The organism is Acaryochloris thomasi RCC1774 (assembly GCF_003231495.1).
Lineage (GTDB): Bacteria > Cyanobacteriota > Cyanobacteriia > Thermosynechococcales > Thermosynechococcaceae > RCC1774.
In genome coordinates this window covers 166,398-281,740 of the sequence record NZ_PQWO01000001.1, presented here as the reverse complement: position 1 = coordinate 281,740, position 115,343 = coordinate 166,398, and the positions used below count along the sequence as shown (strand labels likewise).

The following is a 115,343-nucleotide window of genomic DNA, read 5'->3' as shown; positions in this document are numbered from 1 at the left end:
AGCTGTGCTTCCTCCAAAGTCCCCTGGGTCTGACGCCAGTCCTGCCAGATTTGGTCTAGATCGCGAGTTTTCTGATTTAACGCATCCTCAAGTTGCTGAGCCTGACTGCGATCCTCTTCTAATGACTGCCAGTATTGATTGAAGTGAGTTTGCTGCTGCTCGAGCATGCCTGCATCAGCGCCTCCCCCGTTTCCTAATTCAGTTTCTAGGCGCTGCAGTAAACCTTCAACTTGATGAACTTGCTCATCACTCAAAGAGGCAGATTGAGCGGTGTCGAGCTGTTGTTGAGCAGTCTGTAAACGCCCCCATGCCTCTTCTAGCTGCTGCCGATCTCCCTCTAGCTGCTCCTTGAGCTGCAGAATCTGATCGCGGCTATCTTCAAATTCGCTGCGCTGCTGTTCAATTTTTTGAGACTCCAACTCAAGCTGCTGCAGTTCCTCAGCGCGAGCTTCCATATCTACTTCGCGGCGAGTCAGCTCTTGACTCTGATAAATAAGAGACTGCTTCCAACCCTCAATTTCCTCTTCTTGGGTCTTAAATTTTTCACGCATGCGTGAAAAATTCTTAAGAATGCCCACCAGCTGTCGTGTTGCATCTTGAACGTTTTTGACATTCCGATTGGTGTCAACCTCTACCAAGACGAGAACGCCATGGTTATAGTCATTGCTGGCATCAAATGGCAGCAACTCTTCCCCAGGGACTGGACTCCAATTGTGTTCAGATTGCTTGCGGGCTAACAACCTAAGCTCAGTTTTTGCCCCCATGAAACCACTTTTCTTATTAATCTCTGCTAGATACAGCACCCCGCGATCCTCTTTCGTTTCTGACTTGACAGTTTGGCTTATTCTTTGGGACTGGATTTTGGCTTCGTCCCTACCTAGAACTTACATAGTTTTAGTCGATCAATAACGTTACCGTGCAATCATATCTTGCAGATTCCTTAGTCATAGAATATACCGTGAGACATAAGATTTATCGCAGCCATTACTGATCCTGCATTCCCTAATCTTAAGTTACCCATAAAAAACCATGACCTGAACTGCGCTAAAGCTGAAGAGCATCGGTATACTGTTCACCTTACAGAGGCGATAAACAAAGCTTTTGCCAGATCTGCGTCAAGAACCGCTGAAATTTGTTTCTCTAGGGCGGGTATCCTAAAGCTACAGGCCCATCGGCCTAGACCCATAGTCTAGTTTCCCAACCGACGAGTACACAATTGTACACAGTTGATGACCCACCTTTTTTGAGAATATTTCGGCTTCTCACCCGTGGTCCTGCGGAGTTTTAGACTCAGCGCAGACTCTAGGTTAACTCATCTCGGAATGATCTATAGATCTCAGGTAGCAACCCAATGAACAAGGTTTTAGTGGTAGACGATAGCATTACACAACGGCAACTCATGAGTAATGTACTCGAAGAAAGTGGCCTGACTGTATTGATTGCAACAGATGGAGTAGAAGCCTTGCAGCAAATTGAGGCTACTCACCCTGATATTGTAGTCTTAGACATTATTATGCCACGAATGAATGGCTATGAAGTTTGTCGCAAGATTAAATCTGATCCAGGTACGCAAAACCTACCTGTTGTTATCTGTTCATCTAAAACAGAAGATTTTGATCGGTATTGGGGAATGAAGCAGGGTGCAGACGCTTATCTTGCTAAGCCTTTTGCTGTTCAGGAACTATTGGTCACCGTTAAAGAACTACTCGCAGGTTAAGTGATCATGTCTACGAATCAAGAATTTCTCACGACGAATCCCTCAGAACCGCTTCCCGAACTCCAAGGGCTGCAAAACCCTGAAGGTGATTTATATCTACGCTTTTTTGTAGAGTCAGGTCAAGAGTTTGCCCTGCCTGCTATGGGTATTCGGGAAGTATTGTCCCTTGATCCAGAGCAAATCACTTTGGTCCCTAATGTTTCACCTCTACTAATGGGTATTCTTAATTTACGGGGGCAGGTCATTTGGGTCACAGATATTGGTCAGTTTCTAGGTGATGCTCAACCTTTAAATACTGATCGCTCTGAAATTTCAATTGTTGCCATCGAAACTCAAGAAGTGACGGTTGGACTTGCGGTTGAGCGGGTAATGGGAATGGACTGGCTAGATACGGAGCAGCTCACCTTGTCAACGAATGCACCAGACAGCATGGCTCCCTTTCTCAAAGGAGAGTGGATGATGGATGGCACCCATCAATCGCTTCGACTCCTAGACCCTACTGCGATTTTACGATCGGCAAGGTGGGCAACCTAGAGATAGAAGACAGAAGTAGATGAGACCGACTAGGATAACCTGAACCGTTTTACCGTTTCGACCTCTGTGTCGTCTTTTCTGAAATGAACGAATGAACTGCGAACCGATTACTCACCAACAGTATTGTCGTTAGGATTCAGAATCACCCATTGGCAGGAGCAGATAGATGTCAAGTACCCAGTACGCCCAGGACTACCAACAAGCCGTTAGCGCTTATATGAAGGAGCATTATCAGGAAGCCATTTTGGCAACGGACTCCCTGGTTGAGTACAAGCCTGATGATCCAAATTTGCGCTTGCTACGGGGGCATATTTATCGGGGTCTAGAAAGATATAAAGATGCTCAAGGCCAGTATCAGTCTGTTTTGGACCTCACGAGCGACCCAGAACTCGTTGATTGTGCTCGCTCTAGCCTAGCAGATACGAGTCACTATATCGACGACTCTGGCGGAGCAACTTCAATCCAGTCGATGGGATCATCTTCGAACTCTGATGCGTCGGGCGCGGCAGAGGCAACGTTTTTACAATCTTCGGGCAATACAGTCATGCAGTCAGAACGAGATTCGAATTCAACAATGACACACAGCGACGATTCAATGTATACAAATCCTTTTGATTCAAATGGAAGCGTTGATGAGAACGCTGATGATGCTTCCTTGGTCCTCCAGGACCTAAGTGATGGCGCGGATCAAGGGAATACAGAGGAAGATATGACCATCCTCATGCACCAAAATCAAGAAGCTCTCGCATCAGATAATTCGATCTCAGATGTTCCGGCGCTAGGTCATACCGCTAATAATGGCGGTGGACAAACTTTCTTAGACGATTCTTTCTCTGATGATGAAGATGACCTACCTAATACCGGCATCTTAGACTTTATTGATTCTGAGTCTTCGGGGGCGGCTTCTCCTGCAACTAGTGATGCATCTGCTTATGCCGATAACAGTCTGACCTCGGGCGACATGCCTAGCGACGATGATGATATAGAGGGCGATGGTCTGCCCACCCTGGCTGATTTTGAACTCGACGATCAAAGTAGTGCGCTAGACCCCTCCTACTCGATGGATATGATGACGTCGCCCAGTCTATTGGATGCCACGGGCGATCAGTCTGGTTTATTGCTAGATGATTTTGATGCGGTTGATTCTTCTTTGACCCTCAACCAAGACAACAGTGTTGGCGCCGTGGGGGCTGGAATGTCTTTCCCTGGGGGGATGGCTGCTCCGGTTGCGCCGCAGAAGCCTTCCGGCATCTTGGCTCCGTTTACAAATGCCTCTTTGCAGCAAAAACAGGTGATTACGGCGACGGCTGCAGGCGTTCTTTCTGCAGGCGCTGTGATTGGCGTGGGCTTGACTGCACCACAACCTGCTTGGGCAACCCTTGGCATGGGTGCAGCGGCGGCGGGTCTTGCCGGAGGGGCGACCACTCTGGTGCTCGGGCAAATGACCGCTAAGCAGATTAAGGCGTCCACCAGCGACCTACAGGCAAAGCTGTCTGCGGTTGCTCAGGGAGACTGGAGTGTCCGGGCTACAGAATTTTCAAAGGATGAGTTTGGTCAGTTAGCGACCAGCTTTAACGAGATGACGCGTTTCATTGAAGCGACAACTCAAGAAGTCCAGAATAAGGCAGAAGAGCAGGAAAAGGCGAAGGAAGATCTGCAGCGTCAGGTGATTCGCCTGCTGGATGATGTAGAAGGCGCGGCCCGAGGTGACTTGACAGTGCAGGCCGAGGTGACGGCTGACATTCTGGGCGCAGTTGCGGACTCTTTTAACTTAACGATCTATAACCTGCAGAAAATTGTAAAGCAGGTGAAGGTGGCAGCGCGTGAGGTGAACCGAGGTGCAGCAGACAATGAAGAGTTTGCTCGCGGCTTGTCTTCTGATGCATTGCGACAGGCGGAGGAGCTGGCGGTTTCTCTCAACTCTGTGCAAATGATGACCGCTTCGATTCAAGAGGTGGCTGAGAGCGCCCGAGCTGCGGACCAGGTGGCCCAAAAGGCGTCAGATGCGGCACTGAAGGGAGGCGAGTCTGTAGAACACACGATGGCGGGTATTCTTCAAATTCGAGAAACAGTGGCTGAGAGTACGCGTAAGGTGAAGCGTCTGGCGGAGTCTTCTCAAGAGATTTCTAAGATTGTGGGTGTGATTTCACAGATTGCGTCTCGGACCAACCTGCTGGCCCTCAATGCCAGTATTGAGGCGGCTCGAGCGGGTGAGTCAGGCCGAGGCTTTGCCATTGTTGCGGACGAAGTTCGACAGTTGGCTGATCGAGCAGCGAAGGCTTCCAAAGAGATTGAGCAAATCGTGCTCCAGATTCAGGGTGAGACTAGCTCTGTGATGACAGCAATGGAGGAAGGCACACAGCAGGTTATTGAGGGAACTCAGCGGGCGGAACAGGCGAAGCGATCGCTAGAAGACATCATTCAAGTTTCGTCACAGATTAATCAGCTTGTGAGTTCAATTACCCAAGCGACATCAGAGCAGACAGAGACGTCTCGCTATGTGTCTCAGGTGATGCAGTCAGTCGAATTGACGGCCCAAGAAACATCGCAGGAGGCTCAGCGAGTCTCTGATTCACTTCAGAACTTGGTGGGTGTTGCTAGCGACCTCCAGTCTTCTGTGGAGAGATTTAGGGTTGACGGTACTGAAGTCAGCTAGGCCACATTTAATTAACGTTGCGGGAATTAAAATCATCCTCAGGGAGATAGAGAAAAAGTGATGCAGCCAGAACAACAGCGGATTATGGTCTACTTTATTGAGGAGGCCAAGGAACACCTCAATACGATTGAGCATGGTTTGCTGAATCTGCAAGATGTGCTTGCAGAGCCAGAGATGCTTAATGATGTCTTTCGAGCGGCACACTCTGTGAAGGGTGGGGCGGCTATGCTCGGCATCCACAGTATGCAGCACATTGCCCATCGCCTAGAGGATTATTTTAAAGTCCTTAAAGAGCATCCTATTCAGATTGACCAAAAGCTAGAGTCCTTATTTTTTCAAGGATTTGATGCGCTGAGTGCCTTAACGGTAGAGCTGGAGAGTTCTTTTGCGCTCTCTCCAGATATTTCTGAGCAGACGCTCAATAGTGTTGAGCCTGCCTTTAATGACTTACATCACCATCTCGCGCAACTGGTGGGGCCCGGGGTTGATTTGAGTGATTTACTCCATAGTGCACCGGTGGCGGCTGCACCTGCGCCCGTGGCTGTGACGGTGGGGGCCGAACCCGATCCAGTGTGTCTAGAGGCATTCCAGACGGATGTGTTGGAGCAACTGCGCGTGATGCTGGATGTGTTCAAGCGGCCGGATGAGGTATCACACCGGCAAGAGCTGCAGAATGTGTGCCAAGGGCTTGAAGATCTGGGACAGGCTTTTCAGATTCCTGGATGGACGGATCTGGTGGAGAAGAATAGAGTTGCGATCGCAAACCCCGGTCAATCCTGGGAGACCCTCGCTCAGGTCGTCGTGCCTGAACTTAAAGCAGCACGGGACCTCGTTCTCAATAACCGAGCGACCGAGATTGCTCCTTCTGCAGCCCTGCTCGCCTTGTTACCTGTAGAGACCAGTAACGCCAATGGGGCTGACGACTGGCTGGGTGATTTGTTCGGCGATGAACCTGCTGATACCAGCACTAATAAAGATCTCAACTTCTTGCTGGATGATCTGCTGCAAGAGCCGCAGCCTGAAGCCATCAGCGTCAACGAGAGCGATTCCCTGAACCTAGATGAACTGCTGACGGCAGACGCTCCCCAGCCCAGCCCTGCGGAGGCTTCCCCTGAAGAACCGGTCCCTGCGACCACCAACTTTGACGATCTCGAACAGCTCTTAGACGAGCCTAAAGCGGCTCCTGTCGCTGCTCCACGGGTCGCTGCTGCAGCACCACGGGCCAGCCGCCGCGTGGGTGGAAACCTCAATCAAACCATGAAGGTTCCGGTTAAGCAGCTCGATAAGCTCAGCGATTTGGTGGGTGAACTACTGGTCAGTCGGAATACCCTAGAAGATGGTCAAGATCGACTCCGGCAGTTCTTAGATAACCTTTTATTTCAGGTGCAGCAGCTCAACGACCTGGGGCAAAAAATGGAGGACCTCTATGAGCGTTCGCTTTTAGAAGGTTCCTTGCTCAGTGCTGCCCAAGCTACAAGCGGCGGCGGTGGCAACAGCGATAACGGTAGCAGCACCCACGCAACCGGTGCCGACTTTGATGCCCTAGAGATGGATAGCTTTACGGGCTTCCATACCCTCTCTCAAGAAATGATTGAGCGTATTGTTCGTGTGCGAGAGGCAGCCTCCGATATTGAATTTGTGGTGGATTCCACAGAGCAGGTGACCCGCATCTTCCGGCAGGTGACGACGCAGGTTCAGGAAGGCTTAACAAAATCCCGCATGGTGCCCTTTGGGCAGGTGGCTGAGCGACTGCCTCGGGCGGTCCGCGATATTTCGCTCAAGTGTGGCAAACAGGCACGCCTGGAGCTGGAAGGACAGAATACCTTAGTCGATAAGAGCATTCTAGAGCGTCTCTACGATCCGCTGACGCACTTGGTCAACAACGCAATTTTCCACGGGATTGAATATCCTGATGTTCGTCAGTCCGTGGATAAAGAGACAGAAGGTCTGATCAAGATTCGGGCTTTCTATAGCGGTTCTCGACCTGATGAGGTACAAATAGAGAATCTAACCCCCTATTGAGTTTGATAGGAATGAGACCCTACTCTCTTGACTTACGCCAAAAGATTTTTGATACCTATCAAGCTGGTGGAATATCTCAGCGTCAATTAGCAAAACGATTTCGAGTGGCTCTGAGTTTCATTGAGAAATTACTCAAACAAGAGCGAGAGACAGGCAGTATTGCCCCTAAAGTTCGGACTCAGCAAACCCCGACCAAGCTCAATGATGCACAGCTACAGACGCTTGCAACACTCGTGAATGCGAATAATGATGCGACCTTAGCCGAGTTGCAGGAAAAATTGAAACAAGCCACTGGCGTTACGATTGGACGCTCAACAATGGCTCGGATGTTGAGGAAGCTGAACTTGACACGAAAAAAAAAGCCTACACCCGACCGAAAAGGAAAGTGAACGGGTGCAGCGTAAGCGTTCAGAATACTGGGAACTCATCCAAGGCATTCTCGCCCAGGATCTTATTTTCATTGACGAGTCGGGCATAAACCTGGCGATGACTCGGTTATACGCTAGGTCAACAAAGGGAGAAAGAGCACGGGGAGACCGCCCCAGTCGGCGCGGTAAGAATGTCTCTTTGATTGGTGCCATTAGCTTGCAGGGCGTCGTCACTCAGGTTGCCCTACTGGGGGCAACAGACGGACTCACCTTTGAGGCGTTTATCTCTCAAAAACTCATACCCAAGCTATGGAAAGGAGCCTGTGTCATTATGGATAACTGCTCTATTCATCTTGGAGAGGACATTGCAACCTGGATTAAGAAAGCGGGGGCTAAGCTGATTTATCTGCCGCCATACTCACCTGACTTCTCACCCATTGAAAACTGCTGGTCGAAGATCAAAAGTCTCCTACGCTCCGTCGGTGCCAGAACTTACACTGACCTCGCAAAAGCCATTGAAGATGCGTTCTCTAAAGTGTCGCTAGATGACCTTCAAGGATGGTTTACTCATTGCTGTTACTGCACCTCAGCAGCCTAGGAACCGCTATATCAAGGGAATCAGACCATCATTTCGATTACAGATGATGGCGCTGGGATTGATCCTGAGCGCGTTAAAGCAAAGGCAATCGACAATAAGCTGATTACGCCAGAGCAGGCCAAAACAATGTCGCGGCAAGATGCCTACGGCTTGCTGTTCATGTCAGGATTTACGACCCAAGATAAGGTTACAGACTTGGCGGGGCGGGGCGTCGGCATGGACGTGGTCCGCAGCAGCATCAATGATATTCGCGGCGTCATTAATACAGACTCTGGCCTGGGTAAGGGCACCACCTTTACGATTCGTCTGCCGTTGACCCTAAGCATCACCAAGGCGCTGTGTTGTGAGAACCAAAAATCGCAAATCGCCTTCCCGATGGATGGTGTTCAGGACGTGATCGACGTGCCTAAAGCTCAGCTCCAGCCCAACGAGAACGGCCAGGTCTTTGTCACCTGGCAGGATCGGCAGATCCTATGTAAGCCCCTGAGTGAGCTGCTTACCTATAATCGTCGCCTGAAGCGCAGCAGTGCCTATAGTCTGCCGCAGGAGAATCCTGACCAAGTTTCCATTGTGATTCTACGCAGTGGGGATGAGCGAGTTGCCATTCAGGTTGATCAGGTGATGGGCGAGCAGGAAATTGTGATTAAACAGCTCGGGGGCCCGGCTCCAAAGCCCCTCGGCATTGCTGGAGTCACAGTGAAGGGCGATGGCCGCATTATGCCGATTGCTGATGTGCTCGAACTTCTTGACCTCAGCTTTGACCGTATTGAAAGCACGAGCAATCTGTGGGCCAATGCGGGCGACATGCTACCGGCGGAAGAAGAGCTAGCGCCGATGGTGCTGATTGTGGATGACTCCATTACGGTGCGTGAGCTGCTGTCGATGACCTTCAATAAAGTGGGCTATCGAGTTGAGCAGGCTCGAGATGGCATGGAAGCTTGGGAGAAACTGCGCTCAGGTCTACCCTGTGATTTGGTTTTCTGTGACGTAGAAATGCCGAGAATGGATGGTTTAGAGCTGTTGTCTAAGCTACAGCAAGATGATGATCTCCACGATTTGCCGGTAGCAATGTTGACCTCTCGGGGAGCCACCAAGCACAAGCAGATGGCGATGAATTTGGGGGCTAAGGGCTACTTCACGAAACCCTACCTAGAAGAAATGCTGCTGGATGCGGCTAACCGAATGCTGCAGGGTGAGGTGCTGATTAAGGTATAGGGTTGATTTCTCTTCCTACTCCAGCAGATCTTGCTAGGATGACCGGGTAACAACTGGATCCTTGATTTGCGTGGCACATTCTCCACTGGACCTAACTACTCTTTTCCCGTTTGAGCTGGATGCGTTTCAGAAAGATGCGATCGCATCTCTAAACGAGAACCACTCGGTCGTTGTCTCAGCCCCCACGGGCGCAGGCAAAACGGTGATCGGTGAGTACGCCATCCATCGGGCCTTAAGTCTGGGGAAACGGGTCTTTTATACCACGCCCCTCAAGGCGCTCTCAAATCAGAAGCTGCACGAGTTTCGTCAGCAATTTGGCCCGCAGAAGGTGGGGTTATTGACAGGCGATCGCTCCGTTAATCGAGACGCCCCAATATTGGTGATGACCACTGAGATCTTCCGAAACATTCTCTACGGCACGCTGTTGGGGGATGTGGACGAGGTACTGGAGGATGTGTCAGCAGTGGTGCTGGATGAGTGCCACTACATGAACGACCGTCAACGAGGCACGGTTTGGGAAGAGTCAATTATCTACTGTCCGCCCCAGATTCAGATTATTGCCCTATCGGCGACGGTGGCGAATGCGGGACAGCTCACGGACTGGATTAGCTGGGTGCATGGCCCCACAGATCTGGTGGATTCCGATTGGCGACCCGTACCCCTTAACTTCCATTTCGCTGGAAATAAAGGCCTCTGCCGTCTGCTCAATGAGCAAAAGACGAAGATGCATCCGCAGCTTAAGTCACAAATGGCGAAGCCCAGTAATAAGAATCGCGGTCGCGGTCGTCATCGCGGTAAGCGTCCACCTCGGCCCAATGTGCCCAGCCTCCCCAGCATTGTGGAACAGATGCGCCAGCGGGACATGCTGCCTGCCATTTATTTCATCTTCAGTCGGCGGGGCTGCGATAAAGCGGTCCAAGAGGCCAGCGGTTTGAGTCTCGTCAATGATGCAGAAGCCTCAGAACTGAAGCGTCAGGTGGATGCCTTCCGGCAGCAGAACCCTGATGTCGGGCAACTGGAACAGTTTGACGCCCTCTATCGCGGTATTGCCGCCCACCATGCCGGTCTGCTCCCAGCTTGGAAAGGATTAGTGGAAGAGCTATTCCAGCAGGGATTAATCAAGGTGGTCTTTGCCACTGAAACGCTTGCTGCAGGGATCAACATGCCTGCGCGGACGACGGTGATTTCTACACTATCGAAACGCACAGACGACGGCCATCGCCTGCTGACGGCCTCTGAATTTTTGCAGATGTCAGGGCGAGCCGGACGGCGAGGGATGGATGATAGCGGTCACGTCGTCACGGTGCAAACTCGTTTTGAAGGGGCGAAGGAAGCATCCTACCTGGCGACTGTAGGAGCTGATCCGCTGGTAAGCCAGTTTACCCCTAGCTACGGGATGGTGCTGAATCTGCTGCAGACGCACAGCCTTGATGAAGCTAAGGCTCTGATTGAGAAAAGCTTCGGGCAGTATTTGGGGATGCTACAGCTCAATCCGCAGAAAGATGCGATCGCATCTGTAGAGCAAGAACTGACCAGCCTTCAAGCCAAGCTAGCCGATATCGACCTAGCAGAACTCAACAGCTATCAAAAGCTGCGGCAGCGCGTTAAAGAAGAGCGGCGCTTATTGAAAATTTTGCAGCAGCAGGCCCAAGAAAACCGCGCTCAAGAGCTAGCCCTGATTATGGCTCATGCGCCTATCGGAACTGTGGTGGGTGTCCAAACATCAGAACAAGACAGCCCCGTTTCAGCCATCTTGGTCCGCCAGTTGCCTAGTTCCGGTCAGCTTCCGTACTTTATTTCTTTAACTCAGAAGAACCGCTGGCAGGTGATTTCCCATAAAGAGGTTGCTAGCTTAGAAGGCCATCTTTCGCTAGAGGCTGAGCTGGAAGCATTGACACCTCCCGCAACGTTGCAGCCGAAAGTAGGACAGTCTGCCAATGGGGATGAATCGAGTGTTGCTATTGCCAAGCAAATCCCGGCGGGAGAATGGCAGGTGGCTCCTGAAGTCCATGACCAGAGCAAGCGATTGGAGGCAGTACAGCAGAAGATAGAGGGGCATCCGGCCCATGCTTCGCGTAAGAGTCACCATTCAATTTTGCGGTGGCAGCGACGGGTGAAGAGCTTGGAAGCACAGTTAGAAGATCGTCAAACTAAATTCCATCGACGATCGCACCACCACTGGGATGAGTTTATGGGCCTGGTCAAGGTGCTGCGCCACTTCAACGGTCTGCAGGATGTGACACCGACGCCTTTGGGAGAGATGGCCTCTGGGCTACGGGGCGAGAATGAGCTGTGGCTAGGGCTGGTTTTTAGCTCCGGCGTTTTTGACAGTTTGGCTCCGCATCAGTTGGCGGCGGCCTGTACGGCACTGGTTTACGACAACAATCGCACCGATACCTGGACTCACTTTTCTCCTTCAGCAGAAGTGCAGGAGGCGTTGGCTGAGCTGCGTCCGATTCAGCGGCAGTTGCTTAAGGAGCAGTATCGTCAGGATGTTATGAGTCCTATTGGGTTGGAGACGGAGCTGATTGGCATTGTGGAGCAGTGGGCGTTGGGAATGGACTGGCTGGAGCTGTGTACCCACACGAGTTTAGATGAGGGCGATATTGTGCGGATGCTGCGGCGAACGTTGGATATTTTGTCTCAGATTCCTCATGCGCCGCATACATCTGGGGAGTTGCGGCAGAATGCGAAGCGGGCACAGCAGCTGATGGATCGGTTCCCGATTAGTGAGGTGAATGAAATCTTACTTGAGCTGGAGCCTGAGCCTGACGGAGATTTAGCTACGGATCCTCCTACGAACACAACTCAGTAGATGGACGATGCTCAGCAAGGCTAGAACTGGAATTGAGTGTTTAGATGAGGAATAAGTTCATTGGGGAATTATGCAGAACATGTCCGTATAAGATCTCTAAAACAGGATAATGTGTGAAAGACTTTTCGCAGAAATAGGCTGATCGGTATGATATGCAGCATATAATCCGTATAGCAAGCTGATGGGTATGTTTGTCAGAATTAATTCCGCACAATAAGTGATTAAACCTGCTTAAGTTATAAACGACGCAACACTAAACAATGAATTATGGAAGCAGTTATTGTTGCACTAATTGGTGCATTCGCTACTATTGCTGCGGCTTTCATATCGAGAGAGTCTTCAAAAGGTGGACAAAAGCAGCAAGAAATAGATGAAAAGCAGAGGCAGGAACGCAGCGAGAACCTTCAAGGCTCTGGAGATAGAGCGCGCCTTACTAAAAAATATTTGTGGTGGACTCTTTGTTTAGGCGGAATTCCTTTATTTATTTTTGCTATGAGCGTTGTTAACGATCCATCAAGATCCGTCGTACCTACTTCAGAATTAGAAGAGATGATTCTTGAAAAATATGATAAGAAAACTTTATATCAACATCAAATAGGGGAGGTTGTAGCTTGTTTCTGTATTGAAGACAAATGCGAGGGTAACTTAGACAAAGGAGATTTCTTGATTGATCATGGGATCCGTACAATTCCGAATTGGTCGCCAAGTCCAGGGTATCGCTGTGAATAGCATAGTGAGTGTTTTGACTTGGTGTTTTTGTTTTGCCTAACTTACACTGCACTGGATGCTCAGTATTGAGCATACTAGATCTGCTTTGATTTCTAGGACTCTTTCGCGCCAGTGAGTTGGACCGTTAGAAGACAACCCAATTAGCATCACGCAACATGATTCATAGGTAGCAAAAATAATTCGGGTAAGCAATCTCCGCTATTTGATTACCAACATGTAAGCGTTAATCACTTACTTTACTTTTTACTCTAAGCGATCACCTTTAAAAATTCAGTTAGTAGAGTACAAAATTACTTACAGTTATAAATCTAAACCTCGACCTCAAAATGAGAATGTCAAGGCAGCCTGCAAATTGGTTGTTGACTCATAGAGCTACAGGAGCGCGCTCTACCCACTTGATCTTGAAACCATTGCCTTAAGGGATGACAAGGCACCTGTCCCCTATTGCTGCTGGTAGCTCTAGTGTTCAAGGCACAAAAGAAAATAGGGCGGTCAAGACGACTACCCCATCACAAAAATGTTGCCTAAATTTTACCAGCAAGTGTTGAGATCCTTTAGGGATGACAACGAGCCTATAAAGCTTGTTGTCATCCCTAAAGAACCATTGCATATATTCAGGTTATTTATCAGGCTTGAATTCTACGTGCCAACGAGGGATGTATTGTTCTGGGAGTATACTAACACCTTCAATTTGGTGAAGAAAAAAACTTTTGATAGTTGCGCCACTTGTTCTATCAAAGCCATAGAAATATTCAGCGCCATAACCCCTCTGCGTTATTTTGTACCTAAACGAGTAAGGTTCTATGTTTCTCTCGCGCCCCTTATATTGCATCCGAATTGATTTTCGAACTTTTCCAGCCTCAATAATCGCTTCTCGAACACCTGAGCGAACATTGTAATTATGTGGGGATACATTAGCCTGCGAGAAACCAGCAGCTTCAAGAATCTCCGGTTTGAATAAGGCATTGATGAAATCCTTAAAAAGCGAGATGGCGTTTCCTGCTGCAATTATTGATGACTGAGGACTGATAACAGTTTTCAACCAACTGTTCTCAATGCCTTCAAATTTTGGTCCATATAGCATTTCTTCTTGTCCGGCCAGCGGTATATCTTTGAATATAGTTTTCTGAAAGAATGCGGACAGAATATTAATGTTGCTGATAGGAACAGCTTCGCTCTGCACAATCTTTACTACATCAAATAAGTCACGAGATCGAGTCCTTTGTATCCAACTTCTTAACTTTTCTGCAAGGACTTCCTCAAGGGAGTACGTCCGAATAAGAACTTTACAAGCATCAATGTCAGAGTAATTGTGCAGGATAGAGTGATTCTGTAGGGGTAGTACAATTTTCTCGAATTGAGAAATGTCAAACTTGATCCGCATGCTGACGCTTGCATCGCCTGCAAAGCCTCGAAAGTAAACTCGACCATCTAATGCCGTACAATCCTTGTCAGGTGTCTGCTTAGTTTTGACGAGAGTATTATCGAAATCGAAGTCTATTCCACAAGCACGATGTATGTTTTCACAAATTGTATTGAGCCTTTGGTGAAACACCTGCTTAGTATCTAGTCGAAATGCAGTGAAATCCAAGTCATCAGAAAATCGAGTGTCAGGAAAATATACTTTGCGTAAGCAGTTACCGCCCTTAAGTACTAAATTTTTTGATAGTACGGGATCATTGTAAATTCCCCACAGTAGCCAGCCCATCACATAATCTTTTTCGACACGAGGCAATGTAACGCCCTGTTTAATTGCTAAATCTTTAACTTCAGTTTCCGTGATCACTTACTTCTCTTGATTATTCTGAACCTGATTAGAAGTGTAGCCTATGTGAAAGCCCTTGAAATCGAACAGAACTGCTTGGCTATTAAAACTCAGAAGAATTCTAGGCTGGACATTTTCTACCACTCCATCGCTCCACTTTTGGAGGTCAACTACTCGCTTTTACTTTGTGCGATCGCATTCAAAGACTCAATCAGTGGAATATACGATATTTCATCGGAGTAGACTGACTTGCGATCTCTCTTTACAACGGACAGGACACAAAGATGTTTACCGCTTCGGCATCAGCCGCTCGCTTTTGCCTCGGTCGTCGGAACCAAAGCTCTAGCACTCAAGATTTCATCAGGTCGCAATGGTTGGATCGCTGATTCTGGCACCGTAAGTACAGAGATTGACTCTCCCACAGCATTGAAAACTTCCAACACGCAACCCAACTCCCCGCCCTGAAGATGGGGAACGTAATCCAGCAAATAAGCAACATCACCCGTCTTAAGTCCTTCCTCTGGGATATCTCGGCTCAGTGTGATCCGCTGATAAAGGTCAAGAGACATTGGGACGCTCCTTTCGAGGCTTAAGGGTGACAAACTGGACCTGTCCATCTGCACGCTGTAACCAAATGGTAACAACTCCAATCACTTGGCGATTGGGACCTTTCAGAATCCCTTCCACTTGATAGTAACTGCCGTACTGATTACTTTTCTGTAAGGTTGCGACTGTCTGTTGCGTAAGTTGTCTGATTGCTGAGATCAAAGCCTCGGGATTTGCAAGCGTGAACCCAGCCTGTGCAAGAAATTGTGACTTGTCATCTTGCTCCTTCAGGACCAGCAGATAGTCCGTAAGCTTAGGCAACGGTATTAGAGCATCATCAGGAATGTTCACACAAATACAGACCCTTGCACTGGTGATAACTCCACTAAGATTATCGGTTCTGGAGACAACTGGTCATGCTCATGATCAAATCGGCAGAAGCTGTAGATTAAGAATTGCTCACGACTCAATCGCCCTCTGCGGATATTGATAATTTTCTGATTTACTGTGTGCGATCGCCTCAAAGACTCAATCAGTGGCACATACGATATTTCATCGGAATAGACTGACTTAAGATTGCTTTCAAACCGGAAGATAGCTAGGTGGAGTGATCAGTGCATAGCAAGCCTTCGAGAAGCTATCTGTGAGCAGGAAAGCCCAACGCATCGCTAGAGTGGGCTTGCTATGCGTTATGGCGGTTCTTAAATTTAGTGTGTCTCTGCTCAACTGAGCCATTGGGCAGCTTCTAAGCCTTCTAGCACAATATACTTAGAGAGCTATCGGTAAAGGCCAGCATCATGAAGTTACCGAATGGTAATCGTGCTGTAATTCCAATGGAGAAGCTGAAGGGCTACTGTCTGAATTCTGAACATCCTTCCGGGAAGCATAAGGCAAGGGTTTTCGCCTCCGTATTAGGTATCACATCCAAAAATGCGGAGGATTTGCGAGAATTAATTGTAAGGACGGCTCTCGAAGAAGAAGTGATCCAGCAAGCGAACACAGATTTTGGTCAATTGTATAAAGTTGATTGGTCAGTTCCCAATCACCATCAAGTTATCCTGCGTACACTTTGGGAAATCAGCTTAGAGAATCCCTACCCACGTCTAGTTTCCGCATTCATCAAGTAGAGAAAATGGTAGCACTAGGTATTCTAGATACGATCGCAAACCTCCATCCGATTCCAGTGGATCGGCTAACCCTTATAGAGCCAGATTATCAGTCTATTGAGAGCTTACCCAGTGGACAGGTAGGAACTATCGTAGAAGTTTATGAGGGGACCATGCCTCGTTACCTAGTGGAGTTCACAGATTTACAGGGTCGTGAGTATGCAATGGCTGTACTGCAAACCGAGGAAGTTATAGCACTCCATTACGAGTTAAGTGTAATGAGCTAATCACGGAGAAAGTTGTATGGGGGAGGCAGAGAGCCTTGCCCGCCACTCCATCGCTCTATCCTTGGAGGTTGGCTACTCGTTTGGGTGATTATATTCAAAGACTTAATCAGTGGCACATACGATGTTGCTGCAGAGTAGACTGACTTGCGATTTCTCTGAATAGTAGCCCTGTAAACCTCATACTGCTCAGACCGTATCACCCCATTGCTATATTGGAGCCACGCCTTATCTAATAGGTCTCTAAATTTATAGATATGAGTCAAGAAATCTACAAAATTGGCGCATTCTGGGACTCAGACGCTCAGGTCTGGACCGCCACTAGCGAGGACGTTCCTGGACTTGCGACTGAAGCTGACTCTCAAGAGGCTTTACTCCATAAGCTAAAGACTATTGTGCCTGAGCTACTGCAGTTGAATCATCTGCTGCCAAGCGATCACACAGGTGCCATCAAGATTGAGCTAATTAGCCATCGGCAAGAACTGATTCAACTTACTGTGTAAATGCCCAAATTGTTCACCCCTGCACTGAAAAAGAAGCTGAAAGCAGCAGAGTGCTCTTTCGAGCGCAGCGGAAAAGGCGATCATGAAATCTGCTATAGCCTAATCACCCAGCACCGCTTTGTCGTTGATCAGTCCATTAAGTCTCGCCACACAGCCAATGCGGTACTGAAACAAGCCGGATTGCCAAAAGCATTTTAGTCATCGCTTCAGGATAGACACTTCTCACCCTTCCGCTGTTCTCCTGTGAACACTGACAACTGGCTTCTCTCTTTTAGGCAATTACCTCTGAGGACTTAATCAGTGGCACGTACAATACTTCATTGGAGTAGACTGCCTTGCGATCTGGTGCTCCTGCTAAAATACAAAAGCTCCTCTACACTTAAAGCAACCCTCCCTCATAACACAGGTAGAACAGATCAAAGCTGAAACCGAGGCGCTTTCTCAGGAAGACTTTGTTCGAATCAGAGAGTGGTTTGCCCAGAAAGATTGGATATGCTGGGATCGGCAACTTGAAGCTGATATCGCTAGCGGTAAGCTAGATTTTTTATTGGAAGAGGCCATGGCAGCCAAGGCCTAGGGAACACACGACAGGATCTGTAAGTGCCTCGAACCACACCTCAGTTTTGGGAACGCTTTAATGCCTTGCCTGAGACTGTTCATCATCTTGCCTGCAAGAGTTACGACACTTCACTAAAGATATCGATAAAGACGATTGGCTATACTCGAAGTCAAGCCTACAAAGCCTTAATAAGTACTTGACCAATCGAAATCACAGCAACGTGGGTAAATTTCATTGCCAATATGTTCTCAATAAACGGCTAAGCCAGCATATGAAAATCAAAGCCATCATTCATCCCGCAGAAGAAGGAGGCTATTGGGCAGAGGTACCCGCTCTCTCTGGCTGCATAACGGAAGGGGACTCAATGGAAGAAGTAAAAGCTAACCTTGCGGACGCGATTGAAGGCTGGCTCAGCGTTGCCAACAGTCATGATGCAGTTGAACCCACAGACCAAATTGTTGAAATCGCTGTATAAAGTCTATCTCTGGCAAGCGGTTGTGCAAGATCGTAGAACAGAGAGGATGGTTGTTGCGCAAAGTGACGGGTAGCCATCACATCTATGAGAACCTTGACGTAGAGAAGATTCTGTCGATTCCTGTTCACCGTAACCAAGATCTCAAAACTGGCACTCTGAAGGCATTGATGAAAATTGCTCAGCTATCTGAGGATGATTTAGCCTGATTCAAAGAAATGCAGCAAAACCTCACTACTGCTACTGTACGCAAGAATAATGAAATACGCTGTATATCTGTTTTGCGATGGCGATTGCTTTAGCTCAATTGAGCGACGACTTGATTCTCCATTAGAGTGTCTTGGGTTAATAGATCTTCGACGCTGAGCCGCAGTGACCGTTGCTCATCAACCAGGAAGGAGACTTTGATGCGATCGCAACCCGGATACCCCGGCGGCTTAAGCTCCGCAATGCTTCTTGCCCCCTCCCGATCATTAAGCGTCTGCACCTGCTGCTGCTCAGAAAGCTGTCGGGTGACCAAACGGTCGCCATCGAAATAGACCTCCGTGCCGCCCATTGCATCGCCCAGCTCCCCAATAATCAGCTCAATGCTGGGCTGTACTTCCATTGAAGCCCCAAGCGAGATCTCAATCGGCTCATTCATGGGGTACGGTAAGCCCGCCGGAATGATCGGATGCCAGTTATGGCAGTTGTTTTGCCGGTCCCAGTAGCGGATGCCGTAGCTGTGGTAGAGGAAGTCTTTGACCTCTAGCCCTTGTGTGACCTGCAGTGCGCCGGTTGCGATCGCATCAAAGGGCCGACTGCTGCAAATCTTGCCCTCATCAAAATATTGCTTTACCCAGGTCTGCACCGCTGGGATCAAACTCGTGCCGCCCACGAGCAGCACCGCATCAATATCCTCGACCGTGAGACCCTGACGGCGGGCCTGCTGCAAAACCTGCTCCATACTGGTATCAAGTCGGTCAAAAAACTGATGTTCCCTGAGGATTTCTTCAAATTGCGAACGGTCTAAGGTCAGCTCGTAGCTATCAAAGGTCTCTTCATTGAAATAAACCTCCGTGGCTTTGGGCTGGAGTGAAAGCTGAATTTTGAGACGTTCCGCTAGCCTTTGGGTTAGAGGCGTGACGGGTAGCTGCTGACTCTTTGCAAAGTGATCCATCAGCCAATTGTCAAGATCGGTGCCGCCTAAATTCTGTCCCGCCTTCGCTAATACCCGCGCTGTCTTCGGACGCTGGTTTGAAGTTTCCGCTAAATTTTTCTCGCCCCACTTGAGAATAAAGCCTAGCGGCTGGGTCTTTGATTGACTCTCAGTGCCAAGCTGCACCAATGATAGATCCAGCGTTCCCCCGCCAAAATCCACCACCAAGAGCGTTTCTTGATCGGCCTTGCCATAGCCCAACGCCGCAGCAGTAGGTTCATCCAGCATTCGCACCTGCTCGACGCCCAAATCTTGGCAAACGCCCCCTAACCAGTGCCGGTAGGTCTCAAAGCTATCCACCGGGACTGTCAGCACCAAAGAGTCACCGGCATCAGGATTGTTTGTCTTGAGCTGCTGCATTAAGTTGACTAAAAACCAGCGGCCCACTTGCTCAAAGCTGACGGTTTGGCCGTCTAGCTCCGGCAAGAAACCCTGGATATCAGAGCCAATCCCCCGCTTAAAGGTGCGAAAGAAGCGCGGATCAGCCTGGATATCGAGACCGCGATCGCAAACCTGCTGCCCAATCAAAACCTGTTCCTGTGCGGCCTGTTCAACATAGACCAAACTGGGAATCAGGTCGGGATTCTGGGCCACTCGATGACTGATGCCCCTGAGGCTAACCACCTCCGGCTTTTCCGTGGCCGGATTCCAGCGGGTAATTACGGTGTTACTGGTGCCAAAATCAATCGCGTAGCTCATGAAAGTGAAGTAACGGAGTGGACAAAGCCCATAGTATCCTTCTGATTGAACTGTGGCTCTGAAATCATCTTAAAATGCGTATTGTCCTCCAGCGAGTGAAATCTTCCAGCGTGGCAGTGGCCGGAGCGGTGATCGGTCAGATCAGTCAAGGCTTAACTCTTTTAGTGGGCATTGCCCCCAGCGATACAGAAACAGAACTCGACTGGATGGCTCGCAAATGTCTTGAACTGAGAGTCTTTCCAGACGAAGGCGGCAAGCTCTCTCACTCTGTGCAGGATATTGAAGGTGAGCTGCTCGTGATTAGCCAATTTACGCTCTACGGCGACTGTCGCAAAGGTCGGCGTCCTTCCTTTGATCGCGCAGCACCAGGAGCGCTGGCGCAGCAGCGATACGATCAATTTATCGCCAAGCTGAACCAAAGTGGCTTGAAAATCGAAACGGGTCAGTTTGGAGCGATGATGAATGTCCAGATTGAAAACGATGGCCCAGTGACGCTGATCCTTGAGCGCGAGGCACCCGATTAAGTAAAATCTCAGCCTCTTCTGGCGTCATTCTTAAAGTTAGAGCGTTACGATTGACCGGGGTGAATATTGCCAAAGAGCAGGCAAAATCCCTTTAAGTCAGGATGAGGTGCGACAAAGAATAATGGCGATACGACTTTTAGCAGGTGATATTGGGGGTACTAAAACGATCCTGCGCCTCAATCAGGTCGAAGGCGACACGACCCAAACCCTTGCCGAATCGACCTACCCCAGCGCTGACTTTGACCATCTCAACCCGATGATTGAGACGTTTTTAGCCACCGTGGATGGAGAAAGACCTCAGGTCGCTTGTCTTGCGATCGCAGGTCCAGTTCTCAACGACACCTGCCAGCTGACCAACCTTTCTTGGCAGCTTAATGGTCGCCAGATGGAAAAAGCACTGGAGATTCCCCGCATCCATCTGATGAACGACTTTGCCGCGATCGGATACGGCATTTTAGCGCTCAAAGACGACGATCTAAAGACGCTTCAAGATCAGCCCATCCAAGCACAGTCCAATATCGCAGTCCTTGGTGCAGGCACGGGGCTGGGAGAGGCTCTACTCGTTTGGCAACAGGAAAACTATCAGGTGCTCGCCATTGAAGGTGGCCACACTGACTTTCCTGCTCGCAATGAGTTAGAGATCGGCTTGCTGCAGTATCTCCAAGGGAAACACGGACGTATTTCCGTCGAACGCGTGGTCTCCGGCCAAGGTATCTATGCCATTTATGAGTACTTAAGAGATACTCATTTCGCCCCAGAATCAGCCGCCGTCAAAATCGCAATGGAATCCCAAGACCCCACTGCGGTGGTGGGACAATATGGTTTGAAAAATTCCGATCCTCTCTGTACTAAGGCCGTAGAAATCTTCGTTTCAGCCTATGGCGCCGAAGCCGGTAACCTCGCCCTTAAGAGCTTGCCTTTCGGTGGACTTTACATTGCTGGGGGGGTCGCGCCTAAACTTTTGCCAAAGCTACAGGACGGGCTTTTCCTTGACAGCTTTTTAGACAAAGGCCGGATGGAAAAGCTGCTTAAAACAATCCGCGTTTCCGTCATTCTGAATCCGAAAGTAGGTCTCATGGGGGCCGCTCTGTTTGCAGAGCGATTAATGAAGACGGCGTGAGCTTCTCCCGCCCTATTGCCACAGTGACAGACAAGTTGTGTAGGCCGCCAAGCAAAATGAACCCGTCCACAATGTGTAAAGCTATGTAACATAGTCTGTGTACACAACTGCTCTACTGCTATGAAGCCACTTCGTTCTTTTTTTACTCTCTTGCTATCGTTGGGTTTACTGATGGGGTCAGGACTGACGGCACCTGTTTTAGCGATGGGTGGAGAGTTGCCGCCTGTGAATCAGCCTGCTCCTGAGTTTACGCTGCCGACCAATAGCGGTGACGGAGAGGTTTCATTGTCCGATTATTTAGGGCAATGGGTGGTCGTCTATTTCTATCCCAAAGACTTTACCTCTGGCTGCACAATTGAAGCCCAGCGCTTCCAGCAGGACTTACCGAAATACCAAGATAAAAACGCACAGATCATCGGCATTAGCGTTGACTCGGTTGATAGCCATGCAGAGTTTTGTGATTCTGAAGGGCTGAAGTTTCCTCTATTAGCTGACGAAGAGGGCTCTGCCAGTAAAGCTTACGGGTCATGGATGAACTTTTTCTCCATGCGCCACTCCTTTATCGTTGATCCAGAGGGTACCTTGCGTGAAACCTACGTGAAGGTCAGACCCTCGGTGCATAGCAAAGAGATATTAGCGCGCTTAGATGAGCTGCAGGCCACCAGTTAGAGGCTAGAGTTTCCCGTAGCTAATGTCTGGAAAACTTACCCTGGAGACTGCAGTATCGGACAAATAACATCGTCTGAGATTTCTTCCAGACTAGGGGATTCAGAGGTTAAAGATATCAGCTCTGTCCGCAAAGTTTGGAGTTGGGCAATGCGCTGATCGATCTCAGTAATCTTTATCTGCAGCTGCTGTCGAACTTCTGCACAGGGCAGCTCTCCTTGATCATGAATGTTTAGAATATGCCCGATCTCTTCGAGACTGAACCCGAGGCTTTGGGTTCGTTTGATGAAGGCGAGCCGGTCGGCGACCTCAGGGTAAAAGAGGCGAAACCCGCCCTCAGTTCGCTGATCTGCCTGAATGAGTCCCAGCGCTTCGTAGTAGCGAATAGTTTTGATGGGGACTTGACTGACCCTGTGCAGCTCGCCGATTCGAAGCAGAGTGATATTCTCAGAAGTCATAACTCAAGTTGCAGGAGTAGGTGTCTTACACCATAGCTGGTGAATTGGGAGAGCGATTGACCGCAGCCTAGAGAGCGACGACAAGCAAGAGGTTGTCAGTGAGCCAGAAAAGAAGCCCCGGTGAAGAAACAATTATTCGCCCAGAACGGATATCAGATGTTGATGCGATCTGGTCTGTGAACCAGCAGACCTTTGAAACAGAAGCTGAGGCCAATCTCGTCAATGCCCTCAGAAAGAGTGCTTCTCCCTACCTCTCCTTTGTGGCAGAGCGGGGCAGCACCGTTATCGGGCATCTTCTGTTGACCCCAGTAGATTTGGTCGGAGAGTGTTCTAAACGAAAGCTCATGGGATTGGCTCCGATGGCCGTTCTGCCTGCAGCACAACGCCAAGGTATCGGCTCTCAACTTATCAAAGCAGGCATTACCGCCTGCCGCAGGCTTGAATACGATGCGATTGTTGTATTGGGGTATCCCAGCTACTACCCGAGATTTGGCTTTGTGCCCGCGAGTCTCTTCGACATTCATTCCAGCTACGAAGTGCCTGATGATGCTTTTATGATCTTGGCGCTAAGCCCTAGCTGCCTCAGTGACGTTCATGGCATCATCCAATATCACGAAGCGTTCCGTGATCTATAAATTCGTGCTTGGCCTGCACAAAAGCACGAATCTAGTAATAGGCAAGCCAAGACGAGTAAGCGATGGGTAAAGCGTCAGCTCTCACCTGGCTCTGAGACCTTTGGCTCAGGAATGGTGCCTAGGCGATGGAGGGGCCAAAAGCGAAAGACAGCCCGTCCCACTAACTCATCATCAGCAACAACTCCCCAACAGCGGCCATCATAGCTATTGTGGCGGTTGTCTCCCAGAACCAAGTAGCTGTTCTCTGGAATGGTTTGGGGGTTTTGCAGAAAGGCAGGAGCGGAGCCACTCGGACCGCCACCGCAGGTATCGACGAGGGTGTCATCGCCGTTGGCAACGTAGAGTTCTTTCAAGGGCTGACCGTTGAGCAGCACGGTCCCGTCTTGGATCTCAATCTTATCGCCAGCAACCCCAACAATGCGCTTGATAAAGGCATCATCAAATCCTTGGTCTTTCAGGGCTTGGGTGGGGTTGAAAACCACAATATCGCCGCGTACTGGCTTACGGAAATCGTAGCTCACTTTATCAATAATCAGGCGATCGTTGATTTGCAATGTCGGCTCCATCGAACCGGAGGGAATATAACGAGCCTCTGCAACAAAGGTGCGAATGCCAAAGGCCAAAAATAGGCTTAAACCGATGGTTTTAATCGCTTCTAGCCACCAAGACTCCTCTGTGTCGTTTATTTCTTGCGTTTTGGAGGAATTCGGCTGCTGGTGACTATTTTTAGACATTAATACTGTTTAATACCATCTATTGAACTAGGTTTCCCAGTAAGTTGATTTATAGCACAATCCCCGAGGCTGAGGAGAAGGTGCTGACTCGCTTCAGTGGACGTTCGTGCTGGGATAAAAGACATGAAGTGCAGGCAATTTTAGAGAGAGGAAAATCGATTGAGCGGCCAGTATCGGAGCATGGCCCGTCCGACTAATTCCTGGCTCGAAACCAGGCCCCAGCAGCGACCATCGTGGCTGTTGTGCCGGTTGTCTCCTAAGACAAGGTAGCTGTTGGCCGGAATGGCGCGAGGCTGATCTAAGAAGGCGGTTGCCGGAATTGTCTTGCCACTGTGACAGAGATCCGTGAAAGTTTGGTCACCGTTCGCGACATAGCCTTCCTGTAGCTGGGTGCCGTTAATGAATACGGCCCCTTCTTTAATCTCGATTCGATCTCCGGGGAGGCCAACGATGCGTTTCACAAAGGTGTCGCTATAGCCTTGCTCACGCAGCGCCGCAGTGGGCTTGAAAACAATAATGTCTCCGCGGACGGGCTGACGCAGCCGAAAGGTGACTTTATCAACAATGAGGCGATCGTTGATGGCGATGGTCGGCTTCATAGACCCCGTGGGAACGTAGCGTGCTTCAGCGACAAAGGTGCGAATGCCGAAGGCAAGAAAAAGGCTCAAGGCAATGGTCTTGAAAAGATCTAGCCACCAGGATTCATCGATGGCTGTCTCTGGAGTGGCTGAACTTAAAGGGGGACGCTGAGGTTGCTGAGCCATAGGTGAAATACGACACGCCGATAGGAGATGTAAGTAACCCCGAAACGGAGTACGATCAGTGACGAGCCTAGCCAATGCTAGGTTCCATTGCTTTCATAGGAATCCCATTCAAATGTCTGACAACCGCCGCAGTCAAGCTGTCACTCAGGGCGTGCAGCGCGCACCTAACCGGGCCATGTTGAGAGCCACAGGGTTCGGCGACCAAGATTTTAAGAAGCCAATTGTGGGGCTAGCTAACGGCTACAGCACGATTACGCCCTGCAATATGGGGCTGAATCAGCTCGCTCAAAGGGCAGAGTCGGGCCTGAAAACAGCAGGCTCTATGCCGCAGATGTTCGGCACCATCACCATTAGCGATGGGATTTCGATGGGTACCGAGGGGATGAAGTATTCTTTGGTCTCTCGGGACGTGATTGCAGACTCGATTGAAACGGCCTGTATGGGCCAAAGTATGGATGGCGTGCTGGCAATTGGCGGATGCGATAAGAATATGCCAGGGGCAATGATTGCGATCGCACGTATGAACATTCCGGCCATCTTTGTATACGGCGGCACCATCAAGCCTGGACATCTCGATGGCAAAGACCTGACGGTGGTGAGTGCCTTTGAGGCGGTGGGTGAACACAGCGCCGGTCGCATTGACGATGCCGAACTGATGGCGGTGGAGAAAAATGCCTGTCCTGGAGCGGGTTCCTGCGGCGGCATGTTCACGGCCAATACGATGTCTTCAGCTTTTGAGGCGATGGGCATGAGCCTGATGTATTCCTCGACAATGGCAGCAGAGGATGCGGAAAAGGCCGATAGCGCTGAGAAATCTAGCGCTGTTTTGGTGGAGGCAATTAAAAAGCAAATTCTACCCCGCCAAATTTTGACTCGGGAAGCGTTTGAAAATGCGATCGCAACCATTATGGCCATCGGCGGCTCTACAAATGCTGTACTGCACTTACTTGCGATCGCAAGCACTGCTGGCGTTCCCTTAACGCTGGACGACTTTGAAACCATCCGCGCCAAAGTTCCCGTCATTTGCGACCTGAAGCCCTCAGGACGCTATGTAGCAACGGATTTACATAAAGCAGGCGGCATCCCACAGGTCATGAAAATGCTGCTGGCCCACGGGCTGCTGCACGGCGACGCCCTCACCATCACAGGGCAAACTGTTGCCGAGGTCTTAGCCGACATTCCTGAAACGCCCTCCCCCGACCAAGACGTGATCCGCACCTGGGATCAGCCTCTGTATGCTCAAGGGCATCTCGCCATTCTTAAAGGGAATTTGGCGACCGAAGGGGCAGTGGCTAAAATCACAGGCGTCAAGATGCCCAAGATCACCGGGCCAGCGCGGGTCTTTGAATCAGAAGAATCCTGTCTTGACGCCATTCTAGACGGCAAGATTCAAGCCGGTGACGTGATTGTGATTCGCTACGAAGGCCCCAAAGGCGGGCCGGGGATGCGTGAAATGCTGGCTCCCACCTCTGCCATCATTGGTGCGGGCCTCGGAGACTCCGTGGGCTTAATTACCGATGGCCGCTTCTCTGGCGGTTCCTATGGTCGTGTGGTGGGGCATGTGGCCCCTGAAGCGGCGGTGGGCGGCACCATTGCGCTGGTGCATGAAGGCGACTCCATCACCATTGATGCTCAAGAGCGGAAGCTAGATTTAAATCTATCTGAAGCCGAGCTAGCCGCGCGCCGCGCGGCCTGGACGCCGCCTCTGCCTCGCTACACCCGAGGGATGCTGGCGAAGTACGCCAAGCTGGTGTCGTCCAGTAGTCTTGGGGCCGTCACCGATCTCGGCCTGGGATAGCAGAATCGCCAATCAAAATTTTATGATGCCCTCTGAATTCGTTAGGCGAGCTGAAGGTCGATTTGTGGTCGCATCTGTGGCGACCACCTCGGGATGATCGCATCTCTCTGCCTTCTGTCTATACTGAGCAGCGTAGCTTACTCAAATTTATGCAGAGCGAGAACTTTTTGGTCATGATTGCGGTCCAAGAATGAACATGCCTGCGTAGAGCATTGATGGGTTATTCCATTGCGTGAATGCCTGGATTTTTATTTACGTAAAGGATATTCACCCCTATTGACAGTCCCCTCTGATAGCGCTATAAGGGAATCCAGGTTTTTGTCTGGTGCACCTCCTTTGCGAACGGGGTTCGGCTCGGGGTTTTAATTACTTTTCTTGTGTGTGTTGAGGAATGCTGTTGTGAAACGAAACCGCTGTTTGTCAATGATTGGGGCGAGTATACTGGCGCTGGGACTTGCTCCTAATGCTGGCATTGCTCAACGAGAACCTAATCAGATTGCTGCTAGCAGTCAAACCATCTGGCGCAATGGTTCCTTCCCCGTCGAAAATTTTCAGAGATATTCTTCCGCTTTTGGGTATCGTCGGTCTGCCACTGGAGGCTACTCGCGTGAATTCCACAGCGGCCTAGATTTTGCTGCACCTAAGGGAAGCTACATTCGGAGCTGGTGGTCTGGCCGCGTGAAGAAAGTGACTAGCGTTGGAGCCTGCGGTACCGCCGTTTGGATTCAGTCTGGAGACTGGACTCACGTTTACTGTCATTTACAGGGCTTTGCGACAGCCAGCGGTGGGCGGCGCATCATTGATCGCGGCAGTGGTGTAGAAATTCGAGAAGGACAAACGATTAAGGCTGGTCAGAGACTAGGACGCGTGGGTCTAACAGGCCGCACCACTGGTGCGCATCTCCATTGGACCTTGAAGTACAAAGGTAAATTTGTCGATCCGGCGGTTGTTCTAAGAGCTATGCATACAGCCCAAAGCGGCAATCGGATCTTCTCTCAATAGTAAGAAGACAGTCATAGCTCCTAAAAGACCTGCCCAGCAGTAGCTCTAAAATTGGATGCGTCTCCAACTAAGCTGCGATCCTCTGTAGCTCTATGTGTATGCTCATCGAGCTTGAATAGAAGGCCGGGTTAGTTGCATAGGCCAACCAGGGTTACGTGTCATCTTTATTGTGGATTCTGCTGGGTTTGTGACTCCGGTTCAATGTCTTTTTATTTATCTACCTGTTGAGTAAGCCGCAAGATTTGCTTGTTTAGGAGCCTGCGATTTTCATGAAGCTTTGCAGGTAGAGCAGAATTGTATGAACACAGTTCATCAATGACATCAGCCAAGCATTTTTTTGCCACAATGTCGTTAGAGCAAAGAGTTGCTTCGATGTCACGATCGTATGCTTGTCGTAATGACTTCTGCTTGCGTTCGTCGTTCCTACATGCACGACAATTCTTTGCATATGAGTCAACGTAGAACCCAAGCTCCTCGTACCATCGTTTTTGATCGGCGATAGTGAAGCAAAACATCTTCTTACAGCGCGAACATTTGGAAGTCGCATCGACATACCAATATCGTGGACAAACCGAGTAATTCTGCCTCGACACATCTGCCCGCACGGCAGAACTATGATCAAGATGCATATGGTCCCAAAAGAAATACTGGGGCATGTTTTGCGAATTGGCTTTACCGAAATAGTCCATGCGTACCTCTTGAGACGATGACGTTTCAACTATTAAGGGCACGAGACAAAATGGGAATATGCCCCTATAGCTCTTGATGCGAGCTTCCTTTGCATTGCGTGGCTAGACCGCGGCCTATAAGTAGCAGAAGTTTGTAAGTTATTGGTAAAAGTCCTTTCAAATCAGATCTTTTGACTCTATAAGCATCCTCAGATCTTCTACTACTTCTTCAATAATCTCTTTACTTGACCGATAGTTCTCGAACAGGTGTGAATATCCAGCTGAAACTATAGTGTCAACGGCTATTCTTAACCCCTGTTCTCCATTTCAAAGAGACAAAGATATAGCTGCTTTCACGCAAAATCAGATATTCTGCACCCTGCTCTTTTTTGTGTGCAGCCAAGTTCCTTTGCCTTGTGGAGGGTCAGAGAGATCGCGTATAGTCCAATGGTCCTGTAACCCCATCCTAATCTTGAGTACTGTGACCTGGCAGCGAGAGTGGTTCTCTAATACAAAGGCCGATATTCTGGCTGGAACGGTGGTGGCTTTAGCGTTGATTCCTGAAGCGATCGCATTCTCCATTATTGCCGGGGTTGATCCTAAAGTTGGCCTCTATGCCTCTTTTTGTATTGCGGTGGTGAGCGCCTTCGTTGGCGGACGTCCTGGCTTAATCTCGGCGGCAACGGGAGCCATGGCGCTGCTGATGGTTGATCTGGTTAAAGAGCATGGCCTGGAATACCTGCTGGCGACGACAATTTTGACCGGGGTGCTGCAAATTATCTTTGGTCTGCTGAAGCTGGGACGGCAGATGAAGTATATTCCGCGAGCCGTGATGATCGGATTCGTGAATGCCCTCGCCATTTTGATCTTTATGGCGCAGATTCCCGAGCTAACCAATGTGCCGCTCATTGCCTACGGGATGGTTGCGATCGCACTTGCAATTATCTACCTGCTACCGCGTCTGACAACGATCCTTCCCTCTCCTTTGGTTGCCATTGTTTCTCTAACTGCCGTCTCTATTGCCATGGGGCTAGATGTTCCCATTGTTGGCGATAAGGGTGAGTTGCCCACAACGCTGCCGCTGTTTGCTCTGCCTCAGATTCCGCTCACCTTCGAGACGCTGCAGATTCTATTCAGCTATGCCCTGCCGCTAGCTGTTGTCGGGCTGCTGGAATCTCTGCTCACGGCGTCTTTGCTAGATGAGCTAACCGATACCCCCAGCGATAAGAACCGAGAAGCGAAGGGACAAGGGATCGCCAATATTGTCGCGGGTTTCTTCGGCGGCATGGCGGGCTGCGCCATGATTGGACAGTCGGTAATTAACATCCAGTCGGGGGGGCGTCAGCGCCTATCAACCTTTTGGGCTGGTGTCTTTCTGCTGTTTTTGATTGTGGTTCTGGGGCCGTGGGTGCAGCAGATTCCGATGGCCTCTTTGGTGGCCGTGATGATTATGGTGTCCATCGGTACCTTTAACTGGGGATCGATCAAGAATATCAAGCGCGTCCCCCGTAGTGAGACCGTCGTCATGGTGACAACCGTGGTGATCACTATCTGGACCCATAATTTAGCAATTGGCGTCGTGACGGGCGTTGCCCTCAGCACGATCTTTTTCTCCCGTAAGATTGCCCAACTGGTGTTTGTCGATCCAGTGCTGACGGCGGATGGAGAGCACCGTATCTATAACGTTGCGGGTCAAATCTTTTTTGTTTCAGTGGATGAGTTTTTCGCTGCCTTCAATTTTGAAGAGGATCTAGCGTCCGTCAAGATCGATCTCACCCACGCTCATCTATGGGATCAGTCCGCTGTGGCGGCGGTTGATAAGGTGGTGCTTAAGTTTCGCCGTAACGGTATAGACGTGAACTTAGTGGGCCTCAATGAAGCCAGTCAAACCCTGCTAAAAGATCTGGCTGAGCATGATAAACCCGGTGCGATGGACAAGCTCGCTAGCCATTAAAGGTAAAGGATTAGAACCGTTATGAAGCATATTTTGCTCTGTACCGATGGGTCAGAGTTCTCAGATAGTTCCTATCGCTATGCGGCTTGGTTTGCCCCTCGTCTAGAGGCCGAGATTGAAGTGCTGAACGTCAGCGATGTGAGATCGCAAAAAATGGCAAATCAAAACCTGAGCGGCGCGATTGGTATTAATGCTTCCCAGGAGCTACTCAACAAGTTTGTTGAATTAGAGTACGAGCGCTCCAAAATTAAGCAACAGAAATCACAGCTCATTCTCGAAAATGCCGAGGCATCACTGGCGGAGCTAGGAATTCCTGAGGTTACCCTGACCCATCAAACCGGCTACTTTGTCGATAGCCTGCACGAGTGCGAACAACACTCAGACCTGCTGATTTTAGGTCAACGGGGTGAGGGAGCCGGCTTCAATTCAGAGCATCTGGGGTCGAAGATAGAGCGGGTGATTCGCTCGATCAATACGCCCTGCCTGGTGACGCCGCAAAACTATCGGCCGATTCGCCGCCTTGTCTTAGCCTACGATGGCGGTCAGAGCTGCCAAAACGCACTTCAGTTTTTGGTGAATTCTTCAGCGTTTAACGACCTTGAACTTCACATCGTGATTGCGGCTAAACAGGCTGACGACCCGCAAGCCAAGGCCCACCTGCAGGAAGCAGAAGCCCAAGCGCGTTCCGGTAGCTTTACGCCCATCGCTCGTATCTTAGTGGGCCACCCCGAACAGGAAATTATGAGCTACATCGAGCAGCAGCAAATGGACCTGCTGATTATGGGAGCCTACGGCCATAGCCGAATCCGCAGTTTGATTATCGGCAGCACAACGGCTTACCTGCTGCGCGAGAGCGATATTCCAGTGCTGTTATTTCGGCATTAGACATCTGTTTCTGTATATCCCAGCCCTGAAAGTAGGCGCTCTACCTTAGCTCGATGGGCGGTTTCCCAATCCTCTAGCGATTGAGACGCCTCCTTATCGGTGCGAGCCTTGGCAATTTGTAGGGCCGATGCCTGTTGGGCTTGTGGAATGACAACAATCCCTTCTTCGTCGGCCACCACAATATCGCCGCATTCAACCTGAACGCCTCCGCATTGGATTGTTTGCTTGAGCGTGCCTAAGGTTTGCTTGCGTCCTGGAATAGGAATGACGCCCCTGGCAAAGACTGGGAAGCCGCAGTCCCGAACTTCAGCGAGATCGCGCACCACGCCGTCAACGACAAAGCCAGCGATACCTCGTTTCTGGGCAATGGCGCAAACATTGCCGCCGGACATCGCATAGTTAACGTCTCCGGCTTCGACCACGATGATGGCACCGGGTTCAGCTCGGTAAATGGTTGCATGGAGCATCAAGTTGTCGCCGGGAGGGCAGTACACCGTATAGGCGGGTCCAGCAATTCTCGGGATTCGGGGCCAAAGTTCTCGAATTCCGATATCCATAAACTGCTCACGACCGAGGGCATCGGCATAGGCCGTGGGGGATAGATCTCGAAATGATGTGTAGTCAGACATTGAGGGAGCATCCCACTTTAGCTAATGTATTGCACGGCCCTCACCTTAAAGCCCTCGCCCAGAATTGGGCGAGGGACTTTGAGTGCTGTTATCTCGCTTGGGGGATGAAGGCCAAGTGCAACAGTTAGATGCTCCCGGCACTGCTCATCCCCATTTCTCTGCGCTTAGTTTGTGATCACAGAGCCTTTTCGATGGCGGCTCGCAGGTCTGCATCATCCGGTGCGGTTTGGGGTTCAAAGCGTTCGGCGACGGCTCCACTGCGGTCGATTAAGAACTTGCCGAAGTTCCAACCAATGTCGGGGCCGTCGCCCACTAAAAATTGATAGAGGGGACTGCGGTTTGCGCCGTTAACGTCCTGCTTTTCTAGTAGAGGAAAGTTAACGTCGTATTTTTTTTCTGCAAACTCTTTAATCTCTTCGGGACTGCCGGGTTCTTGCTGACCGAACTGGTTGCAGGGCACTCCAATAATCACAAGGCCCCGATCAGAATATTCGTTGTTCAGCTCGACTAAGCCTTTGTATTGAGGGGTGAGGCCGCACTGACTGGCCACGTTGACGAAGAGAATGACTTTGTTCTCTAACGTTGCGGGGGAAAGAGACTGGCCTTCAAGGGTTGTGAGGTTCGTGGGTAGGGGCATTGATTCATCAACTGTGACACATCAGGTCTCATTATACGGGGGCATCAGTTGATGGGGTAGCTCTACTGAGTCGCTGTGCAGCTTGGTACAGCTGTGCTCACGGCTGATGGGGCCACAGGAGCCGTTTCTAAGGATTGAATACTGGCGTTCTTGGCGGGTTCAGAGGTACCTGCCTCCGGTTGGGTGGCAATGGCGCTGATGAGATCGCCCGCTTCTAAACCTTCCAACGTCGCAGAAAATCGACCTTCATTGTTGGTGGTGATATCCATCAATGGCGCGTTGAGGGGTCCGTATACATCGTTGTCCTCCGTAACTTTATACAAGGTTATGATCGCACCTGGATCCGCGACCCCGTCAATATTGACTTGATCGTCAAAGCGGATAAATTCCTGGCTTAAAAACACGGGAGTATTAATGGCGCGATTGGCTGTGTCACGGCGGCGGTTGCCGGTATCACGCTGGGGCATGTTGGCACCGTCTCCGCGCTGGTAGGCTGTGACACCCACGCCACGGCGAGCGACTAAATCAATGCTCAGCCCGTCGAGGTTGCTAAATTTGTTTTGGGTGATGAGGTTGCGATCGCTCTTCGGGTAAGCCGCCACCACGACCCCTGGACCGGACTGATAATGAATCTGGTTGTTGCGGACTTGATGATCATTGCCCATCAGATAAACCGCCGCCCGCTTGAGTCGCTGGCCGTTGAGCTTAATGTTGTTGTCGTATATTTCCACCGCACCTTCTGGCTTGAACATGAAGATGCCGCTGCCGTCATTGCCGCAGATTAGGTTGTTACGAATCACGCCCTTGTCGATGATGCCCTCTAAACGAATCGCGTCCGGCATCCCTGCAAGGCCATTGGCAACGATTTGGTTGTCGCTGATTTCTAAGTTCTCGGCCCGAACCGAGGTGATAATGCCGCTGCCGTCATGGTAGGCAATGCGGTTGTTTTTAATTGTTGCTCCCTGGCTGTTGAAGACCGACACGCCAAAGGCTGAAGGCTGTGTGGGTTTGGTACCTTCAGGGGTGAGTCCCAACCAGTTATCTATAATTACAACGCCCGTGGGGGGCTGATCGCGGTCCCGAAATGGAAAGTTACCGTTGGGTCGTTTTTGCTGGCTGATATCAGGCGGCGGTAGCCGGTGAGCGATGAAGATATCGGCTGGCGGTGTCGTGGCCGTTTTTCGATGTATAGAAGTAAAGCCGTATAAACTGAGTCCCTTAATGGTGACATTGTTGGCAACCACCGTTAGCCCGCGAAAGACCTCTGTGCCTGCTGCAGGGGTGAGGGCCACGATGGGAGCATTGTCGTATCCGGGTTGCGTTGTGCCATCGATGTATAAGTCGGGTGACTCTAAGGCAGGCAGCACTGACTGGAGTTGGATGGTGGTCTCTCCTGTCGGTAGGTTAAAAGCAATCTTACGTTGGTCTGCAGGCTGGATTTGGGCCTGTTCAGCCGCTGTCAGATCTGAGGGCAAGAGGGTGCCGTTTTGAATTGAGATCGCTTCTCTCAACGTCATCTGCTCGTCAGCTTCAATCTCACCATCCTGACTGCTGTTGACCGTGACCTGGAGGGGTGAGGCCGCTGATTGCGCCAAGCTGGGAGAGCTGCCCAACAGCAAAACAGGCAAGATCCAGACAGGATTCCGAACGGTGTTAAACACTAATTTATACATAATTCAAATTCCGAGACCTTTGGATGCATCAGGAGAGAGTAGCTTTAGAAGGGGCTAGCCTTCAGTCGCTAGGGCTTCAGGAGTGGCTTCAGGTTCCTTGTTGGAAGCCTCTACAACAGACTCAGACTCCTGCTGCTGTTTGGGCGCAACCTGATTGCGGAAACCAAAGTCCTTCAGCAAGTTGTTGTCGAGCTTCACGGTGATACCGAAGAAAGGACCGCTGGCCGACCGGGAATTGCCCAAGTCGCGATCGCTAGCGCTACCAAACACATAGCCCGCCCCAAGGCGCAGATTCGGATTGAGGTAATAGCCGATTTCACCGACGATCCCAAACTCATTGAAGCCTGCAGTGGGCTGACCAATCCAGCGTCCTTCGATGGAGGCATCCCAGCGCTTGTCAAAGCGGTAGGTAGCCCGTGCTTGAGCGAGAGAAACCGTGCTGGTGCCCACTAGATTCTCCGCCAGATTCGTGCGGCTGTGGCGGAGGCCAAACTTGCCGTAGAATTCCCAGCGCCAGTCAGGTGCATAAATCGCCTCAGCAGAGAGCAGATGCTCCGTTGACCCCGTACCCCGACCAAATAGAATCGTCTCAGGAATCAGTGAAGGATTTTCACGATATTCATAGCGCAACAGGGCATTAAAGCGATCGTCTTTAGGATCTCGGTAGGCTAAACCCAACTTCAGATCACGGCTGGTCCCTAGGGCACTGAGAGTCTGGTTCGCAGAACTGGCTTGGCTGTAGCTCGCCAGCGTTGTAAAGCGATTGTTAATGCGGCCTAGCGCATCAGCGGTAATCACTAGATTCGAGCCTTGAGAGGTAGAATCGCGGTATTCAACCCGTGCCTTAGCTTTGAAGTCAGGATTATCGGTGTAGCTGAGACCGGCACTGAAGCTGTTGCCAGAGGTGAGGCCCAAAGCCGAAGCGCCAGAGCCAACCGCAAAGGGCTGCGCGAACTGACTGCCCGCTGCCGTGTCGCGGAACCCGCTAAAGACCCGCTCATAGGAGAAATCTGCCTCTAAACCGGGGGCTAGCGTTACACCCTGATCGATGCCGAAGCGTCCGACGAGTCCCCGATCGCCCAGCACTGAGACTTCGCCCCGCAAAGTGGTATCCGTTGAGAAGGTATGCTCGCCCTTGATATCGAGACTGGTTAAAAAGTCATCGTCAAACTGTCCCCCTGTGAAGTAGGACTGATTGAGCGCCACCGTGATGCCGGGATGAACTTGCCAGTCAACCCCAATCGTAGTCCGATTCGGATGGACAGGATCTGACTCAGAGGATAGGGTCAGATCATTGTAGGCATGAAAGCTGAGATCGTTTGTCAGTTGGGTGATAAAGCTGGTGCGAATCTGATCGGAACTGACATTGCTAAAGTCACCTGAGCGCTCACGACGAACATAGTCAACCCCAAGCGTACCGCGACCGATGCGCTGCTGAATGCCTGCTGTGATTGTGGTCAATGAGTTGTCAACACCAATACCTGGCGTGGGCGCAAAGCCAGGACGAATCAGGTCTTCAAAGGTATCGAGGGGCTGAGGGGCGATGCCATTGTTGTCTTCGTGATCAATGCTGGCTCGCAGACTTGTAGAGCTGGACAGCTCGGCTGTGACCTCTGCACCGTAGCGGGTTTGGCCGGGTACAAAGCTCGTGGTGGCTGTATTCGAGAAACCCGTATCGCTGTGGTTGAAGTAGGCTCGACCCGTGACCTTATCGATAATGGTTCCGGCTAGCTCTACGCGGTAGGCGTCGCCGCTGATGGCCTCGCTGAAGTCAAGGCCGTTTTCAGAGTGGGCGTATTCTGCAATCAGGTAGCGATCGCCCCCTAGAGACACATAGGCATCAGCGCCGAACAGCTCAAAGTCTTGATCGCCCCGATCTTCAAGGAGATAGGTAGCTCCCAACCAAGTTTCTTTGTCTAAGCCCCGCGAAAAGTTGTACTGTAGCCGCCCGCCATAGATGCTGGTGCCGCCCCCTTCACCTTCAAACTGATAGGTGGTGACAATTCGGCGTACGGCAACGCGACCATCTTCGGTGACATCGGTACGCAGAATCGGACGCCGGAACAGCAGGGTGCCGCGATCGTAGTCAATGTCATAGTCAGCACCTCGAAGGAGGCGCGTCCGTTCTAGAACTGTGCCGGGGCGATCGAGTTCTTCTAGTTCTAGATAAACTTGCTCACTGCCAGAGATCAGCAGGCGACGAGACAGAAAATAGAACCCGCTGGTGCCGTCGGGGGCAATGGTATCGCGCTGGAAGCCCTCGGTGTTGTTGCCGAAGATGCCTGTGATTTGTAGGTTGCCGAGATTGTAGTTAGCCTTAGCGCCGTGGAGGGCGCGATTAGTGGCGGTGTAGAACTGTGAGGGCTGAGCAAATTCGTTGGTGTTGTAGTCTCCCCACAGGACATAGTCAATCCCCGCATTCGGGACGGGGGAAGTACGCTCTAGGCGCAGATAAAGGTTGTCGGTGGAAGAAGCGAAGGACTCAACGGTGGAGTTATCGCCGTAGACGGAATATTGGGTGTCATCGCAGTCTACCTGCGCTCGGAATAGCGTTGATTCACCACGACAGTCTTCGTTCAGCGGACGCTCAGTATTGAAGGCACCGGTAAATAGCCACTCTCCGACAGAGGTGGTGGCGAAGCCTGAAGCTTGGGTGTCTAGCTCAAAGCGATTGTCTCCATCCGGGGGCAGAAAGTCGCGGAAGCTATCAAAGAAGTCTGTGCCCCGCCGCCCGAAGCGAACATCAACGACACCTGCTAGTAGTCCCGAGGGACGCAGGGGGGTGACCATCTGCAACTGATGGAAGCCTTCCATTTCGCCATTGCTGGCCCGAATCCGCAGTGCGCCCGCCTGTAGACCGGCCTGCAGTTCGGCTGTAAATTCGCCATTGACGGCCTCAACCTGAAATCCGGGTGTAGTAGAGTTGGCATCGACGCCGACAAATTCACCTTCACTTGCCTCTAGCGTAATGTGTGAATTCCAGCTAGAGCGGTTGCCACGACTGTCGAGAAGCTGGCCTACAACTGTGACTGTGGAGCGTCCATCTGCTGGGACTCGGGTTTCGCGCGTGCTGACTTTGATCCGATCCGGTTCGCCAGGGACTTCGAGGTTAACTGTTGTGGCTGGCTCACTACTGCCGTCTAGATGAGCGGTGAGGGTATTGCCCCCAGCGCCAAAAATAACGCCGTACCAAGTCTCGCGGACTTTGCCTGTTTCACTATTGGTTTCGGTGCGACCGATCAAGCTGCGGTCGACCTGCTTACCATTGACCTGCAAATTAACCGTTTGACCGACCTTATACTCCACAATTACGGTGGAAGAAGGCTGCGGTAGGGTTGCGCCTGAAGGCGGGGATAGGATTTTGACGGTCTGGGCCTGCGGTGCCGCCTGAGCGACAGGCGCTGCTGGCGCTGCTCCAGAATCAACAGGAGGCTGAGAGGGCACAGCTTCAGCAGCCTGTGCTTCAGTAATTTCTTCTGACGGGACAGAGACTTCAGTTTCTACCGTAGGCTCTGGGGTAGAAGCCGTAGATGAAGCAGCAGCCGTAGGCTTTGTGGTTGGGGTCGCCGTAGATGAAACGGCTTCTGTAGAACTCGGAGTCGGCTCTAGCTTCAGTGTTTGAGCTGTGGCTAGGGTGGGGACGATCGCCCAGCCGCTGCTGATGAGCAGTCCTAAAAGGCTGGCGCGAAGATAGGATCGTTTTGTCATTGGGACTCCTCCTGAGAGCTGGGAGCGTTCAAGGTCTCTGGCACAGGAGAGGTTGATCGTTCTTGGAAAGTAGGTGTGACCCCAAAGTTCATGCGCACCAGACCACCCGGCGAGAGCCGGACCAGTCGAGAGGGGCTATTGCGCTCAATAAAGTAGGCGTTGGGGGCGAGGGTGTAACCAGGCAGGCTGGTGAGGTCTAAGGCTCCGACCCGCTGACCGGGCAGGACACACTTGAGATGAAAGAGACCATCTTCGTCGGTGGTGATCCGGTTGCCGTCATCCATAAACACGACAGAGTTGGGAACGCCGGGTTCGCCGGGCTGCTGTTCACCGTCAAAGTTTTTGTCTACGAAGACGCGCCCTAGAATAGTGCCGCAGTCAGAGGCAATGCCAGGATTAATGCGTACGCGGTTAATCGCCGGTCCATCTCGGACTTCTAGGTCGTTATCGACGCGCTGAGCTGCAACTGTTGCAACGTTTTCGCCATCACCTCGAATCGCATCAGGGGTGAGCTGGGCCGCGTAAACAATATTGAGAACGGCCTCTGGTTCGAGAACGGCGGGGGTGCTAAAGGTAACCGTCAGGCCATTCTGCTCAACGGTGACTGGAACAATCTCGCCGCCGACTTCACCCTGCACGGCATCTTCAAGGAGCCGAAAGCCGAAGGGCAAGACATCGGTAACGGTGGTGTTATCAAGCCGATCACCACTGGTGTTACGGATGCCGAGTCGGTAGAGCACGGTGTCGCCGGGGGCTGCGTTGGCGCGATCGCCTGATTTCGTAATTTGAATTTGGCTCTCTGGACAGAGCGCCCCGGCAAACTGAATGGCGAGGAGCTGCAGGGAAATTTGATCGGCGTCGGCAATCAGCGTGGTTTCAGAAAGATCGATCTGATCGTCGCCTGAGGCCGCAACAGGCTGTCCGTCTAGGGCTGTTGCTCGATAGCTAACGATGTTGCGGTTGTTGGTGGGCGTAATCGCTAAGATCTCTAACTTGATCTGACGCCGGATAAACACAGAGGTATCGGGGACGTCCACCATCAAGATGTAGGTGTCGCCAACGTCAAGCTGACCTCGGTTAGGGTCAAGCAGAAAGCTGTACTCGCCTCTGTCTTGATTGCTGAGGGGAAAGGGGTTGAGGTTGCTGCTGTTGGGTTCGATACCGGCAGGAATATTATTGGTGGGGTTGTCGGGCAGCTCGGTGCGGGTGAGGCGGACTAAACTCCCGAGGCTGGCGCCGGTGGGGTCACTGGGATCTGCTGTAAAGAGGCTGACTGAGAAGCCGGTGTAATCGTCTAAGAGTGCGCCGCCACAGCCTAAAATTTGGCCTCTAGGATCGGTGAGCGAATTGTCTACGGGTGTTGTGATTGTGTTGGTGAAGCCTGTGAACGGATTGCCACCAGGGGTCTGTGCGTAGCGGTAGCTGGCTGTGTTGTTGATGAGTAGCTCAGCATCGTCCGCTGTCTGTGCGATCGCAACACTTGGCAGCACTTGACTAAGCATCAAGGTCGCCGCCATCAGCCGTCTTGCCGAGACAGGATTTAATTGGAAGTGAGAGTATCTCACGAGCGTGGGCTCCTCGGGGTCAAAGTAGAACAGTGGATCGCACAGATTAAGAGGCTGGGGTCAGCAGCGGTGGGCCAGTTTTGGCCGCACGAAGCCTGTCAGACCGTGTCGGGGGCCTGAGGGCGTCGAATTAACGTCACAAATTTAGAGAGGTAAAAAGAGTTTGAGGGGGGCAGGTTGCCCCCCGTTGGTGGCGTTACTTAACGGCAACTTCGTATGTTGCGCGCACAGTGGTCATTGGCTGCAGCGAATTGCTGTAGTCCCACTGAACATGGGTGTACATTTCTGCAGGAGCAGGAACCATCTTCACAGAACCATCAGGCTGAGTCTCTTCGATCAGAGGCTGAGCAGAGAAGGTCTGACCGGCATCAATGCTGTAGGTCAACTCAGCGCCATTGGCCTTTGCTGAATCCGCTCGGAAAGCGGTCTTTTGAGGGATAGGCTGCGTCACAACTAAGTTAGAAGCAGGCTTGTCACCGGCATTCTCACTGTTGAGCGTGTAGCGAAGCACATCTCCGGGCTGAACTGTGACATCTCCTTCAATAGCTTCCCAAGCGGTCGCTTTGTTGCCTTCAGCATCAGTGGTGATCACTTGCTTCTCGGCAGAAAGGGCCAACTTGACCTGGGGCTGAAGAATCTGCTGAACCAGTGCTTCACCGGCTTCTTGCAAATTGGCAAGAACGGGAGTGCTGCTGGCAAAGGGAACGGCAATGGCGACGGCTAGAATACCGAGACCCATAGATAAACGTCGTTTCATGATTAGAAAACCTTAAAATTCAAAAACTACAGTCGACTTCAAAAACAGTTGTGGCGTCATGGGTGAGTCTCATCGCACTCACCCATGACTGAGGCTTTACTGGAGGCGGCGACGGAATTGGAACTCACCTGTTTGACCAGGATCAACCTGACCAACCGGGTTCTCATACTTCTCAACCTGAGTATTGGCGAGAGGATCTGTGGTTGTCAGGGGTGTAGCATCACCACTGTTGGTGAAGAATTCCACATCGCCCTGCGTGGCGCTGGTGTTCTGCTCATGATCCGTGAAAGCCGCCCAGTTGTTTTGAGTGGTGCTAGTGCCAGTGGCGACGGTACCATCTTCTACAACTTCAAATTCAAAGGCTGTGAGGCCCACGTTGCCGGTACCTACGACAGGGGTTGAAATGTTTTCGTAACCAATCCGGTAGTCGATTTGGTAACCCGGTCGGAACTCAACGCCAGTCAAATCGGAGGCAAATGGCTGCACAATTACGCCATTCTGATCCAGAACCTGAGCTTGCTTCGTGAGCTGCATGAAGCCGGTATAGATGCGGTCAATCGTTATGTTGTTGGTTGACTCTCCAGTTAAACCAGGGGCTGTAGTTGGATTGTCATCCGGGAAGGCTACAACCGGAATCGAGATCTCTTGGTTAGGTGTGACAGTAGGTGGTAAATCAACCGAGACTGTGTAGTCAAGGGTCTGACCTGCAGGTAGGTCACCATAGTTGACGTGAACAGGGCCCCCGGGCGTCGGTATTGCGCCGCCGCCACCAGCAGTGGTTGTGCTGCTATCAAGCCGGAAGGTGGGAACACCTGCAAGATTAACGTAGGTATAGGTTGCCGTTAAAACGTCACCGTTCTCATCCGTAGCAGTAATCGTGACCTGAGTGCCGAAAGGAATAGCATCAGCACCATCGTATTGTCCTGTCAGAGGACTGTCGTCTGCGTTTTCTGCCTGGGTAGGAGAAATGGGCTGCAGCGTCACGTCAGCAATGAAGCCAGCACTAGATGGGTTCTGAATGGTGTTATCAAAGGTAACTGCAGCTGGATTGAAAGTATCTGCAGGACCTGTACCCACTGGGACATCAGTAGATAGGTTTGTAAAATCGTCATTTTGGTCGGTGGGGCCTTGGGCACCTGGAACACCATCGGTACCGTTAAGAATGTCATCAGCACCAGCAACATTGCCGATGTTAACAACGTTGGCTTCACCATCAGGACCTGAACCTGTATTGTCGCCGTTAGTGTCAGTGCCTTGAGCTACTGGATCTGCAACCCCTCGATCTTCAGCAGGAACGAAGTTGCTGCCGTTTGGATTGGGAGGCGTTTGATTATCGTTGAAGTTGTTGGGCTGGCTGTCTCCAGATTCGTCGTAGACAACTTGATCAGTGGGTGAGCCAGCAATCGCGGGATCATCGAAGGTGCGACCAAAGACCTGAGCGATGTTAGCAACTTGGCCACCTTCTGGAGCGAGGCCAGAAGTAATCACGGTAAATTGGAACGGAGTTGTTGCCGTAACATCAGTACCTGCGGCTAGCGGAGTCGTCGCTGTGCGAATGAAACCCACTCTTTCCACGGATGCAAAGTTACCTGCATTCAAAGGAGTTACGCTGTTGCGAATCCACGCTGCTGTATTAGGGCCAGTTCCAATGGGTGCTGTCGCTGATGGATCGTTTGTGGAGTAAACCACTTCCCAGCCTGCAGGTGCGGTGGGCACTGCATTCAGAACTGTTCCGGCGGGAATAGCATCAGAAACGAGAATGCGAGTCTCAGTGCTGCCGTCAATGGTCATCGGCGTACCAACGAGGTCTTCAGCAACGAAGGCTGCGTTGGGGGAGCTACCCTCAACGGTCAAGCCCAAGTTGTAGGTAATCAGGTCGTCGCTAGCAGTGGGGCCAGCACCCGGAAGCAAAGTCGCAACTTCTTTCGTGACCGTGGCTAACGCGAGAGGGTCAACGGAACTAGCAAAGGGAATGCTATTCTCGGCACTGGCTTCACGCTCACCGTTAACGGGGGCGCCATTGCCTGCATCAGCGTCAACTGTACGAATCTCGTCGTTGTTGGTGCCATCACCAGTGGGATCGTCAGGCTGGTTTTGCGTGCTAGGGCTGTTGTTATTGGGGCCTGTGTTACCGATCGTGACACCGACGTCTGCACCTGCAGGTGTGTTCACTGCAGGAGTACCGGTGACTCTAACCTGCACAATTGCGTCGGGGTCGAGGTCGTCAAGGCTTAGACTACCAAGGGTAGAACCATTAGCGAGTACAGCGACGGGGCCTACGGCAGTTCCGTTGACGCTGATGATCTCGACTGTGGTGGCATCAAAGTTTTCTTCGATGAGACCATTCAGGCCGGGGATGAAGAGATCTGTTGCTGCGTTACCTATGTTGGTGATGTCAAAGGTGAATTCGAGGATATCATTTGCTTCAACAGCGCCACCATCAGTGTCATTAAAGCCAGAAGCTACTGCGGTTACACCGGCAACCTCAGCAACGGTGATGTTAACAGTATTGGACGTGGCATCAATAACGTTACCGCCGGGAGCATCGCGGTAGGTGGCTGTGGCGGTGTTACTAATGCTGACGCCTGCTGCAGTACCGGCAGCGAAGGCCGGAAGGAGGGACTGAGTCAAACCACCGGCAATCATTGCTGCGATCGCCACTGGCCGATAAAGCTTGCTTCCTCGTCTTTTGGGTTGTGATGTATCGTGTGTCATAGGTGTCTTCTTAGCTGGTGAAATGAACAAACTTGCGAGAGATAGGCATCGTCTGGCAGAGGTACGGTGTGACCTCAATTCGACTGGGTGTGTGTTGCACCCGTGTTTGCTTTGAGCTGGAACCTCAGAACAAACTCTCGTCACACCGCCTCTGTTTCTATATGAATTAAGGACAGGTGTTTTAGAGTGAGAGACTCGAACACTGGATAGAGTCATTGATGTCAGGATAGGGGCAAGTTTGATCACCTTTCGGGTCACACTGCCCCCCGCTTGTTCCTAACTTAGTCGTTAGTATGCCCATGCTGAACTCCGGAAACGTACTGGAATTCAAATCACACAATGCTCGCTTTTTGTCGCAAAAAAGAGAAATCTTGAAAATGAATGTATATTTTCAGGTTTGAAAACGCACCTGATATCAGCTCAATTCAACATCAACGTCAGGTTTTCGACCAACCATTGAGCTGCAAAGCTCCTTTCTATAGGCTTTCCCGATGGTGAATCCGTGTTTTTACGGATGTTGAGTTCTCTACCTGTTCTTTCTGTGATTTCAGTCACAGCTTGCTTACTAATCCCCTCCGTATAAATACGGGATTGGCCCAAAAAACAAATTTCTAAAATTATCAACTGAGGCTAAAATCAGCGGTTCTCTGCTTTCTCAATCGTGAAACTGACCCTGAACAAAAATCGTATTTTCCAGCTCAATTGCATTTTTCTTTGAAGTCCTATCGGCTTTAGTGGGGGTTGCCTTTACCTTTCTCTCTTCGTGTGGCATAGGGGCCGCAATGCAATCTAAGCGTGTTTGCTAAAGAGTAGATCCGTGGTTGCAATCGCAACCACGGATCTATGTGCGCCTCCGCCGAGCGCCGTCTTTTCTGCCGTTGATGCATAAGAAGTATGTTGTTCCTGCATCCTTGAAGGGGCTTCTTGTCAAAACCAATACCGTTTACAAGCTGAACATCAGGATAAATGGGGCTAGTCCTGCACCCGTGAGTGATGCATGTTCGCCAAAGTTTATCCATTTTTAGGGTCCATCAAGCTGGCGGTGCCGCTGCTCAGTGCGATCGCAACTATCCTGATCGGCGCAACGTTTTACGAAACTCAGGTGGGTTCCGCAGCAGTCCAGCAGCTGATCTATAAGAGCCCCTGGTTTGGGGCCTTGATGTTGATGCTCGCCGTCAATCTTGGTGTTTCTGCCCTATCTCGCTATCCCTGGAAAGGAGCGCGGAAGATCGGCTTCGCGCTAGCGCATCTGGGCCTGATTGTCTTGATTGCTGGCTCCGCTGCCGTGATCCATCTGGGTGCTGAAGGGATGCTCGTGCTGCGCACAGACGGCCCCCCTCAGCATCAACTAAGTACGGAAGGAGACATGCTGGAGGTGGCCCAATGGGGGCAAGAGCCGCAGCAAACTCTGCTGCGAGTGAATCCAGATCAGTCCGTGTCACCTGCTCAGTTTAATGGTCTGTCCCTGCTGGGATATCGCGATCACGTCGTTGAAACCATTCAGTTTGCCGAAGGGGGCGCGGTTCCCAATCGAGCGGTGCAGCTACAGCTCAACAGCGATCGTATGGGCCAATCGACGCAGGTTTGGCTAGCTGACTTTCCGCGTGCGTATCGCCAGACAACGCTTGGCCCTGCCCAGCTAGAGCTAGTGCAGGCTGAAGACGACCAACAGCTACAGCAGCTTTTATCTGAATCTCAGAACTCAGTCCTTGGCCGATGGGGGCAGATGCAGATTGAGACAAGAGGTAAAAAGCAGACCTTAGATGTCGAGCAGGCCCTCGATCACCCCCTTAAGCTGGATCGCGATCTGCAGGTAACCGTGAGCCATGTTTGGCCTGACTTTCGCCTTAATAATCAATCACAGCCGATCACGATTTCCCAAGAGCTACGGAACCCCGTTTTGGGCCTTGAGGTCCAGCATTCAACTGGCGTTGAGCGCTGGTATGTCTTTGCTCAGGAAGGGTTTGACCCCGTGCGGACCGTCCTGTCAGGAACTGAACTCAGCCCCAACATTAACGCCCAAAATCTAGAAATTACCTATCAGACAGCCCCGCTCGTTGCGGACCGTCTCTTCCGCGTCGTTGCCGATTCTCAGGGGCAGATTTTCTATGGCCTCCGCTCTGCTCAAGAGTTTACCTCAGAACCGTTGGTGCCGGGACAGCCTGTTCAGACGGGCTGGGCAGATTTTCAGATCACCTTAGTGAATGAGCTGACCCAGGCGCAGGTGCAGCGTCAGGTGGTGCCATCTGATCAAGAAGGCTCCCCTGGTTTGCTCGTGACGACCCCAACCGGCGCTGAACAGTGGCTACCTTGGGGCGAACCATCGGAACTGAACGATGCAGCGGGGGCCATATTTGCCTTTTTCAGTCCTCGATCGCTGGCGCTCCCCTTTGACCTGGGCCTTGAAGACTTCATTGTCGAGCGCAATGAAGGGGATGAGTCCGTCGCCATGTGGACCAGCAAAGTCAAGCTGCAGGATCCCCACACGGGCAGCGTTGAGCATCGAGATGTCTGGATGAATCACCCCACTTGGTATCAGGGCTGGAAGATTGCCCAAGCCTCCTGGAATCCAGGTGATTTGAATCAGTCTACGCTGCAGGTCAAGCGAGAACCGCTGTGGGTAACGGCTTTGACCTGGAGTGGGGCGCTGCTCGTGGTGAGCGGCATTAGCACGATGTTCTATGGCAAACATCTCGGCAAATATTGGCGAACGATGACCTCAGGACCTACAGAGAGGTTTGTGGAGGAAGATGCGATGGCCGTTAGCAAAGCTTCTCCTTTAGGGGCAGGTCGGTCAGAGCCCCTCGCAAACAGCACAGTCCAGGTAGAGACGTGATGCTCTTTCCTTTTTGGAGTAAAAACCGCTCCGTTCTGCATTGGCCCCCCCAGCCCCCCAATTCTGGGGGGAGAGTCGACAGCATCCTCTCAAGTTCGCAACAGCTTTCGAGTTTGATAAAAATCATTGAGTACTTGAAGTCCCGCAGTGTCAGCGAATATTGGGGACGAATACAGGTACTCCACGATCTTCCCAAGCGTCTGCTTACGCCATTTTTATCAACAGACAATGCTCCCGTAGCGATATCTATTGGGAAATGCAGAACCTCGGCCTCTCTCCCCCCAGAATTGGGGGGCCGGGGGGGCAGTGCAAATCAATCTGGAACCTCTCCCATTCTCAATCGCCCAGTCACCACCCGCGAACATGAAAACTCCTAAATTTCTCCTGAGTCTTTGTCTGGGCTTACTCATTCTCCTAGCGCCCCTCAGCCAATCTCAAGACCACCCCTTAGACTCGCTGTCCACCTTTGCCGTTCAGCTTGAAGGCCGTAAAAAGCCCCTAGATACCGTGGCCCGCGAGACCGTAGCCCAGATTCACGGTTCTCCGAGCTACCGCACTGAGACAGGGCAGCGCCTAAACAGCCAGCAAACCTACCTCTCCCTGTGGTGGAACGATCGCAACTGGAATCAGGAGCCGTTCATTCTATTGAGCTATCGTCCGCTCAAAGAAAAACTAGGTCTTAATCCCGACCAAAAACACTTTTCCTTTGCGGCATTAGCGCAGTCTGACTTAGGCAACCTTCTGCAAACAGCAGAACAGAAGCAAAGCCAAGATCAAACCCTGACGCGAGATGAACGAGAAGCCCTCAACCTCTACGATCGCATTGATCTGATGATGCAGACCGTCGGGTCTCAATCTCTACCGCTGGTTCCCCATCCCAGCGATCTAAAGGGCAAATGGCTCGGGCTAACCGACAGCGAGGCTTACTACCCTAACTCCAGTCGCCTGATCGCTCAGTTTGAGCAGCTCCAGCAGACCTATTTGCAAGATCCGCAGAACCTAGCGGCGGTGGGGCAGCAGGCAGAGACTTTGCGTCAGCAGCTTGTGGACTTGAGCCCGCAGATCTATCCAAGCGATCGCATCCTCCAGCGAGAGGTGTTCTTCAATCACTTCCATCCCTTTGCCAAAGCTTGGTGGCTATATGCGATCGCATTTATTTTGATGCTGATGGCGCTCAACTTTCCCCAATGGAATCTGTACTGGAGCGCAATGGGCGTTTTCAGTGCCGGATTATTGACCCAGTGCTATGGTTTTCTCCTGCGGGTACAGATTGCAGATCGTCCCCCCGTCACTAATATGTACGAATCCGTGATCTGGGTCGGATTTGGCATTGCAGCGCTGGCCCTGCTCTTCGAGTGGCGATCCAAAGCCCACTACTACCTATTGGCAGCAGCCCCTCTATCGGTTCTGTGTTTGGTGTTAGCCGACAGCCTTCCCGCTGTTCTCGACCCCAGCATCAGCCCCCTGGTGCCAGTTCTACGGGATAATTTTTGGCTCAGCATCCATGTCCCTACGATTACCCTCGGCTACGCTAGCTTCGCCCTAGCGATGGGGCTAGGCCACGTGACCCTGGGCTACTATCTGTTCTTGCCTCAATCCCAACAGATTCAGAAGCTGTCCCGCTGGAACTATCAGGTTCTGCAAGTCGGCATCCTACTGTTAACGGCAGGCATCATTTTGGGCGGCATCTGGGCGCACTTCTCCTGGGGACGGTTTTGGGGCTGGGATCCAAAAGAGACCTGGGCGCTGATTGCGCTGCTGTGCTACTTGGCTCCACTTCACGGTCGCTTAGTGGGCTGGATCGGTGCCTTTGGTCTCACCATTGCCAGCGTCGTTTCCTTCAACGCCGTGCTAATGGCTTGGTACGGCGTCAACTTTGTTTTGGGGACTGGACTGCACAGCTATGGCTTTAGTACCGGTGGCTCCGCCTTGATTGTGGCGGGTTTCGTCGGGCTAGATCTGCTCTTTGTGTTGAGTGCAATCGTCCGTCATCAAGGCGGCTTGAGGTTTACAGCAGCGGTGCAAAATTATGACAACCATGACGGCGGCAGAAGTCCAGAGCCAGGTTCAGCAGGGGCAATCGCTCCAGGGCGCTGAACTGAGCAATATTGACTTGCAGAACGCCCAGCTCGATCAGGGACAGTTTGAGCAAGCTTATCTTCGGTTGGCAAACCTGACCGGAGCCTCATGCAGCCACGCGAACTTCACCGCCGCGACCTTGATGTTAGCGAAGCTCTCAGGGGCGAACTTTCAGCAGGCGACCCTCTCACAGGCGCTATTGAACGCCGCTCACCTAGAGGGAACGCAGCTACAGGCCGTGAATGCTTCAGGCATCAAGCTTCCTAAAGCTACCTTAGATCGGGCTGATTTCTCTAGAGCCATCTTGGAACATGCTGATTTTACAGAAGCCCAGGGAGAGACCGTCTGTTTCCGAGACGCCATTTTAATGAAGGCTAATTTAACAGCAGCACAGTTTCCGCAGGCCGATCTGCGCGGCGCAAAACTAAATGATGCCGTTCTCAAGGGGACGCAACTGCCCAACGCTCAACTGATGGGAGCGGCTCTAGAACGTTGTCTTCTGCAGCAAGCAGATTTGCGGGGAGCGGATCTAACTAACGCTGACCTCATTGCCGCCAAGCTGCGGGGCGCAATTCTGCAGGCAACTCAGCTCCAGCAAGCCAGCCTCGACCATGCAGAGCTGCTGCAGACTCAGCTTGTGGGAGCCAATCTGACAGAAGCATCCTTCTACAGCGCTAATTTGGAGGGAGCTGACCTCTCAGACGCAACTGTGACCGGCGCAGATTTTCGAGATGCCAATTTGGAAAGTACGACTCTAACAAACGTTGATTTTTCTGACTGTGTGGTTGCTGGCGCTGTCTTTACCAATGCGAAAGGACTCTCTGAACAGCAGCATCAAACGCTGATACGTGGACGGGCTTTAAACCTTTAACCCTTGGTGGCTGGTGACCTCAGGGAAGATAGGACCGTTCCAGTGCACCACAATTAGGCAGAGGAATGTGGCGGCACACTAACGGAGGTACCCAAAGCAGTAACTCGCTACCTCGACTCGGCTGCGTACGGCTATAACCTGCAAAAAATTAGCGCTCAAGAGTACACATTCAATCACTATTTGTATTCGTGTTTTTGGATGCAAATAGTGATCTTATTACTATGTCTATCAACAGCTTTTTTCCCGCCATCTTTTGTATTTCTATTCCTATCTTCACTGATATGCAAAAAAAGAAATTCTTTCATGCCTTATTTGCAAAGGATGTTCTTTTTTAGTAGCAAGAGCTACGAATGTGATCCGGAACCTTCTTTAACTTATTCAAATACTGTTCAGATTAGAGGTCTAAAAAATAAAATCTCATTGGTGTAAACCTTCTTTAATAGTAGGTTTTAGGTCTAAGGTATGAAGACCTTCTGATCAAGATGAACTGTAGCTTACAATGTTGAAATTCCTTCAGGTATTGACCAAGCTGACAGGTCATGAGTAGGTGGTTTATATGACCTAGATCTTTGATTTACGTGTCTATCATCGACCTGCAACGCATACATAAAACAATGTTTCTGACTCAATCTTTTCTGATGGAGCGTTCCTAGTCTATGTCTTTACAAGTAGAAACATTAGAGCGTAGTTTTGACCAAATTAAGCCGATGGCTGATGATTTTGTCACTAGCTTCTACGACAACTTATTCACAGATTATCCTGCGGCTGAACCGCTGTTTGCAGGCACCGCAATGGAGGAGCAAAAGCCAAAGCTGCTTAAATCTCTCGTGCTTGTGATTCAAAATCTGCGTAACCCTGAGATTCTTGGTGACGCCCTGGAAGGCTTAGGCGCGCGCCATGTGAAGTATGGTGCCCTGCCGCAGCATTATCCGCTGGTGGGTAACTCTTTGCTGAAGACCTTTGAGCAGTACCTCGGCAAGGACTGGACCCCAGAAGTGAAGCAGGCCTGGGTTGATGCCTACGGAGCCATCAGTGAAACGATGCTCGCAGGTGCAGACTATAACGCAGCGGATCTAGAGCTGGAAGGCGCGAGTGCACCTAGCGTCGCTGAGCCGGATGCCGCCGAGCATCAGGTGCAGTTACTGGAGAAGAGTTTTGCCCAGATTACGCCTGAGGCAAGTGCGTTTGTCGGTAGTTTTTATACAAATCTGTTCACCGACTATCCAGCCGCGAAGCCGCTGTTTGAGAACACCCATATGAAGGAGCAGGAGCAGAAGCTACTGCAGTCTTTGGTGCTTGTGATTGAGAACTTGCGTAACCCTGAGGTTCTGAGCAAAAGCTTGAGAGGGCTGGGGGCGCGCCATGTAAAGTATGGGGCACTGCCAGAGCATTATCCGCTGGTGGGTAACTCTTTGCTGAAGACCTTTGAGCAGTATCTCGGTCAAGACTGGAGACCGGAGGTCAAAGAGGCCTGGGTCGATGCCTACGGCACCATTACTGAGATCATGTTGGATGGTGCAGACTATACCCAGCAGCAGGTGCAGCTAGAAACGTCTCCGCCTGCAGTTGAGTCGCCTACACATGCAGAGCCGGTCACAATGGCGAATGCTGAAGGCGAGCCAAAGGCCAGCGTTGCGGAGAACTTAGAGGAGGGTAGTGAAAAAGGTCTGCTCGCCCTCATTGCCGGGGGGGTGATTGCCGTGATCGTGATCGCCCTGCTGGTATAGACCGGAGGCTCGGTGTGACTGCCAACACCCGCAGACGTTTCCGCATCGGGAATTTGTTGAGTGTCAAAACGGCTGTGGTGACGCTCTGCTTGCTGTTGACCTGTTGGCTCGGGGCTGCCTTTGCCACCGATCACAAGACGGTGTTTCTCCCGGGCACAACCTCGGATGGCCACGTTTTATTCGAAGCCTCTTGCGCCTCTTGTCATGAAGGATTTAAACCTGTCAGCAATGAAACCTGCCTGCGCTGTCACGAAGCCGAGATGGCGACGGATGCCCACGGTGCGAAGAAGTTCCGTGATCCTCGATGGGCAGGTGACTTAGAAAAAATAGCTGCGTTGACCTGTACCACCTGCCATAACGAGCACGTCCATATGTTTGGCCGGGGCGTCAATCTAAAGCCCGATCTCTGTATGGCTTGCCATCAGGGCATCATTGAGGGTGATCTGAAAAGCCACGATGGGTTCACCGCTGATGGCTGCTGGACGGCCGGATGCCACAACTACCATGACCATCGCACTATTTCCACAGGATTTCTGCGCCAGAACCTTGATCAGCCTGACTTTATGCCCCAGCCTGCTTTGCCCGTGCGAACGGTGACAACGAAAGTTCAAACAGCCCCGAAACCTGATTTATCGCAAGAGTTCAAAGGGGGGCGCTCATGAAGGTGCTGAGTGTCTTGCTCATTTCTCTGTACTGCCTTATGGGGGGCGTTTTCCTAGAGCCGTTTTTTGGCTCTTCTGTAGATGCAATAGCATCTACAGAAGCTGAACTTCAGGAGATCACCGAACGCTGGCAGGGAAGTGCCCATGCCCTTGCCGAAGTGAACTGCTCTAGCTGCCATCAAGATTCAAAGAGCAAGCAGTTTATTGCTCAGCCAGACCACGAGAGCTGTCGCTCCTGCCACGAACAGGCGGTGGATACGTTCTTGCTCGGTAAGCACGGCATTCGTCTGCTGGAGGGGGAGTCGCCGCTGACGCCTGCCATGGCCCACTTGCCCATGAAAGTTGAGGCCCAAAACCAGGTCATGAACTGCAACACCTGTCACGATGTCCACACGGTTAAGACCCAAACAGCAGCAGTCGATAGCTGCCTAAGCTGTCACAACGACGATCATTCTCGCAACTACAAAAACTCAAAACACGCCCAGCTCTGGCAGCAGGAAGGAACGCTGCCTCGCCCCTCTGCACAGTCCACAACCTGTGCGGCCTGCCATCTCCCGCGCCATGACGCAGGCAGTGGAAAGCCGACTCAAGTCAATCACAACAACACGTATACACTGTTGCCTCGCGATCGCATGGTCAAAGAAGTCTGTATGAACTGTCACGGTATGGAATACGCCTACAAAAGCATTTTCGATGATGACCTAGTGGCCTCCAACTTTGCCCGACCGCCCACTGAATCCCTGCAAACCCTAGAGATGGTCCGCGCCCTAGAAAAACAGCGGTCGGGCAATTAGAGCCGCTGCACGCATAACCATCGGCCCCTGGATCTCAGCTTCACTTTGATTACTTGAGAGGAAACAGACGACATGATTTCTGCGAACAGACAAATCCGACGATTTCGTCAACGAACCCTAGGTTTATTTGCCCTGGCGATTGTTATTTGCTTCACCGCCGTAGCCTGTAGCGGTGGCGGTGCCCAGACACAGGCCGGGGGCGTTCAGCCCGAGTTAGTAGCTGATTATATTCATACCGCACTGGCTTCAGACCGCACAGCCTACACGAAGCACGTCGTTAATCGGGCCAAGAAACTAGAAGGCAAGCCCAAAGACGATGGTGTCCTTGAGATTGAAGCCACCGAAGGGTGGGAGCAGACCAACGGGATTCCGCTACCGGCCCAAATGTTTCGGCTGGGGTCTGAGATAGCCTCAGAAGATGGCACCTTTACCTATAACCTAATCTCTTCCTGGTACATCAATGACAATCAGGGGCCAAAGAGTGACTTTGAGCAAACGGCCATTGAGCAAGTGAACGAAACAGGAGAACCCTACAAGGAATATCAGGAGGTCGGCGGCCAGAAGTATTTCTCGGCTCTCTATCCTGATAAGGCTGTGGCAGAGGCCTGCGTCACCTGCCACAACACCCACCCGATTCACAAAGAGCGTTACCCCGACAAGGTCTTCAAGCTCGACGATGTCATGGGCGGCATCATGATCAACATTCCGCTGGAAGGTGCCTAGGCTCACATCGGTGACTCAGGCTCCGTGATATTGACGGTGCAGCGTGGAACCCTTTGGGGTTTTGCGCTGCTTTATTCACGGCCACGATATGAAACCCAAGTTCTCAACCCTCATTGTTCTGCTGCTGATTACGGCAGCCGTTTTACTGCCGTTCGCGTTTAGTCCCCTCTATATTCCGTTAATGCGCGAGCATTCCTTTGACCTCTTAGAGGCCTTGCAGGGTGACTTGTATAAAATGATTACAGGGTTTACCGCCCTGGCCTTTGTGATTTTGGAGATGCTGTTGACGGTGCGAAAGCGAGGCCGTCGCTGGAAAATCAGCATCCCAGGATCGATGGTGCTGTGGCGGAGCCTGCATATTTTCCTGGGCGTGGGTCTGATCGCGATGATTTTGGTTCATACCGGCGGCCAGGTGGGGGACAACTTCAACATGATCTTCCTCTGGATTTTCTGGGGCACCTCTCTCTCCGCACTGATGGGTGTTGTGGCTGAAACGGGTGTTTTAGAATCGCCTCGTAAATATTTTGGCTTGGTACCGCTGCAGCTAGGTGCCGTTGCGAAAGTGTTCCCCACCACTACAAAGGGGCCACTGATTCGCGGGCTGCGGCTGATTTGGCTATCGAGTCACATCATTTTTGTCAGTCTCTTTATGGTGATGCTGGCGTTTCATATCTTCCTGGCCTTTTACTTTCAGTAGCGGGGGCATGGGGCGCGAAGGTGCTGTAGGGACATATGGTTATGTTCGCTACAATTAGGCACGAGATTACTTGAAGCCGATTTATAGCGGTCGAGTGGCTGGTTAAGACACTGAATCTTTATCCAAAATGGGTTTCAGTCAAAAAAGGTCCTAACCAATACCTCTCTAGCTATAGCGTTGGGTCAAGCGAATCGCGACCAAACTTCAAGAGCTGGGAATTGCCCCTAGATGACCGCTAAACCACAACCGCAGCGCCTTAAAATTCTCCTTGGCTATTTGCAGCCGCATCGAAGGAAGGTGTTTTTGGGCGTCTTTGCGCTGCTGCTTGTCAATGGTCTAGGGACTTATCTGCCGCTGTTGATCGGCCGGGTTGTCGATGATCTACAGATTGCTTTCAGCATGGAGCAGGTACGAGGCTACGTTCTACAGTTCTGTCTGCTGGCTTCTGTGATGTGGGTGATTCGGATGGCCTCTCGGATGTGGCTTTTTGGTGCCGGTCGTCTGGTTGAGTTTGATATTAAGCAGCGAATTTTTGAACATTTGCTGCGCCTGGAGCCGTCTTACTTTGCCACCAATAGCGCGGGCGATCTGATTAACCGAGCCACCAGCGATGTCGAAAATATTCGGCGGTTGGTGGGCTTTTCAATCCTAAGCATTGCCAATACGACTTTTGCCTATGCGCTGCGGCTGCCCTACATGCTGAAAATTGACGTCAGTTTGACGTTGGCAACCCTGGCGGTCTACCCCATTGTCATGATTGTGGTGAACGTCTTTAGCCACCGATTGCGGGAGCAGCAGGCCGCTGTTCAGAACTCTTTGTCTGAACTCAGTCAGCTTGTGCAAGAAGACATGAGCGGGATGGCGCTGATTAAGATCTATGCCCAAGAGCCGATGGAGCAGCAGGCCTTTGAGGCACGCAATCAAGAGCTGCTCGAGGCCAAGGTGGCTCTGCTGAAAACGCGCAATATTCTTTTCCCGGTGGTGGGGGGCTTTGCTAGCATTAGTTTGCTAGTGCTGCTGTTCTTTGGTGGACGTGCGATCGCAAGTGCCACGATTTCCGTTGGCGATTTTGTTTCTTTGCTGATCTACGCCCAGCAGCTGATCTTTCCCACCGCGATTTTGGGCTTCACGATTACGGCCTATCAGCGGGGTGAGGTGAGCATCGACCGCATCCAAGCCATTCTCTCGGTGCAGCCTAAAGTCGAAACCCGACCCGACAGCCTGCCGCTGCCTAGATCTGAGGTCAAAGGGCAACTGACGGCTCGTAATCTGACGTTTCACTACGGCAAAGAGCGAGCGCTGGATCGCGTTAACTTTGAGATTCAACCCGGTGAGATGGTGGCGGTGGTGGGTCCGATTGGGTCGGGCAAATCAACCCTTGCTAATGCGATTCCGCGACTGCTCGATATCCCCGCAGAGCAGTTATTCATTGATGGTCAAGATATTACGCAACTGGCGCTCAACGATCTCCGGGGCGCGATTGCCTATGTTCCTCAAGACAGCTTTTTATTCAGCACCTCCCTACAGAACAACATTCGCTATGGCGTTCCCCATCAAGAGCAGTCTGATGTCGAAAACGCGGCGAAGCAAGCTCAGGTTCAGAGCGACGTACTGACGTTCCCGAAACAGTATCAAACCCTGGTCGGGGAACGGGGCGTGACGCTTTCCGGCGGCCAGCGACAGCGTACCTCTCTAGCACGAGCCTTGATTTTAGATGCGCCCATTTTGATTTTGGATGATTCGCTATCTAGCGTTGATAATCAAACGGCCACCAAGATTTTGCAGGAACTGGCCCATCAACAGAAAACGGTGTTGTTCATTTCACACCAGATGTCGGCGGCAGCCATTTGCGATCGCATCCTAGTCATGGACCACGGCACCATTGTTCAAGAAGGAACCCATACAGACCTAATCGGCAAACCGGGTCTTTATCAATCTCTCTGGGATAAGCAAAAGCTAGAAGCAAACCTGAAATAGCTTTTTGCCTCTGTTGCCGCTATTTCAGCCCTTCGGGGAGAAAAAACGAAACGTCTTAAGCTCAACTGCAAGGGTGCTGCCGGATAAAGGGGCCTGCCCTTCTTGCGGGTTGATTCGTTAGTTTAGAGAGGTGTCCATCGCACAGGGGGCCAAAATGGCGCGAAAAACGAGACGAAACTTTTTGATTTCTAGCTTGGCTGCGGCTGGAGCCGTAGGCTGTAAAGCTCTCACTCAACCACCCCGTGCTGCATCTCAAGTTGATCTCACAACGGGGCAAATGCCTGAACGCGTACTGGGGAAGACGGGGGTAGCGCTGCCGATCTTAGGGCTGGGCGGAGCAGGGCAAACACCTCTGTCAAGATCAGGGCAAGAGGGAGATGCGATCGCAATTATCGAAAAAGCCCTCCAGCTTGGTATTCGCTACTTCGACACCGCCGCCAGCTACGGCCCCAGTGAAGAGTATCTCGGCAAGATTTTGCCCCAGTACCGACAGCAGGTATTCCTCGCCAGCAAAACCGCAGCCCGAGACCGCGACGGAGCCTGGCGGAATTTAGAGCGTTCGCTGAATCGACTCAAAACTGACCACCTTGATTCATGGCAGCTTCACCATGTGTCTTACCCAGAAGATTTAGAGGCTATCTTTGCTAAAGATGGAGCTATTGAAGCGATTAAAGAAGCCAAAGAGCAGAAGCTGATTCGCTTCAGCGGCATCACCGGACACCATGAACCCGATATTATTGCCGAAGGTCTGCAGCGCTATCCGTTTGATACCACACTTGTTTCTATTAACGCCGCCGATATTCACCACCCCCGCCCTTTTGCCACCACCGTGTTGCCAGTGGCTCAAAAGCAGAACGTGGGCGTTATTGCCATGAAAGTCCCAGCCTACGGCAGGCTGTTAAAACCTGGTGCCTTAGATATGCGTCAAGCGATGGGCTATACGCTATCACTCGATGGGGTTCACGGGTGCATCATTGCTGCTGAGACGCCGGAGCAGCTTGCAGGGAATATTGCTGTTGCTCAGCAATACCAGCCCTTAGCCCAAGCCGACAGGGAAAACATTGAGCGTTTAACCGCAAATATCTGGGAAGAAAATACGTTCTTCCGGGCTTGGTCGTAGACGATTTCTAAGCAGTCTATCCAATGCGTTTGCTAGGCTTGAGCAAATAAGCAAATTGAACCATGTCACTCAATTCTGCACTCTTCCTTTTAATCTGTCTTTCGACCGTAAGTGTTCTTGTTGTGGCCATCAAGCTGTTAGATCGATTGGCGCGACCTTTTCGGCAACAGCTTCAGCCTCCTGATGGGCCGCAGGATCAACCGATCGAGCATCATCTAAATCCTATCGACGCCACCCTGCTGACCTCTGATACCGACTGTATTGCTGTTTCCTCAGATGTCTATGAAGGAGCTGCAAGGAGTGTCGAAGGTGCAACCGAAGGCTTCGCTACGGCTATCGAGGCAGGGATGGAGACCCTCTCAGGACTTTTTGAAGGCATCACCACTGATTAGGGATGTCGTTCGTCGATGTTCTGCTGTTTTCTTCTCCTAACGCCTCTATATCCCCGCTTGCTAAAGCGTTTGGAGGGTGGGACCAATCAGAGATGGCAACTGATTTTCTTGATCAATCAGCCGGTCATTGATGGTTTGTAACGTGGATATATCGGATGTGGCCTGAGATAAATCTAAGTCGCCGTCCGATTGGGCCACTGCTTCACAGATTGAAAGTGACGGATATTTGCGATCGCGTAGCGCGTGGACAAATTTCAAGGTCCGAAAGGCATCAAACCAGCCCCAGAGAAAGAACCGAAAGTGAGGAAAGTCTCGACACTGTCGTTCGGCCTGCACCAGTATCTTCTCTAGCCCCATCTCCTGAAGAACATCAAGCAGCAGTGGATCCGCAGGCCACCACTTGGCGAGTCCCTGCTGCTGAATTAAGCTGAGACTGCACCACAGCTTTTCCACTAAGGCTAGCCAAGTCTTGAGCTGTCGGAAAATGTCAGGATTATAGAGCTGCAGGTCAGGTTCAGTGGTTAATCGCCCCATTGCTGCCCCCGTCCCGAAGGGCACACGCCCTGACACTCGTGAAGAGAGAGAAACGACGGGTGCTTTCAGCCGTTCAACGGGGCCTGTTTTGGTGAGCTTGTTGAGCATGTAAAAATCTTCTGCAGCCTGCCGCTTTGGGAACCCCCGAACCGCGACGTAGTTGCGGACGTTGATTTTCAGTAAGCTGCCGATATTTTGAAACGCATAGGGAGACCCTGCCGCCGCCATCTGCAGCACGTAGTAGCGCAGTGAAATCTCATACTGCAAAATATTGCGGTGGGGTGGGCAGTGACGAAACGGATAAATTGCGACGGCAACCGTTGGATCTACCTCTCCTAAATAGCCAAGGGGAAGCTCGACGTCTGCATCGGTGCAGTGAATCCAGGGGGAGACTACAACCTGTTCGGCAATGCAGGCAACGGCTAGATCTCCGCCAATTTTGCGCGCGAGTCCGACGCCCTGCTTATGCGGCAGCAAACGTCCGGCAGTGCAGCAGTCCACAATCAGTAGGGTGGACTGATTCTGTTGGGGCACGATGGTGAACAGAGCGCCTTTGGGGTAAAACTGCTCAAGGAAGATCTGCGTGTTTCGCAAGGCTGCAGTGTATTCAGCAGTTGCTGCTGCTGGTTTCTCGGCTTCTGCTGCGTTGACGACCACGATCACTAAGGTGTTCTGCAGGTCTTGAGGGAGAACTCTGTCTAGACTGTCAGGGGGTTCGTTGTGGGCTGGAATGACAATGACAAATTGATAGGTATGCGGCAGCAGTACTTTAGGCTCTAGTTCAGTTGCGATCGGTTCTGCGTAGCGATCTAAATAGGGACGGTATGGGTTAGATGGCATTGCTGGGGGACCGGAGGGTATGTGCGGGAAGGATTCTTAATAGAAGAGCTTTATCGGAGGCAATGCTTATTCCTTCCAGCAGACTATGTATATCGGTATACAGCAACTGGGAAACAATCTACGGGTGTTGCACTCGCCCCCCGACCCCCCAATTCTGGGGAGAGACGGCTGAAAGCTGTGGCTGGTTCGCTGCAATTTGACTAGGTAGAGAACTCAATGAAGTGCAGCTCTGACGGGTAGATTCTCTAACAAATTTGCTTCCTGGGTGAGCAAGGTTTCAAGCCGCGTTGTGATGGCGTTGGGGTCAAAATACTGTTGTGCTAAGGAGAGGAATAGGTCGGCATGGCGGGCTTCGGAACGTGCGATCGCAACATAAAATCCTTTCAGCTTGCCCATTGGGAGCGCGTCAGCAATGCAGGTAAACCGTTCTAACCCACGGGCTTCAATGATGCCTGCCACCAGGAGCCGATCTAAAAAATAATACTCAGTTCCTTTCCGAATCAGGGCGCGGAGCTGATTCACGTAGGGATCTTTCTGATCGGGGGGGATCGTAAGCTGGCGCTCTCGAATCAGCTTAAAAACATCGCGGTAGTGGCTCAGTTCCTCAATTGCTAAATCAATCATCTCGGCCACTAGTTCCGGCTTGTCGGGATAGTGGGCGGCTAAGTTCATGGCTACGCCTGAGGCTTTCTTCTCGTTGGCAGCATGATCAAGCAAGAAGGGGTCGAAGTCCGCGAGGACGGCATCAATCCACTGCGGGGAACTGTGGCACTGTAGCTGCAGAGGCATAGGAATCGTCGAATCTACAAACATCTCTTCCACATCATAGACAGGACTGGGAACAATCAGTCTGTTCAACAGAAGGATGCCGAAGTACTTCCAGAAGTCTCGCGAGAACCTGTAGACGCGATGTAAAACTTAGTGTGTTTTCCGGCCTGGTTGATGTTGATGTGCAAGGATTGGCGCTAGGTAATGATTTGTTCAAATCTACTGATTTTTAATCATGACTTCACTAAAGCGATTGACCCGACCGTTGCTTGGTTTGGCTGGAACAGTCCTTGTTACCTCCGTCATGGCACTGCCGTCCTTGGGTGCCTCTCTTTCATTTACAACCAGTCGTGCAGATCTGCGCAGCAACGATCGGTTAGATTGGGCTAGCCTAGGTCCGATTGATCCACCCCAGCCTTTTCGAGTTCTACCCTTTGCCTCTACAGCCACTTCAGATAATGGCTTACAGGTGAATATTGATATTCCGCCAACGGGCGATCCTACAATTACGCCACCCCTGCTATTTCAAACAACTGCTGCTGGTATTGCCACTAATTTTGCGCCTGACGACTTTGTTCTATTTACTGGGTTAGATCCCACCCAGTTCCCAGCACCCGGAAACCCAGGCCCCCTGTCGCTGAGCTTTGAAACGCCGGTTAGAGCCGTGGGTGCCCAAATTGCGGTGGACGATACGCCGATGTTTGACGCCTTTATTTCGGCTTTTGATCGTGACAATAATTTGCTCGGTAACTTCTCTGCGCCGGGTACGGCTTCCCTGGCTTTAGATAACTCGGCCCTATTTCTCGGAGCCTTGAGTGATACCGCAAACATTTCTCGACTCGAATTTAGTTCTTCAGTCCCAAATCGTGCCATCGGCATTAATGCGCTCAGTCTTCGAGCGGTACCTGAACCTAGCGGTGTCGCAGGACTTGTCCTCACAGGGCTAGGATTGCTTGTCATGAGAAAGCGGAAAACATTAAGTGGGCAACGGTAGTCCTCGACTGTTATCACAGTTCAAAACTCAGCCCCTCTATGCCGTTTATCACTTGTTCAGCCTGGTGTTTATCTGGAGCGCGATTTGGTGCTTTGCTGATGCTTGGGCAGCAGGGCAAGATCTAACGGTTACTATTGAGCTTCAGTCCGCTTGGACTCCGTTACGACATCTTGTTTTATTGATCGTGGGTCTGACGCTATTGTCACTGGAAGATGCATCGCTGCAGGTACTCGTGACGATGAAGACGCCGCAGAATTCTACCTCTGCTGATAGCCGCCAAGCGCTGTTTAATTTTCTGCGGCAGCACTTCCCGCACTTGGCGTCGCTGTACACCATTCTGGGCATTGCCCTCTGCTGGTGTGGCACTTGGGGGTTGGTGCTAGATATTCCGGTGCGGGCTTGGTTGCGATCGCTACTCACGCTCATCCTCGGATTGCTGATGTTATACATCGATAGCCAAGCAGACGCACTAGAACTCGATACTAGCGAGGATAGGGGGTAAATGGCCCGTATCAGTTGATGCCTTGGTCTTCAAGTCCTCTCATAGAGAAGGCTATTGATCAGTTCTCTGCCCTTGGGTGTGATCACCTGCAGCCGGAGGACCGAGGCGTCACTGGGCCGCCAGCTCACTCGATACTGATAGTCACCGTTGTACCAGGTATAAACTTTGCGATCTTGACTGGTGGCAACCGTGGCTCCCGATAGATTCAGAGAATCGCCTGTTTTGAGGTTGCGTCCCTCGTAAGTTAAGTTGCTGTTTTCTCCCCGCAGGGTGACCTGCCAAGTGTCATCTTGAAACGTTCCTGAGGGTGAGCCAGGGGTAGGCGTGGGCGTTGCGGTGGGCGTTGGAGTCGGGGTCGGGGTGGGCGTTGCGGTTGGGGTCGGAGTCGGCTTAGGCGCTTTAATGGCATCTAGTTCGCGCTTGGCTTTAGCAATGATGGGGGTTGTTTTAGGTTCCCAGTAGTCATTGTTGGGAAGTGCCCGAGCGGCATTTCTCGCTTCAATCCAGCGGCCCGCAGAGAGGGCGGTTTCAGCTCTTTCAAACAGGTCATTCTGTTCATCCCAGTCGGTCTGCCACTGTTCGATGGATTCTGTTGCCCCTGCATAGCTGTCGCTGTCGGTTGAGATTTGGGTTGCGATCGCAACGGCCTCCCCTAGATCTCCTGTCTCTGCTTCATCCTGTGCCTGAACTAAAAGCGCAGCACCTGCATCTGCTTTAGGCGTGACTTCAACCGTTGGCGACGAATTGTTGAAACTAGACTGCAAAGCAACCGCACCCCCCACTAAGCCAGCAGCCAGCAACCCCGCGCCAATAAAAAGAGGGACTAGGGATCGAGAAGACTCCGGTTGGCTAATCGGTGCTGGAGTCGGAGCCGCAACAGGTACCGTGTAGTCAGGCTGTACCGTCGCCACCGGTTGAGGCTGTGTCGGGACGACGGGCTGAGCATTAATCGGTGGAATCGGTGGCGGAACAGGGGCTACAACTTCTGTCGGTGCAACGCGAAGCTGACGCAGCGCCTCTAGCGCCTCCCCTGCCGTTTGATAGCGCATCTTGAAATAGTGACGCACCATCTTGGTGAGAAATGCCGCTAACCCTTCACTGACTTGTGCCTGTTCACGCCAAATCACTTCACCATCTGCATCTTCGAGTAGCTGGGTTGGTAATAGGCCCGTCAGCGCTTGAATGCCGATTTTCCCAAGGGCATAGAGATCGCTGCTGGGGCGGGGATGACCGCTGACCTGTTCGCTGGGCATATAGCCCGGTGTACCGACCGCAACGCTTTGGCTGACCTGACTGGCGAGGACGGTGTTTTGAGAGCGAACCTGTTTAACGGCTCCGAAATCAATCAGAACCAGCCTGTCGTCTTTTTGCCGCCGGATGATGTTGTCGGGCTTAATATCGCGGTGAATGACGTTTTGGCTGTGGACAAAATCTAAAATCGTCAAGGCTTCATCTAAGAGCTGAATCACTTGATCTTCAGGCCAGCGCTGACCGAGTTCTTGGCTGAGGGGATGGCCTTCAACAAAATCTTGGACGAGGAAAAACTCTTGGCCATGCTCGAAGTAAGCCAGCAACTGTGGGATTTGATTGTGATGACCTAGATGCTCTAGAGTCTCTGCCTCTTTATTGAAGAGGCGTTTGGCAATGGTCAGAAAACTCGGATCATTCGTCGGTGGCTTTAGTTGCTTGACAACACAAACAGGGTTTCCAGGGCGCTGTGTGTCTTCAGCAACATAAGTTTGTCCCATACCCCCAGCCCCGAGGGGACGGATCAGTTTGTAGCGTCCTGAGAGAAGTTGACCAATCATGATTTAATTTGCGATACCGTTCCACCCTACTGGTATGCCCCATTACCAAGGTGGAATTGCAGAATTATTTTGATATAGAGATGTCGGCAGAGATATTTCTTAAAATCTCCCCCGCTAGCTGACGCAGTGCTCACGGTGTAAGTTCCCGCCATATCAGGGGGCCGCGCTCAGGAGTAAAGCGCCTATGAGCGTTGTCACGCCAACTCTGCAGACAGCCTCGTCAAGTAGAGCTTGACGAGGCTGTAAATCCCAAAGTAAAGTATGACTTGACAATAGATGTACGACATTGATGAAAAACCGATTGAAAGAACTGCGGAAGCTTCACCACAAATCTCAAGCTGAAATAGCTAGGGAATTGGGTGTTAGTCGTCAGGCCGTTAATGGTTTTGAGTCTGGTAAGTTTGACCCCAGTTTGGAGATGGCTTTCAAGCTTGCCAGTCTATTTAGTGTTGCGATCGAAAATGTTTTCATCTATGAGGCTGAAAGTCCCATGCAACCACAGATTAAACGATTCAAAAAATATTTTGGCCGTGAGCGTTTTGCTCAAAAAGCAATCAACGTGATCAAGTTTGCCGGTAATGAAGCCTCTCGTTCCAAAGCACCGCAAGTGGAGCTAGAACATTTACTAGTAGGGTTACTGGCTGATCCAACGACAACCTCTGCTCGTCTACTGCGTGCCAATGGTGCAAAGCAAGACGTCCCAACCGATGATCATTCTTTTGAATTTCAAGGAGAGCCAAAGTTGAGTTCTCAATGTAAGTCCGTTCTAGAGCTATCATTAGAGACCGTTCAGCTCAAGGATCAAAAATCAATTGGGACTGAACACCTTTTATGGGGGGTCATCCAACTCGCAAAAATAGATAGCAGCCCCACTCAATTGATTCAACAGTATGGAATTGATCTTGAAAGCCTAGAGAATCAGGTAGTGGCAAAAATTTGATTGCTTGATTGCGCTCCAGCCCCAGAGCATCGCACGCCTGGATGCTCTGGGGCTGTTTATCAGTATGGAGCGAAAGAATAAAAGCAACGGGGTGAAGCAGCAGATGCCGAGTGCCGTGAACCAGCAGGCCAGGCATCAATATCAGCTACGATTCTGTTGTTGTAGATGGACCAGAGCCGACCAAAATAACTCCAATACAGGCAAACAAAAAGCCTGCAATATTTCGCATTAGAGGGAGCCAATCAGACGTACGTGCCATGACAGGGGCAACACCAAACGCGAAGAACAAAATACCCCACAGTGGGGAAAACATCAGTGCCCATCGCCATGAAAATAGCTCTTCAGCATTGCGCGGTTGTGCCCCAAAGCCACAAATGAGTCCCCCTAAGATTGATGCAATCAGAGTAAAGACCCACTGCTCATCTGAGATCCCCGGCATGACGCTGCAGCCATCCCGACGGAGGCACACTTCAATCGAATTGATCGCCGTTAGAATTGCTTGGTCTTCGCCATTTTGTTGAATGTAGTACTTGTTGCCGAGGCGATTTTGAACCTCTAGCCAGAAATTACGGGGCAAGATCTGGTAAACGGCATCTCCGATACTGAAGTTGAGGATATTCCCTTCCTGTGGCTGGGCTAGGATCAATACACTATGGTCATCTAGACTCCATAGCTTTTTGATTGCCTGTCGAGGCGTCCGCTCAAGCTGCGTTAATACTCTGAGCTTCCAACCTGTTTCCTGTTCAAAGTCTGCCAAGCGCTGATCTAGATTCTCTTTTTGAACTGTGGTGAGTGACTTCGCTAAATCGAGAACTGCAGTTGACTCGGTCGGCAACGATATTGCAGTATCGGTCGCTAGAGCTGCTGGGGAACCTAATGCTATCCCCAAACTCATCAACATTGCCAAGAAACCTGTCAAACAAATTTTAAAAGTCGAATATTTCATAGCACTACAGCAAAGGAATAAAAAAGTTTATTAATAAGCAGCAGCAAAAATAGAACCTAACAACGCTGCCGCATGCTTAACAATACTTTATATTTTCCCTTTTAGCGAATATTCACAGACATGAAAATACCTAGAGGCTATGTCAGACAATGGGTTGAGAGTCTAACGATAGCCAAGCGCGCTCTCAGGTATCGCAACGCTGCAGCCAATTTCTGGGCCTTGGCCGTTTGTAGCCTTCCTTAAGCCTCTCTCCTTGATCCTGTACAACGCAGCAGATTTAAGTAAAAATAGCGCCACCCATTAAGCGCTGATAGCGCTGTTCCAGCTCTGTTCGCATGAGAGGCCAGCGTTCAAGGGTTGGGTCCTGTGCGATCGCCTTCTCCGCCGCATCTCTCGCTAGCTCCAGCGCTTCCTGATCGTCCACTAAGCTTGCCAAAGCCAGATCTGGTAGCCCCGATTGGCGCGTCCCCATCACTTCGCCCGGACCTCGAAAGCGCATATCCATCTCAGAAATCCAAAACCCGTCCTGGGACTGCTCCATCACTTTCAAGCGCTGCTTAGCGGTTTCATTCTTCGAGCTATTCATCAATAGACAGAAGGACTGGTGAGCACCCCGACCGACGCGGCCCCGAAGCTGGTGAAGCTGTGAGAGACCAAATCGTTCAGCATGCTCAATTAGCATCACTGTTGCGTTGGGGATATCGACTCCAACCTCAATAACGGTGGTAGAAACAATCACCTGCATCTCGCCATCTCGGAACCGGCTAATTTCAGCGTCTTTCTCGGCGGACTTCATGCGACCGTGGAGCAATCCCACCTTAAAGTTGGGGAAGACGGTATTTTGCAGTCGTTCATGTTCAGAAATTGCAGATTTAAGATCTAACTTTTCTGATTCTTCCACTAGCGGTAGAACGACATAAACCTGACGGCCCATTGCCACTTCGCGCCGAATCAAGTCATAGGCATGGGTGCGATCTTTGGGCGTCAGCATCGTGGTCTGAATTGCCTGCCGTCCTGGAGGCAGCTCATCAATCTGACTGACATCTAAATCTCCGTGGAGTGTCAGCGCCAGAGTTCGAGGAATGGGGGTTGCCGTCATCGTCAGCACGTGGGGATGTTGACCCTTTTGCTGTAGTCTGGCTCGCTGCTGAACGCCAAAGCGATGTTGTTCGTCAATGACGACTAAGCCTAGGCTCTGAAACTGTACTTTATCTTCAATCAGAGCATGGGTGCCAACTAGAAGCGGTAGTTCTCCCGTTTCTAGTTGGCTGGCAATTTCTCTGCGCTTGGCGGCTTTGGTGGAGCCGGTCAGTAACTCCACCGGTAAATGAAGCTGATTAAACCATTCCACGAGTTTGCGGTAATGCTGTTCGGCCAAGACTTCTGTTGGAGCCATGAGTGCGGTTTGGTAGCCAGATTGTATCGCAGCCAGTAATGCCACCACGGCTACAACCGTTTTACCGGCCCCAACATCTCCCTGTACAAGACGATTCATGGGTTCAGGAGATTCAATATCGGTCAGTATCTCTTTGACGACGCGCTGTTGGGCATCTGTGAACTGAAAGGGCAGGACATCATAGAATCGCTCCACGAGTTCGCCTCGAGCGCTGAGGGGATTGCTCTGTTGAGTCTGACGCTGTTGTTGACGCCGCAGCAGCAGACCAAGCTGCAGGTAGAAGAACTCGTCGAAGATCAGGCGGCGGCGGGCGCGGTCTAAGGCCGTGCTGTTTTCGGGGAAATGGATATTTGCGATCGCATCTCCAATACCTACTAAATTATGGCTGTTGAGCAAAGCTTCCGGCAGTGGCTCTTTGAGTTTCTTCGCTGCAGGCAGAGCCGCAATCACCGCTCGCCGCACTAAGGCAGGCTGCACTCCTTCCGTTAAAGGATAAATGGGCACCACCCGCCCCACCGTGAGCGAGTCAATCTCACCACCAGAATGATCGAGCACTTCGATATCAGGATTATCGAGGGTAATGCCATACTTGCTGCTTTTCACCAGCCCGGACGCCGCAACAATCGCCCCCGGAGGATAGAGCCGCTTTTGTCCCTCTTGCCAACCGCGACTGCGAAACCGATTCCCGGCGAAGAACCGATTCAGTTTAATTTGCCCCGTAGCATCTCGAATCGTCAGGTCAAAAATTGTCAGCTTCGAGTTTTTAGGACTGCTGAAGCAGTTGCAGCGACGCACCGTTGCCACCAGCGTCACCGTTTCCCCTACCTCGAGGTCTGCGATTTTGACCTGACGAGCATAGTCGATGTGATCGCGTGGATAGTAGAACAGAATATCTCGAACGCTATACAGACCCAGCTTGGCAAGTTTATCAGCACTTTTAGGGCCAACACCCGGAAGGTAGGTAAGTTCTTGATCAAGCGTAATCTCTCGATTCTTCGTTTCTAGCGATGTCGTTTTAGGTTGCTTGGGTTTAGGGGCAGATTCTGGCTCTATGACGCGACGGTAATCCTGCTGAGCGTGGTAGAGCAGACGGCGAGTTTCTGCGACAAGATGCTGACGTTTGTTGAGGGGCAGCTCAGAGTATTTTTCAAAGCGGGCGGCGGTTTGCTGCCAGCGTTCCTGCTCATCAGGCTTCAAAAAGGGAACGGCGGAGGTTTCTAAGCTTTGCTTGAGGAATTGGCTAAACCGAAATTCCTTGCCTTCGAGATCGCTAAAGCCGCGCTCGGCTTCGACAGCGAGCGATCGCTGCAGCCGTGTCCAGTCAGGCAGCGTTGGTGCAGGTGGAATAGGTGGAGCTGAATCAACCATTGCGGTTAGGCAGTGCTAGCCATATTCTAGGCTGAGTTCGTCGAAGAAGCCTTTGGATGAACTGTAAACTCAAGCTGCGAACGGTAGAAGCATACATCGAACGCGATAAAAAGTTCATCTGCTCCAGAAGAATTAGCACGTTGATTGCTTGGGTTCCAAAGGCAAACTGTACAGGCTCAAATTGGCCACCAGTTGTTTGAACAAGTGAAATATGCCTATTTTTCGAAACCAAGTTCCTCATCAAACTTAGTCTGTCTATGTTCTGAGGATTATCAAAAGAGAGTCGCCTGAGAAAAGAATAGGTTAAAGAAATTTTGATAACTGCAAAACGGAGAATATCTCAGAGAAAAAGAAGCTATATTCTAATATATTCAGAGCTTCTAGAAGCCTCTAAAGGAATTTAGACATGACTGCCTTTTGGCTATCTATTATTTCTATCTAGGACCATAGTTATTTTTTATGCGTATGCTTTGCATTATTTCTTGAGACTTCCTACGAAACAGCAGGCATCTGTATTCCCAGCTGTCTTCAAGCAATAGATTCGGGGCTAAAGTCATCAATCGTTGACCGACAATTTGCTTGGACTTGCGTCTTTGTCTTGTGATTGAAGAGCGAGTCGCGTTTCCGGAAGCAATAGCTTTGAGGACAGATGCGAGGGCATCTCTTTCCCTTTGAACTGAGTCAGGGCAAGAGGCAAGAAGCCCTGAAAAATTAGAGAGACCTCATAAACATGGGCACAGACTGTGATTAACTGCATAGTTAGAAATAGATAACAGATTAAAATTCTTCGCGCTCTTAGTCATAAGAGCGGTATATCCCACGCTCGATATCTGTTTATGACTTGGCCAAACTACGCTGTCAGTTCTCACTCCTAAATGGTTAAAAATTGTCTGTTTTTATCAACCTTTAGCCTTTGTGTGCTTGGGATGGCGGCTGGTGACGGTCAGGCTCAGGTTCAAGGCGATGCAACGGTCGGAACTCAGGTTACATCGTCGGATCAACTCAATTTTGATATTGATGGCGGTCGGCAAGTTGGCGGTAATCTATTTCAGAGCTTCAGAACTTTCTCAGTCCCCATAAATGGGTCTGCTGACTTCAACAGTGGACCTACTGTCACTAACATCATTAGCCGGGTAACAGGTTCCGCAGCCTCCAATATTGACGGATTAATTCGGGTCCCAAATAGTGATGCCAACCTTTTCTTCATTAATCCCAACGGTATCTTTTTTGGTCCCAATGCTCGTCTGAGTCTGGACGGTTCCTTCTTAGCGAGCACCGCTAGCCAAATCTTGTTTGCAGGAGGCGATCGCTTTAGCGCCACTCAGCCCACCTCTTTGTTGACTGTTCGCACGCCTATCGGTCTTGGATTTGGTCCCACAGCTGCCCCCATTCAAAACCAGTCGCGCACCACGGGGAGGTTAGGTTCTTCCCGAAGACGATTGGGCGATAGAACAGTGGGGCTGCAGGTTAATGCAGGCAGAACCTTGGCTCTGGTGGGCGGTGATATAGATCTCCTCGGGGGGAACCTTACCGCCGCACGGGGGCGCGTTGAGTTAGCGAGCGTTGGCCCCGGTAGCCGCGTAGATCTCAGTGCCGTCGGGCAAAACTGGATATTAGACGTGCCAGAGGGAGCGACTCTAGGCAATATTCGCTTGTCGCAAGGGTCATTAGTGACGGCTGGGGGGCGAGGTACGGGTTCGGTGCAGGTTCAGGGGCAGAAGCTAACGCTTTTGAACGCCAAAATCAATGCGACGCTTAGTACTAACCCTGTGGATATGACTTTTCAGGGCGGTACGATTAGCCTTCGGGTGCCAGGTCGAATTGTGCTTAGCGGTGACAGCGAAGTGGCAACACGTACTCGAGCGCCGGTCAGTGGAGGAACGGTGTTGATCGAGACGGGTCAGCTTATTTTGAGAGATGGTGGCACAGTAACCTCTTCAACCGTTGGGGAGAATAATTCTGGAGATGCGGGTCGGGTTGTGATTAATGCCACCGATCTGATTCGGGTAAGTGGTCGCAACCCGAGCCGACGCGGGCAAAGTGCGATCTTTTCCCAGAGTGTGGCGGGGGCGACAGGGAATGCCGGTCGGGTGAAAATCACCACACGACGACTGGTGGTTGAAAATGGTGGCCAGGTATCAGTGGGGGCTGTGGAAGATCCAGATCCAAATGGCTTTGGCCAAGGTGTCAGCAATGGCGATGGAGGTAGCTTAAGCATCATGGCCACCGATTCCATTCTGGTGACGGGGGTGGGAATTGATGAGAATGGCGATCTGCAACCCAGTGCCTTGATTGCAGAAGCTCAGGGTGAGGGCATGGCCGGGAGCCTGGTATTGAGAACGGGGCAACTTTTGGTTCAAGATCAGGGACTCGTCACGGTCAGCAGCCTAGAGGAGGGTTCAGCAGGTAATATTAGCGTTCTTGCTGATACCATTCGCCTGGAGGGGGGGCTGCTCAATGCAGAGACGGCAACCGACAGTGGCGGCAATATTGTGCTGCGGGCCGCAGACTATATTCTTCTACGTCAAGAGAGCATGATCTCAACCTCTGGCGGCATTGGGAACGCGGGAGGGGATGGAGGCAATATTCGGATTGCGGCTCCGCTGGTGGTCGCGGTCCCTGGTGAAAACAGTGATATTCGTACCGATGCATTTCTCGGAAATGGAGGTGCTGTCTCTATCAATACTGATGGGCTGCTCGGGTTCAGTCGTCCGCCTTTAGATACGGGATTGACGAACGATATCACGGCCAACTCTCGATTTGGTCTTGATGGGGTGGTACAGGTGAATACGCCCGAGATTGACCCGAGTAAGGATACGGTGGCGCTGCCGGAAGTGATCCGAACTGCGGTACTAACTCAGGGATGCCAAGCCGGGCAGCAGGGCAGCCAGTTCATTCACACTCGACGGGGGGGGAAACCTTCAGAGCCACAGGAGATCGGGAGCCAAAGCATCTGGGATGATCTCCGGCCTTCATCTATCAGGCGGGCCGTAAAGGCTCCGTCTCGGTGGCGAGGAGCGACCACTGGTCTGCGAAAATTGCCATCTCCCATTCGTCCTTTACAAGAGGCCCAGGGGTGGGCAAGAGATGCTAGAGGGAATCTTGTGCTGCTAGCTCAGGCTCCGAACGTGACGCCGAATGCCTTTGCTCAGGCTGCTGTTCCCTGTCACTCTTATTGACAATTTTTACTCTAGGAGTCTTATGCGTTCTTCGTTGACCTCTGTGTGTATCGGGACGGCTTTGAGTGGGGCAATGCTGCTGGGGGCAGCTCAGGTTTTATCCTCTACGCCAGAAGTGATACCTATAGATGCAGACAGTTCGCAGGGCATTGCTCAGGGCCGCGCGCTATATCGGCAGGGTCAGTTTTCGGCAGCTGCGAGGATTTGGCAACAGGAGCAAGAAAGATTGCTTTCTGTAGGTGACGTGCTCGGCCATGCCACCGTTTTGAACTATCTCTCGCTGGCCTATCAGCAGCTGGGGCGGCTGTCTGAGGCAGAAGATGCGATCGCAACCAGTCTCACTCTCCTGCAATCGTCTGGCCCATCGCAGCCCTATGCCCAAGCTCTCAATACCCAAGGACGTCTGCGGCTCATTCTAGGGCAACCGGAAGCCGCCCTCACGAGCTGGCAGCAGGCGACCGCCGTTTATCAGCAGTTGAATGACGCCACCGGCACAGCCGGTAGCCGGATCAACCAAGCCCAGGCAATGGAGGTGCTAGGACTTTATCGGCGCGCCTGTAAAACCCTGCTGCAGGCCAGCAACTTGCCCTCTGATTGCGATCTGTCCACCCCAGAACAGTGGCGGTCTGTCCTGCGTCACTTTGAGGCTCAGTCTGATCCGCAGCTTAAGCAAGTGGGCCTACGCACCCTCGGCAACAGCCTTCGGCTGGCGGGACAGCTTGACGCGGCGGGCACTATTTTGCAGGCCAGTTTAGCTCTGCCTCAAACACCGGTTGATCGAGCCATCACGCTGTTGAACCTCGGCAAGCTGGAGCATCGGCGGTATCAGCACCTACGGCCCCTAATCACCAGCGCCGCGATTTTGCCTGACGCGGCCCTGGCCCCTGCCCAGCAGGCTCTAGCCTACTGGCAGCAGGCAGACTTAGCCCTCTCCTCCGATGCCCAGATTCAGGCTCTAGCGTTGCAAAGTCAACTGCATCGGCTCAGTCTAGGCATCGAGCTACAGCAAAACCAAGACGCCCCCCCCCCCGCAGGGCAGATGTCCTTACAAGACAAGCCACAGATTGATCAAGTGATCGCCGCGCTCCGTCGTCGCGGTATTGCCCATCTCCCCACTAGCTATCAGGCCGTCAATGCCCAGCTCCACTTTACCCAGAGCCTCGTGCGTCTAGGCACAGAGCAGCGGCCCTTGGCACTCACGATGGCCAATACAGCCCTTCGACAGGCCCAGGAACTGCAAAATACCCGTGCTGAGTCCCACGCCCTCGGTTTGTTGGGGCAAATCTATGAGCAAAATCAGCAGTGGGCAGAGTCGCAGCGATTGACAGAGCAGGCATTGGTTAAGGCCCAAACCGTTAGGGCAACTGACTTAGCGGGTCAGTGGCAGTGGCAGCTGGGACGGATTTATCAAGCTCGCCGACAGCGGGACGCCGCCCTAAATGCCTATGAAGCTGCGATCGCAACCCTCACCAACAACCGCCGAGATCTCTTAGCCCTGGACCGCAATATTCAAGCGTCATTTCAGGCCGACGTCGAGCCTGTGTATCGCCAATTTGTCGATTTACTGCTGCAGTCCCCTGATCTCAATAATAATGCTCGGCTACAGCAGGCAATGGAGGTCATTGATACTCTGCAGCGCGTAGAACTCGAAAATTTTCTACGCTGTGACCTGGCCTCAATCGTGTCCTTAGCCCAGCAACCCTTGGCTGCAGATACCGCTCTCATTTACCCCATTCTTCTATCAGATCGAATCGAGGTGATCGTTAGGCTACCCGGTGGACAGATACAGCGTCATACGACCCGACTGCCACAGCCGCAAGTAGAAGCAACGCTGGCGCAGCTTAGAGTTGAGCTGGAAAAAAGCTATATCTCTAAGGATGTCCATGCCCTCTCACAGCAGGTTTACGATTGGATGATTCGTCCTGCAGAGTCAGAGCTGGCGCAGATTAAGAATCTGGTTTTTGTCCTGGATGGTTCCTTCCGCGATTTGCCCATGGCGGCACTCCACGATGGCGATCAGTACTTGGTGGAGAAAGGATATGCCGTTGCCCTTGTCCCTGGCCTCCAGCTTTTGCCGTCGCGTTCTCTCAGCCAGACTCGGCTACGGGCCTTAACCTTCGGTCTATCAGAAACGCCGCCCCTGCAGGCTGCGCCCCCTCTGCCACAGGTCGAGGAAGAGCTGACCCAGATCAGTGCCTACCTCCCGACTCGGCAGCACTTGAATCAGGCGTTTACCCCAGTAGAGCTGCAAAGAGAAATTCAGAGCACACCCTACAGCGTTGTTCACATTGCCACCCATGGGCAATTTAGTTCAGATCCAGAGCAAACCTATCTACAGACCTGGAACCAGCGCCTCCAGGGGAGTCAGCTCAGCAGTATTCTCCAAGATCGTGCTCCCCAAGGACTGCAGCCCATTGAACTATTGGTGCTCAGTGCCTGTACCACGGCGGCGGGGGACAACCGGGCGATTTTGGGGTTGGCGGGGCTGGCCGTGCAGTCCGGCGCTCGCAGTACGATGGCTTCGCTATGGTCCATTGGCGATCGCTCAACGGCACAGCTCATGCGTCATTTCTATCAAACGTTGACCACCCAGCAGGGCCAAATCACCAAGGCTGAAGCGCTGCGGCAGGCGCAGGTGAAGCTGCTAAAGACGCCCGGTTACGAGGCTCCTGGCTTTTGGGCACCCTTCCTGTTAGTGGGGGATTGGCGTTGAGGGTGTAGAGGGCTACAGCACTTCGCAATTCAGGATCGGTTGGGTTGCGATCGCATCTAACCCCGCAGATGCTAAAAAGCTTTTCCAGCTCTGGCTTGCCGGATTCTGGCATCGCTGCTGGGCGAGGGCCGTCAAGGCATCGTGCCAAATTCCGGATTGAGCATATTGCCGCAGTTGGCCCGGTCTGTATGCCTGGTCCGGCAGGTGTGCCACCCTCAAATCCTTAGGGTTCGACGTTGCGTATCTGATTAATCCCTCCACCGTCGGATTTTGAGAGGGACTTTGGGGTTGCTTCAGAACCGTGAAGCTCCAGCCATATAGCTGGTTTGCCGCCAGTGGACCCTTGAGCTGCACCCCAAAAATACCCGGCGTTGCAGGCAGCGTTACCCGTTGCTTGCTAACCTCACGGTGTTTCTGAAGCAGCACTAGCTCCGCTCGTCGTTCTGGCTCGGCCAGTGGCGGAACGTAAAACCACAGCGTTGGCGTCTCTGTGAGCGTCAATGCCCGATCTGAAACCGACTCTTCTAGACATTGACCCGAGCTGAGCGCTACTGCATCGGGGCTGGGTACCAGCGCAATCAGCCTTTGAGCGCAGCGATCGCGGGTTCCACCAGGGGTTCGGGTTGTGGGTCGCCCCCATCGCCGTCGATCTTTTTGTCGCTGGGCCGCATTGGGAGCCAGGAACGTAATCTGTGCCTGAGCGGTCGACAGCTCTTGAGCAGACAGTGCTCCGGCCATCAAACCTCCTCCTGCCAAACTACCGCCGAGTAGAAGACTTAGAATATATCTTGGCTTAAGCATCGCGCCCCCCTAATGTCGGCGGCTGGCCTACATGAGTGACCTTAACGTTTGTGTACACCATTACAACTCCCCCTGAAATTAACAACCCCATCATTGCAGGAACCAGGGGAATCCAGCCCCCAATTAGTAAGACACCCATACAGCTCCCAATTAGCACACCTACAGCAACAGTAAGCGAGGCAATACGTACAACTGTAGAAGACCATCTCCACACCAGTAGACTGCCTAACAACGACCAAGTTCCAATCCACAGGTATTCAACTCCTTGCGGCCACCACCAGATCAACGGTCGCCCCTGCTCAACCGCACTCAAGATTTGACTAATCATGTGGGCCTGAATCACGACGCCCGGTTGCTCACCATTCACCTGTCGCGTTCCAAAGGCTGTTGGGTGGGTATCCAAATCGGGCTTTACCACTCCAATCAAGATAATCCGCCCGGGTATCAAGCTAGAAAGCTGAGCGTCTAACCCTCCCCCCAATAAATCACGTAGATTCACCATCGGGAATTGAGCCCTTCGATAGTTCAGCATCACCTGATAGCCCTCTGCTTCTCCTGCTGGAAGCTGGTATCCACCCGCATCAGGGGAGAGCGGCTCAAACTCCACATTACCGATGTGAAGCACCTGATTTGACGTCAGCCGGGGTATCGGACCGCCAGACAAGGTTAGATACTGGCGAGCAATCCGAAGACTCAACGACTGGTCTGTATCACAGACCCTGACTGGGTCCATATACAACAACTGCCGCCGAATCATCTTTCTCGGATCTTCAGGTAAATCCGTAAATCCTAAACGCTCGGACGGGATGCCTGGCGGACTTGGAATGCTTGGATTAGGGCCAGGAGTAAAACTCCCTTCCGTTTGGGCAATCTCACAAACCGCTATAAACCTGGAGTTATTGAGAACTAAAGGTTTTAATTCTGGCTCAAATTCAACATCATGGTAGAGATCTAAACCAACAATGGTTGGTTCGTAGGGCTGTATTTTGTCCAGTAGCTGCTTGAGTGCCCGATCTGCTAAGTGTCCTTCTGGTCGCATGCCCTGCTGCCGCTGATACTGAAAATCGGCTTCGTCAATCGCCACGACCAAGAACCTGGCGTCTGATGCCTCTGCAGGCCGCCACTGCATTAGTTGATCAAATGCCTCCAGCTCTAAGTCCTGCAGAACGCCTAACGTGCGTACTAAAATCAGCCCCCCTGTTACCAACAGGCTGGCAACCACTGGAATCCAGGCCGGTACTCGTGGGGGAAGCTGCAAGTCAGAAGAGTGGCCCTGTAGATCTAACCAGGTAAGGGGTAAAACCGTGGGATTCTGACAAATAATAGGCAACCAACTGGCACAGGGACAATGCTGCTCAAATTCTTGGAGTTGCTCACGGGCGGTGCGGACGGCCTGTGGGGTTGGCATACCCGCCGCAAACGCCGCTAAGAAGTGCTTGAGAAACGCATGGGCAACTGGATCAGGCACTGCATCTCGGAAGGCGATGGTCTGGGGAATGTTTAGCTCTGCTAGGGTCCAGGCCAAGCCCAAGCTGTCGCAGGAATTAAAGATGGCGAGCTGCAGCCCCTGCTCAACAGCGTGGTTGAGAGCATGATGGAATTCGTTGATCGTCAGACTATTTTGTTCTGGATCATGGTTCAGCAGCAGTGCCGTTTGCCCATCAACGCGGGTGCTATGGCCAGCAAAAAATAGAATATCCCAGCGCTGTTCCCAGAGGCTTTGGGTTAGCTCTGCACGGCTGGGTTCCACTAAAAACGTTGCATCTACGTGGGCAAGCTGCTCTATAAAAGCGCGATCGGTGGCGACATCAATTTTGCGGTCATGGACGCCCAGTACAGGGCTACCGAGAACGGCTAAAATTTTAACTGATTTTTTCCGGGGGGCAAAATGTTGAAGCGGCGGACGGCTGCGAGGCAAACTCAAGGCAACGTCGGCTTGGGCATAGTCGATGACAAACTGCCAGCTATGCCACGGTAGAAGCTTAAGATCCTGATCGTCGGTCTCTAGAATCAGCTGAATCTGATGATGAAAGGATAAGTAGGTCCGCAGCGTTTGCTCAATGGCAACAAAAGACTCGTGCCGTAGCCAGCGGTTCAGCAACACCGGCAGTTGGGTGCAGTGCAGATCAAATTCTCGCCGGGAAAAACGGCTGCTGACGGCGGTTGGTTCATGGATGTCAATCCGGGTAGACCAGCCCAAGTTTTGGTAATGGGCTTGATACTGCGATTGCCACAACTGATAAAGGGCCATCAATTCTGGTGCAGCAGGTAGACTGCAGCTATCGCGCATCATAGGCTGCTGCTGCGGATCAAAAAGCTGGACATTGACGTTGGCAAACCCCTCTGCCAATGTCCCTTTGCCAAAGCTCAAAATCACTTGATACATCAACGCCGCCTCAAGTTCACGATGCGTTGTGCCGACGGGTCACGCTGGAAAAAGTTAGCATCTGCATGGGGCTCTTAGATCACAAAGGTCTCACTGATGCAGTTGTCTCCCAGCACAATCTGCAAGCCAAAGCTTTCTCCTAATTTACCGCTGAAGCTAGGAAGTTGGATGAAGCTATCGTGCTGCTGTGATTGCACCTCCCGCAAGCTCTCACCTGATTCGTCAAGGAGCTTAAGGTGTATTTGGGGCGGTAGTTCAGCAACTTCACCACCGGGCTGGAGCTGTACATGCATCAACATTCGCTCTCCGGCCTGTGGCGTAATCATCACCAGTAGGGCCACTTGAGACTGCGGGTCTTCTGAACTGAGCTTGAGATACTTCAAACGCTTAACCGAGCTACCGTCCCGTAGAGAAGATAGGCTACGCAGCGTTGGAATCAGTTGAGCCGTATCGGCCAGCAGCCGATCGAGGGGCTGCCAATCCGGTTCAATTTCCCCCGCCATCCACTGACTGAGGCTGACGGGCTCGTGCTCTGCGGATAGCTTCAGTTCTGGAATCTTGAGGCTCAACGGTTGCGGGTGTTCAGCAGTGGGATGCTCACGGAGCTGACGCGTTAGATCTGCGATCGCAAATGCCTGCACAAAGGGAGCAAGTGTAAAGTAAGCCACTGCCTTCTGATCCTGGGTCTTTAGCAAAGACCTGGCCTGCAAAGACCCTAGGGCCTCTAACAAATTGCCCTGAGTTGGCAACAATGACTCTAGATTAACCAGCGAAAGGGGAGCCGAAGCACAGGCCAGAGTGTAGAGTAGCTCTTGTTCAATCTGTGTTAAACGATTGAACACACCTGACAGCAAAGACTCGAGGCCTCCCGTCAGAACATTCTCTTGGGCGAGAAAGCCGCTCACATCGCCGTTGAACAAACGCTGAATCCTCTGGGCAACCATTTTTAGAGCTAGTGGATGCCCTTGATACTGATGAATTAACAGAGGCCAAGCCTTTTTGGCTTTCAAACCTTCCTGGGTGAGCAAAAGAGTCGCATCATTTTCTGGTAGCCCTGACAGCGATAGATACCTAAAAGAAGGAGTCTGACTCTGCATCAACAGGGAAGTCGGAACTTCAAGCGTTGTGATCACTAGACAGCTCCGGTGAGTTGCCACCGTCATCTGCTCAAAAAACGCCGCATAGTCTTCGTATCCGCTACGGTAGTGACCCGCCAATTGTCCTGGCTGCAGAATAGACTCAACCCCATCCAACACAAGCAGGCATCGATACTGACGGCATTGCGCTAGTACCCTAGCGAGGGCCTCATCTGCGGAGGTGGTAACCTCCGGTAGCTGGGCTGACAGGACTTCTAACGAACGCTGCAGCACAGGAGCTTGTCCCAAGGAATGCCAAACAACATACTCAAAACTACTCTGCACGTTTTCTGCTAGCTGCCGGGCCAAACCTGTCTTACCTACACCCGGGAGCCCCTGGATCGCGACGACAGAAGAGGGTTCAGCTTGTAGCCAATCCTTTAGCTGAGCCAGCTCTCCTTCTCGTCCCTCCAAAGGCAGGCACAGTGGGGCGCTCATTGTCCAATCTTGGTGCGGAGGAGCTGAGGCTCCACGAGCCAATGTCTTTGAAGCAAAGTTAGAGGTCCGTCGCTCTAATACGGTCTGAAGGTTGGACTTATTAACGTCTTCGGCCCAAGCCTTAGAAAGTAACTTCCAGAATTTTGGGCCAACATCACGCTTGAGATAATTCATGCTGAAGGGAGAGGTTTCAGCCATCTCGTCGTAGGTAGACCTCACCCATGTGCCACGAACAATTTCAACTTCCGGGGCGCTGAGATGCCTCTCAATAAAATCAAACACAGCTTCATCGATAATTCGTAGCGCAATCTCTACATCCATACAATTTGACCCGCACTATGACCCAACATTTTGCGACCTTACTTATTACATACCCCACAGCATATCTTTAAAAAGGGTGAGAACAAAACTCCCCGATAGTATGTATTAGTATTGAATAGCGAATGTTGACGTGTCACGCTCACTGAAGGGTCGAGCACGAGGCCTCGCAAAGCGAATTATCTGTTCATTAAGTCAGACCAACCATTCTGCCTGGCTTTGGATCTTGTTTGATGCAATAACTTACGAGGAACAATGAAAATACTTCTGACAATTCATGAAGAACTTACGGTTGATTCTGGTGCGGCCGGGAGTACGCTCATGCTGGGTCAAGCTTACGAACAGCTAGGACATGAAGTCTTGTACTTCTCATTTGATGATCTGCCAGGGTGGATGCCGCTCTCCCTCAAAGATCTGCTATTCCCGGTATTTGTTGCCGGTTACCTGCTGAAAGACGCTACAGCAGACCAATTTGACGTAATTGACGCTTCCACTGGCGACTCTTTTTTCTGGACAAGTCTCTTTAATAAGGGTGAACAGCGTCCTGTTCTAGTTTCTAGAAGTCATTACTTAGAACATATTGAGCATCTGCAGTGTCTTGAGGAAAATCGCCTCGGTACACTGGAGCTGAGTTGGTATTACCCTCTCTATCGGGGCGGTATCAATTTGTGGCAGGTGGCGAGTTCCATAAGGGAGTCAGATTTAGTCTTTTTGCTCAACCAAAGTGAGAAGGATTACCTGTCTCAGAACTTAGAGGTTTCACCCGAAAAGGTCCATATTGTTGCTAACGGCATTCCCGATCAGTTCTTGGGCTTGGCCTCTGCTCCGCTTCTCCATGAGACGAATGAGACAGTCTCTATTGCTTTGGTGGGTACCTATATTCTGCGCAAGGGCATTAACTATAGTGTGCCGGCCTTAAATGCGATTCTCACGCGATTTCCCCATGTGAAATGTAGCTTTTACGGAACTCAGCGCCCTGAAGAACAGGTTAAAAAAGAGTTTGACCCTGATCTGCGTGAGCGCATTAGTGTTGTGCCCCACTATCCCCATGCGTCTCTGCCGACGCTGCTCGAAAACCACCAAATTTCAATTTTGGCCTCTAACTACGAGGCCTTTGGGAAGGCGTTAATTGAGACGATGGCCTGTGGTTTAGCACCCATTGTGACGGCAACGGCAGGTCCCCTTGAGATTGTTCATGATGGCTATGATGCCCTAGTTGTCCCCCTTCGTGATCGAGAGGCGATTGAAGCTGCCTTAGAAAAATTACTGACGGATCCTGCTCATCTGAATCAACTGCGGACTCAGGCCTACAATACGGCTCAAAAATATAGCTGGATGCAGACAGCACAAGAGCGAATTACTCTCTATGACAAAGTACGGATGCCAAATCCTTCTACCGTTGATTATGCTGCCAGTCGTCAGTAGTGGTCCCAAATTTTGAGCCAACTCGGGAGCTATTTTCATGGATTCGATACGTACGATGAGCCACTGCTCTGAGTTCATTCGCGCTTGCTGAGCTGCCAAGTATGGTTTGCGGATAGATCTAGGATCCGTTGATGATAGTCAACGAGCGTTTCTCGGTGCCCGACACTGAGGAAGGTGGTTTGCGTCTCCCGTAACCGTTGGTAGAGTGAGGCTTCATTCTCTAAATCAAGGGCGCTGGTGGCTTCGTCCAAAATGGCGTACTTTGGCTGGTTCAAGAGCAAACGCGCAAATGTCAGGCGCTGCTGCTCCCCTAATGACAGGACTGAAGACCAGTCCTGTCGAGCGTCTAAGCCGCCAAAACGGTGATCAAGGTCGGGTAGGTTGACCGTCTCTAGGATGTGGTGAAGTTTGTCATCTTCTAGTTCCGCATTGAGATGGGGATAGCGCATCTGATCGCGCAGTGTGCCTAGAATCATGTACGGACGCTGGGGCAAGAACAACATCTGCTCTGGCTCCGGTCGATACAAGGTTCCGCTCCCAGAGTTCCAGAGGGTTGCGATCGCACGTAAAAGCGAACTCTTTCCACATCCACTCGGTCCCCGAATCAACAATCCCTCTCCGGTCGATAGCTCCACCGATAGATCTTCGACGAGCATCTGCTGATAGTTGGGGGTAAACAGAGTTAAGTTTGCGACCTCAAGCCGATCTGAAATCTCCGTGGTAATGGTCGGATGTGCCGCAGCCACTGTTAGTGCGGCGTCATCCTGCCTCTCTTTACTGTCAGTCCCCTGCACTTCTTCATCTTTCGTGCTGTCCGTCTTCACGGAATCACCTGCCGTAGATTCTTCCTGGCCTTTGTTACTTTCGACCTGACCTAAGCCCTCAGCAAAGGTGTACAAACGATTGATGCCAGCGCCAAAGGAGGTCAGCTCCTGGAAGCGGGCCACAATCAAATTCAATGAGAAAAAGACCTGAATAAACGCGCCCTGCGCTTCCGTGACTTTTCCCACCTCTAGATCACCGGCAAAGATGCCAGGGGCAACGACGATGGCAGGCAGAATAAACGGAATAAATTCATAGGCGTTGGTAAGACAGTTGAGATTAAGCTGCCAGAAAATCAGGCGTTTGAAGTTCTCGAACACTTCATCAAAGCGGCTTTTAACCTGCTCAGATTCGCGTTCTTCACCTCGATAGAAAGCAATCGCCTCTGCATTTTCTCGAATGCGCACCATGCTGAAACGAAAGTCAGCTTCTCTCTTGAGCTGCGCGAAATTAAGGCGGACTAACGGTTTGCCGAAGATGCCCACCGTCAACAGGGTTCCCACCAGCGCATAGAGAACCAGGAACAGCACCAGCGGTTTCGATATTTTCCACAACACGCCGCTGAAGGCCACAATCCCCAGCAGTGAACTAATCACGACGAGGGCAAAGGCAAGGGATTCCTGAGTGAAGCTGCGAATATCTTCCGCGATTCGCTGGTCAGGGTTATCGATTTCACCAGCTCCTCCGGCCAAGTTGTAGAAGGAGCGATCTTGAAAATAGTGATCAATGAAATGCTCTGTCAGCCACTGTCGCCACTGCAGACCCAGCCGATCTCGCAAGTAGGTATACCCCGCGTAAATAGGGGCATAGGCCACTAAGACCCCAGCAAAGATAATGATCGTGTGCCAGAACCGTGATTCATCTTGAGCCGAGAGCGCCGAAATCATTGCGCCGCGCTGGTTATTGAGGACCACGCTCAGGCCCGTGTATCCCAGCGATAGAATGACGACGAGCAGCAGCAGCCCTCGGGCCTGCCATTTCTTATCGCTCGACCAGTAGGACTTTGCGATCGCCCAAAAGCGTTGGATGACGGTGAAGTTAAAACGTTCCATACCCTGATGCTCAGTCGTGACTTAAACGGACGAAAGAGCGCTCTAGCTAGAGCGCCCTTGTGACTTAGATAGCCTGTAAATCAGCTAGGCGTTGACAAATTTGGAGGCTGCATCCGCTTGGTGTTCCGGCTGCTCATCGTTGGCCTGCACCTGACTCAGAAGCTTCCGCAAATGCTCACCTTCCATCACTTCGATGTGGAGTAGTTGAATTGCGATCGCATCTAGCAGCTCTCTATTCTTTTCTAGAATGGACAGTGCTTCTTGGTGGGCCCCTTCAACAATGGCCTTTACTTCTTGATCGATTGCCTCCGCCGTTGTTTCACTGACTGGGCGACGCGTATTGCCGCTGTTGCCCAAAAAGTTATTCTGCTGTCCCTGAGCATAGGCCAGCGGCCCTAGAATCTTGCTCATGCCATAGGAGGTGACCATCTGTTCCGCTAGATCGGTGGCCCGCTGTAGATCATTGGAAGCACCCGTCGTGATCTTGCCGAAGATCACCTCTTCGGCTGAGCGGCCGCCCAACAGCGTGGTGATTTGCCCCCGCAGTTCCGTTTCATTGAGCAGAAACCGATCTTCGGTCGGCACCTGTAGCGTATAGCCCAGCGCCGCCATGCCGCGAGGAACAATGGATATCTTCTGGACTTCATCGCTACCGGGCATCAGTGCGCCCACTAGCGCATGGCCAACCTCGTGGTAGGCCACAATTTCTTTCTCGGCTTTGTTGAGCACTCGGCTCTTCTTCTCTAGACCGGCCACAACCCGCTCAACTGCCTCAGAGAAGTCCTGCTCTTCAACCGTTTCACTTTTACGTCGAGCCGCCAACAGTGCGGCTTCGTTGACCAAGTTGGCCAGATCGGCTCCGGCAAAGCCAGGCGTTCGAGTTGCGATCGCTTTTAGATCGACCTCAGCCCCTAACTTCACCTTCTGAGCATAAATATCTAGAATTGCGAGACGCCCAGACAGATCAGGACGATCCACTAAAATTTGACGGTCAAACCGGCCCGGTCGCAGCAGAGCCGGGTCTAAAGTCTCCGGTCGGTTGGTGGCCGCCAACACAATTACGGTGGCATCACCGGCCCCAAAGCCATCCATCTCAGTCAAGAGCTGATTGAGCGTTTGTTCGCGCTCATCATTGCCACCCATGCCATTGCCGCCGCTGCGAGACTTGCCAATGGCGTCGAGTTCATCAATAAAAATAATGCAGGGTGCCTTTTTCTTGGCTTGCTCAAATAAGTCCCGCACCCGTGCTGCGCCCGTACCGACAAATAATTCTACAAACTCCGAGCCAGAAATACTGAAGAAAGGCACGCCCGCCTCACCCGCAACCGCTTTTGCCAGTAGCGTCTTGCCCGTCCCCGGCGGCCCGATTAGGAGCGCCCCTTTAGGAATCCGGGCACCGATCTCGATAAACCGTTGGGGAGCCTGCAAAAATTCGACGATTTCGGCCAGCTCAACTTTAGACTCTTCAACGCCAGCCACATCATTAAAGGTGATTTTATTCTCATCTCCTTCGACATAGACCTTGGCTTTGCTTTTGGTGATGGATAGCGCGCCAGATAGACCGCCACCCCCCTGACGGCGACTAAAGAGTTGAAACAGCCCCACAAAAATTAGGGGCGGCACGACCCAGCCCAGCAGTGTTAGAAACCAGCGATTGCCAGCAGGGGGAATCGCTGCGAATTCAACGCCATTAGCCTCCAGTCGATTGGGCAACTCCAAATCAAAGATGGGAGTCGTCTGCAGAACCTGATCAGGCTGATCGCTACTTTCGTCGAGCCGATAGCGAATGACATTTTGCCCAACCTCGACATTGGCCACGTCTCCATCTTCGATCTGCTCAATAAAAAAGCTGTAGGGCACTCGCGGTATTGGTGGCCCAGTAAAGATCGGTAAAACTAGATTAGCCAGCAGCAGCAAACCCGGCACAAAAATGAGTAGAGATGTGATCAGGCTGGGGCGACGGGGTTGAGGTTTATCTTTAATCGGCATGGTTCATGTTCCTGCGGGCGGTCATTTCGATATTGCACGGGGCTGATATACGCAACGCGGGCTGACTCCCCTGAGCCAACCCGCGATCCTGTAATTCGTGATGGCTCTAGGTGAGGTATTCCTGCAGTGCAGACTTGTTCTGACGCAGAACCGATAAAGCCTCGCGCTCAATCTGGCGCACTCGCTCACGGCTAACGCTGAGCATTTCGCCAATTTTTGCCAGCGTTAAGCCTTTTCCATCTTCGAGGCCAAAGCGGAGGGCTAATACCTGTTGTTGTTGACCCGTCAACTCTGCCATCAGCTGGCGCAGATCGTCTTTTAGTAGAGAGCTAGCGGCATAGTCTTCAGGAGATTGACTATCATCTTCAAGCAAATCTCCTAGTTCTGTGTCCTGCTTCTCACCAATGCGGACGTCTAGTGAAAAGGTTTGACGGCCGTGCTTGAGGTAGGTGCGTACTTGCTTGGGCGTCAGGTCTAGCTCTGCTCCCAGCTCTTCTGCCGTGGCGTTGCGGCCTAGCGTCTGAGAAAGTTGGCGCTGGGTTTTCTTGATTTTGTTGAGCTTTTCAGTAATGTGAATCGGGAGACGAATCGTGCGGCCTTTTTCGGCAATGGCGCGGGTCATGGCTTGCCGAATCCACCAGTAAGCATAGGTCGAAAAGCGGTAACCCTTCATCGGGTCAAATTTCTCAACGCCACGCTGTAGGCCGATGGTGCCTTCTTGAATCAGATCTAAAAGTTCCACCTGGCGATTGGTGTACTTCTTTGCCACTGAAACCACCAGTCGCAGGTTAGCTTCTACCATCTTGCGCTTAGCGGCTTCGCCCAAAGAGATCGCCTGCTGAAGCTCTACCTTCGATAGGTCAGTCTTAGCAGACCATTCAGCTAAGGTCGGCTCTCGGTCTAGGCATTCAATCAGATCTGCTTGAATGGCTTGAAGCTCAACATACTGCCGAACTTGCTTGCCCAATTGAATCTCTTGCTCGTGGGTCAGCAGAGGAAACCGAGCAATTTCCTGCAGATAGGAGCGGACTAAATCGTTAGAGGCTGTTTTCATGATGCAAAGGGGTGTGGGGTGACTGGAAAATACAATTATTGAGTTGGGGAATCGAGATGAGAGCGGATCTAGAGTTGCCCATAGCGTTCGGGAGTAAGCACTCAAAGACTGAGTTGACGATGACTGCTTTCAAAGTAAGGAGGCAGAACATTGAAATATGAGTGAATTGTAACGCTATGTAAACTAATATTGCATCTGCTTTACAAAAAGTCAATTTTTTTGCCGTGCGACTTGCTGATGCTTACGGTCAGAGCTTCAAGCCCTCTAGGCAGCTTTCGCTGAGCGCTGATTCACACTCTAAAGTGGCCGGCGATCACTGGGATCCATCGAAAGGTAGAGAGATCGCCCCTTGTGAGGATCGCTGCGACGGGGCGTCCCTGATTTAGTCGGGTTCGGTAATCCTCAGCGAAGAGATGGGGTGGAAATTTTATACTGGGTAAGAGGGCCTGATCTGATGTCAGGCTGGCTAACTCTAATTTTTCTGTGGGTCTACCATGACGCTTGATCCTAAAATCATGTCCACTGTGGAGCAGCTCGACTATCGAGTCACCGTGGGCGATGTCTCTGCACGAGCCGGTTTAGATATTGATACGACGCAGCGCGGTCTGCTGGCTTTGGCCTCTGAGGTGTCCGGAAATCTGCAGGTTTCAGACTCTGGTGAGATCGCCTATCTGTTTCCTGAGAATTTTCGGTCGGTTCTGCGGGATAAGTATCTGCGGCTGCGGCTGCAGGCCATGTGGGCCTCAGTATGGGCGGTGCTATTTTATCTGATTCGGATTTCGTTCGGCATCATGCTGCTGCTGTCTATTCTGCTGATTGTGGTTGCGATCGCAACTATCTTCCTCGCCCTTCAGAGCAGCCAGCAAAACGACGATCGCCGCCGCTCTAGCTTCGGTGGCTCGATGTTTGTGCCACGATTCTGGTTCGGCCCAGATCTGTTTTGGTTTTTTAATCCGTCCTACGGTCGCGCTCGGCGGCAGCGGCTTCGTGGGTCTGAGCAGATGAACTTTTTCGAGGCCATCTTTTCGTTCTTGTTCGGAGACGGCAACCCCAATGCCAATTTAGAAGATCGACGCTGGCAAGAGATTGCTACAGTGATTCGCAACAATCGCGGTGCCGTTGTTGCTGAGCAAATTTCCCCCTATTTGGACTTGGTCGAGCAGCCAGAGGACGATGAGTACTATATGATTCCGGTTCTGTCTCGCTTCAATGGTCAGCCGGAGGTTAGCCCTAACGGTGAAATTATCTACCGGTTCCCGGATTTGCAGTCTACAGCTACGCAATCGGATCAGCAGTCAGTTGCCGCTTTTTTGCGCGAGTTCCCTTGGCCTTTCAGTCAAGCCAGCAGCAATCAGAGAGCGTGGGCAATTGGTCTAGGTACCTTCAATTTTGTGGGAGCCGTTTTGCTGTGGTACATGCTCGGAGACGGTACGATTGCTCTCCAGCTTGGGGGGCTTGTTGCCTTTGCGCAATCGATGATTTGGGTCTTGCTCGGCTACGGCGTTGCCTTCTTGGGCGTCCCACTGGTGCGCTACTTTTGGCTGCAGCGTCAGAATGCCAAGCTTGAGGCCCGCAATGATGTACGGCGCGATTACGCGATGGCGCTTAACGAAGCCGATACTCACCTGCAGCAGAAAATCCGCTATGCCCAAAACTTTGCGGCTCAGTCTGTGGTCACCACCGACCGATTGAGCTACACCACGGAGAAAGATCTCGTTGATCAAGAGATTGAGCAAGCAGATAAACTAGATGCAGAATGGCAGCAGCGCCTCAATAGGTCAGAAGACTAAAAGCTATGACCGATGATTTCTATCAAAGGGGTTTAGAACAAGCTCAACAGCAGCGATATGGAGATGCGATCGCATCTTTCAGCAAAGCCATTGAGCATCACCCCCACCGCGCCAATATCTATAGTCAAAGAGGACTGGCTCACTACGATCTCGGTCAGCTTCACGAAGCCATCTCAGACTATACCCAAGCCATTGGCATGGATGGTCAATCCGTCCTACCTTACTATGGCCGTGCCTTAACCCGCTTAGCCTTACAAAATCTGCCAGGAGCACTAGCAGACGTTGAGGAAGCGATTCGATGTGATGCAGACCATGCCTCAGCCCACCGTCTCCGGGGCGTCATTCAGCGCAAGCAGGGAAATACGAAGGCTGCTGTCACCTCCTTTAGAAAGGCAGCGGAGCTGTTTATCGATCGGCGCGATGTTGAGGGGGCGCGGCAGTGTTTAGCGACGGTTGAAACACTCCAGCCGACTGAGTCAAAGGTTGCCCCGAAGCGCGGCATCAGGTCTGAGAAAGATTATTTTGAACAGCTTGTCGAGCAGGCCCAGCAGGGTAATATTCAGCAGGCTCTCGCCGACATCAACTGGATTCTGACCGCAGACCCCCGAGATGGCAAAGCCTACTGCTGTCGCGGCATTGTCCGATGTAAGCAGGGTAAATATTCAGAAGCGCTATCGGACTTCAACCAAGCTCTGCAGCTCCACTTTCAGCAGGCAATTGTGTACAGAAATCGCGGTCACGCCCGACTGCAGCTAGACGATTATCCAGGGGCCGTGGCCGACTTCAATCACGCTCTCAACCTCGATCCGCAGCAGGCCCAGAACTACGTGGCTCGGGGGATGGCCTATCACAAGATGGGGCACGTCATGGGTGCGGTGGAAGACTATGCCGAGGCGCTCCAGCTTAAGCCCGACCATGCCGCCGCCTTTTATCAACGTGGTCTGGCCTACTTGGATGCGGGGGAGAAACTATCTGCGATCGCAGATCTACAGCGCGCCATCAGTTTATACGTCGATCAAGAAGATTGGGTGGGTCACAAACAGGCGTTGGCAACGCTACAGCAAGTTCAAACCTCTAAGTCAGTCACCCCTGAAACCCGAGAGGAACAGCTTCGCAAGCAGCTAATGGCCTTGGTGGGCGGTCAGTGGGCGATCGCAGAACGCTTTCTTCGGCAGGCAAAACATCAGTATCCGGGTCGATCTGAAGAGTGGTATTTTGAGACCGTCATTGCGGATTTGGAGCGAGATCGCGGTTTGTAGAAGGTTCTTACCCCTCACGATTGAACAGTGCTCCACCAAGCCCTCAGAGATCGCACCGCCTCTATTTCATCCTCTTTCGCCTGTTCCAGAAAAGTGTATAGTCGCTCTTTTGGCACCAGAGGGAACGTAGGACTCGCTTCAACCTCTACATAAACCCCCTCCTGAAGCTGATAGATCCGCCATATCTTGCCATTGAACCGCCAGAACTCAGGAATGCCAAGGCTGGAATAGAACTGATTCTTCGCAATATCTGTATGGGTAATGTCAACTTCAACGACCAGATCGGGCGGCGGATCCTGTCTGAAATCAACCTTGCGTCCCTTTACCAGCGGTTGGTTTTGAATATAGTAAGCGTTGTCAGGTTCTGCCCCCTTTTTTAAATGGGGATAGTTCATTGTGGTTGACCCCATTGTCTTAATCTGCAGGCTCATCAACTCAACCAGCGTTATGATGAAACGCTCAATCAAGCGACCCGAAAACTCATGTGCTTCTAGCGGCACGGTGATTTCTAGCACTCCATCGTCATAGATCAAGCGAGAGCCACGGGACTGAGGCAGCGTATTCAAAATCTGTAAATAGTCTTCCCAAGATAAGCCCCACAGCACAACCCGCTGTTCTCCAGTAGGGCGTAATTCAGCGCGTGGTTCCGGTGCTGCGATCACCATATCAGTTCTTCCGACAGTGGGCTTTACAACTATTGTAAGTTGTAATCAAAACGCCAAGGCTGAATACTTAAACTGACCTAAGCAATGTTACTTTGAAGCTATTGATGTGAACATAGAAAACAATCACAACGTATAAAACAACCAACGCACCGCTGACAGAGATATACAACATACACAGTTAGTTCGCCTTCCGAGATCCGCCTCGTTTCTCCAGCGGCCTAAAGCTGTGCATGATCAATAAAGTCGTGGCAATGGAATGCAGTCCCCAAGGAGAGCTGATTATTATGCCCCCCGTGGGTGGTAAAAGCGGTCGAAAAGAGGCTCGCTATATCTTCAAACTGGCAGCCTGGAACGAACAGGCAGAGTTGGGAGAAGTATTCAGCTCCTCAACAGTTTTCAAGCTGCCGAACGGAGGAGATCGCTCTCCTGATGCAGCCTGGATTACACGTAAGCGCTGGGATGCTTTGACCGCTGAGCAATGAGAGAATTCCCGCTGATCTGTCCTGATGTTGTGATTGAACTGCGATCGCAAAGTGACAGACTCAAGCCCCTTCAAGCAAAAATGCGCGAATATCTAGGCAGTGGGCTGAGACTCTAGTGGCTGATTAACCCCAAAGATCAAACCGTTGAGATTTACCGCACTAACAAAGAAGCAGAGACGCTGAAAGAACAACTTATACCAATTCCCCTATCAGATGACCTGCATGGCTAAGGCATCCAAGATGTAGGAATATCCCGCCAGCGCGGTAATAGTCTCCCTGGAGAGTCTATTGATAGCGTGTTGTGACTTGACGACTTTTGAGCCAGTAGAGTGCATGAATCTGTTCTTGGTGACGGGCTGATGCTTGTTGATGAAGAAGCGACTTGAGGGTGTCTTCGCTTTCGGTAATCTCAATTTTCAGTACGCCGGCCATCAGAACTATACTCTCTCAATAGAGACCCTTCCAATTTAGGTCATCCATATAAAGAGTTGGTATCAGTGACCCGTATCACTGTAGTGAAGCCGCTCGATCCGTTATGGTAATTGTGTCTCTTGAGGTGGAACATCGGTTCGCTCTGGCTGTGATAATTAACGTTAGATCTTAAGTCTCGAACGCCTCAAAGTTGCTTGAGCAGGTTCTGTAACCCTATGAAGTTGTCGCTTGGCTTGCTGAACTCGCGTCTGTCTCGTCGCATTGTCTCTTCAATCTTTTTCTGTATTGTGGCGACGGAAGGGTTTCTCTTTGTTCCTGCCTACGTTTATCGAGAAAAAGAACTACTGCAGCAGCTAGAGACTCTTTCTTCTGAGGTCTTAACAACGGTCAAGGTTGATGTGATGACCGATGTGGCCTCTACAGATCTTTTAGATCGGGCACAGGAACGCCTGAAGCCTGATTCGGTAATTGTAGGTGGTGCGCTGTTTAGCCCGGAAGGTAAGCCGCTTGATACCTTTGGTGATGCGCCTCAGATTGCGGCAGCCGAGCTGTTGGGTGATCAGGTGATTCGTCTGCGGGCAAGGAATCGCTACGATATTAGCTGGCCGCAGCGCATGTTCCAGGATCAGTACGTCTTGGTGATTCGGCATGATGCGTCCCATCTGCGGCAGGCGATGCTGCTGTTTGCGGTCCGTACCCTGGGGGTCGTGCTGCTGCTGTCTGTCTGTGTGACGCTCTTGATGATCTGGATTTTAGAACGGCTGCTCATTCTGCCGATTGTAGAACTGCGGGATGATGTTGTACTGGCGGGGGAGAAGGTGGGTGCAGATCAAGTGCCTCCGTTTGCAAACAAGTCCCTGGATCGGTCGGATGAATTGGGGGATGTGGCCGTTGCGTTCCATCAGATGTTTCATCGGGTGCGGATGGAGATTTGCGATCGCAAACAGGCTGAATCCAATCTCCGCAGTGAAAAAGAAAAGTCAGAGCGCCTGCTGCTCAATATTCTGCCCGCTACTATTGCGGATAAGTTAAAGGAAGATCCAGGTGCGATCGCATCTCGCTGCCAAGAGGCCACGATTCTCTTTGCCGATATTGTAGATTTCACCAGTCTTTCAACTCAAGTCACGCCAGCACAGCTTGTCAAACAGCTCAACGCCATTTTCTCTACCTTTGATTTTCTAGCAGAGCAGTACGGCTTAGAGAAGATCAAAACGATTGGCGATGCCTACATGGTGGCCGGAGGCGTCACGATGAATCGCGTTGATCATGCAGAAAGCGTGCTCGAAATGGCCTTAGAAATGCAGCGCGCCATTGCTCAATTTCGCCGTCCTGATGGTCAACCCTTCCAGCTCAGAATTGGCGTCAATACGGGGCCTGTAGTAGCGGGTGTGATTGGGCTGCATAAATTTAGTTATGACCTCTGGGGAGATGCCGTCAATATTGCTAGTCGTATGGAATCCCACGGGGTGATTAACCAGGTTCACGTCACTGAATCAACCTACTCGCGCGTTAAAAACCAGTATGGATTTAAGAGCCGAGGCCCCGTTAAGCTCAAGGGATGGGGAATGATGAACGCCTACCTGCTGATTGGTCGCAAATCTCAGCGTTCGGTCGCCTCGTCACAGGAAGAACAGCCGCATTATGATGTCGCACAAGTTCATGCTTTGACCACCAACCTCTTGGCGGAAGTCACTCAGGTCAAAGCTCATAGACTGCCCTCTAACAAGCCATGAGGAGGAGCTAGTTTGCGAAGCTTTCGACAATACTGACGTCGCTGAGCATTATATTGCAAGCGTCAGAGCAGTCCTGACGCTTATCTTAATCTTGACTAAATTGTCAGTAACTCACCACAAAAAATAATCCTGTCATTCTCTAGTTTCTCTTCTAAGATAATGCGGAAATACTTACTAAACGCATCTCTAAACCAGTCCGACGTATATTGTGAAGAAAGAGGAGAAGGTTTGCCTTTCTCTAGGCAAAAATCGAAGGGTACAAATTCGATAAGAGCGTATCTCTTACTGTACCTTGACAGCATATTAAAAACCCAGTCTATCGAATACTTCTCAAATATCAGCAAGTGATTGGTTAGGTCTAATGCAACTACCACATCTGATTTAAATCTGCCCTCAGAATAAGGCAGTAGCTCCTCAGAATGGGTAAAGCAGCTTACGTTAGGATAAATACTATTCAGAGAAACAGGAGTAATTCTCTCTCTGACACCTTCGATATTTTTAGATGACAGGTATAGTTGCTCAACTGCATTCACATCATGATCAATGCAAACTATCTTCTGAACATTTGTTCCCTGCAGTAATATTTTCGAGAAGACATCTTGATGCCATCCGATATTAGTAACGGTTTCTATATTGAGATGATTGACAAGATCAATAATCTTGTTGAAGTTTGGACTGGACTGAATGCTGCTGTCGCCTTTAAGGCTGGATTCATCATCATTGCTGATACTGCTTACCCATGGAGCAGGTATCTTTTCAAGCTTTCTAAGTAAACTCGGGAAGCTATAAAATTTCTCTTTGGTAAGGCTGAATAAAAATGGACTAAATCCTCGCTTTATCAACAGGTTATAAAGCCTGAAGTAGAGGCGACTTACTATCTGCTTTGACTTATCGACAAGAATCAGAAAAGAGTTGTCTTTTCTGTATAAGCCGTATAGCTCACTGCTTCGGGGTGGAGAGTATATATCGGTGTTGTCACTTTGCACGATTGCACGCGCTAGATATGAGTTCCCCCTTCCCCAAATCTTTAATATGTAGTAATAATATTGAAGGAATTTGTTATAGCAGTTCCATTTTGAATGTGAATTATATGTCTTTACGAAGCTTCCTAGATCAACAAACATAGGAAGACAGCCATCAAACATAACGTTATAGGCGTGACAGTCTTTTGTCTGGTATCCATACTTGCTAGCTATTATATTGACTTCTAAAAGAGCGATAGCTGCATCTTTGAACATAGAAAAGCTCCACTCATAAGGGAAGTTCTTTGAGGGAATTCTTTCATGTTCAATGATTAGACCATATCCATCGAGCTTGTATTTTGTGATCCAACTTTTTGGGAATAATTTTTTGCTTTCAAGCTCATCAATCATTCCGCAGGAGAACATCTCAACTACGGACTCTGATTCTTTGCAGGATATAGCTCGAAATAATCGATTTTTGAATTCAAAAACTCTTCCGATATCTACGGTTGATAGTGGTGAGAAATGTATCTCATTTAAATCTATTTCAGAATCTATATAGCTCATAATGACTCAGCATGATTTTTCATAGCATGCGATGCTCTTTTTAGATAAATATTTCTTACTTGTTTTTCTGCGAATTGCATATTTTTGTTAAGAGCATCGTTTGTTAATGCGGATTATCACCAGTGGTACATAGCGTCTTAGAGAGGCTTATTAAGCTCGGCGCTTGGAATTTTTCTTTTGGAAATGATTTTCCTCTATTAATATAACCTTAACTTCTCCTTAACGTCGATATGTAGGGTGAAAGGTTCCTGTTTTGGGCGATGGTAGAGCGTAGAGTCGTTGCCTTGTTTGTCAAAAGAGCACCGATATGAGCGCAATAATGGTCATCCATCCCTACAAGTATGAGGAAATGTGGGTTTTTGATGATCAGAAAGTAGGCCTGGTGCAAGAACCGTTTGTTGCTGGTGTCGACACGATTATTGACCAGATGGTGGTGGACCTGCCCCATGCGGAAACTGGATTTAGCCTGTTGTTTTCCGCTGGCCCATTTCCGGGGTTCCAAGCCAAGTTTGACCGGCGGCGAGAGGAGTACGGAGGCAACTGGCACCATATCTCAGCTTTAGATAAAGATGGATAGCTTTGCCCTAACTTGCTGAAATATTTTGATGAAGCGCCCAAAGAATTTTATGCTCAGTTTAAAGAGCGCTCTGCATCACCTAGCGATTGAAATCGTAGCAACATTAACGAAGTTCGCCGATGCGGACCAACATTGATTCTGATTGAATACTGACCAACAGAAGTCTTTAAGCCTGCTTGAGGAGGAATTGCTGCCATCTGTCGCTTGCTAGGCCAAGTCTCTAATTATTCTGAGATTGTTGCTGATGTATCAGTCATTTATCATCTAATTGGGGTGCAAAATGACGTTTGCCTGCACAAGCGAGGTGTTGTCAAGGGCATCTATTAAACGCAGTTGCCTGCAGGTCTAGCATTTGGGAAGGTGCACTTGGATTGTGAGCAAGATGGTTTGGCGCAGGGCGTGGGTAAAGATTTGAGAATTGCGATCGCAATTCTCAAAATCTGAAGTGAGAATTTGTAACTAGCGACCCAGTCTACTGCCTGCCATCGGCGATGGAACATGCAACAGGAAAGAAATGAATGTTTTCGTCCTCAAATACAGAATTCCAAGAAATTCCGATGGGGTCTTTCTGCATACTCCAATCAACGAAGGAGATCTCTGATGCATTCAACTTGCCTTGAATGCATTGGATGCCAACTCCTAGCCTTGCTGCTATCTGCTTCAGATTCAAGGGGTTTTGTCGATAATAGAGAATCGTTTCTTCATTTGATAAGGTACTGTCACCTTTCTTGGAGTTACAGGTCGGGCAGAGCAGTTGAAAATTATCAATGTCTATCGCTAGCTCAGGAAACTTAATCAAAGGCTTTATGTGATCAATATCAAAGTTGCTGACGCTTCGATAAGTCTTTTTACAGCCAGAGCATAATCCTTTCGTTTTTTGAAACTGTGTCTCCTTCCACAACTGGCCTTCAGTTGAGTCACGCCAGCGGTTAAACGCGTGACGAGGAGCATAGTATTTGCTGATGCGTTTAGCATCAGTACGATGGGATTTTAAATGCGAGAGAAGCCGACTTTGCTCAAGCTTATTAACCAAGTGTCGAATATCAACGGGCACGGGCAACCTCCTGGCCTTTGATAGAAATGGCTTTTAACTTGTGTTTTCTTGTCTTTGGATTATCAAATGACTTCAGCAACTGCTTAACCATTGCTGTAGATCCTGTCTCTGGCGCACCGAACGGTGTTTCAACAACAGTGCTAGCTAGTGGCTGGAGTTCAGATAACACTCTCCTCAGATTATTCTTAGTGGCCTGACGGATGCGAGATCGCTCCAGATAAACGGTGATGGCCTGAATGACATCACTGATGGTGTAGAGATTAGCCGAGCCTGCTTTATCTTTCACAGGACAGGATTGAGTAACAACCTCGCTTTGATAACGGGTTGCACCCAAGCCCATTAAATGACGGCGAGTGATATTCACGCAGCCTCCTGCTGATTGTCTTGTGAGTAGTCCTCATACGTTCTCAACAGACTGTCAATCCAAGCATCACGGTATCCGAAGGTTTTTGCGATGCCATAGACAATCTCAATGACGCCCACAAAGCTACTGCGTTCAAGCTGAAGTTGAGCCTCATAGTCCTCAACCATATCTTTATAGTTGCTTTCTATTTTTTCTAGCTGATTCTTCTTTCTAGTGACTTGGCCTTTCTGAGCACGTTGAAGATTTTGTCGTTGTACAAGCTCAGGGCCAGCAAACCGAACCATTTTATTGAGAATAGTCAACTCATCAAGCGGGAAGCCGATTCCTTCAAAAGCCCGCCTAGCATCTGCTTTTGTCCAGCCAGTTGCGTGAGCATACTCAATCGCTTCAGTTTTATTCAATGCTCAGCTCTCCAATCTCATGAGCTTATTTTGCCCCAATTTCAATTCATTTTAGACAAGGTATTTTTGACTGTGCGGCTAGCGTGCTAAAACGGATCTGTCAAGGCTTTATTCTTGACTCTTTGGTAGATAGAGTGCGTTTTAGCAAGTCGATAGACTGCTGAAAATTAACATGTATTATGTTCTGAAGTTGAAGCTGCTGCTGGATCATGATAGGCCACGCACAACAGCTTCAATTCCATTTTTTAGAGTCATTTCACTTTAAACAGCCCTGCCGAAACTTTTCTATTTTGGTTGCCAGCGCTCTAGCATTTGGCTATAGATTTTAGCGATTACTTCATCGGCTCTTGAGGGTTGCGCGACTTGGATGCAGGCTTCAGCGGGATAGGCATCCGGTGTATTGAGAATCTGTTTGATGGAAGTTGAGATCGCATCCCCAGTCCGTTCCTTCGCGACTACCCCCGACTCCGGCGTTAATAGATTCGGCGTCTCGCCGCAGTCAGTTGTGACCACCGGGGCACCACAGGCCAGCGCCTCTAAAACCGTCAGCGGTAGACCCTCGTAAACGCTAGACAGCACAAAGCTATGGCAAACGCGGTAAAAATCTGCAAGCTGTTCGCCCCCCAAAGTCCCGAGCAGCGTCACTTGGTTTGATAAGCTCAAACGCTCAACCTCAGCCTTGACCGCAGGCAGTAGCTCACCATCCCCCGCGACAAATAGATGTACGGTTCAATGGCACTGACTTAAGGCGTTAGGAAAGGGCTACAAGTTTTGATAGATATAGAATCAAGACTTGCCAGCCATAAACATTCTGCCTTCCACTATGTCTGAGTCCGCCGCAATTCTCAAGCACCAGTTTTCCAAAAGCCTAGGGTTGCCCTGGGCGGATATCCTGCCAGCTTCAAGGCTCGACGCAATCCTTGAGGAAGAGGCGATTTTGTCTCGCAGCCGCGTGTATCCGCCGGTCGTTACCCTGTGGGCTATGCTCTATCAAGCCTTGTCCGCCGATAAAAGCCTTCGTAACACGGTCAAATGCATCACCACGTGGCTCACCGCGGCTGGTTCTCAACCGCCATCATCCGATACCGGAGCCTATAGCAAAGCAAGAGGTCGATTGCCAGAGTCACTGCTGCAACGCTTAATTCCCGAAACCGCTAATCGCTTGGCACAAGCAGTCTCCCCAGAGCACCTCTGGTGTGGTCGCCCGGTCAAGGTCTACGACGGAACGACCGTCTTGATGGCCGATAGTGCTGCGAACCAACAGGGGTATCCACAACACGGCAATCAAGCTGCAGGTTGTGGATTTCCCCTTGCCCGTTTGGTGGTGTTCTTTTGTCTCATTACAGGGGCAGTGGTGTCGGCCTGTATTGCACCTTGGAGCATGAGTGAAATTGTCATGAGCCGTCTGCTCTACCAGGAGCTTGAGGTTGATGATGTCGCGATGGCAGACCAAGCTTATGGTAGTTACGTTGACCTCGCACTGATTCAGCAAAAAGGGGCCGATGGAGTCTTGCGTAAACATCATGCTCGAAAGACTGATTTCCGCAAAGGCAACAAGAACGGCATTGGCGATCATCAAGTGACATGGCACAAACCAGCCCAACGGCCTGAGCATATGAGTGAGGCCGAGTTTGCGATGATTCCCAAGACATTGGTCGTCAGAGAGGTGTGCTTGCGGTTATCTCTCAAGGGCTTTCGTGACCAGCGCATTATTGTGGTGACGACGTTGCTTGATGCCCAACGTTACAGTGCTCAGCAACTGACACGACTCTATGGCTGGCGTTGGCCAGCGGCTGAAGTCAATCTTCGGCATCTAAAAACCACCTTAAAAATGGAGATGCTCACTGCCAAAACGCCACAGATGGTTCGAAAAGATATCTGGGCACATCTGTTGGGCTACAACTTATTGAGAAGCCTGATGGAATACGCGGCACCGCTGGCAGATGATGCGCGGACACAACTTTCGCTGCAAGGGGCACGCCAACACTTCAATCAGATGCTTGCTTTATTGGCTATCGCCACTCGTGCGACCAGTAAACGGTTGTATGCTCACCTGCTGGAGAGCATTGCCTTCGATCTACTACCTGCACGACCGAATCGGCACGAACCGAGAGTGGTTAAGCGCAGACCTAAATCCTTCCCGAGAATGCGACAACCACGCGCTGTTCTCAAAGCTAAGCTGGCGGCTTGATTGAGCTTAAGTCAGTGCCATTGATGTACGGTTGGATCTTGAAGTGCCGCCACTGTTTGCACCAGCAGCACCGGATCCTTTTGCGGATGCAGACGGCCTGCAAAGAGTAAAAAGCGCGTATCTGTTGGCAGGCTACGCTCTTTAGCAAAGGCTTCGCGGGCCGCAGGTCGCTGTTCTGCCGGGAGTGGGTAGAAGATCTCAGGATCAACGGTGTTTTGATAAAACGTGATCCGGTCTGCAATTTCGGGGTAGCGATCGCGGTAAAACTGGCAGGAATTTGAATTGCAGGACAAAATCTCAGCAAACTGTCCCACCAATAATTTTTCCAGTCGGAAGTAGACCGACGGCAGATACCGCCACAGAATCGACCCCTTATCTCCCCCAGAGCCGGACATCTGCTCCTCAATGTCGTTATGGATCACTAGGGTTTTGTCCCCGTTCCATTGAAAGGTAGCTAGCGTTGGTTCAATGCGGTGGAAGTGCATGAAGTTCGAAGCAAAATTCTGTCTCAGAAGCGCTCCGGTGTAGCGCAGCGTCGTGGGGATTAAGCCCCGCACATCGTCATTCTCAACCAGAATCAGGGGTAAAAAAGAAAGCTTGCGACCCGCTAGCTCTTTCTCTTGCCATTGCCCCAGCGGCTCATTGGGATCTACGCCCGTGCCCACAAGTCTGACGTCAAATTCTGGTGGCGCATATTTAATGAAGTTGATGATGATCGTCTGAATGCCGCCAATTGTTGTATGCCAAGGATTGAACTGATAAAAAATGGTGAGAACGGGCTTAGGCATAGACTCTATCGTTGGAGGGGAACGGTGTTGGGCACCCAAACAGATATATCCTATCCTGTAGTCTTTCGCTTCTGAACATGACGCCACCTTCGACCAGAAAGCAGCGAGCACCCATGAATCGGACCCTGACGCTGGAGAGTTGCGATCGCAACCGTCTTTTCCCCCGTCTGATTCAAGATCCCACAACACTCGAAGAGCTAACCGGCACCATTCAAGGAGACTGTCTCAAAGTTGCGCCTCAGCTCCCCCGTCACTGCGTTGACTTGCTGATTTTGGACCCGCCCTACAACCTGTCCAAGAGCTTCAACGGTAAGAAGTTCTCGAAGCGCTCCGTCATCGAATATTCAGATTGGCTTGAGCAGTTGATCGTTACGCTGCTGCCGCTTTTGAAGCCCACCGCCACCGTTTATATTTGTGGTGACTGGTTCTCTTCCGCTTCTATCTTTACCGTTGCCAGCGAATACCTAATCGTCCGTAACCGCATCACCTGGGAACGAGAGAAAGGCAGAGGCGCTAAGGCAAACTGGAAGAATGCTAGTGAAGATCTGTGGTTTTGTACGGTTTCTAATGACTATACGTTCCATGCCGACGCCGTTAAGATCCGGCGGCGGGTAATTGCGCCCTATCGCAACGCGGAGGGTGAACCCAAAGACTGGAAGGCTACCCCCAACGGCAAGTTTCGAGACACCCACCCATCCAACCTCTGGACTGACATTACTATCCCTTTTTGGTCGATGCCGGAGAATACCGACCATCCCACCCAAAAAAGCGAAAAGTTGATTGCCAAGCTATTGCTTGCCAGCAGCAATCCAGGGGATTTGGTGTTGGATCCTTTTTTAGGTAGCGGGACGACTTCAGTGGTAGCGAAAAAGCTGGGTCGTCGGTATCTGGGTATTGAGCAAGATGAGGACTACTGCTTGCTGGTGGAGCAACGACTAGAGCTGGCAGAGTCGAACCCCAACATTCAGGGGTTTACTGATGGCGTGTTCTGGGAACGCAATACGCTGCGGTAGACGCTATTGGGAGAAGCATATACCTCGCGTACTCGGCCAGTTCATTCGTCTTTTAGTAGCACTGTTGTCCAATTCAAACTGAGAACTTGTCCAAGCAAGCACTGAGTATTTTTAGGAGGATGTATCTGCGTAGACAACTCAACTGCTGATTTCAAAATGTAAACGTTGATATTCTGTGGAAGCCTTTAGTTTGTGATTGGCACAGCAACGGTTGAGTTAATTCATTCCACTAGCTTTTAAAATTCCGACTTATCGTATCTCGATCTCGGATAGGTTACCGCAATCGCTGATTGATCAATCATTACCCTCAAACACCGAGATTTTATACATTTTGGATTACAGAGTGTAGAGCCTTGAACGGTGACATTCTTATGTCATATTTATCACTCATAGTAAAAAACAGTAAACCTAAGCCCAATTTTTACGAGGATACTATGAAAGTCAAACCAATCCTAGCTGGAATACTGTTGCTTGTCTTGACATCTATTCCTGTTGCGGCAGAAGCCTGTTCTGGTAACAAGTCGAAGTCTGATTCAGGAACGACTTCACAACCCGTTCCTCAGGAAAACACAACGCAAACTTAATCCACTAGAGCATCAGAGGGTTTAATGCACTTTTGGCCTAGTCGTTAAACCCTCGAGGTGCCGGATCAAAAGCGGCACCTATTCTTAGTGTTTTTATACCCTTCTATGTAAAAATTTTGCAAAATATAAAAATGATGGCGATCGAAGCCCACCTGCTTTTTAAATTCCGCTTTGTGAAATATTAAAACTATCTCAGTTGAGGATTTTATCTTTAGAGTGCTGTGATAATTACTTTTTTACTTGATAGCGTAACAGCCGTCTAACTTCTTCAGGAGATAGATTAAGCTTTCGGCCAATTGCAGCTTCCATTTGTTCTCGGTTTGTTGTGTTGAGCTCAAACTGTTGCTTTCGATAAACCTGAGTTGCCTGTTTGACGTTGACTTGAGAAGTGCCGAGATCTTTGTCAACGCTGACTTTGATAAAGAGGATCTTTTCAGAAGGCTGATTCTTATCGAGAGCAATCGTGAAGGGTTCAACGGATGGCCCCGATAAGCCTAAACTGTAATCTGTTACGAATCCGCTGGCAATCCAGAACGCTATGCCAATAATAGGCAAGGGAAGCCAAAATTCCAGTCCCAGCGAACTGAGTTGCTGCCATCCTTTAATCTGACGCATTACAGTCACGGCAAAACAACAATTGCTTAAATGCTAATTCTTTTAGTTGAAGACGATCTAGCACAGTTAGAACCTTTACAGACCGCGCTCTCACAAGTGGGACACGTCGTGGACGCAGTACAGGATGGTGAGATGGCGTCAGCATTGATCAAAGAAAGAGATTACGATCTCTTGATTTTGGACTGGATGTTACCTAATGTCAGCGGGGTTGATCTTTGTCGTCAATATCGCGATTTGGGCCGTACTGCCCCTGTCCTTATGATAACGGCCAAAGATACAACGGCTGACAAGGTAGATGGTCTAGATGCTGGAGCAGATGACTACATTGTTAAGCCTGTCGATGTCTTAGAGCTATTGGCGAGGGTGCGAGCTTTGGGGCGGCGATCGCCCCTCTGGCAAGGAGAGGTACTGGCAATAGCGGATTTACAGCTAGATTTGACTAGCTTAGAGCTAGAGCGGGGAGCAGAGAAAATTCAGCTCTCAGTCAAAGAATTTCAGCTTATGGAATATCTCATGCGTCATCCACGCCAGGTCTTGTCTCGCGATCAAATCGAGCAGGCACTCTGGAGCTGGGGAAGCGAGCCGGAAAGTAATGCAGTGACGACGCTGGTTAGAAGACTCCGACAGCGTTTAGAAGCTGTCGGGGCAAAGGATTGGTTAGAAACCGTATACGGTATGGGATATCGCCTCAATTACCAAGATTAGAGTCACGCCTGCATATCACTTCTTGCAGGGAGGATCAGTTTGTCGACTTAGGGGGCAACTTTAAGAGGCTTCGCTTACAGAAGCACTAGGCGCGATCTCGCTGTAGATCATAAATGACTTTCTCCGCCAGCCAGTTGGGAGAGCGGTCCGCGTATCTGAGTGAAGCGCTAGAAAGGAGACGGCTTGCAGTCTGCTGATTGTGAACTAACCTCAAGAGCTTCTGCTTCAGTTTGGGATTCACGTGCCCAAGCATAGAGGTTTCTCTGCTATTGATAGAAAAAATGGAATCACTCAAGGATGAGCGGCGAGAGTGGGTTAGATGCCAGCCGATCATGCCTGTTCCCATTGCTAGACCAAAGATACCAATAACCTTGGTGAAATCTTCCACAGAGCCAGTATCGCTGGGGCGATTGCTGAATGTGGAGGGATTCTGGCTGAAGACCGGCTGAGTCCCTCTAGATTGACTGACCCAGCTATCTTCATTTGCTCGAACGGGTAATGTTGTTACGCTGACAATACTGGTACCCACCAAAACTGCCAGGATTGTCTTTTTGAAAGAAGAAATTGGTTGCATGTTGTTCGTTCTTGACTGACTTATCTCTATTTTGATAGTGAAACATGACATGAAAATGTCATACAGCGACCAAGATTCCCTGAAAAAAATTAGAGCCGGAAGTATCGCCGTCTAGAGTATGAGAAGCTGAATGCTGAGGCTTCACAAAGCATAGAAGAAGTCAACATGGCCAGCATAAAATCAGCTAGGATCTGAGCAGAAAAGAGTGCTTGTTAAAATATGTTTGATCGTTCTCGCCGTCGTCTTGCTTATTGGTTTGCCCTGTCCATGGGAAGCATTCTAATTCTGTTTGCCTTTACGGTTTATCATCGTCAGGTAGAGGATGAAATGCGAGAACTTGATACACAAATCTATCGTGAAGCAAAAAGAATTGCTGCACTGACAACCTATCAAAAACAGGGTGAAAGCTGGTCAATAGATACAGAAAACGTGTCGTTCCGAAACAGCGACGGCCTAGAGTCAAAGATAATTTATGTTCGCTGGTACGATTTTCGACAGCGCCTTCTACAGTTTACGGGGCACTCTCCTCGCCAGCGAACGCCAATTACCCCAGGTTGGAAGATCCTAAAGTATGACTGTCGCTCTGATGGTGCAACTCAGCAAAAAAATCTGCGCAGACTAACCCTGCCGCTACAGGATGGTGAGTCTCCGGTCGGTTATCTACAGATTGCGGTATCCCTAGAGCCGCTAGAGGAATCTCTAGCGCGATCGCGTTTATTTTTATCTCTGGGGATACCCGTTGCACTTATCTTTACTGGAATAGTGGGTTGGATACTCGGTAGCTTTGCCATGCGTCCCGCGAGAAGGTCCTACGAACAACTACAGCGGTTTACAGCCGATGCTTCTCATGAACTGCGCGCTCCTATCTCAGCTATCCTCAGTAATGCCCAGGTGGGGTTACTCGCCCCTGCTGAAGATGAGCAACAGCCTCGGCAGCGCTTATCGAACATTGTGACTCAAAGTAAATCGATCAGTGCTTTGATCGCTAATCTGCTGTTTCTTGCCCGTCATGAAGGACAACTAAATCCAAAAGATGTAGCAAAGACAAATATAGAAGAGTTGTTAAGTTCATTAGGTAGCGAATATAAAACGTTAGCAGTAGAGAAAGGTTTGGAGTTTCATCTACTTGTGCCTGCCAAACCTCTGGAAATTCATAGCGATCCTGATCTTTTCAAACAGGCTATCCGCAATTTACTCGATAACGCGATTAAATATACTTCTCCTGAGGGCAGAGTTGATTTAGAACTTGTCGTTAAACCTCGTCGAATTTTAATTACAGTCAAAGATACTGGCATTGGAATCCCTGCTGCGGATTTGCCTCACATCTTCGAGCGCTTTTATCGGGTTGATAAAGCTCGTACCAGACAAACTGGAGGGTTTGGGTTAGGGCTTGCGATCGCACAGCAGATTATTCAAGCGCACGATGGCAAGATTACGGTCGAAAGTGAATTTGGGAAAGGAACAATGTTTCAGATTTGTTTACCCCTCAGACCTTAGATCACACTTAGCACTATTCACGCTGACTGAACTTGTGATTTTCAATGCGGATTTTACAGAGGTTTAGCTATCTTTAATCAATAGCAGAGTGTGGATAAAAATAAATTCTAAGAAGCCCTTACAATATTGAAGTTTCCAGCAACTTATTCAAGCTTCGGATTCTATTTTTGAGGCGCTGACTTCTAGTCATGTATAGAGCCTTGCCTCGCGCACTATGCAAAATTTCAATCGAGAGCCTATTATTATTTTCCTACTTCCTCGTAGCTCCTTTCTTCGAGCTGAGAGTCCTGCCACTCTTGCACTTTTATACTTCTCTTTGATTTGAGATCCTGCAACAATCCCATCAAAGCAGGAATGACCGTAGGGGTTAGAAAAGTTGATAACGCTAAGCCACCGGTTAAAGCAATACCCAAACCTTGGTAAAGTTCTGCTCCTTTCCCTGGAATGATAGCGAGAGGCAGCATCCCTAAGACGCTCGTTCCTGCCGACATGAAAATGGGACGCAGGCGATCGCTAACAGCTGCATAAAGAGAAGCATCATATTCCATCCCTTCTTCCTGGAGCTGTAGGGCGCGATCAACTAAGAGAATAGCGTTGTTGACAACTACACCCGTCAAAATTACAAATCCTAACCCGGTAATCATATCTAAGGGCACCACCACGCCAGGGATAGAATTTGCGATCACTAAGCTGAGTAGTGCACCCGTCATCCCCATCGGCACAGTTGCCATAATTAAGAGAGGATAAGTAAAGGAGCGGTACAGGGCCACTAGCAAAAGGTAGGTAATGATTAAAGAAAGGGCAAAGGTAGATCCGAGCTGAAATAGCGTTTCTGATAGTACGTCAGCCGATCCTGCCAGCTCTACGCGAACGCCTGCAGGTAAATCTTGGCGTAAAGGCTCAAGGATTTGCTGTTCGGTTTGGTTCACTAATGCTCCCAAAGGGGCATCGTTGGCAACGCTGGCCGTTAGGGTAATTGATCGCTCTAAATCAACATGATTGATCGTATCTGCCCCTGTCGTTTCTAGGACTTGTGCGACATCGGAAAGCTGTAGTCTTTGGCGCCCGTTATAAATGGCGAGTTGACGCAGCTGTTCAGGCGTTTCAACAAAGGTATCTCGCAGTTCAACGGTCACATTTAGCTCTCGTTTGCCATCAATAAATTCTGAGGCCCGTAATCCCCCCAAAGCCGCCTGCACCATTTCGCCGATTTCTGATTCTGATAATCCTGCTTCTGCCAAACGTTCGCGGTTGGGAATCACCTGTAATTCTGGGGCACCTGTAACAAAGTCAGAGCGGACATTCTGAATACCTTGCAACTCTCCTATCTGTTGGTTAAGTTGTTTTTGTAGTCCGTCTATTTCTGATAAATTCTCGCCAATAATCTGAACCTCGAATTCTTTACCGGGGTCCTGAAAAATGGAGGCTCGTCGGGGCACAAGAAAACGATAGCCCGGAAAATCATTGCTTTTCGCTCTGAAACGGTCGACTAAATCGTTCAAGTTATTGCCCGTAGATGCTTCCGGTTGAATAAATGCAGCAATCAATCGTCGTCCTGGGCGGTGAACGTAAAGCGTACGCATTACCTCTGGTTGCTGGCTAACAAAATCCCTGGGTGCTTGGGATAGTTCTACGGCTTCGGGAATGCTAGTCCCTGGGAAGGTTCCAGCAATCCAAAGGACCAGATTACGGTTGCCTTCTGGAAGATAGTCGGCAGGGGGTAATAGCTGAAAACTGGTGATTAGTAAGACGATGGGGAGTGCTAAGACAAATAGACGACGCTTTAATTTGCCTTTCCCGAGCGACCAATGCACGGTTTTCAAAAGAAAATTCTCTAGCTGACGCTCTCCCAACCGAAAAATGGCCGAAGTCTTAGCGACGGCACGCTCTAACCCATTACCTCCTCTATATTCTCCGCCCGCCAACATCTGTTCTGCTTCTGTTCGTTTGAGAAATAATCCCGCCAACATCGGCACCAGAGTAAGCGCGGCAAACAAAGAAAACATGACCGAAGCTGACAGTGCAATCCCAATATCAAAAAATAACTGTCCCGCTTCTCCGGTGACTAAGACAATCGGTGCGAATACGGCTACGGTCGTTAGGGTAGAAGCCAGCATCGCGCCACCCACCTCTTGTGTCCCGTCGATCGCAGCTTTCATCGGCGTTTTACCCTGCTGCATATGGGTAAAGACATTTTCTAGGACAACGATCGCGTTATCCACGACCATCCCTACCGCAAAGGCTAACCCCGCTAAGCTAATCACGTTTAGGGTGCGCCCCAACGCATAGAAGACAATGAAGACGGTAATCAGAGTTGTAGGGATTGCGATCGCAATGACTCCGACTGTCCTCAACGAACCCAGGAATAAGAGCAAGACTAGAGCGGCAAGAATGGCACCTATAATTAGGTTGCCTTCGACGAAGGAAATCGATTCATTGATGTAGTCATTTTCGTCATAGGGAATATCAAAAGCAATCCCTTCTCCTTCGCGATCAAATCTGGCTTCTAATTCAACTAGAGCTTCTCTGATGCCCGCCGATATTTCAGGCACGTTGCCTCCAACCTGACGAATAACCCCCGTTGCCACCGCAGGCTCATTATTTCTAATCAAAGCTCGATCTTGGATGGCGCGACCCATGCGGGCTTTTGCCACATCTCCTAGGTACACTGTTCCCGACCCATCCCGACGCAAGACGAACTCTTCTAATTGTTTGACGTCTTCAATGCGACTAATCGTTCTCACTCGATACTCTCTGCGTCCCAGGACCAAAGGCCCTCCGCGAATGTCCTGGTTGTTGTTGCGCAGACTGTTGGCGACATCTCTAATCGTGAGGTTGCGATCGGCTAGAGCTTTGGGATCGACAACGACTTCAACTTCCCTTTCTCTTCCTCCAGAAACCAAAAACTGTCCGACCCCCTGGACCTGACGAAGGCGAGGGACAACGATATCGTCGACTAAATCTCTGTAGTGATGATCATCTGCAGTAAAGCCTTCTTTCGGAATTAAAACGATCCACATCATCGGGTCGCTGCTGCCGCTGATGACTTCTACATCTGACTCATCGGCTTCTATCGGGAGCGCTTCAACCTGCTGCAGCTTATTGAGAACATCGACCAAAGAGCGATCAATGTCGCTATCCCAGTCAAACTCGACATTAATCGTACTCACACCCGAACCACTGCTGCTGGTGATGTCCTGAATGCCCTGAACCTCTTCCAGTCTTTCTTCAATGGGACGCGTCACTAAATCTTCGACCTCGGCGGGAGAAGCCCCTAGATAAGGCGTCGTGATACTGATTTCAGGGCGATCTCCGCCGGGCTGTAATTCTAGCGGTAACTGAAACAATGCCAGAATGCCGAACAAAGCCAATAGACAAAACAATACGCCAGTCCCGTGTCGCCAGCGAACGGCGGTTTTAATCAGACTCATTGTTTGGCCCTTTGTTGTTTGTCACGTCTAGTGGAGGTTGTACTTAATGATTGATTGTGACTTGTTCTCGGGGTTGTGATTTCTCGGCAAGGTTATCGATACTCAACGCACCGGCACCCGCATAAACAACCATTAACAGTCCACCAATTAGACCTATATTTTTGAGAAAAGAATTGAGTTCACCCGGATCTGCAATTGGATTATGAAAGACTAAAGTTGCAGGAATTAAGAATGAGATCAACAGTATTGATCCGAGTTTGACCTTATAGCCAAGTAGCAAAGATAAGCCACCCAGTAGTTGAAAAATAATTGTAAAGACTAACAAAATACTGGCAATAGGCAAGCCTTTATTTGCCATCATCTCTGCAGTGCTAGCAAAATCAAAAATCTTGCCGATGCCTGAGTTAATAAAGATTATGCAAAGACAAATACGAGCAGCTAAAGGAATGTATTTCATTGTTCTTGATTCCTCGATCTATAGTGACTTAACTTTAAACAGTATTGAATGAAATTAATCTATCTCTTGCCATGGCTGATCCATTACCTGTTGTGCGCGGGGTAGATCTCGTTTATGTCTTAGCCAAGCATTTACAGAATTGCGATAGTCTCCCACCGGCCTGCCGCCGAGAGAGGCGCTTCGCTAACGGCCATTGCAACCCACGCTTGTCCAAAGAATCGAGATGACTGTTTCATAAGCTGACCGCTAGCTGCATCTCAGTTTTGAGTGACAGGGATGCCATATGTAGAAAATCTAAATCAGCGATCCGTTAGAGAATTGACCACTTTTACGGCAGCATTATCCGTCAATCCATCACCGCCATTAACGACGATCTCTCGCCCTTCCTGCAGCTCAGGATTCGCAATAATGACCTCTTCACCTAGGTCCACCACCATTTCTACATTGACCTGTTGAGCTGCGTTGTCTCTGATAGTGAATAGCAGCCAGTCACTCCCTCGTCTGGTTAGGGCATCTCTCGGCACAACGAAAGTATTTGCATTCTCGACTGGCATAGATAGATAGGCTTGAATGGCCATGCCGGGTAATAATCTCTGAGGTGGGTTATTCAGACTGACTCGCACCAACTGTCGGCGAGAGGTAGTATCTGTCGAGGGGACAACTGCGGTAATGCTCGTTTGTTGTTTCCAGTCAGGCAAGGCGCGAGCCGTCAAGTTCACCGTTTTCCCGGGGGCGACTTGCCCGCTCAAGCTTTCGGGAATTTCTAAAAAGATATCTAAAGAGCGATCGCTCACCAGTGTCAATATGGGATCGTCGACCTCAACATAGTCGCCGGGATCAGCATCCCGTGATTCTACGACTCCAGGGAAAGCGGCTTGGATTCGTGTGCGTCGCATCCCCAGCTCTGCCTGTCTTACGGCTGCGTGGGCAGCGGCGACTAAGCCTTTTTGCGCATCAATCTCTTCTCTAGTGGGGCCTGCTTCTGCCTCCGCTAAAAGAGCCTTGACTCGAAATTTTTCGCTTGTGGCCGCATTGGCTTCGCTTCTGACTTCTACCAAAGTTCTTTCAGATAACGCGCCTTCTTCTGTCAAACTCGCCGTCCGCCCTAAATTATCTTGGGCTTCTGCTTCTCTGGCTTCAGCGGCGGCTAATTCTGCGCGTCTCTGAGTGAGAATCTCAGGCCGAGTTCCCACCTGCAGCCGAGCTAAGTTTCCTTTTTCCTGTGCGAGTCTTGCTCGAGCTTCAGCCAAGGCTAATTTTGAATCAGCATCATCGAGAACGGCCATCGTCATTCCAGGCGTAACGCGATCGCCCTCTCTAACTAAAACTTGCTGCACTGTCCCCTCAATCTGAGGATTTAATGTTGCGCGTGCTCCAGCCTCCACTTGTCCTAGCAATCTCACCTGCCTGCTGCCTGTGCCTGACATCAAAGCCCCAATTTCAACTGCTCTGGGGGGTGTTTCTTGAGTACTGGTTTGAGCCGTGGGGCGAGATGAGGGGACAATGACCTGCCATAAAACTGCGCTTCCCCCCAAGATCAAGATAGCGACCAACCACCTAGGCACTTTTTTGCTTTTTGGGTGACTCTTTTCTTGCATATCGTCTCGCCGTGGCTCAACAGACTGAAGCTCTGATTCTGAGAACGGGTTGGGGGGACTGTCAGAAGTTTTCACCATCGCAATTAATATCGAACTTAGTGGTGCTAATTTCAGGCTTAGTGAATATTTGGTGATTCTAATCGCCAAATGTGACAGGAGAATGTCAGCTCGACGACATGGCAGGTAAGGTCGTGACTCAGGAAGATAAAGAAAGAGAAGAGACGGTCCTATTGCGTTGGCTATGTCATGAGATGGTAGGTTGAGTGAACTGTTCTGAGGCTTTAGATTTCTCGCCCCAGCAGGAAGGTTAAGGGGCTAGTACAAAGCTATCCGCTGTTGATCCAAGCAGTTTCATGGTTCCTAACAACGATAGAGTGGCTCTCCAGAAAATTCATGCTCTCCTGCAGCGCTACGAGCGGTTCGGCATCCATCTAGGTTTAGAGGCTAGCCATCAGCTCTTAGCTGCCCTCGGCCATCCCCATCAGCGCGTCCCCATCATCCACGTGGCAGGGACCAATGGCAAAGGCTCCGTTTGCGCCTATTTATCATCGGTGCTCACGGCGGCGGGCTATCGCGTAGGCCGCTACACTTCTCCCCATTTGGTTGATTGGACTGAACGCATCTGTATTAATCAACAGCCCATTGCTGCAGACGTTCTCTACGATGCTTTACTGCGGGTGGAAGCGGCTGTGACAGAACCAATGCCGACCCAGTTTGAAGTCATTACCGCTGCCGCCTGGTGCTGCTTTGAGCCGGTTGACATTGCCGTTATTGAGGTGGGCCTGGGGGGACGCCTAGATGCCACCAACGTGTGCGATTCCCCTGTGGTGAGCGTGATTACCTCTATCAGCCGCGATCACTGGCAGCGTCTAGGACCGACCTTGGCCGATATTGCTTATGAAAAAGCCGGGATTCTGAAGCAAGACTGTGCTGCCGTTGTGGGGCCACTTCCGGAGGCGGCAGAGTCGGTGGTGCAACAGCGGATTTCAGAGCTAAACTGCAGGGCGCGGTGGCCTCAGCCTGCGGCTAAAGTTTCTCAGTCATTGAGCCAGCAGACGGTGATAGCTGAGGGTGTTACCTACGATTTGACGCTGCCAGGGGATTTGCAGTTGATTAATTCGGGGGTTGCGATCGCAACCTTAAAGGCCCTAAGAGACCAAGGCTGGAATATTTCAGACGATGCGATCGCAACCGGCATGGCAAATACCACTTGGCCGGGACGTCTGCAGTGGGTCCCGTGGCACAACTCCTCACTGCTGCTTGATGGTGCCCATAACGAAGCCGCAGCCATTGCGCTCCGTCAGTATGTCGATAGCCTAGAGCAGCCCGTCCACTGGCTAATGGGAATGCTCTCGACGAAAGACCATGCCAAAGTCTTGATTGCTCTGCTGCGTCCGGGCGACCGCCTCTCTCTTGTGCCCGTGTCGGGGCACAGTAGTGCTGACCCCCAAGCTCTGCAGACTCTGGCCTTAGAAGTTTGCCCGACCTTAGAGTGCTGTATCTATCCTGATTTGGATGCCGGACTGCAGTCCCTGCATTCAACGGTGGAGACGAAGGTGCTGTGTGGCTCGCTTTATTTAGTGGGTCAGTTTCTCGCTCAGTCTCAGGAGTCGTATCGTCAGGCTTAGCTCCCATCTCTCAACATTTGGCCTACAGTTTAAGTAAGGATCTGACATTGAATGAATACAGAGTGTGCTTTGCTGCATGAGAGCGGGCAGACTATATTTTGTGGGGGATTGACCACAGCCCAGATTATTTGAGAGACATCGCAGCATGAGCTACTGCTTGAATTCTGACTGCATGGACCCAAAGAATAAGCCTCAGGCAGCGGATTGCCACGCCTGTGGTTCAAAACTGCTGCTGCGCGATCGCTACAGAGCCACCAGAGTGCTCGGGAAGGGTGGTTTTGGTACTACATTTTCTGCCAAGGATGAAGGGCTACCGGGTCAGCCCGACTGCGTGATTAAGCAGCTCAAGCCGGTCTTGAGCACACCGCAATACGTTGCTCAGTGTCAGAAACTTTTTCAGCGGGAGGCCGAAACCCTCGGCAGAATTGGAAACCATCCGCAAATTCCGCGCCTGCTTGATTACTTTGAGATGGGGCAAGAGTTCTATCTAGTTCAGGAGTATATCAGCGGCTATACGCTGCACAAAGAGGCCAAGCGCTCCGGTCCCTTGACAGAAGGTCAGGTGCGAGATGTCCTTAAAGAGGTGCTGCCGATCCTTGACTATCTGCATCAGCAAAAGGTGATTCACCGCGATATCAAGCCCGCCAACGTAATTCGCCGCGAAATTGATCACAAGCTGATTCTGATTGACTTCGGGGTCGTTAATGACCAAGGTGGTGCAGATAACAGCACGCCAGCCTCAGGCAAAACAGATTTTGTTGTGGGTACGAAGGGATTTGCAGCCCCTGAACAAATCGCCAAAAAACCCGTCTACGCCAGCGATCTTTACAGCCTGGGCATCACCTGCGTGTTTCTGTTGCTGGGGAAACTGCCTAAGGATTTTAACCCTCATCAAGCGGGGCAACCCTGGCTGCAGACGCTCCGTGTCAGTCCCCAGTTTCAGCAGGTTCTGATAAAGATGCTGGCGGCTGCGACTTGCGATCGCTACTCTTCTGCCCGAGAGGTACTCCAGGCTCTCGAACAGCTCGGCCAGCCTGCAGATGCAGATTCATTTGCAGTTGTTCCTATTCAGCCGTCTGTCGCTGCCCCTTCTGGATGGCCCTCTGCTGTTCCCACGACTCAGCCTTCCGTCGCCCAGGTTGCTGCACAACCCTCTGGCGCACAGCCGACCGTGTCGCCCCCAAGCGCTGTTTCAGGGTCGATCAGTCCATCCGCCCAGCCCGCCGTCGCGGCTCGCCGCTCCCCCCAGCCCGAATCAGCCCGAGCTACAACCGCTGAAGTGCTTAAGCCTGAAGCTTCTGAGCCGGAGACACCGCAAAAAAAATCCTGGTGGAACAAGCCAATCTTGGGGAAGGGCAGCATGACGGAGCGCATTGCGGGGCTTGTTTCTCAGCAAACCGTTTCTGAGCCTGACATTCTCAAGCACCAGCAGGTGATAGATTCCATGACCACTTTGATTAACAAGGTGCAAAAACTAAAGTCTCAGCAGTTCTCAGATCCAAGGTTTATCGATTTTGTAAAGGTTCAGAGTGATTTAACGCGGACCGCAGAGGATCGCAACAGCCTCATGTTAGCGGCTGAGCTGTTGGCCGCTGGAATTGAGTTTAAAGATATCTTTCTAGATCTCCAGACCACGGAGGCCAGATATCGAATTGCTGCCGCTCAAAAAATTTATGACGCAGTTCAGGGACTATTCAACCGCAACCTAGAGCCCGCTGCCTTTGTCGCTGCGCTCAATAAGAAGGCGACAGAAATTCTAGCTGATATTGAGACAGATAAGCTCAGACAAGCGATGCAGCACTATCTCAGTCAGATTGAGCTTTTGAGCCAAGACAAGTTGCGCTTTCAGCTTTTTACCCTCTTCAAGTCGTCTCAAGAGGATGACTATTCGATTCTGCAAACGGCTGCTGAACTGATTGAGGCTTGCAAAGAGGGGGACAGCGGCAATATTGAACAGCTCAATCGACAGATTCGCATTCAATATACCGGCTTCGAAAAATTGGGTCGCGTATTGGGGATTCCGGCCCAAAAACGGCTTCCTGAAACCTATGCACGCCTGATTCAATATGTTGCCCTTAGCGATCGGTATCAGCAGTCCTATCCTCGATTTAGACAGGTGATCGTGCTGCTAGAGAAGTGGCATAAGCACTATAGGAATGCGGTTGAGATTCGTCAGCGGTTTAATCCTGATGAATATAAGTTGCCCAAGGAATTTAAGCAGGATCTCCCTGGCGTTGAGGTGTATGAATACTTTAGAGAGTATGTGACTTAGGCTGTTTTTCCAGGCGGCAAGGGGCAAAGGACAGACGGTGGAGGCGAGTGGGGCCGAGCTTCGCTAAGCCTTGACGGTGGCGACGGGTGCCATAGCCTTTATTGGCAGCTAAGTCATAGCCGGGATACTTAAGGGCGAGGCGCGTAATGAGCTGATCTCGCCAGACTTTGGCGATGATGCTGGCAGTTGCGATCGCAAGTTCCTTCTGGTCTCCTTTGATCACCGTTTGCTGTGGCAGGGCTAACTGCGGGATTTTTTGATTGCCATCCACCAGACAAAGATCAGGGGCAGGATCGAGCCGAGTAATGGCTCGCCGCATGGCCAGCAGGCTTGCCTGCAAAATATTCAGTCGGTCGATCTCGGTCACAGAAGCCAAACCCACCGCCCGGATAGGAACGAGTCCTTTTATTTGTGCATACAGCGCTGCCCGCTTGGTACTCGAAAGCTGCTTACTATCCGTAATGCCCAGCGCTTGTAAATGATCGCAGAGCGACTCTGGGATAACGGCGGCTGCCGCAACCACGGGACCGAACAAACAACCTCGACCGACTTCATCGACCCCGGCAATCATTTTTTGAATCTTTGGCATTCCCTAAAAGTGGTGACACGATATAAAGTTGGGGTAGAACCCGAGCGCTTGTCTCGGGCATCCATCGGATCTGGCTCAGCATTATTGATATGAGCAAAGAGCCTCCCGCTCGCGAGGATTCTGAACATGCTGGAGAAACCCATTGTGATCAAGCTGATTAAAATTCTAGTCGCCACTGCCTGGCTAGACGGTAAAATTCAGCCCGAGGAGCAAAAGTATCTACAAAAAGTCGCTCAAGAAGCGGGCGTGACTGATGATCATGAACTTAAGCCATTACTCTATGGTCTCCGCCCAGTCTCTAAGGAAGAATGCTACGAATGGGTTGGTGACTACTTAGGGTCACATCCCACTGCAGAAGCTTGTCAGCAACTACTAGAAGAGCTCAGTGGCTTAATATACAGCGACGGCGACGTAGACGCAGAAGAAGCAAAGCTGCTGCTACAGGTGGAGCAATTGAATCCGCAAAATGCGGATCCTCATCCCGTCAGCGACTCTGTGAAGTCGGTCACTCAGGCGATTCAGCAGCTCTACCAGCGATGGGTACAGAACTGAAATTTCCTGGTTACTAGTCCTTTGATAAAGCTAGAGAACCTGTTCGAGTATCCGAAAGTCTCGTTCGACCTCAGCCCAAAGGGACCTGTTATGGGGGTCGGTATTCAGTGCTTTTTTGAGATAGGCGCGGGCCTGATTGAGCTTGCGTTCCCGAATCAGTTGTTTTGCTAGGAGCTGATAGACAATGGCTCGCCACTGACGCACTTCTAGATCTTGAGGCCAGCGGTTGCCTAAGGCCTCGACGAGTGCAACCGCGCGGGGCAGGCGCTGACGCTTGATCAGATCCTGCAGTTGTCGATAGGAGCCGATCTTCAGCTTATTATCTGCCTCTGATAGCTGTGGGCTGGCGGGCTGAGCGGTTGGCTCAACAGGCTTTGGAGCCGTCTTTCTCGGGACAGTGACTGGCTGCCGAGTCGGCTGCTGAGAGCGTGTTGCGGTCACCGTTACCTTCACGGGCGTTTGTACAGTGGCTGGAGAGCGAGACGTCTGGACCGTCGCGGGCTGAACAATTGGCTGCGCTACAGGCGGAATCACCTTCAACAATACTTTGTAGGCCTGAGTGACCTTAATAAACATATCGTGCGCTTGCTGGCTATCAGGATTGATGTCAGGGTGCCACCGACGGGCCAGCCGCCGATAAGAAGCTTTGACCTCCTCTAGATTAGCGGTGGCCTTTAGCTCCAGGAGTCGATAGCACTGCGCAGTATCCATGAAATTACTCACTCAACCTGACGGGATAAGGGTTTGAAGGGTGCCAATCTTTGATGGTCTGGCTACCTTGCTTTATGACTTAAGCCATTCTCACTCTCCAGATGCCCACACCTGATTCGGGTCTATAAATTGAGATGACTGGCTATTTGAAACGGACATATTCCCCCTTATGACTTGAGTATACCCAGATGGGATAGACCTGAACCCCCGAGTTCAGCAACGCCTTTGCTTTGAGAGATGCCGATCCGCTCAGCAAATTAGTCTTGTATAAACAAATGTAGTAACATAGAGGAACGGATAGCCTAGGTTCCCTCATGCGACTCAAGGTAAAAAAGCGCGGTAACTCTTTAAGCGTCATTATTCCAAAGGAATTGGCCGCAGGTCTCAATGTTGATGACGGCGATAGTCTCTATTTGACTAAGACCCCTAGAGGATATGAGCTATCCGCTTACGATCCAGAGTTTGCTGAGGAGATGGAAGCGGCTCAAAAAGTAATGTCTCGTTATCGCAATGCTCTGATCGAATTAGCTAAATGACGCTAGAGCCACGATGGCTGACCCTCAAAGGTATCGTGACCACTCAAGTAGAAATCATCGCAGTCTCAGGGGGGGCGAGTGGAATTCTTGACGAAGGCGCTTTAGAATCTACCCTGAACAAGCCTAGACAGCTTCACTACTATGGTGAAAATGTCACTCTCTGCCGGCTTGCTGCTGCTTATGGCTACGGATTCGTCCAGAATCACTGCTTTGTTGATGGAAACAAGCGGATTGCTTTGGTGGCTGCTGGCATGTTCATGGTGCTCAATGGTACCGAGCTGATTGCTTTTGAGGCGGCGGCCGCAACTTTCTTTCTGGACCTTGCCGCAAGTTCAGATGATCAGGAGACGAGTATGCAGCGGTTGGCTGATTGGCTTGCGAACAATTCGACGCACTGATCATGGGTGGATTCCGATAGGGCACATGCCCTAGTCTTCTTCAAAGAAACCATCGTCTAACTCATCCCAATTCTCTGACGAGGGCGGTTCCTGGCCGGGTGGTTTAACCATGCGGTATTCGGCTTCGAAGACAGATTCTCGCTGGCCGGGCTGACGGGCAAAGCTCGGATCTTGAGCGCTGCGTGAATAGGTGCTAGGTGCCGTACCGCCAGCCCTAGCGTAGCGCTGTTCGTCAACGCTACTGAAGTCATCAAGGTTGGGCTGAGGGGGAGTCGGTGGTTTTGCCGGCTGCGCTCCCCAGTCTGAACCACTGCTTGAATCACTGGTTCCCCAATCGTTGCTGGGGGGAGCATCCCAGTCAGGAACGGCTGTCGATGACGGGCGGCTGGCTGGCTGGCGGTTCGCCCGCGGACGGCGGGGCGTTGGCTGCGGACCTGTACCGATAAAGTTGAGCAGAAAAAGCAGTATTAAACCGATGAAAATGCCCAGTGCAACTGCGCCTACGAGCCAGATGCCTAGGGGGAGAGGTTGCGATCGCATCCCCAGAAACACCAGAGATAGCGCGGGGCTTTGATTTTGGAGGGCGACCGCGACGAGGCCAACGAACAGCCCTACCAGCACGCCCGTTCGGGCTAAAGGCATAGACAGCTCCGAAAAGGATAACGCTATTCTCTAGTGTAGAGTGCGGCTTGAAAACTGGGATCTTGCTCGTTGTCACTCAACGCTTCCCAGAGTGCTACTAGTACCTGATTTGAGAATAGAAAACCCTCAGGATCCGTGAGCCGCACCCGCCCCTCAATAGAATCTACAGCGACCCAATCGGGATAGGATCGCAGGCAGTCTAGAATGCGCGCCACTGACGATGATCCAAACTGCTGCTGCAGTGGCTCAATCTGGAGGCCGTCCGCTAGCCGCAGCCCGAGCATCAACGTTTCTAGGAGTCGATCCTGTAG

92 protein-coding genes and 5 pseudogenes (2 of these 97 cut by a window edge) are annotated in these 115,343 nt (G+C 50.9%); 53 read left to right on the top strand and 44 right to left on the bottom strand.

The genetic code is table 11. The features are described from left to right. Window positions 1-803, bottom strand: partial view of a pilus motility taxis protein HmpF gene (gene hmpF, locus C1752_RS01455; RefSeq protein ID WP_110984265.1) — the start only. The gene continues 892 nt to the left of window position 1, outside the view; only the first 803 of its 1,695 coding nucleotides appear in the window; it begins with the start codon at window positions 801-803; the stop codon falls past the left edge of the window. A gap of 548 nt (window positions 804-1,351) precedes the next feature. On the opposite strand from hmpF, the gene C1752_RS01450 reads away from it, so the two are divergent. From C1752_RS01450 to C1752_RS01415, 8 genes and pseudogenes are all read left to right on the top strand, one after another. Then, a complete protein-coding gene (locus C1752_RS01450) occupies window positions 1,352-1,717 on the top strand; it encodes a response regulator transcription factor (protein WP_110984264.1) in 366 nt (121 codons plus the stop codon). Between the two features lie 6 nt (window positions 1,718-1,723). Further along, window positions 1,724-2,251, top strand: a complete 528-nt coding sequence (locus C1752_RS01445; RefSeq protein WP_110984263.1) for a chemotaxis protein CheW — start codon at window positions 1,724-1,726, stop codon at window positions 2,249-2,251. A gap of 166 nt (window positions 2,252-2,417) precedes the next feature. After that, entirely contained in the window at window positions 2,418-4,907 is a 2,490-nt protein-coding gene (locus C1752_RS01440) for a methyl-accepting chemotaxis protein (RefSeq protein WP_110984262.1), read from the top strand. 60 nt (window positions 4,908-4,967) lie between these two features. Then, entirely contained in the window at window positions 4,968-6,929 is a 1,962-nt protein-coding gene (locus C1752_RS01435; RefSeq protein WP_110984261.1) for an Hpt domain-containing protein, read from the top strand. Between the two features lie 11 nt (window positions 6,930-6,940). Next, window positions 6,941-7,895 (top strand): IS630 family transposase gene (locus C1752_RS01430; protein WP_110984260.1). Its coding sequence is split into 2 segments (ribosomal slippage): window positions 6,941-7,281 and window positions 7,280-7,895, totalling 957 coding nucleotides; the frame shifts between segments, so codons are not numbered across the junction. Between the two features lie 9 nt (window positions 7,896-7,904). Further along, window positions 7,905-9,110 (top strand): annotated as a pseudogene (locus C1752_RS01425) (hybrid sensor histidine kinase/response regulator); the annotation flags it as partial. Window positions 9,111-9,180: 70 nt separating this feature from the next. Beyond that, window positions 9,181-11,925: a DEAD/DEAH box helicase gene (locus tag C1752_RS01420; protein ID WP_199464245.1), complete on the top strand. Its 2,745-nt coding sequence runs from the start codon at window positions 9,181-9,183 to the stop codon at window positions 11,923-11,925. 267 nt (window positions 11,926-12,192) lie between these two features. Further along, window positions 12,193-12,654 carry a hypothetical protein gene (locus C1752_RS01415; RefSeq protein ID WP_110984257.1) on the top strand — a complete coding sequence of 154 codons (462 nt, stop codon included), beginning with the start codon at window positions 12,193-12,195 and terminating at the stop codon, window positions 12,652-12,654. A 619-nt stretch (window positions 12,655-13,273) separates the two neighbouring features. Here the strand turns inward: C1752_RS01415 and C1752_RS01410 are convergent. From C1752_RS01410 to C1752_RS01400, 3 genes are all read right to left on the bottom strand, one after another. Further along, window positions 13,274-14,440 (bottom strand): nucleotidyl transferase AbiEii/AbiGii toxin family protein, encoded by a 1,167-nt coding sequence (locus tag C1752_RS01410; RefSeq protein WP_110984256.1) that lies wholly within the window; start codon window positions 14,438-14,440, stop codon window positions 13,274-13,276. A 281-nt stretch (window positions 14,441-14,721) separates the two neighbouring features. Continuing rightward, window positions 14,722-14,988, bottom strand: a complete 267-nt coding sequence (locus C1752_RS01405) for a DUF4926 domain-containing protein (RefSeq protein WP_110984255.1) — start codon at window positions 14,986-14,988, stop codon at window positions 14,722-14,724. Continuing rightward, window positions 14,978-15,316 carry a DUF6883 domain-containing protein gene (locus C1752_RS01400; RefSeq protein WP_110984254.1) on the bottom strand — a complete coding sequence of 113 codons (339 nt, stop codon included), beginning with the start codon at window positions 15,314-15,316 and terminating at the stop codon, window positions 14,978-14,980. The genes C1752_RS01405 and C1752_RS01400 overlap by 11 nt, the downstream gene beginning before the upstream one ends. A gap of 446 nt (window positions 15,317-15,762) precedes the next feature. Here C1752_RS01400 and C1752_RS01395 point away from each other — a divergent pair, with 446 nt between their 5' ends. The 6 genes from C1752_RS01395 to C1752_RS01365 all read left to right on the top strand — a co-directional run bounded on the left by C1752_RS01395 (window position 15,763) and on the right by C1752_RS01365 (window position 18,098). Continuing rightward, window positions 15,763-16,092: a DUF6883 domain-containing protein gene (locus tag C1752_RS01395; protein ID WP_110984253.1), complete on the top strand. Its 330-nt coding sequence runs from the start codon at window positions 15,763-15,765 to the stop codon at window positions 16,090-16,092. A 5-nt stretch (window positions 16,093-16,097) separates the two neighbouring features. Continuing rightward, window positions 16,098-16,358, top strand: coding sequence for a DUF4926 domain-containing protein (locus C1752_RS01390; RefSeq protein ID WP_110984252.1), 261 nt, complete (start codon window positions 16,098-16,100; stop codon window positions 16,356-16,358). 254 nt (window positions 16,359-16,612) lie between these two features. Beyond that, window positions 16,613-16,858 carry a DUF1902 domain-containing protein gene (locus tag C1752_RS01385; RefSeq protein ID WP_110984251.1) on the top strand — a complete coding sequence of 82 codons (246 nt, stop codon included), beginning with the start codon at window positions 16,613-16,615 and terminating at the stop codon, window positions 16,856-16,858. Next, window positions 16,859-17,056: a type II toxin-antitoxin system HicA family toxin gene (locus C1752_RS01380; RefSeq protein ID WP_110984250.1), complete on the top strand. Its 198-nt coding sequence runs from the start codon at window positions 16,859-16,861 to the stop codon at window positions 17,054-17,056. A gap of 632 nt (window positions 17,057-17,688) precedes the next feature. After that, on the top strand, window positions 17,689-17,892 hold the full coding sequence (locus C1752_RS01370) for a type II toxin-antitoxin system HicB family antitoxin (RefSeq protein ID WP_110984249.1): 204 nt from the start codon (window positions 17,689-17,691) through the stop codon (window positions 17,890-17,892). Continuing rightward, on the top strand, window positions 17,889-18,098 hold the full coding sequence (locus C1752_RS01365; protein ID WP_110984248.1) for a type II toxin-antitoxin system HicA family toxin: 210 nt from the start codon (window positions 17,889-17,891) through the stop codon (window positions 18,096-18,098). The genes C1752_RS01370 and C1752_RS01365 overlap by 4 nt, the downstream gene beginning before the upstream one ends. An 89-nt stretch (window positions 18,099-18,187) precedes the next feature. On the opposite strand, the gene C1752_RS01360 is transcribed toward C1752_RS01365, so the two are convergent. Further along, window positions 18,188-19,786, bottom strand: coding sequence for an Hsp70 family protein (locus C1752_RS01360; protein ID WP_110984247.1), 1,599 nt, complete (start codon window positions 19,784-19,786; stop codon window positions 18,188-18,190). A gap of 74 nt (window positions 19,787-19,860) precedes the next feature. On the opposite strand from C1752_RS01360, the gene dtd reads away from it, so the two are divergent. The 3 genes from dtd (at window position 19,861) to C1752_RS01345 (ending at window position 22,099) form a co-directional block, all read left to right on the top strand. Beyond that, window positions 19,861-20,310 carry a D-aminoacyl-tRNA deacylase gene (dtd, locus tag C1752_RS01355; protein ID WP_110984246.1) on the top strand — a complete coding sequence of 150 codons (450 nt, stop codon included), beginning with the start codon at window positions 19,861-19,863 and terminating at the stop codon, window positions 20,308-20,310. 121 nt (window positions 20,311-20,431) lie between these two features. Beyond that, complete coding sequence (locus tag C1752_RS01350; RefSeq protein ID WP_110984245.1) at window positions 20,432-21,430, top strand: glucokinase; 999 nt, start codon at window positions 20,432-20,434, stop codon at window positions 21,428-21,430. Between the two features lie 120 nt (window positions 21,431-21,550). Next, a complete protein-coding gene (locus C1752_RS01345) occupies window positions 21,551-22,099 on the top strand; it encodes a peroxiredoxin (RefSeq protein ID WP_110984244.1) in 549 nt (182 codons plus the stop codon). Window positions 22,100-22,134: 35 nt separating this feature from the next. Here C1752_RS01345 and C1752_RS01340 read toward each other — a convergent pair whose 3' ends face one another. Then, window positions 22,135-22,554 (bottom strand): heavy metal-responsive transcriptional regulator, encoded by a 420-nt coding sequence (locus C1752_RS01340; protein ID WP_110984243.1) that lies wholly within the window; start codon window positions 22,552-22,554, stop codon window positions 22,135-22,137. A 98-nt stretch (window positions 22,555-22,652) separates the two neighbouring features. Here C1752_RS01340 and C1752_RS01335 point away from each other — a divergent pair, with 98 nt between their 5' ends. Beyond that, window positions 22,653-23,189, top strand: a complete 537-nt coding sequence (locus C1752_RS01335) for a GNAT family N-acetyltransferase (protein ID WP_199464244.1) — start codon at window positions 22,653-22,655, stop codon at window positions 23,187-23,189. Window positions 23,190-23,263: 74 nt separating this feature from the next. On the opposite strand, the gene lepB (C1752_RS01330) is transcribed toward C1752_RS01335, so the two are convergent. Next, window positions 23,264-23,923: a signal peptidase I gene (gene lepB / locus C1752_RS01330; RefSeq protein WP_110984242.1), complete on the bottom strand. Its 660-nt coding sequence runs from the start codon at window positions 23,921-23,923 to the stop codon at window positions 23,264-23,266. Between the two features lie 140 nt (window positions 23,924-24,063). Next, window positions 24,064-24,687 carry a signal peptidase I gene (gene lepB / locus C1752_RS01325; protein WP_110984241.1) on the bottom strand — a complete coding sequence of 208 codons (624 nt, stop codon included), beginning with the start codon at window positions 24,685-24,687 and terminating at the stop codon, window positions 24,064-24,066. 112 nt (window positions 24,688-24,799) lie between these two features. On the opposite strand from lepB (C1752_RS01325), the gene ilvD reads away from it, so the two are divergent. After that, a complete protein-coding gene (gene ilvD, locus C1752_RS01320; RefSeq protein ID WP_110984240.1) occupies window positions 24,800-26,485 on the top strand; it encodes a dihydroxy-acid dehydratase in 1,686 nt (561 codons plus the stop codon). A 399-nt stretch (window positions 26,486-26,884) separates the two neighbouring features. After that, window positions 26,885-27,487: a M23 family metallopeptidase gene (locus C1752_RS01315; RefSeq protein ID WP_110984239.1), complete on the top strand. Its 603-nt coding sequence runs from the start codon at window positions 26,885-26,887 to the stop codon at window positions 27,485-27,487. 209 nt (window positions 27,488-27,696) lie between these two features. On the opposite strand, the gene C1752_RS30435 is transcribed toward C1752_RS01315, so the two are convergent. After that, the gene (locus C1752_RS30435; RefSeq protein WP_353962720.1) at window positions 27,697-28,116 is read right to left on the bottom strand and encodes a zinc-ribbon domain containing protein; all 420 of its coding nucleotides are present in this window, start codon (window positions 28,114-28,116) and stop codon (window positions 27,697-27,699) included. A 511-nt stretch (window positions 28,117-28,627) separates the two neighbouring features. Between C1752_RS30435 and C1752_RS01305 the strand changes: the two genes are divergently transcribed. Both C1752_RS01305 and C1752_RS01300 read left to right on the top strand, forming a co-directional pair. Further along, complete coding sequence (locus C1752_RS01305) at window positions 28,628-30,109, top strand: SulP family inorganic anion transporter (RefSeq protein WP_110984237.1); 1,482 nt, start codon at window positions 28,628-28,630, stop codon at window positions 30,107-30,109. A gap of 21 nt (window positions 30,110-30,130) precedes the next feature. Then, window positions 30,131-30,994 carry a universal stress protein gene (locus C1752_RS01300; protein ID WP_110984236.1) on the top strand — a complete coding sequence of 288 codons (864 nt, stop codon included), beginning with the start codon at window positions 30,131-30,133 and terminating at the stop codon, window positions 30,992-30,994. Here C1752_RS01300 and C1752_RS01295 read toward each other — a convergent pair. From C1752_RS01295 to C1752_RS01265, 7 genes are all read right to left on the bottom strand, one after another. After that, on the bottom strand, window positions 30,991-31,623 hold the full coding sequence (locus tag C1752_RS01295) for an RraA family protein (protein WP_110984235.1): 633 nt from the start codon (window positions 31,621-31,623) through the stop codon (window positions 30,991-30,993). The two genes, C1752_RS01300 and C1752_RS01295, sit on opposite strands and share 4 nt — an antisense overlap. Window positions 31,624-31,798: 175 nt before the next feature. After that, window positions 31,799-32,260, bottom strand: a complete 462-nt coding sequence (locus C1752_RS01290) for a glutathione peroxidase (RefSeq protein WP_110984234.1) — start codon at window positions 32,258-32,260, stop codon at window positions 31,799-31,801. A 62-nt stretch (window positions 32,261-32,322) separates the two neighbouring features. Continuing rightward, on the bottom strand, window positions 32,323-33,933 hold the full coding sequence (locus C1752_RS01285) for a right-handed parallel beta-helix repeat-containing protein (RefSeq protein WP_110984233.1): 1,611 nt from the start codon (window positions 33,931-33,933) through the stop codon (window positions 32,323-32,325). A gap of 54 nt (window positions 33,934-33,987) precedes the next feature. Beyond that, entirely contained in the window at window positions 33,988-37,641 is a 3,654-nt protein-coding gene (locus C1752_RS01280) for a TonB-dependent receptor (RefSeq protein WP_110984232.1), read from the bottom strand. Beyond that, entirely contained in the window at window positions 37,638-39,206 is a 1,569-nt protein-coding gene (locus tag C1752_RS01275) for a DUF11 domain-containing protein (protein ID WP_233501247.1), read from the bottom strand. The genes C1752_RS01280 and C1752_RS01275 overlap by 4 nt, the downstream gene beginning before the upstream one ends. A gap of 196 nt (window positions 39,207-39,402) precedes the next feature. Next, the gene (locus C1752_RS01270) at window positions 39,403-39,963 is read right to left on the bottom strand and encodes a DUF11 domain-containing protein (protein WP_110984230.1); all 561 of its coding nucleotides are present in this window, start codon (window positions 39,961-39,963) and stop codon (window positions 39,403-39,405) included. 96 nt (window positions 39,964-40,059) lie between these two features. Continuing rightward, window positions 40,060-42,678 carry a beta strand repeat-containing protein gene (locus C1752_RS01265; protein ID WP_110984229.1) on the bottom strand — a complete coding sequence of 873 codons (2,619 nt, stop codon included), beginning with the start codon at window positions 42,676-42,678 and terminating at the stop codon, window positions 40,060-40,062. 997 nt (window positions 42,679-43,675) lie between these two features. On the opposite strand from C1752_RS01265, the gene C1752_RS01260 reads away from it, so the two are divergent. The 11 genes from C1752_RS01260 to C1752_RS01210 all read left to right on the top strand — a co-directional run bounded on the left by C1752_RS01260 (window position 43,676) and on the right by C1752_RS01210 (window position 56,556). Further along, window positions 43,676-45,514: a cytochrome c biogenesis ResB family protein gene (locus C1752_RS01260; protein ID WP_110984228.1), complete on the top strand. Its 1,839-nt coding sequence runs from the start codon at window positions 43,676-43,678 to the stop codon at window positions 45,512-45,514. 363 nt (window positions 45,515-45,877) lie between these two features. Beyond that, window positions 45,878-47,611 carry a cytochrome c biogenesis protein gene (locus C1752_RS01255; RefSeq protein ID WP_110984539.1) on the top strand — a complete coding sequence of 578 codons (1,734 nt, stop codon included), beginning with the start codon at window positions 45,878-45,880 and terminating at the stop codon, window positions 47,609-47,611. Then, window positions 47,544-48,464: a pentapeptide repeat-containing protein gene (locus C1752_RS01250; protein ID WP_110984227.1), complete on the top strand. Its 921-nt coding sequence runs from the start codon at window positions 47,544-47,546 to the stop codon at window positions 48,462-48,464. The genes C1752_RS01255 and C1752_RS01250 overlap by 68 nt, the downstream gene beginning before the upstream one ends. A 656-nt stretch (window positions 48,465-49,120) precedes the next feature. Continuing rightward, window positions 49,121-50,191, top strand: coding sequence for a globin family protein (locus C1752_RS01245; protein ID WP_110984226.1), 1,071 nt, complete (start codon window positions 49,121-49,123; stop codon window positions 50,189-50,191). Between the two features lie 14 nt (window positions 50,192-50,205). Then, window positions 50,206-50,853 (top strand): cytochrome c3 family protein, encoded by a 648-nt coding sequence (locus tag C1752_RS01240; protein WP_110984225.1) that lies wholly within the window; start codon window positions 50,206-50,208, stop codon window positions 50,851-50,853. Beyond that, entirely contained in the window at window positions 50,850-51,647 is a 798-nt protein-coding gene (locus tag C1752_RS01235; protein ID WP_110984224.1) for a cytochrome c3 family protein, read from the top strand. The genes C1752_RS01240 and C1752_RS01235 overlap by 4 nt, the downstream gene beginning before the upstream one ends. 72 nt (window positions 51,648-51,719) lie before the next feature. Further along, complete coding sequence (locus tag C1752_RS01230) at window positions 51,720-52,370, top strand: Tll0287-like domain-containing protein (protein WP_110984223.1); 651 nt, start codon at window positions 51,720-51,722, stop codon at window positions 52,368-52,370. Between the two features lie 88 nt (window positions 52,371-52,458). Beyond that, a complete protein-coding gene (locus tag C1752_RS01225) occupies window positions 52,459-53,067 on the top strand; it encodes a hypothetical protein (protein WP_110984538.1) in 609 nt (202 codons plus the stop codon). Window positions 53,068-53,295: 228 nt separating this feature from the next. Next, window positions 53,296-55,044 (top strand): ABC transporter ATP-binding protein, encoded by a 1,749-nt coding sequence (locus tag C1752_RS01220; RefSeq protein ID WP_110984222.1) that lies wholly within the window; start codon window positions 53,296-53,298, stop codon window positions 55,042-55,044. A gap of 154 nt (window positions 55,045-55,198) precedes the next feature. Continuing rightward, a complete protein-coding gene (locus C1752_RS01215) occupies window positions 55,199-56,164 on the top strand; it encodes an aldo/keto reductase (RefSeq protein ID WP_110984221.1) in 966 nt (321 codons plus the stop codon). A 62-nt stretch (window positions 56,165-56,226) separates the two neighbouring features. Next, entirely contained in the window at window positions 56,227-56,556 is a 330-nt protein-coding gene (locus C1752_RS01210) for a hypothetical protein (protein WP_110984220.1), read from the top strand. Window positions 56,557-56,616: 60 nt separating this feature from the next. Here C1752_RS01210 and C1752_RS01205 read toward each other — a convergent pair whose 3' ends face one another. Continuing rightward, window positions 56,617-57,930, bottom strand: coding sequence for a glycosyltransferase family A protein (locus C1752_RS01205; RefSeq protein ID WP_110984219.1), 1,314 nt, complete (start codon window positions 57,928-57,930; stop codon window positions 56,617-56,619). Window positions 57,931-58,143: 213 nt separating this feature from the next. Further along, the gene (locus C1752_RS01200; protein ID WP_110984537.1) at window positions 58,144-58,719 is read right to left on the bottom strand and encodes a MiaE family protein; all 576 of its coding nucleotides are present in this window, start codon (window positions 58,717-58,719) and stop codon (window positions 58,144-58,146) included. Between the two features lie 214 nt (window positions 58,720-58,933). On the opposite strand from C1752_RS01200, the gene C1752_RS01195 reads away from it, so the two are divergent. Both C1752_RS01195 and C1752_RS01190 read left to right on the top strand, forming a co-directional pair. Continuing rightward, window positions 58,934-59,692, top strand: a complete 759-nt coding sequence (locus C1752_RS01195) for a PEP-CTERM sorting domain-containing protein (protein ID WP_110984218.1) — start codon at window positions 58,934-58,936, stop codon at window positions 59,690-59,692. Further along, window positions 59,679-60,194 carry a hypothetical protein gene (locus C1752_RS01190; RefSeq protein ID WP_110984217.1) on the top strand — a complete coding sequence of 172 codons (516 nt, stop codon included), beginning with the start codon at window positions 59,679-59,681 and terminating at the stop codon, window positions 60,192-60,194. The genes C1752_RS01195 and C1752_RS01190 overlap by 14 nt, the downstream gene beginning before the upstream one ends. 29 nt (window positions 60,195-60,223) lie before the next feature. Here the strand turns inward: C1752_RS01190 and C1752_RS28840 are convergent, their stop codons facing one another. After that, a complete protein-coding gene (locus tag C1752_RS28840) occupies window positions 60,224-62,002 on the bottom strand; it encodes a serine/threonine-protein kinase (RefSeq protein WP_199464243.1) in 1,779 nt (592 codons plus the stop codon). Window positions 62,003-62,291: 289 nt separating this feature from the next. Here C1752_RS28840 and C1752_RS01180 point away from each other — a divergent pair, with 289 nt between their 5' ends. Next, the gene (locus C1752_RS01180) at window positions 62,292-62,942 is read left to right on the top strand and encodes a helix-turn-helix transcriptional regulator (RefSeq protein WP_110984216.1); all 651 of its coding nucleotides are present in this window, start codon (window positions 62,292-62,294) and stop codon (window positions 62,940-62,942) included. 145 nt (window positions 62,943-63,087) lie between these two features. On the opposite strand, the gene C1752_RS01175 is transcribed toward C1752_RS01180, so the two are convergent. Together C1752_RS01175 and recG are read right to left on the bottom strand one after the other, a co-directional pair. After that, window positions 63,088-63,888 (bottom strand): TPM domain-containing protein, encoded by an 801-nt coding sequence (locus C1752_RS01175; protein ID WP_110984215.1) that lies wholly within the window; start codon window positions 63,886-63,888, stop codon window positions 63,088-63,090. 277 nt (window positions 63,889-64,165) lie between these two features. Continuing rightward, entirely contained in the window at window positions 64,166-66,652 is a 2,487-nt protein-coding gene (recG, locus tag C1752_RS01170; RefSeq protein WP_110984214.1) for an ATP-dependent DNA helicase RecG, read from the bottom strand. Window positions 66,653-67,527: 875 nt separating this feature from the next. Between recG and C1752_RS01155 the strand changes: the two genes are divergently transcribed. Together C1752_RS01155 and C1752_RS01150 are read left to right on the top strand one after the other, a co-directional pair. After that, entirely contained in the window at window positions 67,528-69,831 is a 2,304-nt protein-coding gene (locus tag C1752_RS01155) for a two-partner secretion domain-containing protein (protein ID WP_110984211.1), read from the top strand. Between the two features lie 22 nt (window positions 69,832-69,853). Then, complete coding sequence (locus C1752_RS01150; protein WP_158534978.1) at window positions 69,854-72,544, top strand: CHAT domain-containing protein; 2,691 nt, start codon at window positions 69,854-69,856, stop codon at window positions 72,542-72,544. A gap of 12 nt (window positions 72,545-72,556) precedes the next feature. On the opposite strand, the gene C1752_RS01145 is transcribed toward C1752_RS01150, so the two are convergent. The 3 genes from C1752_RS01145 to C1752_RS01135 all read right to left on the bottom strand — a co-directional run bounded on the left by C1752_RS01145 (window position 72,557) and on the right by C1752_RS01135 (window position 77,626). Next, window positions 72,557-73,282 (bottom strand): DUF928 domain-containing protein, encoded by a 726-nt coding sequence (locus C1752_RS01145; protein ID WP_158534977.1) that lies wholly within the window; start codon window positions 73,280-73,282, stop codon window positions 72,557-72,559. A gap of 55 nt (window positions 73,283-73,337) precedes the next feature. After that, window positions 73,338-75,731, bottom strand: coding sequence for a CHASE2 domain-containing protein (locus tag C1752_RS01140; protein WP_110984208.1), 2,394 nt, complete (start codon window positions 75,729-75,731; stop codon window positions 73,338-73,340). 74 nt (window positions 75,732-75,805) lie between these two features. Then, window positions 75,806-77,626, bottom strand: a complete 1,821-nt coding sequence (locus C1752_RS01135; RefSeq protein WP_110984207.1) for a DUF1822 family protein — start codon at window positions 77,624-77,626, stop codon at window positions 75,806-75,808. Between the two features lie 252 nt (window positions 77,627-77,878). Here C1752_RS01135 and C1752_RS01130 point away from each other — a divergent pair, with 252 nt between their 5' ends. Then, window positions 77,879-79,048, top strand: coding sequence for a glycosyltransferase family 4 protein (locus C1752_RS01130; protein ID WP_110984206.1), 1,170 nt, complete (start codon window positions 77,879-77,881; stop codon window positions 79,046-79,048). 74 nt (window positions 79,049-79,122) lie between these two features. Here C1752_RS01130 and C1752_RS01125 read toward each other — a convergent pair whose 3' ends face one another. The 3 genes from C1752_RS01125 to C1752_RS01115 form a co-directional block, all read right to left on the bottom strand. Then, entirely contained in the window at window positions 79,123-80,922 is a 1,800-nt protein-coding gene (locus C1752_RS01125; protein WP_110984205.1) for an ABC transporter ATP-binding protein/permease, read from the bottom strand. Window positions 80,923-81,006: 84 nt separating this feature from the next. Further along, a complete protein-coding gene (gene ftsH, locus C1752_RS01120) occupies window positions 81,007-82,911 on the bottom strand; it encodes an ATP-dependent zinc metalloprotease FtsH (protein WP_110984204.1) in 1,905 nt (634 codons plus the stop codon). Between the two features lie 106 nt (window positions 82,912-83,017). Continuing rightward, on the bottom strand, window positions 83,018-83,965 hold the full coding sequence (locus C1752_RS01115; RefSeq protein ID WP_110984203.1) for an RNA polymerase sigma factor, RpoD/SigA family: 948 nt from the start codon (window positions 83,963-83,965) through the stop codon (window positions 83,018-83,020). Between the two features lie 494 nt (window positions 83,966-84,459). Between C1752_RS01115 and C1752_RS01110 the strand changes: the two genes are divergently transcribed. Continuing rightward, window positions 84,460-85,755 (top strand): hypothetical protein, encoded by a 1,296-nt coding sequence (locus C1752_RS01110; protein ID WP_110984202.1) that lies wholly within the window; start codon window positions 84,460-84,462, stop codon window positions 85,753-85,755. A gap of 5 nt (window positions 85,756-85,760) precedes the next feature. Then, window positions 85,761-87,014 (top strand): tetratricopeptide repeat protein, encoded by a 1,254-nt coding sequence (locus C1752_RS01105; protein WP_110984201.1) that lies wholly within the window; start codon window positions 85,761-85,763, stop codon window positions 87,012-87,014. A gap of 14 nt (window positions 87,015-87,028) precedes the next feature. Here the strand turns inward: C1752_RS01105 and C1752_RS01100 are convergent, their stop codons facing one another. Continuing rightward, window positions 87,029-87,679 carry a Uma2 family endonuclease gene (locus tag C1752_RS01100; protein WP_110984200.1) on the bottom strand — a complete coding sequence of 217 codons (651 nt, stop codon included), beginning with the start codon at window positions 87,677-87,679 and terminating at the stop codon, window positions 87,029-87,031. Between the two features lie 224 nt (window positions 87,680-87,903). Here C1752_RS01100 and C1752_RS30160 point away from each other — a divergent pair. Continuing rightward, window positions 87,904-88,391, top strand: a pseudogene (locus tag C1752_RS30160) (Uma2 family endonuclease). A 58-nt stretch (window positions 88,392-88,449) separates the two neighbouring features. On the opposite strand, the pseudogene C1752_RS28240 reads toward C1752_RS30160, so the two are convergent. Further along, window positions 88,450-88,593 (bottom strand): annotated as a pseudogene (locus C1752_RS28240) (IS630-like element ISAcma28 family transposase); the annotation flags it as partial. 215 nt (window positions 88,594-88,808) lie between these two features. Here C1752_RS28240 and C1752_RS01090 point away from each other — a divergent pair. Next, window positions 88,809-90,326 (top strand): adenylate/guanylate cyclase domain-containing protein, encoded by a 1,518-nt coding sequence (locus C1752_RS01090; protein WP_110984199.1) that lies wholly within the window; start codon window positions 88,809-88,811, stop codon window positions 90,324-90,326. Between the two features lie 95 nt (window positions 90,327-90,421). Here C1752_RS01090 and C1752_RS01085 read toward each other — a convergent pair whose 3' ends face one another. Then, window positions 90,422-91,855: a hypothetical protein gene (locus tag C1752_RS01085; protein ID WP_110984198.1), complete on the bottom strand. Its 1,434-nt coding sequence runs from the start codon at window positions 91,853-91,855 to the stop codon at window positions 90,422-90,424. Between the two features lie 307 nt (window positions 91,856-92,162). On the opposite strand from C1752_RS01085, the gene C1752_RS01080 reads away from it, so the two are divergent. Continuing rightward, window positions 92,163-92,432, top strand: a complete 270-nt coding sequence (locus C1752_RS01080) for a DUF6717 family protein (protein WP_233501245.1) — start codon at window positions 92,163-92,165, stop codon at window positions 92,430-92,432. 472 nt (window positions 92,433-92,904) lie between these two features. Here C1752_RS01080 and C1752_RS01075 read toward each other — a convergent pair whose 3' ends face one another. The 4 genes and pseudogenes from C1752_RS01075 to C1752_RS01060 all read right to left on the bottom strand — a co-directional run. Continuing rightward, window positions 92,905-93,486 carry an HNH endonuclease signature motif containing protein gene (locus C1752_RS01075; RefSeq protein WP_158534975.1) on the bottom strand — a complete coding sequence of 194 codons (582 nt, stop codon included), beginning with the start codon at window positions 93,484-93,486 and terminating at the stop codon, window positions 92,905-92,907. Next, window positions 93,476-93,850: a hypothetical protein gene (locus C1752_RS01070; protein WP_146242251.1), complete on the bottom strand. Its 375-nt coding sequence runs from the start codon at window positions 93,848-93,850 to the stop codon at window positions 93,476-93,478. Before C1752_RS01070 ends, C1752_RS01075 begins: the two co-directional genes overlap by 11 nt. Then, window positions 93,847-94,251, bottom strand: a complete 405-nt coding sequence (locus tag C1752_RS01065; protein ID WP_110984195.1) for a hypothetical protein — start codon at window positions 94,249-94,251, stop codon at window positions 93,847-93,849. The genes C1752_RS01070 and C1752_RS01065 overlap by 4 nt, the downstream gene beginning before the upstream one ends. Before the next feature lie 285 nt (window positions 94,252-94,536). After that, a pseudogene (locus C1752_RS01060) lies at window positions 94,537-94,965 on the bottom strand (glycosyltransferase); the annotation flags it as partial. Window positions 94,966-95,022: 57 nt separating this feature from the next. Between C1752_RS01060 and C1752_RS01055 the strand changes: the two are divergent. Further along, a pseudogene (locus C1752_RS01055) lies at window positions 95,023-96,442 on the top strand (IS4 family transposase). 11 nt (window positions 96,443-96,453) lie between these two features. Here C1752_RS01055 and C1752_RS01050 read toward each other — a convergent pair. Further along, complete coding sequence (locus tag C1752_RS01050) at window positions 96,454-97,230, bottom strand: glycosyltransferase family protein (protein WP_110984192.1); 777 nt, start codon at window positions 97,228-97,230, stop codon at window positions 96,454-96,456. Window positions 97,231-97,343: 113 nt separating this feature from the next. Between C1752_RS01050 and C1752_RS01045 the strand changes: the two genes are divergently transcribed. Next, the gene (locus C1752_RS01045) at window positions 97,344-98,243 is read left to right on the top strand and encodes a DNA-methyltransferase (RefSeq protein WP_110984191.1); all 900 of its coding nucleotides are present in this window, start codon (window positions 97,344-97,346) and stop codon (window positions 98,241-98,243) included. 812 nt (window positions 98,244-99,055) lie between these two features. Here C1752_RS01045 and C1752_RS01040 read toward each other — a convergent pair. Beyond that, the gene (locus C1752_RS01040; RefSeq protein ID WP_110984190.1) at window positions 99,056-99,442 is read right to left on the bottom strand and encodes a hypothetical protein; all 387 of its coding nucleotides are present in this window, start codon (window positions 99,440-99,442) and stop codon (window positions 99,056-99,058) included. A gap of 30 nt (window positions 99,443-99,472) precedes the next feature. Here C1752_RS01040 and rppA point away from each other — a divergent pair, with 30 nt between their 5' ends. Beyond that, the gene (gene rppA / locus C1752_RS01035; protein ID WP_110984189.1) at window positions 99,473-100,147 is read left to right on the top strand and encodes a two-component system response regulator RppA; all 675 of its coding nucleotides are present in this window, start codon (window positions 99,473-99,475) and stop codon (window positions 100,145-100,147) included. Between the two features lie 85 nt (window positions 100,148-100,232). On the opposite strand, the gene C1752_RS01030 is transcribed toward rppA, so the two are convergent. Continuing rightward, complete coding sequence (locus C1752_RS01030; RefSeq protein WP_110984188.1) at window positions 100,233-100,721, bottom strand: hypothetical protein; 489 nt, start codon at window positions 100,719-100,721, stop codon at window positions 100,233-100,235. A gap of 219 nt (window positions 100,722-100,940) precedes the next feature. On the opposite strand from C1752_RS01030, the gene C1752_RS01025 reads away from it, so the two are divergent. Continuing rightward, window positions 100,941-102,218, top strand: a complete 1,278-nt coding sequence (locus C1752_RS01025) for a sensor histidine kinase (protein ID WP_110984187.1) — start codon at window positions 100,941-100,943, stop codon at window positions 102,216-102,218. 242 nt (window positions 102,219-102,460) lie between these two features. Here the strand turns inward: C1752_RS01025 and C1752_RS01020 are convergent, their stop codons facing one another. From C1752_RS01020 to C1752_RS01010, 3 genes are all read right to left on the bottom strand, one after another. Beyond that, window positions 102,461-105,649, bottom strand: coding sequence for an efflux RND transporter permease subunit (locus C1752_RS01020; RefSeq protein WP_110984186.1), 3,189 nt, complete (start codon window positions 105,647-105,649; stop codon window positions 102,461-102,463). A gap of 43 nt (window positions 105,650-105,692) precedes the next feature. Continuing rightward, window positions 105,693-106,106 (bottom strand): DoxX family protein, encoded by a 414-nt coding sequence (locus C1752_RS01015; RefSeq protein ID WP_110984185.1) that lies wholly within the window; start codon window positions 106,104-106,106, stop codon window positions 105,693-105,695. 299 nt (window positions 106,107-106,405) lie between these two features. Then, window positions 106,406-107,779 (bottom strand): efflux RND transporter periplasmic adaptor subunit, encoded by a 1,374-nt coding sequence (locus tag C1752_RS01010; RefSeq protein WP_370664144.1) that lies wholly within the window; start codon window positions 107,777-107,779, stop codon window positions 106,406-106,408. Window positions 107,780-108,057: 278 nt separating this feature from the next. Here C1752_RS01010 and C1752_RS01005 point away from each other — a divergent pair, with 278 nt between their 5' ends. Together C1752_RS01005 and C1752_RS01000 are read left to right on the top strand one after the other, a co-directional pair. Then, window positions 108,058-109,332, top strand: coding sequence for a bifunctional folylpolyglutamate synthase/dihydrofolate synthase (locus C1752_RS01005; RefSeq protein ID WP_110984183.1), 1,275 nt, complete (start codon window positions 108,058-108,060; stop codon window positions 109,330-109,332). A gap of 172 nt (window positions 109,333-109,504) precedes the next feature. Next, entirely contained in the window at window positions 109,505-111,604 is a 2,100-nt protein-coding gene (locus tag C1752_RS01000; protein WP_233501244.1) for a protein kinase domain-containing protein, read from the top strand. On the opposite strand, the gene C1752_RS00995 is transcribed toward C1752_RS01000, so the two are convergent. Further along, window positions 111,585-112,193 carry a ribonuclease HII gene (locus tag C1752_RS00995; protein ID WP_110984181.1) on the bottom strand — a complete coding sequence of 203 codons (609 nt, stop codon included), beginning with the start codon at window positions 112,191-112,193 and terminating at the stop codon, window positions 111,585-111,587. The genes C1752_RS01000 and C1752_RS00995 overlap by 20 nt on opposite strands. A gap of 126 nt (window positions 112,194-112,319) precedes the next feature. Here C1752_RS00995 and C1752_RS00990 point away from each other — a divergent pair, with 126 nt between their 5' ends. Continuing rightward, a complete protein-coding gene (locus tag C1752_RS00990) occupies window positions 112,320-112,745 on the top strand; it encodes a tellurite resistance TerB family protein (protein WP_110984180.1) in 426 nt (141 codons plus the stop codon). A gap of 30 nt (window positions 112,746-112,775) precedes the next feature. On the opposite strand, the gene C1752_RS00985 is transcribed toward C1752_RS00990, so the two are convergent. Then, window positions 112,776-113,456, bottom strand: a complete 681-nt coding sequence (locus C1752_RS00985; RefSeq protein ID WP_110984179.1) for a J domain-containing protein — start codon at window positions 113,454-113,456, stop codon at window positions 112,776-112,778. A 314-nt stretch (window positions 113,457-113,770) separates the two neighbouring features. On the opposite strand from C1752_RS00985, the gene C1752_RS00980 reads away from it, so the two are divergent. Further along, a complete protein-coding gene (locus C1752_RS00980) occupies window positions 113,771-113,992 on the top strand; it encodes an AbrB/MazE/SpoVT family DNA-binding domain-containing protein (RefSeq protein ID WP_110984178.1) in 222 nt (73 codons plus the stop codon). Continuing rightward, a complete protein-coding gene (locus C1752_RS00975; RefSeq protein ID WP_110984177.1) occupies window positions 113,989-114,390 on the top strand; it encodes a type II toxin-antitoxin system death-on-curing family toxin in 402 nt (133 codons plus the stop codon). The genes C1752_RS00980 and C1752_RS00975 overlap by 4 nt, the downstream gene beginning before the upstream one ends. Window positions 114,391-114,420: 30 nt before the next feature. Here C1752_RS00975 and C1752_RS00970 read toward each other — a convergent pair whose 3' ends face one another. Beyond that, on the bottom strand, window positions 114,421-115,032 hold the full coding sequence (locus C1752_RS00970; RefSeq protein WP_110984176.1) for a hypothetical protein: 612 nt from the start codon (window positions 115,030-115,032) through the stop codon (window positions 114,421-114,423). A gap of 23 nt (window positions 115,033-115,055) precedes the next feature. Beyond that, window positions 115,056-115,343, bottom strand: partial view of a radical SAM family heme chaperone HemW gene (gene hemW, locus C1752_RS00965; protein ID WP_199464242.1) — the 3' portion only. 927 nt of this gene lie beyond the right edge of the window; only the last 288 of its 1,215 coding nucleotides appear in the window; its start codon lies beyond the right edge, outside the window; it ends in the stop codon at window positions 115,056-115,058.

What these genes read in the sequence shown, in the direction of transcription:
- C1752_RS01045 (WP_110984191.1), top strand. Translation starts at nt 97,344, where the DNA reads ATGAATCGGACCCTGACGCTGGAGAGTTGCGATCGCAACCGTCTTTTC.
- recG (WP_110984214.1), bottom strand. Translation starts at nt 66,652, where the DNA reads ATGGTTGATTCAGCTCCACCTATTCCACCTGCACCAACGCTGCCTGAC.
- ilvD (WP_110984240.1), top strand. Translation starts at nt 24,800, where the DNA reads ATGTCTGACAACCGCCGCAGTCAAGCTGTCACTCAGGGCGTGCAGCGC.
- C1752_RS01225 (WP_110984538.1), top strand. Translation starts at nt 52,459, where the DNA reads ATGAAACCCAAGTTCTCAACCCTCATTGTTCTGCTGCTGATTACGGCA.
- C1752_RS01245 (WP_110984226.1), top strand. Translation starts at nt 49,121, where the DNA reads ATGTCTTTACAAGTAGAAACATTAGAGCGTAGTTTTGACCAAATTAAG.
- C1752_RS01230 (WP_110984223.1), top strand. Translation starts at nt 51,720, where the DNA reads ATGATTTCTGCGAACAGACAAATCCGACGATTTCGTCAACGAACCCTA.
- C1752_RS01350 (WP_110984245.1), top strand. Translation starts at nt 20,432, where the DNA reads ATGGCGATACGACTTTTAGCAGGTGATATTGGGGGTACTAAAACGATC.
- C1752_RS01435 (WP_110984261.1), top strand. Translation starts at nt 4,968, where the DNA reads ATGCAGCCAGAACAACAGCGGATTATGGTCTACTTTATTGAGGAGGCC.
- C1752_RS01000 (WP_233501244.1), top strand. Translation starts at nt 109,505, where the DNA reads ATGGACCCAAAGAATAAGCCTCAGGCAGCGGATTGCCACGCCTGTGGT.
- C1752_RS01395 (WP_110984253.1), top strand. Translation starts at nt 15,763, where the DNA reads ATGAAGTTACCGAATGGTAATCGTGCTGTAATTCCAATGGAGAAGCTG.
- C1752_RS01085 (WP_110984198.1), bottom strand. Translation starts at nt 91,855, where the DNA reads ATGAGCTATATAGATTCTGAAATAGATTTAAATGAGATACATTTCTCA.
- C1752_RS01445 (WP_110984263.1), top strand. Translation starts at nt 1,724, where the DNA reads ATGTCTACGAATCAAGAATTTCTCACGACGAATCCCTCAGAACCGCTT.
- C1752_RS00970 (WP_110984176.1), bottom strand. Translation starts at nt 115,032, where the DNA reads ATGCCTTTAGCCCGAACGGGCGTGCTGGTAGGGCTGTTCGTTGGCCTC.
- C1752_RS01250 (WP_110984227.1), top strand. Translation starts at nt 47,544, where the DNA reads ATGACAACCATGACGGCGGCAGAAGTCCAGAGCCAGGTTCAGCAGGGG.
- C1752_RS01025 (WP_110984187.1), top strand. Translation starts at nt 100,941, where the DNA reads ATGTTTGATCGTTCTCGCCGTCGTCTTGCTTATTGGTTTGCCCTGTCC.
- C1752_RS01030 (WP_110984188.1), bottom strand. Translation starts at nt 100,721, where the DNA reads ATGCAACCAATTTCTTCTTTCAAAAAGACAATCCTGGCAGTTTTGGTG.
- C1752_RS01265 (WP_110984229.1), bottom strand. Translation starts at nt 42,678, where the DNA reads ATGACACACGATACATCACAACCCAAAAGACGAGGAAGCAAGCTTTAT.
- C1752_RS01285 (WP_110984233.1), bottom strand. Translation starts at nt 33,933, where the DNA reads ATGTATAAATTAGTGTTTAACACCGTTCGGAATCCTGTCTGGATCTTG.
- rppA (WP_110984189.1), top strand. Translation starts at nt 99,473, where the DNA reads ATGCTAATTCTTTTAGTTGAAGACGATCTAGCACAGTTAGAACCTTTA.
- C1752_RS01135 (WP_110984207.1), bottom strand. Translation starts at nt 77,626, where the DNA reads ATGGATGTAGAGATTGCGCTACGAATTATCGATGAAGCTGTGTTTGAT.
- C1752_RS01380 (WP_110984250.1), top strand. Translation starts at nt 16,859, where the DNA reads ATGCCCAAATTGTTCACCCCTGCACTGAAAAAGAAGCTGAAAGCAGCA.
- C1752_RS01100 (WP_110984200.1), bottom strand. Translation starts at nt 87,679, where the DNA reads ATGGTGATCGCAGCACCGGAACCACGCGCTGAATTACGCCCTACTGGA.
- C1752_RS01340 (WP_110984243.1), bottom strand. Translation starts at nt 22,554, where the DNA reads ATGACTTCTGAGAATATCACTCTGCTTCGAATCGGCGAGCTGCACAGG.
- C1752_RS00980 (WP_110984178.1), top strand. Translation starts at nt 113,771, where the DNA reads ATGCGACTCAAGGTAAAAAAGCGCGGTAACTCTTTAAGCGTCATTATT.
- C1752_RS00975 (WP_110984177.1), top strand. Translation starts at nt 113,989, where the DNA reads ATGACGCTAGAGCCACGATGGCTGACCCTCAAAGGTATCGTGACCACT.
- C1752_RS01415 (WP_110984257.1), top strand. Translation starts at nt 12,193, where the DNA reads ATGGAAGCAGTTATTGTTGCACTAATTGGTGCATTCGCTACTATTGCT.
- C1752_RS01005 (WP_110984183.1), top strand. Translation starts at nt 108,058, where the DNA reads ATGGTTCCTAACAACGATAGAGTGGCTCTCCAGAAAATTCATGCTCTC.
- C1752_RS01260 (WP_110984228.1), top strand. Translation starts at nt 43,676, where the DNA reads ATGTTCGCCAAAGTTTATCCATTTTTAGGGTCCATCAAGCTGGCGGTG.
- C1752_RS01210 (WP_110984220.1), top strand. Translation starts at nt 56,227, where the DNA reads ATGTCACTCAATTCTGCACTCTTCCTTTTAATCTGTCTTTCGACCGTA.
- C1752_RS01450 (WP_110984264.1), top strand. Translation starts at nt 1,352, where the DNA reads ATGAACAAGGTTTTAGTGGTAGACGATAGCATTACACAACGGCAACTC.
- C1752_RS01195 (WP_110984218.1), top strand. Translation starts at nt 58,934, where the DNA reads ATGACTTCACTAAAGCGATTGACCCGACCGTTGCTTGGTTTGGCTGGA.
- C1752_RS01110 (WP_110984202.1), top strand. Translation starts at nt 84,460, where the DNA reads ATGACGCTTGATCCTAAAATCATGTCCACTGTGGAGCAGCTCGACTAT.
- C1752_RS01215 (WP_110984221.1), top strand. Translation starts at nt 55,199, where the DNA reads ATGGCGCGAAAAACGAGACGAAACTTTTTGATTTCTAGCTTGGCTGCG.
- C1752_RS01140 (WP_110984208.1), bottom strand. Translation starts at nt 75,731, where the DNA reads ATGTATCAAGTGATTTTGAGCTTTGGCAAAGGGACATTGGCAGAGGGG.
- C1752_RS30435 (WP_353962720.1), bottom strand. Translation starts at nt 28,116, where the DNA reads ATGCATCTTGATCATAGTTCTGCCGTGCGGGCAGATGTGTCGAGGCAG.
- C1752_RS01270 (WP_110984230.1), bottom strand. Translation starts at nt 39,963, where the DNA reads ATGAAACGACGTTTATCTATGGGTCTCGGTATTCTAGCCGTCGCCATT.
- C1752_RS01345 (WP_110984244.1), top strand. Translation starts at nt 21,551, where the DNA reads ATGAAGCCACTTCGTTCTTTTTTTACTCTCTTGCTATCGTTGGGTTTA.
- C1752_RS01295 (WP_110984235.1), bottom strand. Translation starts at nt 31,623, where the DNA reads ATGTCTGACTACACATCATTTCGAGATCTATCCCCCACGGCCTATGCC.
- C1752_RS01255 (WP_110984539.1), top strand. Translation starts at nt 45,878, where the DNA reads ATGAAAACTCCTAAATTTCTCCTGAGTCTTTGTCTGGGCTTACTCATT.
- C1752_RS01080 (WP_233501245.1), top strand. Translation starts at nt 92,163, where the DNA reads ATGAGCGCAATAATGGTCATCCATCCCTACAAGTATGAGGAAATGTGG.
- dtd (WP_110984246.1), top strand. Translation starts at nt 19,861, where the DNA reads ATGCGTATTGTCCTCCAGCGAGTGAAATCTTCCAGCGTGGCAGTGGCC.
- lepB (WP_110984242.1), bottom strand. Translation starts at nt 23,923, where the DNA reads ATGTCTAAAAATAGTCACCAGCAGCCGAATTCCTCCAAAACGCAAGAA.
- C1752_RS01220 (WP_110984222.1), top strand. Translation starts at nt 53,296, where the DNA reads ATGACCGCTAAACCACAACCGCAGCGCCTTAAAATTCTCCTTGGCTAT.
- C1752_RS01390 (WP_110984252.1), top strand. Translation starts at nt 16,098, where the DNA reads ATGGTAGCACTAGGTATTCTAGATACGATCGCAAACCTCCATCCGATT.
- C1752_RS01205 (WP_110984219.1), bottom strand. Translation starts at nt 57,930, where the DNA reads ATGCCATCTAACCCATACCGTCCCTATTTAGATCGCTACGCAGAACCG.
- C1752_RS00990 (WP_110984180.1), top strand. Translation starts at nt 112,320, where the DNA reads ATGCTGGAGAAACCCATTGTGATCAAGCTGATTAAAATTCTAGTCGCC.
- C1752_RS01300 (WP_110984236.1), top strand. Translation starts at nt 30,131, where the DNA reads ATGAAGCATATTTTGCTCTGTACCGATGGGTCAGAGTTCTCAGATAGT.
- ftsH (WP_110984204.1), bottom strand. Translation starts at nt 82,911, where the DNA reads ATGCCGATTAAAGATAAACCTCAACCCCGTCGCCCCAGCCTGATCACA.
- C1752_RS01175 (WP_110984215.1), bottom strand. Translation starts at nt 63,888, where the DNA reads ATGAAATATTCGACTTTTAAAATTTGTTTGACAGGTTTCTTGGCAATG.
- C1752_RS01385 (WP_110984251.1), top strand. Translation starts at nt 16,613, where the DNA reads ATGAGTCAAGAAATCTACAAAATTGGCGCATTCTGGGACTCAGACGCT.
- C1752_RS01105 (WP_110984201.1), top strand. Translation starts at nt 85,761, where the DNA reads ATGACCGATGATTTCTATCAAAGGGGTTTAGAACAAGCTCAACAGCAG.
- C1752_RS01150 (WP_158534978.1), top strand. Translation starts at nt 69,854, where the DNA reads ATGCGTTCTTCGTTGACCTCTGTGTGTATCGGGACGGCTTTGAGTGGG.
- lepB (WP_110984241.1), bottom strand. Translation starts at nt 24,687, where the DNA reads ATGGCTCAGCAACCTCAGCGTCCCCCTTTAAGTTCAGCCACTCCAGAG.
- C1752_RS01405 (WP_110984255.1), bottom strand. Translation starts at nt 14,988, where the DNA reads ATGTCTCTTGACCTTTATCAGCGGATCACACTGAGCCGAGATATCCCA.
- C1752_RS01235 (WP_110984224.1), top strand. Translation starts at nt 50,850, where the DNA reads ATGAAGGTGCTGAGTGTCTTGCTCATTTCTCTGTACTGCCTTATGGGG.
- C1752_RS28840 (WP_199464243.1), bottom strand. Translation starts at nt 62,002, where the DNA reads ATGATTGGTCAACTTCTCTCAGGACGCTACAAACTGATCCGTCCCCTC.
- C1752_RS01040 (WP_110984190.1), bottom strand. Translation starts at nt 99,442, where the DNA reads ATGCGTCAGATTAAAGGATGGCAGCAACTCAGTTCGCTGGGACTGGAA.
- C1752_RS01360 (WP_110984247.1), bottom strand. Translation starts at nt 19,786, where the DNA reads ATGAGCTACGCGATTGATTTTGGCACCAGTAACACCGTAATTACCCGC.
- C1752_RS01155 (WP_110984211.1), top strand. Translation starts at nt 67,528, where the DNA reads ATGGTTAAAAATTGTCTGTTTTTATCAACCTTTAGCCTTTGTGTGCTT.
- C1752_RS01200 (WP_110984537.1), bottom strand. Translation starts at nt 58,719, where the DNA reads ATGCCTCTGCAGCTACAGTGCCACAGTTCCCCGCAGTGGATTGATGCC.
- C1752_RS00995 (WP_110984181.1), bottom strand. Translation starts at nt 112,193, where the DNA reads ATGCCAAAGATTCAAAAAATGATTGCCGGGGTCGATGAAGTCGGTCGA.
- C1752_RS01015 (WP_110984185.1), bottom strand. Translation starts at nt 106,106, where the DNA reads ATGAAATACATTCCTTTAGCTGCTCGTATTTGTCTTTGCATAATCTTT.
- C1752_RS01090 (WP_110984199.1), top strand. Translation starts at nt 88,809, where the DNA reads ATGAAGTTGTCGCTTGGCTTGCTGAACTCGCGTCTGTCTCGTCGCATT.
- C1752_RS01440 (WP_110984262.1), top strand. Translation starts at nt 2,418, where the DNA reads ATGTCAAGTACCCAGTACGCCCAGGACTACCAACAAGCCGTTAGCGCT.
- C1752_RS01180 (WP_110984216.1), top strand. Translation starts at nt 62,292, where the DNA reads ATGAAAAACCGATTGAAAGAACTGCGGAAGCTTCACCACAAATCTCAA.
- C1752_RS01290 (WP_110984234.1), bottom strand. Translation starts at nt 32,260, where the DNA reads ATGCCCCTACCCACGAACCTCACAACCCTTGAAGGCCAGTCTCTTTCC.
- C1752_RS01115 (WP_110984203.1), bottom strand. Translation starts at nt 83,965, where the DNA reads ATGAAAACAGCCTCTAACGATTTAGTCCGCTCCTATCTGCAGGAAATT.
- C1752_RS00985 (WP_110984179.1), bottom strand. Translation starts at nt 113,456, where the DNA reads ATGGATACTGCGCAGTGCTATCGACTCCTGGAGCTAAAGGCCACCGCT.
- C1752_RS01020 (WP_110984186.1), bottom strand. Translation starts at nt 105,649, where the DNA reads ATGAGTCTGATTAAAACCGCCGTTCGCTGGCGACACGGGACTGGCGTA.
- C1752_RS01145 (WP_158534977.1), bottom strand. Translation starts at nt 73,282, where the DNA reads ATGGCCGGAGCACTGTCTGCTCAAGAGCTGTCGACCGCTCAGGCACAG.
- C1752_RS01050 (WP_110984192.1), bottom strand. Translation starts at nt 97,230, where the DNA reads ATGCCTAAGCCCGTTCTCACCATTTTTTATCAGTTCAATCCTTGGCAT.
- C1752_RS01125 (WP_110984205.1), bottom strand. Translation starts at nt 80,922, where the DNA reads ATGGAACGTTTTAACTTCACCGTCATCCAACGCTTTTGGGCGATCGCA.
- C1752_RS01280 (WP_110984232.1), bottom strand. Translation starts at nt 37,641, where the DNA reads ATGACAAAACGATCCTATCTTCGCGCCAGCCTTTTAGGACTGCTCATC.
- C1752_RS01130 (WP_110984206.1), top strand. Translation starts at nt 77,879, where the DNA reads ATGAAAATACTTCTGACAATTCATGAAGAACTTACGGTTGATTCTGGT.
- C1752_RS01370 (WP_110984249.1), top strand. Translation starts at nt 17,689, where the DNA reads ATGAAAATCAAAGCCATCATTCATCCCGCAGAAGAAGGAGGCTATTGG.